The organism is Serratia marcescens (assembly GCF_006715005.1).
In the GTDB taxonomy this organism is placed as follows: Bacteria; Pseudomonadota; Gammaproteobacteria; order Enterobacterales; family Enterobacteriaceae; genus Serratia; species Serratia montpellierensis.
This window is the reverse complement of sequence record NZ_VFMJ01000001.1, coordinates 3,014,815-3,125,171: the sequence shown is the minus strand read 5'-3', so window position 1 is coordinate 3,125,171 and position 110,357 is coordinate 3,014,815. Positions and strand designations below refer to the sequence as shown.

Annotated in this window: 118 protein-coding genes and 1 riboswitch (2 of these 119 only partly in view); of the genes, 53 read left to right on the top strand and 65 right to left on the bottom strand. The window is 60.2% G+C overall.

Annotation, left to right across the window (positions count from 1 at the left end; genetic code table 11):
- On the bottom strand, nt 1-80 hold the start of the coding sequence (locus tag FHU12_RS15080; RefSeq protein ID WP_049201165.1) for a kinase inhibitor. It extends 403 nt beyond the left edge of the window; only the first 80 of its 483 coding nucleotides appear in the window; the start codon lies at nt 78-80; its stop codon lies beyond the left edge, outside the window.
- A 156-nt stretch (nt 81-236) separates the two neighbouring features.
- Here FHU12_RS15080 and FHU12_RS15075 point away from each other — a divergent pair, with 156 nt between their 5' ends.
- Nucleotides 237-638 (top strand): YkvA family protein, encoded by a 402-nt coding sequence (locus FHU12_RS15075; protein ID WP_038870940.1) that lies wholly within the window; start codon nt 237-239, stop codon nt 636-638.
- A gap of 4 nt (nt 639-642) precedes the next feature.
- On the opposite strand, the gene bioA is transcribed toward FHU12_RS15075, so the two are convergent.
- The gene (bioA, locus tag FHU12_RS15070) at nt 643-1,917 is read right to left on the bottom strand and encodes an adenosylmethionine--8-amino-7-oxononanoate transaminase (protein WP_141970319.1); all 1,275 of its coding nucleotides are present in this window, start codon (nt 1,915-1,917) and stop codon (nt 643-645) included.
- Between the two features lie 88 nt (nt 1,918-2,005).
- Here bioA and bioB point away from each other — a divergent pair, with 88 nt between their 5' ends.
- Genes bioB through bioD form a run of 4 tightly spaced genes read left to right on the top strand, consistent with a single transcriptional unit; the run spans nt 2,006 to nt 5,612 of the window.
- Complete coding sequence (gene bioB / locus FHU12_RS15065) at nt 2,006-3,043, top strand: biotin synthase BioB (protein ID WP_025301918.1); 1,038 nt, start codon at nt 2,006-2,008, stop codon at nt 3,041-3,043.
- Nucleotides 3,043-4,194 carry an 8-amino-7-oxononanoate synthase gene (gene bioF, locus FHU12_RS15060; protein WP_141970316.1) on the top strand — a complete coding sequence of 384 codons (1,152 nt, stop codon included), beginning with the start codon at nt 3,043-3,045 and terminating at the stop codon, nt 4,192-4,194. The genes bioB and bioF overlap by 1 nt, the downstream gene beginning before the upstream one ends.
- Entirely contained in the window at nt 4,178-4,945 is a 768-nt protein-coding gene (gene bioC, locus FHU12_RS15055) for a malonyl-ACP O-methyltransferase BioC (protein WP_141970314.1), read from the top strand. The genes bioF and bioC overlap by 17 nt, the downstream gene beginning before the upstream one ends.
- Nucleotides 4,938-5,612: a dethiobiotin synthase gene (bioD, locus tag FHU12_RS15050; protein ID WP_141970312.1), complete on the top strand. Its 675-nt coding sequence runs from the start codon at nt 4,938-4,940 to the stop codon at nt 5,610-5,612. Before bioC ends, bioD begins: the two co-directional genes overlap by 8 nt.
- 27 nt (nt 5,613-5,639) lie before the next feature.
- On the opposite strand, the gene FHU12_RS15045 is transcribed toward bioD, so the two are convergent.
- Complete coding sequence (locus FHU12_RS15045; protein ID WP_141970310.1) at nt 5,640-6,362, bottom strand: ATP-binding cassette domain-containing protein; 723 nt, start codon at nt 6,360-6,362, stop codon at nt 5,640-5,642.
- Between the two features lie 455 nt (nt 6,363-6,817).
- On the opposite strand from FHU12_RS15045, the gene FHU12_RS27440 reads away from it, so the two are divergent.
- The 3 genes from FHU12_RS27440 (at nt 6,818) to FHU12_RS15035 (ending at nt 9,851) form a co-directional block, all read left to right on the top strand.
- The gene (locus FHU12_RS27440; RefSeq protein WP_255703093.1) at nt 6,818-6,940 is read left to right on the top strand and encodes a hypothetical protein; all 123 of its coding nucleotides are present in this window, start codon (nt 6,818-6,820) and stop codon (nt 6,938-6,940) included.
- 531 nt (nt 6,941-7,471) lie between these two features.
- Nucleotides 7,472-9,484, top strand: coding sequence for an excinuclease ABC subunit UvrB (uvrB, locus tag FHU12_RS15040; RefSeq protein ID WP_141970308.1), 2,013 nt, complete (start codon nt 7,472-7,474; stop codon nt 9,482-9,484).
- A 100-nt stretch (nt 9,485-9,584) separates the two neighbouring features.
- On the top strand, nt 9,585-9,851 hold the full coding sequence (locus FHU12_RS15035; protein ID WP_063991145.1) for a VF530 family protein: 267 nt from the start codon (nt 9,585-9,587) through the stop codon (nt 9,849-9,851).
- Nucleotides 9,852-9,857: 6 nt separating this feature from the next.
- Here FHU12_RS15035 and yvcK read toward each other — a convergent pair whose 3' ends face one another.
- Nucleotides 9,858-10,775 carry a uridine diphosphate-N-acetylglucosamine-binding protein YvcK gene (yvcK, locus tag FHU12_RS15030; RefSeq protein ID WP_141970306.1) on the bottom strand — a complete coding sequence of 306 codons (918 nt, stop codon included), beginning with the start codon at nt 10,773-10,775 and terminating at the stop codon, nt 9,858-9,860.
- Between the two features lie 259 nt (nt 10,776-11,034).
- Nucleotides 11,035-11,179: riboswitch (molybdenum cofactor riboswitch) on the top strand.
- On the opposite strand from yvcK, the gene moaA reads away from it, so the two are divergent.
- The 6 genes from moaA to FHU12_RS15000 all read left to right on the top strand — a co-directional run bounded on the left by moaA (nt 11,166) and on the right by FHU12_RS15000 (nt 14,728).
- Nucleotides 11,166-12,152 carry a GTP 3',8-cyclase MoaA gene (gene moaA / locus FHU12_RS15025; protein ID WP_004939778.1) on the top strand — a complete coding sequence of 329 codons (987 nt, stop codon included), beginning with the start codon at nt 11,166-11,168 and terminating at the stop codon, nt 12,150-12,152. Its footprint overlaps the riboswitch before it by 14 nt.
- A 24-nt stretch (nt 12,153-12,176) precedes the next feature.
- Nucleotides 12,177-12,692 carry a molybdenum cofactor biosynthesis protein B gene (gene moaB / locus FHU12_RS15020; protein ID WP_141970304.1) on the top strand — a complete coding sequence of 172 codons (516 nt, stop codon included), beginning with the start codon at nt 12,177-12,179 and terminating at the stop codon, nt 12,690-12,692.
- A gap of 3 nt (nt 12,693-12,695) precedes the next feature.
- Complete coding sequence (gene moaC, locus FHU12_RS15015) at nt 12,696-13,175, top strand: cyclic pyranopterin monophosphate synthase MoaC (protein ID WP_033637506.1); 480 nt, start codon at nt 12,696-12,698, stop codon at nt 13,173-13,175.
- A complete protein-coding gene (moaD, locus tag FHU12_RS15010) occupies nt 13,172-13,417 on the top strand; it encodes a molybdopterin synthase sulfur carrier subunit (protein ID WP_019453985.1) in 246 nt (81 codons plus the stop codon). The genes moaC and moaD overlap by 4 nt, the downstream gene beginning before the upstream one ends.
- Before the next feature lie 2 nt (nt 13,418-13,419).
- On the top strand, nt 13,420-13,887 hold the full coding sequence (gene moaE / locus FHU12_RS15005; protein ID WP_141970302.1) for a molybdopterin synthase catalytic subunit MoaE: 468 nt from the start codon (nt 13,420-13,422) through the stop codon (nt 13,885-13,887).
- A 130-nt stretch (nt 13,888-14,017) separates the two neighbouring features.
- Nucleotides 14,018-14,728: a Bax inhibitor-1/YccA family protein gene (locus FHU12_RS15000; protein WP_033637508.1), complete on the top strand. Its 711-nt coding sequence runs from the start codon at nt 14,018-14,020 to the stop codon at nt 14,726-14,728.
- Nucleotides 14,729-14,803: 75 nt separating this feature from the next.
- Here FHU12_RS15000 and FHU12_RS14995 read toward each other — a convergent pair whose 3' ends face one another.
- From FHU12_RS14995 to FHU12_RS14975, 5 genes are read right to left on the bottom strand one after another with little or no spacing between them, the layout of a single operon-like run.
- The gene (locus FHU12_RS14995) at nt 14,804-15,910 is read right to left on the bottom strand and encodes an ABC transporter permease (protein ID WP_141970300.1); all 1,107 of its coding nucleotides are present in this window, start codon (nt 15,908-15,910) and stop codon (nt 14,804-14,806) included.
- Between the two features lie 12 nt (nt 15,911-15,922).
- Nucleotides 15,923-17,077: an ABC transporter permease gene (locus FHU12_RS14990; protein ID WP_141970298.1), complete on the bottom strand. Its 1,155-nt coding sequence runs from the start codon at nt 17,075-17,077 to the stop codon at nt 15,923-15,925.
- Nucleotides 17,074-18,810, bottom strand: a complete 1,737-nt coding sequence (locus tag FHU12_RS14985; protein ID WP_141970296.1) for an ATP-binding cassette domain-containing protein — start codon at nt 18,808-18,810, stop codon at nt 17,074-17,076. Before FHU12_RS14985 ends, FHU12_RS14990 begins: the two co-directional genes overlap by 4 nt.
- Nucleotides 18,811-18,818: 8 nt before the next feature.
- Nucleotides 18,819-19,805 carry a secretion protein HlyD gene (hlyD, locus tag FHU12_RS14980; protein WP_141970294.1) on the bottom strand — a complete coding sequence of 329 codons (987 nt, stop codon included), beginning with the start codon at nt 19,803-19,805 and terminating at the stop codon, nt 18,819-18,821.
- A gap of 18 nt (nt 19,806-19,823) precedes the next feature.
- Entirely contained in the window at nt 19,824-20,522 is a 699-nt protein-coding gene (locus tag FHU12_RS14975; protein WP_141970293.1) for a CerR family C-terminal domain-containing protein, read from the bottom strand.
- Nucleotides 20,523-20,819: 297 nt separating this feature from the next.
- Here FHU12_RS14975 and rhlE point away from each other — a divergent pair, with 297 nt between their 5' ends.
- The 3 genes from rhlE to dusC all read left to right on the top strand — a co-directional run bounded on the left by rhlE (nt 20,820) and on the right by dusC (nt 24,291).
- A complete protein-coding gene (rhlE, locus tag FHU12_RS14970) occupies nt 20,820-22,199 on the top strand; it encodes an ATP-dependent RNA helicase RhlE (RefSeq protein ID WP_046686602.1) in 1,380 nt (459 codons plus the stop codon).
- Between the two features lie 115 nt (nt 22,200-22,314).
- On the top strand, nt 22,315-23,274 hold the full coding sequence (locus tag FHU12_RS14965; protein ID WP_141970291.1) for a D-2-hydroxyacid dehydrogenase family protein: 960 nt from the start codon (nt 22,315-22,317) through the stop codon (nt 23,272-23,274).
- Between the two features lie 84 nt (nt 23,275-23,358).
- Complete coding sequence (gene dusC / locus FHU12_RS14960; protein ID WP_141970289.1) at nt 23,359-24,291, top strand: tRNA dihydrouridine(16) synthase DusC; 933 nt, start codon at nt 23,359-23,361, stop codon at nt 24,289-24,291.
- Nucleotides 24,292-24,332: 41 nt separating this feature from the next.
- Here the strand turns inward: dusC and FHU12_RS14955 are convergent, their stop codons facing one another.
- From FHU12_RS14955 to FHU12_RS14920, 8 genes are all read right to left on the bottom strand, one after another.
- Nucleotides 24,333-24,599, bottom strand: coding sequence for a hypothetical protein (locus FHU12_RS14955; RefSeq protein ID WP_004939738.1), 267 nt, complete (start codon nt 24,597-24,599; stop codon nt 24,333-24,335).
- 247 nt (nt 24,600-24,846) lie between these two features.
- Nucleotides 24,847-25,893, bottom strand: coding sequence for a ferric ABC transporter ATP-binding protein (fbpC, locus tag FHU12_RS14950; RefSeq protein ID WP_141970286.1), 1,047 nt, complete (start codon nt 25,891-25,893; stop codon nt 24,847-24,849).
- 11 nt (nt 25,894-25,904) lie between these two features.
- Nucleotides 25,905-27,983 (bottom strand): ABC transporter permease, encoded by a 2,079-nt coding sequence (locus FHU12_RS14945; RefSeq protein ID WP_141970284.1) that lies wholly within the window; start codon nt 27,981-27,983, stop codon nt 25,905-25,907.
- 67 nt (nt 27,984-28,050) lie between these two features.
- On the bottom strand, nt 28,051-29,082 hold the full coding sequence (locus tag FHU12_RS14940; protein ID WP_141970283.1) for an ABC transporter substrate-binding protein: 1,032 nt from the start codon (nt 29,080-29,082) through the stop codon (nt 28,051-28,053).
- On the bottom strand, nt 29,079-30,407 hold the full coding sequence (uhpC, locus tag FHU12_RS14935) for an MFS transporter family glucose-6-phosphate receptor UhpC (protein WP_260440781.1): 1,329 nt from the start codon (nt 30,405-30,407) through the stop codon (nt 29,079-29,081). The genes FHU12_RS14940 and uhpC overlap by 4 nt, the downstream gene beginning before the upstream one ends.
- Nucleotides 30,408-30,467: 60 nt before the next feature.
- Complete coding sequence (locus FHU12_RS14930; protein WP_141970279.1) at nt 30,468-32,009, bottom strand: MASE1 domain-containing sensor histidine kinase; 1,542 nt, start codon at nt 32,007-32,009, stop codon at nt 30,468-30,470.
- A complete protein-coding gene (locus tag FHU12_RS14925; protein ID WP_141970276.1) occupies nt 32,009-32,638 on the bottom strand; it encodes a response regulator transcription factor in 630 nt (209 codons plus the stop codon). The genes FHU12_RS14930 and FHU12_RS14925 overlap by 1 nt, the downstream gene beginning before the upstream one ends.
- 123 nt (nt 32,639-32,761) lie before the next feature.
- Nucleotides 32,762-33,526, bottom strand: a complete 765-nt coding sequence (locus FHU12_RS14920; protein WP_141970274.1) for an arylamine N-acetyltransferase family protein — start codon at nt 33,524-33,526, stop codon at nt 32,762-32,764.
- Between the two features lie 151 nt (nt 33,527-33,677).
- Between FHU12_RS14920 and FHU12_RS14915 the strand changes: the two genes are divergently transcribed.
- Nucleotides 33,678-34,430 carry an SDR family NAD(P)-dependent oxidoreductase gene (locus tag FHU12_RS14915; RefSeq protein WP_141970272.1) on the top strand — a complete coding sequence of 251 codons (753 nt, stop codon included), beginning with the start codon at nt 33,678-33,680 and terminating at the stop codon, nt 34,428-34,430.
- Between the two features lie 32 nt (nt 34,431-34,462).
- On the opposite strand, the gene FHU12_RS14910 is transcribed toward FHU12_RS14915, so the two are convergent.
- Nucleotides 34,463-36,283: a putative phage tail protein gene (locus FHU12_RS14910; protein WP_141970270.1), complete on the bottom strand. Its 1,821-nt coding sequence runs from the start codon at nt 36,281-36,283 to the stop codon at nt 34,463-34,465.
- A 197-nt stretch (nt 36,284-36,480) separates the two neighbouring features.
- Nucleotides 36,481-37,380: a LysR substrate-binding domain-containing protein gene (locus tag FHU12_RS14905; protein WP_141970268.1), complete on the bottom strand. Its 900-nt coding sequence runs from the start codon at nt 37,378-37,380 to the stop codon at nt 36,481-36,483.
- 116 nt (nt 37,381-37,496) lie between these two features.
- Between FHU12_RS14905 and FHU12_RS14900 the strand changes: the two genes are divergently transcribed.
- Entirely contained in the window at nt 37,497-38,276 is a 780-nt protein-coding gene (locus FHU12_RS14900; RefSeq protein ID WP_141970265.1) for a HalD/BesD family halogenase, read from the top strand.
- Between the two features lie 37 nt (nt 38,277-38,313).
- Here FHU12_RS14900 and ansP read toward each other — a convergent pair whose 3' ends face one another.
- Together ansP and FHU12_RS14890 are read right to left on the bottom strand one after the other, a co-directional pair.
- Nucleotides 38,314-39,780: an L-asparagine permease gene (gene ansP, locus FHU12_RS14895; protein ID WP_141970263.1), complete on the bottom strand. Its 1,467-nt coding sequence runs from the start codon at nt 39,778-39,780 to the stop codon at nt 38,314-38,316.
- Nucleotides 39,781-40,217: 437 nt separating this feature from the next.
- On the bottom strand, nt 40,218-40,655 hold the full coding sequence (locus FHU12_RS14890; RefSeq protein WP_141970261.1) for a PACE efflux transporter: 438 nt from the start codon (nt 40,653-40,655) through the stop codon (nt 40,218-40,220).
- A 113-nt stretch (nt 40,656-40,768) separates the two neighbouring features.
- Here FHU12_RS14890 and FHU12_RS14885 point away from each other — a divergent pair, with 113 nt between their 5' ends.
- Nucleotides 40,769-41,662 carry a LysR family transcriptional regulator gene (locus FHU12_RS14885; protein WP_141970259.1) on the top strand — a complete coding sequence of 298 codons (894 nt, stop codon included), beginning with the start codon at nt 40,769-40,771 and terminating at the stop codon, nt 41,660-41,662.
- Nucleotides 41,663-41,678: 16 nt separating this feature from the next.
- On the opposite strand, the gene FHU12_RS14880 is transcribed toward FHU12_RS14885, so the two are convergent.
- Together FHU12_RS14880 and FHU12_RS14875 are read right to left on the bottom strand one after the other, a co-directional pair.
- A complete protein-coding gene (locus FHU12_RS14880; protein WP_141970257.1) occupies nt 41,679-42,242 on the bottom strand; it encodes a DedA family protein in 564 nt (187 codons plus the stop codon).
- A 50-nt stretch (nt 42,243-42,292) separates the two neighbouring features.
- A complete protein-coding gene (locus tag FHU12_RS14875) occupies nt 42,293-42,970 on the bottom strand; it encodes a DJ-1/PfpI family protein (RefSeq protein WP_141970254.1) in 678 nt (225 codons plus the stop codon).
- A gap of 91 nt (nt 42,971-43,061) precedes the next feature.
- Here FHU12_RS14875 and FHU12_RS14870 point away from each other — a divergent pair, with 91 nt between their 5' ends.
- The 3 genes from FHU12_RS14870 to pbpG all read left to right on the top strand — a co-directional run bounded on the left by FHU12_RS14870 (nt 43,062) and on the right by pbpG (nt 46,236).
- Nucleotides 43,062-44,006 (top strand): GlxA family transcriptional regulator, encoded by a 945-nt coding sequence (locus FHU12_RS14870; protein WP_141970252.1) that lies wholly within the window; start codon nt 43,062-43,064, stop codon nt 44,004-44,006.
- Between the two features lie 45 nt (nt 44,007-44,051).
- Nucleotides 44,052-45,155 (top strand): adenosylhomocysteinase, encoded by a 1,104-nt coding sequence (locus FHU12_RS14865; RefSeq protein WP_141970250.1) that lies wholly within the window; start codon nt 44,052-44,054, stop codon nt 45,153-45,155.
- Nucleotides 45,156-45,306: 151 nt separating this feature from the next.
- Nucleotides 45,307-46,236: a D-alanyl-D-alanine endopeptidase gene (gene pbpG, locus FHU12_RS14860; protein WP_141970248.1), complete on the top strand. Its 930-nt coding sequence runs from the start codon at nt 45,307-45,309 to the stop codon at nt 46,234-46,236.
- Between the two features lie 34 nt (nt 46,237-46,270).
- On the opposite strand, the gene FHU12_RS14855 is transcribed toward pbpG, so the two are convergent.
- Entirely contained in the window at nt 46,271-46,726 is a 456-nt protein-coding gene (locus tag FHU12_RS14855; RefSeq protein ID WP_141970246.1) for a GNAT family N-acetyltransferase, read from the bottom strand.
- Nucleotides 46,727-46,802: 76 nt separating this feature from the next.
- On the opposite strand from FHU12_RS14855, the gene FHU12_RS14850 reads away from it, so the two are divergent.
- The 5 genes from FHU12_RS14850 to FHU12_RS14830 all read left to right on the top strand — a co-directional run bounded on the left by FHU12_RS14850 (nt 46,803) and on the right by FHU12_RS14830 (nt 51,394).
- Nucleotides 46,803-47,207, top strand: a complete 405-nt coding sequence (locus FHU12_RS14850) for a VOC family protein (protein ID WP_141970245.1) — start codon at nt 46,803-46,805, stop codon at nt 47,205-47,207.
- A gap of 120 nt (nt 47,208-47,327) precedes the next feature.
- Entirely contained in the window at nt 47,328-48,233 is a 906-nt protein-coding gene (locus tag FHU12_RS14845; RefSeq protein WP_185742314.1) for an alpha/beta fold hydrolase, read from the top strand.
- A 184-nt stretch (nt 48,234-48,417) separates the two neighbouring features.
- The gene (locus FHU12_RS14840) at nt 48,418-49,422 is read left to right on the top strand and encodes a TauD/TfdA family dioxygenase (protein ID WP_025301958.1); all 1,005 of its coding nucleotides are present in this window, start codon (nt 48,418-48,420) and stop codon (nt 49,420-49,422) included.
- A gap of 11 nt (nt 49,423-49,433) precedes the next feature.
- Nucleotides 49,434-50,351, top strand: a complete 918-nt coding sequence (locus FHU12_RS14835; protein WP_025301959.1) for an AEC family transporter — start codon at nt 49,434-49,436, stop codon at nt 50,349-50,351.
- A gap of 122 nt (nt 50,352-50,473) precedes the next feature.
- Nucleotides 50,474-51,394, top strand: a complete 921-nt coding sequence (locus FHU12_RS14830) for a DUF808 domain-containing protein (RefSeq protein ID WP_141970241.1) — start codon at nt 50,474-50,476, stop codon at nt 51,392-51,394.
- Nucleotides 51,395-51,436: 42 nt separating this feature from the next.
- On the opposite strand, the gene FHU12_RS27605 is transcribed toward FHU12_RS14830, so the two are convergent.
- The 8 genes from FHU12_RS27605 to FHU12_RS14795 all read right to left on the bottom strand — a co-directional run bounded on the left by FHU12_RS27605 (nt 51,437) and on the right by FHU12_RS14795 (nt 56,181).
- Nucleotides 51,437-51,520 carry a small membrane protein YohP gene (locus FHU12_RS27605; protein ID WP_020825765.1) on the bottom strand — a complete coding sequence of 28 codons (84 nt, stop codon included), beginning with the start codon at nt 51,518-51,520 and terminating at the stop codon, nt 51,437-51,439.
- 103 nt (nt 51,521-51,623) lie between these two features.
- Entirely contained in the window at nt 51,624-52,163 is a 540-nt protein-coding gene (locus FHU12_RS14825; protein WP_141970239.1) for a GNAT family N-acetyltransferase, read from the bottom strand.
- Nucleotides 52,164-52,275: 112 nt separating this feature from the next.
- The gene (locus FHU12_RS14820; RefSeq protein ID WP_260440733.1) at nt 52,276-52,431 is read right to left on the bottom strand and encodes a MerR family transcriptional regulator; all 156 of its coding nucleotides are present in this window, start codon (nt 52,429-52,431) and stop codon (nt 52,276-52,278) included.
- Nucleotides 52,432-52,670: 239 nt separating this feature from the next.
- Complete coding sequence (locus FHU12_RS14815; RefSeq protein ID WP_141970237.1) at nt 52,671-53,120, bottom strand: type II toxin-antitoxin system PemK/MazF family toxin; 450 nt, start codon at nt 53,118-53,120, stop codon at nt 52,671-52,673.
- 152 nt (nt 53,121-53,272) lie between these two features.
- Nucleotides 53,273-54,085, bottom strand: a complete 813-nt coding sequence (locus FHU12_RS14810; RefSeq protein WP_141970235.1) for a MetQ/NlpA family lipoprotein — start codon at nt 54,083-54,085, stop codon at nt 53,273-53,275.
- Between the two features lie 130 nt (nt 54,086-54,215).
- The gene (locus FHU12_RS14805; protein WP_141970232.1) at nt 54,216-55,067 is read right to left on the bottom strand and encodes a DUF1460 domain-containing protein; all 852 of its coding nucleotides are present in this window, start codon (nt 55,065-55,067) and stop codon (nt 54,216-54,218) included.
- 104 nt (nt 55,068-55,171) lie between these two features.
- Complete coding sequence (locus FHU12_RS14800) at nt 55,172-55,714, bottom strand: GNAT family N-acetyltransferase (RefSeq protein WP_141970230.1); 543 nt, start codon at nt 55,712-55,714, stop codon at nt 55,172-55,174.
- The gene (locus tag FHU12_RS14795) at nt 55,714-56,181 is read right to left on the bottom strand and encodes an acyltransferase (RefSeq protein ID WP_141970228.1); all 468 of its coding nucleotides are present in this window, start codon (nt 56,179-56,181) and stop codon (nt 55,714-55,716) included. Before FHU12_RS14795 ends, FHU12_RS14800 begins: the two co-directional genes overlap by 1 nt.
- A 205-nt stretch (nt 56,182-56,386) precedes the next feature.
- On the opposite strand from FHU12_RS14795, the gene FHU12_RS14790 reads away from it, so the two are divergent.
- Nucleotides 56,387-56,977 (top strand): Yip1 family protein, encoded by a 591-nt coding sequence (locus FHU12_RS14790; RefSeq protein WP_004939641.1) that lies wholly within the window; start codon nt 56,387-56,389, stop codon nt 56,975-56,977.
- Between the two features lie 57 nt (nt 56,978-57,034).
- Here the strand turns inward: FHU12_RS14790 and FHU12_RS14785 are convergent, their stop codons facing one another.
- Nucleotides 57,035-57,886 carry a DMT family transporter gene (locus FHU12_RS14785; RefSeq protein WP_141970226.1) on the bottom strand — a complete coding sequence of 284 codons (852 nt, stop codon included), beginning with the start codon at nt 57,884-57,886 and terminating at the stop codon, nt 57,035-57,037.
- 244 nt (nt 57,887-58,130) lie between these two features.
- Nucleotides 58,131-58,424, bottom strand: coding sequence for a hypothetical protein (locus tag FHU12_RS14780; RefSeq protein WP_141970224.1), 294 nt, complete (start codon nt 58,422-58,424; stop codon nt 58,131-58,133).
- A 64-nt stretch (nt 58,425-58,488) separates the two neighbouring features.
- On the opposite strand from FHU12_RS14780, the gene FHU12_RS14775 reads away from it, so the two are divergent.
- Genes FHU12_RS14775 through FHU12_RS14765 form a run of 3 tightly spaced genes read left to right on the top strand, consistent with a single transcriptional unit; the run spans nt 58,489 to nt 61,182 of the window.
- Complete coding sequence (locus tag FHU12_RS14775) at nt 58,489-59,205, top strand: ABC transporter ATP-binding protein (RefSeq protein ID WP_141973006.1); 717 nt, start codon at nt 58,489-58,491, stop codon at nt 59,203-59,205.
- Nucleotides 59,206-59,221: 16 nt separating this feature from the next.
- Nucleotides 59,222-60,178 (top strand): ABC transporter substrate-binding protein, encoded by a 957-nt coding sequence (locus tag FHU12_RS14770; protein ID WP_141970222.1) that lies wholly within the window; start codon nt 59,222-59,224, stop codon nt 60,176-60,178.
- Nucleotides 60,175-61,182 (top strand): FecCD family ABC transporter permease, encoded by a 1,008-nt coding sequence (locus FHU12_RS14765; RefSeq protein WP_141970221.1) that lies wholly within the window; start codon nt 60,175-60,177, stop codon nt 61,180-61,182. Before FHU12_RS14770 ends, FHU12_RS14765 begins: the two co-directional genes overlap by 4 nt.
- A gap of 13 nt (nt 61,183-61,195) precedes the next feature.
- Here FHU12_RS14765 and FHU12_RS14760 read toward each other — a convergent pair whose 3' ends face one another.
- The 7 genes from FHU12_RS14760 to FHU12_RS14730 all read right to left on the bottom strand — a co-directional run bounded on the left by FHU12_RS14760 (nt 61,196) and on the right by FHU12_RS14730 (nt 69,158).
- Nucleotides 61,196-62,719 carry a flavodoxin domain-containing protein gene (locus FHU12_RS14760; RefSeq protein ID WP_141970219.1) on the bottom strand — a complete coding sequence of 508 codons (1,524 nt, stop codon included), beginning with the start codon at nt 62,717-62,719 and terminating at the stop codon, nt 61,196-61,198.
- Nucleotides 62,720-62,724: 5 nt separating this feature from the next.
- Nucleotides 62,725-63,150 (bottom strand): PAS domain-containing protein, encoded by a 426-nt coding sequence (locus tag FHU12_RS14755; protein ID WP_023447580.1) that lies wholly within the window; start codon nt 63,148-63,150, stop codon nt 62,725-62,727.
- Between the two features lie 219 nt (nt 63,151-63,369).
- Nucleotides 63,370-65,076, bottom strand: a complete 1,707-nt coding sequence (gene dld, locus FHU12_RS14750) for a D-lactate dehydrogenase (RefSeq protein WP_141970217.1) — start codon at nt 65,074-65,076, stop codon at nt 63,370-63,372.
- Nucleotides 65,077-65,301: 225 nt separating this feature from the next.
- Nucleotides 65,302-66,123, bottom strand: a complete 822-nt coding sequence (locus tag FHU12_RS14745; RefSeq protein WP_185742313.1) for an inositol monophosphatase family protein — start codon at nt 66,121-66,123, stop codon at nt 65,302-65,304.
- 122 nt (nt 66,124-66,245) lie between these two features.
- On the bottom strand, nt 66,246-66,788 hold the full coding sequence (locus FHU12_RS14740) for an NUDIX hydrolase (protein ID WP_141970212.1): 543 nt from the start codon (nt 66,786-66,788) through the stop codon (nt 66,246-66,248).
- A gap of 113 nt (nt 66,789-66,901) precedes the next feature.
- Nucleotides 66,902-68,125: an aminotransferase class III-fold pyridoxal phosphate-dependent enzyme gene (locus FHU12_RS14735; RefSeq protein ID WP_141970210.1), complete on the bottom strand. Its 1,224-nt coding sequence runs from the start codon at nt 68,123-68,125 to the stop codon at nt 66,902-66,904.
- 19 nt (nt 68,126-68,144) lie between these two features.
- Complete coding sequence (locus FHU12_RS14730) at nt 68,145-69,158, bottom strand: TauD/TfdA family dioxygenase (RefSeq protein WP_141970208.1); 1,014 nt, start codon at nt 69,156-69,158, stop codon at nt 68,145-68,147.
- 684 nt (nt 69,159-69,842) lie between these two features.
- Between FHU12_RS14730 and FHU12_RS14725 the strand changes: the two genes are divergently transcribed.
- Nucleotides 69,843-71,009, top strand: a complete 1,167-nt coding sequence (locus FHU12_RS14725) for an MdtL family multidrug efflux MFS transporter (protein ID WP_141970206.1) — start codon at nt 69,843-69,845, stop codon at nt 71,007-71,009.
- Nucleotides 71,010-71,152: 143 nt separating this feature from the next.
- On the opposite strand, the gene map is transcribed toward FHU12_RS14725, so the two are convergent.
- Together map and FHU12_RS14715 are read right to left on the bottom strand one after the other, a co-directional pair.
- Nucleotides 71,153-71,947, bottom strand: a complete 795-nt coding sequence (gene map / locus FHU12_RS14720) for a type I methionyl aminopeptidase (protein WP_141970203.1) — start codon at nt 71,945-71,947, stop codon at nt 71,153-71,155.
- The gene (locus FHU12_RS14715; RefSeq protein WP_065506039.1) at nt 71,944-72,147 is read right to left on the bottom strand and encodes a ParD-like family protein; all 204 of its coding nucleotides are present in this window, start codon (nt 72,145-72,147) and stop codon (nt 71,944-71,946) included. Before FHU12_RS14715 ends, map begins: the two co-directional genes overlap by 4 nt.
- Before the next feature lie 168 nt (nt 72,148-72,315).
- Here FHU12_RS14715 and ddlA point away from each other — a divergent pair, with 168 nt between their 5' ends.
- Nucleotides 72,316-73,419, top strand: coding sequence for a D-alanine--D-alanine ligase (gene ddlA / locus FHU12_RS14710; protein ID WP_141970201.1), 1,104 nt, complete (start codon nt 72,316-72,318; stop codon nt 73,417-73,419).
- Nucleotides 73,420-73,452: 33 nt separating this feature from the next.
- On the opposite strand, the gene FHU12_RS14705 is transcribed toward ddlA, so the two are convergent.
- Together FHU12_RS14705 and FHU12_RS14700 are read right to left on the bottom strand one after the other, a co-directional pair.
- Complete coding sequence (locus tag FHU12_RS14705) at nt 73,453-74,232, bottom strand: ABC transporter substrate-binding protein (protein ID WP_141970199.1); 780 nt, start codon at nt 74,230-74,232, stop codon at nt 73,453-73,455.
- Nucleotides 74,233-74,266: 34 nt separating this feature from the next.
- The gene (locus FHU12_RS14700) at nt 74,267-75,421 is read right to left on the bottom strand and encodes a methionine aminotransferase (RefSeq protein WP_021503974.1); all 1,155 of its coding nucleotides are present in this window, start codon (nt 75,419-75,421) and stop codon (nt 74,267-74,269) included.
- Between the two features lie 118 nt (nt 75,422-75,539).
- Between FHU12_RS14700 and FHU12_RS14695 the strand changes: the two genes are divergently transcribed.
- The 3 genes from FHU12_RS14695 (at nt 75,540) to FHU12_RS14685 (ending at nt 79,869) form a co-directional block, all read left to right on the top strand.
- Nucleotides 75,540-76,460: a LysR substrate-binding domain-containing protein gene (locus FHU12_RS14695; RefSeq protein ID WP_141970197.1), complete on the top strand. Its 921-nt coding sequence runs from the start codon at nt 75,540-75,542 to the stop codon at nt 76,458-76,460.
- 112 nt (nt 76,461-76,572) lie between these two features.
- Nucleotides 76,573-78,870 carry a beta-glucosidase BglX gene (bglX, locus tag FHU12_RS14690; RefSeq protein ID WP_141970195.1) on the top strand — a complete coding sequence of 766 codons (2,298 nt, stop codon included), beginning with the start codon at nt 76,573-76,575 and terminating at the stop codon, nt 78,868-78,870.
- A gap of 75 nt (nt 78,871-78,945) precedes the next feature.
- The gene (locus FHU12_RS14685) at nt 78,946-79,869 is read left to right on the top strand and encodes a DUF7916 family protein (RefSeq protein WP_141970193.1); all 924 of its coding nucleotides are present in this window, start codon (nt 78,946-78,948) and stop codon (nt 79,867-79,869) included.
- Here FHU12_RS14685 and FHU12_RS14680 read toward each other — a convergent pair.
- Complete coding sequence (locus FHU12_RS14680; protein ID WP_260440780.1) at nt 79,866-80,546, bottom strand: methyltransferase; 681 nt, start codon at nt 80,544-80,546, stop codon at nt 79,866-79,868. The genes FHU12_RS14685 and FHU12_RS14680 overlap by 4 nt on opposite strands.
- Complete coding sequence (locus FHU12_RS27435; protein WP_260440732.1) at nt 80,470-80,895, bottom strand: hypothetical protein; 426 nt, start codon at nt 80,893-80,895, stop codon at nt 80,470-80,472. The genes FHU12_RS14680 and FHU12_RS27435 overlap by 77 nt, the downstream gene beginning before the upstream one ends.
- Before the next feature lie 345 nt (nt 80,896-81,240).
- Here FHU12_RS27435 and FHU12_RS14675 point away from each other — a divergent pair, with 345 nt between their 5' ends.
- The 5 genes from FHU12_RS14675 to FHU12_RS14655 all read left to right on the top strand — a co-directional run bounded on the left by FHU12_RS14675 (nt 81,241) and on the right by FHU12_RS14655 (nt 85,357).
- A complete protein-coding gene (locus tag FHU12_RS14675) occupies nt 81,241-81,633 on the top strand; it encodes a hypothetical protein (RefSeq protein ID WP_141970191.1) in 393 nt (130 codons plus the stop codon).
- Between the two features lie 186 nt (nt 81,634-81,819).
- Nucleotides 81,820-82,869 carry an ABC transporter substrate-binding protein gene (locus FHU12_RS14670; protein ID WP_141970189.1) on the top strand — a complete coding sequence of 350 codons (1,050 nt, stop codon included), beginning with the start codon at nt 81,820-81,822 and terminating at the stop codon, nt 82,867-82,869.
- Nucleotides 82,866-83,867, top strand: a complete 1,002-nt coding sequence (locus FHU12_RS14665) for a FecCD family ABC transporter permease (RefSeq protein WP_141970187.1) — start codon at nt 82,866-82,868, stop codon at nt 83,865-83,867. The genes FHU12_RS14670 and FHU12_RS14665 overlap by 4 nt, the downstream gene beginning before the upstream one ends.
- On the top strand, nt 83,860-84,639 hold the full coding sequence (locus tag FHU12_RS14660; protein WP_141970185.1) for an ABC transporter ATP-binding protein: 780 nt from the start codon (nt 83,860-83,862) through the stop codon (nt 84,637-84,639). The genes FHU12_RS14665 and FHU12_RS14660 overlap by 8 nt, the downstream gene beginning before the upstream one ends.
- The gene (locus FHU12_RS14655; RefSeq protein ID WP_141973004.1) at nt 84,632-85,357 is read left to right on the top strand and encodes a substrate-binding domain-containing protein; all 726 of its coding nucleotides are present in this window, start codon (nt 84,632-84,634) and stop codon (nt 85,355-85,357) included. The genes FHU12_RS14660 and FHU12_RS14655 overlap by 8 nt, the downstream gene beginning before the upstream one ends.
- A 28-nt stretch (nt 85,358-85,385) precedes the next feature.
- Here FHU12_RS14655 and FHU12_RS14650 read toward each other — a convergent pair whose 3' ends face one another.
- Nucleotides 85,386-86,186, bottom strand: a complete 801-nt coding sequence (locus tag FHU12_RS14650; RefSeq protein ID WP_141973002.1) for an alpha/beta fold hydrolase — start codon at nt 86,184-86,186, stop codon at nt 85,386-85,388.
- Nucleotides 86,187-86,423: 237 nt separating this feature from the next.
- Here FHU12_RS14650 and FHU12_RS14645 point away from each other — a divergent pair, with 237 nt between their 5' ends.
- Nucleotides 86,424-87,179 carry a CDP-diacylglycerol diphosphatase gene (locus FHU12_RS14645; protein ID WP_185742312.1) on the top strand — a complete coding sequence of 252 codons (756 nt, stop codon included), beginning with the start codon at nt 86,424-86,426 and terminating at the stop codon, nt 87,177-87,179.
- Nucleotides 87,180-87,226: 47 nt separating this feature from the next.
- Here FHU12_RS14645 and FHU12_RS14640 read toward each other — a convergent pair whose 3' ends face one another.
- The 6 genes from FHU12_RS14640 to lsrK form a co-directional block, all read right to left on the bottom strand.
- Nucleotides 87,227-87,529 (bottom strand): hypothetical protein, encoded by a 303-nt coding sequence (locus FHU12_RS14640; protein ID WP_141970184.1) that lies wholly within the window; start codon nt 87,527-87,529, stop codon nt 87,227-87,229.
- On the bottom strand, nt 87,526-88,161 hold the full coding sequence (locus FHU12_RS14635; RefSeq protein WP_141970182.1) for a division plane positioning ATPase MipZ: 636 nt from the start codon (nt 88,159-88,161) through the stop codon (nt 87,526-87,528). The genes FHU12_RS14640 and FHU12_RS14635 overlap by 4 nt, the downstream gene beginning before the upstream one ends.
- Before the next feature lie 271 nt (nt 88,162-88,432).
- Nucleotides 88,433-88,774 (bottom strand): HNH nuclease YajD, encoded by a 342-nt coding sequence (gene yajD / locus FHU12_RS14630; protein ID WP_004939576.1) that lies wholly within the window; start codon nt 88,772-88,774, stop codon nt 88,433-88,435.
- Nucleotides 88,775-88,853: 79 nt separating this feature from the next.
- Nucleotides 88,854-89,747, bottom strand: coding sequence for a LysR family transcriptional regulator (locus tag FHU12_RS14625; protein WP_141970180.1), 894 nt, complete (start codon nt 89,745-89,747; stop codon nt 88,854-88,856).
- Nucleotides 89,748-89,806: 59 nt separating this feature from the next.
- Entirely contained in the window at nt 89,807-90,991 is a 1,185-nt protein-coding gene (locus FHU12_RS14620; protein WP_141970178.1) for an MFS transporter, read from the bottom strand.
- A 220-nt stretch (nt 90,992-91,211) separates the two neighbouring features.
- Nucleotides 91,212-92,777 carry an autoinducer-2 kinase gene (lsrK, locus tag FHU12_RS14615; RefSeq protein ID WP_141970175.1) on the bottom strand — a complete coding sequence of 522 codons (1,566 nt, stop codon included), beginning with the start codon at nt 92,775-92,777 and terminating at the stop codon, nt 91,212-91,214.
- A gap of 193 nt (nt 92,778-92,970) precedes the next feature.
- Here lsrK and lsrG point away from each other — a divergent pair, with 193 nt between their 5' ends.
- The 3 genes from lsrG to FHU12_RS14600 all read left to right on the top strand — a co-directional run bounded on the left by lsrG (nt 92,971) and on the right by FHU12_RS14600 (nt 94,931).
- Entirely contained in the window at nt 92,971-93,264 is a 294-nt protein-coding gene (gene lsrG, locus FHU12_RS14610; RefSeq protein ID WP_033642299.1) for a (4S)-4-hydroxy-5-phosphonooxypentane-2,3-dione isomerase, read from the top strand.
- 87 nt (nt 93,265-93,351) lie between these two features.
- Nucleotides 93,352-94,257, top strand: a complete 906-nt coding sequence (locus tag FHU12_RS14605) for an EamA family transporter (protein WP_141970173.1) — start codon at nt 93,352-93,354, stop codon at nt 94,255-94,257.
- Between the two features lie 83 nt (nt 94,258-94,340).
- Nucleotides 94,341-94,931, top strand: coding sequence for a LysE family translocator (locus FHU12_RS14600; protein WP_141970171.1), 591 nt, complete (start codon nt 94,341-94,343; stop codon nt 94,929-94,931).
- Here FHU12_RS14600 and FHU12_RS14595 read toward each other — a convergent pair.
- The gene (locus FHU12_RS14595; protein WP_141970168.1) at nt 94,907-95,734 is read right to left on the bottom strand and encodes an AraC family transcriptional regulator; all 828 of its coding nucleotides are present in this window, start codon (nt 95,732-95,734) and stop codon (nt 94,907-94,909) included. The two genes, FHU12_RS14600 and FHU12_RS14595, sit on opposite strands and share 25 nt — an antisense overlap.
- A 69-nt stretch (nt 95,735-95,803) precedes the next feature.
- On the opposite strand from FHU12_RS14595, the gene FHU12_RS14590 reads away from it, so the two are divergent.
- The gene (locus tag FHU12_RS14590; RefSeq protein ID WP_038879994.1) at nt 95,804-96,022 is read left to right on the top strand and encodes a DUF7661 family protein; all 219 of its coding nucleotides are present in this window, start codon (nt 95,804-95,806) and stop codon (nt 96,020-96,022) included.
- A gap of 9 nt (nt 96,023-96,031) precedes the next feature.
- Here the strand turns inward: FHU12_RS14590 and FHU12_RS14585 are convergent, their stop codons facing one another.
- Nucleotides 96,032-96,880, bottom strand: a complete 849-nt coding sequence (locus FHU12_RS14585) for a PA4780 family RIO1-like protein kinase (RefSeq protein WP_141970166.1) — start codon at nt 96,878-96,880, stop codon at nt 96,032-96,034.
- 120 nt (nt 96,881-97,000) lie between these two features.
- The gene (gene amyA, locus FHU12_RS14580; RefSeq protein ID WP_099816738.1) at nt 97,001-98,491 is read right to left on the bottom strand and encodes an alpha-amylase; all 1,491 of its coding nucleotides are present in this window, start codon (nt 98,489-98,491) and stop codon (nt 97,001-97,003) included.
- Nucleotides 98,492-98,991: 500 nt separating this feature from the next.
- On the opposite strand from amyA, the gene FHU12_RS14575 reads away from it, so the two are divergent.
- Together FHU12_RS14575 and FHU12_RS14570 are read left to right on the top strand one after the other, a co-directional pair.
- Nucleotides 98,992-99,897 (top strand): bifunctional helix-turn-helix transcriptional regulator/GNAT family N-acetyltransferase, encoded by a 906-nt coding sequence (locus tag FHU12_RS14575; RefSeq protein ID WP_141972998.1) that lies wholly within the window; start codon nt 98,992-98,994, stop codon nt 99,895-99,897.
- Nucleotides 99,898-99,982: 85 nt separating this feature from the next.
- Nucleotides 99,983-101,281 carry an SLC13 family permease gene (locus FHU12_RS14570; RefSeq protein ID WP_141970164.1) on the top strand — a complete coding sequence of 433 codons (1,299 nt, stop codon included), beginning with the start codon at nt 99,983-99,985 and terminating at the stop codon, nt 101,279-101,281.
- Here the strand turns inward: FHU12_RS14570 and dapF are convergent.
- The 3 genes from dapF to bhsA (FHU12_RS14555) all read right to left on the bottom strand — a co-directional run bounded on the left by dapF (nt 101,256) and on the right by bhsA (FHU12_RS14555) (nt 102,954).
- Nucleotides 101,256-102,131 (bottom strand): diaminopimelate epimerase, encoded by an 876-nt coding sequence (gene dapF, locus FHU12_RS14565; RefSeq protein WP_141970162.1) that lies wholly within the window; start codon nt 102,129-102,131, stop codon nt 101,256-101,258. The genes FHU12_RS14570 and dapF overlap by 26 nt on opposite strands.
- Before the next feature lie 114 nt (nt 102,132-102,245).
- On the bottom strand, nt 102,246-102,503 hold the full coding sequence (bhsA, locus tag FHU12_RS14560) for a multiple stress resistance protein BhsA (RefSeq protein ID WP_004939517.1): 258 nt from the start codon (nt 102,501-102,503) through the stop codon (nt 102,246-102,248).
- 193 nt (nt 102,504-102,696) lie between these two features.
- Nucleotides 102,697-102,954: a multiple stress resistance protein BhsA gene (gene bhsA, locus FHU12_RS14555; RefSeq protein WP_141970160.1), complete on the bottom strand. Its 258-nt coding sequence runs from the start codon at nt 102,952-102,954 to the stop codon at nt 102,697-102,699.
- 176 nt (nt 102,955-103,130) lie between these two features.
- Between bhsA (FHU12_RS14555) and FHU12_RS14550 the strand changes: the two genes are divergently transcribed.
- Entirely contained in the window at nt 103,131-103,775 is a 645-nt protein-coding gene (locus tag FHU12_RS14550) for a TetR/AcrR family transcriptional regulator (protein ID WP_141970158.1), read from the top strand.
- 35 nt (nt 103,776-103,810) lie between these two features.
- Here the strand turns inward: FHU12_RS14550 and FHU12_RS14545 are convergent, their stop codons facing one another.
- The 4 genes from FHU12_RS14545 to FHU12_RS14530 all read right to left on the bottom strand — a co-directional run bounded on the left by FHU12_RS14545 (nt 103,811) and on the right by FHU12_RS14530 (nt 107,044).
- Nucleotides 103,811-104,629 (bottom strand): MetQ/NlpA family ABC transporter substrate-binding protein, encoded by an 819-nt coding sequence (locus FHU12_RS14545; protein ID WP_141970156.1) that lies wholly within the window; start codon nt 104,627-104,629, stop codon nt 103,811-103,813.
- A gap of 19 nt (nt 104,630-104,648) precedes the next feature.
- Entirely contained in the window at nt 104,649-105,317 is a 669-nt protein-coding gene (locus FHU12_RS14540) for a methionine ABC transporter permease (RefSeq protein WP_004939505.1), read from the bottom strand.
- A complete protein-coding gene (locus tag FHU12_RS14535) occupies nt 105,310-106,335 on the bottom strand; it encodes a methionine ABC transporter ATP-binding protein (protein ID WP_141970154.1) in 1,026 nt (341 codons plus the stop codon). The genes FHU12_RS14540 and FHU12_RS14535 overlap by 8 nt, the downstream gene beginning before the upstream one ends.
- A gap of 265 nt (nt 106,336-106,600) precedes the next feature.
- Nucleotides 106,601-107,044 (bottom strand): acetyltransferase, encoded by a 444-nt coding sequence (locus tag FHU12_RS14530; RefSeq protein ID WP_141970152.1) that lies wholly within the window; start codon nt 107,042-107,044, stop codon nt 106,601-106,603.
- Between the two features lie 241 nt (nt 107,045-107,285).
- Here FHU12_RS14530 and FHU12_RS14525 point away from each other — a divergent pair, with 241 nt between their 5' ends.
- The 3 genes from FHU12_RS14525 to FHU12_RS14515 all read left to right on the top strand — a co-directional run bounded on the left by FHU12_RS14525 (nt 107,286) and on the right by FHU12_RS14515 (nt 109,978).
- Nucleotides 107,286-108,158, top strand: a complete 873-nt coding sequence (locus FHU12_RS14525; protein ID WP_141970150.1) for an oxygenase MpaB family protein — start codon at nt 107,286-107,288, stop codon at nt 108,156-108,158.
- Between the two features lie 163 nt (nt 108,159-108,321).
- Nucleotides 108,322-109,425, top strand: coding sequence for a suppressor of fused domain protein (locus tag FHU12_RS14520; protein WP_141970148.1), 1,104 nt, complete (start codon nt 108,322-108,324; stop codon nt 109,423-109,425).
- A 25-nt stretch (nt 109,426-109,450) separates the two neighbouring features.
- Nucleotides 109,451-109,978 carry a cysteine hydrolase family protein gene (locus FHU12_RS14515; RefSeq protein ID WP_141970146.1) on the top strand — a complete coding sequence of 176 codons (528 nt, stop codon included), beginning with the start codon at nt 109,451-109,453 and terminating at the stop codon, nt 109,976-109,978.
- 33 nt (nt 109,979-110,011) lie between these two features.
- On the opposite strand, the gene FHU12_RS14510 is transcribed toward FHU12_RS14515, so the two are convergent.
- A protein-coding gene (locus FHU12_RS14510; RefSeq protein ID WP_141972996.1) for an NAD(P)-dependent oxidoreductase crosses the window boundary here: on the bottom strand, nt 110,012-110,357 show its final stretch. It continues 530 nt past the right edge of the window; the window shows 346 of its 876 coding nt (coding positions 531-876); its start codon lies off the right edge, out of view — the gene reads right to left on this strand; its stop codon occupies nt 110,012-110,014.

Sequence of the window (110,357 nt, the reverse complement as noted above, 5' to 3'; positions counted from 1 at the left end):
TAGCCCATGCCGTTGAAGACCTGCGCCTGCGGCAGCTTGCCGCCGTCCTGCAGATCGTTGCTGTACAAACGAAAAGCCATAGTGACTCCCAGTTGTCGATAAACGCGGACCCTTAAGCTAGATCGTTTCGCCGTGACAATACAAGCGGGATTGCCATTCGCCAACGGCGGCGCGGATCGGTTACCATGGCCGCATCTTCCTCCCTACAGACCGCCGGATAGCCAAACAACGCCACCATGATCTCACTGAAAAAACGCACGCCGTGGTTCGGCTGGCTGCGCCGTTGGGCCAAAAGCATCAAGCGCGATATTTACGCGCTGTGGCTGGCCGCACGTGATAAGCGCACCCCGTGGTACGCCAAACTGATCGCGCTGCTGGTGGCCGGCTATGCGATCTCGCCGATCGATCTGATCCCGGATTTCATTCCGGTGCTGGGCTATCTGGATGACGTGATCATCGTGCCGCTGGGCATCATGCTGGCGGTGCGACTGATCCCCAAGCCGCTGATGGCCGAGCTGCGCGAGAAGGCGCAAAAACGCGTCGACAACCCCACCGGCCGCATGGCGGCGGCGATGATCATTTTACTCTGGCTGCTGTGCCTGGGGTTGCTGGCCCGTTATCTGGACCAGCATTGGTAAGGCATTAACGCGCGGCGGCGGCCACGGCGGCGGTCAGGCGGCTGAGCTGTTCCGTTTCGATGATGTAAGGCGGCATCAGGTAAATCAGCTTGCCGAACGGCCGGATCCATACCCCGCGCTCGACGAACCCGCGCTGCAGCTCGGCGACATCCACCGGTTCGCGCATCTCCACCACCCCAATCGCCCCCAGCACCCGCACGTCCGCCACCTTCGGCAGCGCCGCGAGCGGCAGCAGTTCCTGTTTCAGCTGGGTTTCGATGGCGCTCACCTGCGCCTGCCAGCGATTTTCCGCCAGCAGCGCCATGCTGGCGTCCGCCACCGCGCAGGCCAGCGGATTGCCCATAAAGGTCGGGCCGTGCATAAAGCAGCCGGCCGCGCCGTTGCTGATGGTCTCCGCCACGTGGCGGGTGGTCAGGGTGGCGGACAGGGTCATGTAACCGCCGGTCAGCGCTTTGCCGAGGCAGAGAATGTCCGGCACCACCTGCGCGTGCTCGCAGGCGAACAGCTTGCCGGTGCGGCCGAAGCCGGTGGCGATCTCGTCGGCGATCAGCAGCACCCGATGGCGATCGCACAGCTCGCGCACCCGCTTGAGGTAGGTCGGATGGTAGATGCGCATGCCGCCGGCGCCTTGCACCACCGGTTCCACGATCACCGCCGCCACTTCACCGGCGTGCTGCTCCAGCAGCGCAGCGAACGGTGCAATATCTTCTTCACGCCATTCTTCGTCGAAGCGGCACTGCGGCGCGGTGGCGAACAGGTGCGGCGCCAGATAGCCCTGATAGAGGCTATGCATCGAGTTGTCCGGATCGCAGACCGACATCGCGCCGAAGGTATCGCCGTGATAGCCGTGGCGCAGCGTCAGGATGCGCTGCCGGCGCTCGCCGCGCGCCTGCCAGTACTGCAGCGCCATCTTCAACGACACTTCTACCGCCACCGAACCGGAGTCCGCCAGGAACACGCACTGCAGCGCTTCCGGCGTCATCTCCACCAGCCGACGGCACAACGAGATAGCGGCCGGATGGGTAATACCGCCGAACATCACGTGTGACATCTTCTCCAGCTGCTGGCTGGCGGCCTGATTCAGGCGCGGATGGTTGTAACCGTGGATCGCCGCCCACCAGGAGGACATGCCGTCCACCAGGCGCCGGCCGTCCGCCAGCTGCAGTTCGACGCCGCTGGCCGATTCGATCGGGTAACAGGGTAACGGGCGGCTCATGGAGGTATAGGGGTGCCAGATATGGCGTTGGTCAAACGCCAGGTCGGAAGCGGTCACAGACATACTTGTAAACCAAATTGAATTAAGATTGGTTGACAGTATATCCACAATATTTAAACTGGCGACACTTTTTCGTTTTGGAGACGCCATGATGGCCGACCGCATTCACTGGACAGTAGGGCAAGCCCAGGCCCTGTTTGATAAACCGCTGCTGGAACTGCTGTTCGAAGCGCAAACCGTACACCGCCAGCACTTCGACCCGCGTCAGGTGCAGGTCAGCACGCTGCTGTCGATCAAGACCGGCGCTTGCCCGGAAGACTGTAAATACTGCCCGCAGAGCTCACGCTACAAGACCGGCCTGGAGTCGGAGCGGCTGATGCAGGTCGAGCAGGTGCTGGAATCGGCGCGCAAGGCCAAGGCGAACGGTTCGACCCGTTTTTGCATGGGTGCGGCGTGGAAGAACCCGCACGAGCGCGATATGCCTTATCTGCAGCAGATGGTGCAGGGCGTGAAAGCGATGGGCATGGAAACCTGCATGACGCTGGGCACGCTGGACGGCACTCAGGCCGAACGGCTGGCGGAGGCCGGGCTGGATTATTACAACCATAACCTCGACACCTCGCCGGAGTTCTACGGCAGCATCATCACTACCCGCAGCTACCAGGAACGCCTGGATACGCTCGACAAGGTGCGCGACGCTGGCATCAAAGTGTGCTCCGGCGGCATCGTCGGGCTGGGGGAAACGGTGCGCGACCGCGCCGGGCTGCTGGTGCAGCTGGCCAACCTGCCGAAACCGCCGGAAAGCGTGCCGATCAACATGTTGGTGAAGGTGAAAGGCACGCCGCTGGCGGACAACGACGACGTCGATCCGTTCGATTTCATCCGCACTATCGCGGTGGCGCGCATCATGATGCCGTCCTCTTATGTCCGCCTTTCCGCCGGCCGTGAACAGATGAACGAACAGACACAGGCGATGTGCTTTATGGCCGGCGCCAACTCGATCTTCTACGGTTGCAAGCTGCTGACCACGCCGAACCCGGAAGAAGACAAGGATCTGCAACTGTTCCGCAAGCTGGGGCTGAACCCGCAGCAGACCGCCACCGAACACGGCGACAACCAGCAACAGCAGGTGCTGGCTAAGCAGCTGCTGAACGCCGATACCGCCGAGTTTTACAACGCGGCGCTGTGATGAGCTGGCAACAACGCATCGAGCAGGCGCTGGCAGAGCGGCGCCTCAACGCCGCCTACCGTCGGCGACAGACCACCGAGGGCGGCAACGGCCGCCAGATCCGGCTCGGCGATCGTCTCTACCTGAACTTCTCGGGCAACGACTACCTGGGGCTGAGCCAGGATGCGCGGGTGATCGCCGCCTGGCAGCAGGGCGCGCAGCGTTACGGCGTCGGCAGCGGCGGGTCGGGCCACGTTACCGGCTTTAGCGCGGCGCATCAGGCGCTGGAGGAGCAACTGGCGGCGTGGCTCGGCTATCCGCGCGCGCTGCTGTTCATCTCCGGCTATGCCGCCAACCAGGCGGTGCTGGCGGCGTTAATGCAGAAAGGCGATCGCATTTTGGCCGATCGCCTCAGCCACGCCTCGCTGCTGGAGGCGGCGGCGCAATCGCCGGCCGAGCTGCGCCGCTTCCAGCACAATCAGCCGCAGGCGCTGGCGGATCTGCTGGCCAAACCCTGCGACGGGCAGCGGCTGGCGGTGACCGAAGGGGTGTTCAGCATGGACGGCGACGGCGCACCGTTGGCGGAGCTGCATCGCTTAACCCGCGCGGCGGGCGCCTGGCTGATGGTGGACGATGCCCACGGCGTCGGCGTGCGCGGTGAGCAAGGCCGAGGCAGCTGCTGGCAGCAGGGCGTGCACCCTGAACTGCTGGTGGCGACCTTCGGCAAGGCGTTCGGCGTCAGCGGCGCGGCAGTGCTGTGCGATGAGGCGACCGCCGAGTATCTGCTGCAGTTCGCCCGCCATCTAATCTACAGCACCGCAATGCCGCCGGCGCAAGCCTGCGCGCTGCAGGCGGCGCTGGCCTGCATTCGAGAGGGCGATGAACTGCGTGCCCGGCTGCAGGACAACATTCGGCGTTTCCGTCAGGGCGCGGCGCCGCTGGCGCTGACCCTGACGGATTCCGACACCGCCATCCAGCCGCTGCTGGTGGGGGACAATCAGCGCGCGCTCGATCTGGCGACCCGTCTGCGCGAGTGCGGAATGTGGGTGAGCGCCATCCGCCCGCCGACGGTGCCGCCGGGCGGCGCGCGGCTGCGCATCACCCTGACGGCGGCGCATCAGCCGCAGGACATCGATCGCCTGCTGGAGGTATTGCATGACGTCAGCCAATGACGCGGTGAACAAACAGGCGGTCGCTTCGGCCTTCAGCCGCGCCGCCGGCAGCTACGACGCCGCCGCCGCGCTGCAGCGTGACGTTGGCGAGCGCTTACTGGGGATGGGGAGTGCCCATCCGGGCGAACGGCTGCTGGACGCCGGCTGTGGCACCGGTTATTTCAGCCGCCTGTGGCGCGAGCGCGGCAAGCAGGTGACCGCGCTCGATCTGGCGCCGGGCATGCTGGACGTCGCCCGTCAACGGCAGGCGGCGCACCATTATCTGCTGGGCGATATCGAACAGGTGCCGCTGCCCGATGCGGCGATGGACATCTGTTTCAGCAGCCTGGTGGTGCAGTGGTGCAGCGATCTACCCGCTGCGCTGGCGGAGCTGTATCGCGTGACCCGCCCCGGCGGCGCGATCCTGTTTTCCACGCTGGCGGCGGGATCGCTGCAGGAACTGGGGGACACCTGGCAACAGGTGGATGGCGAGCGCCATGTGAACGCTTTCCTGCCGCTGGCGCAGATCCGCGCCGCCTGTGCTGACTATCGGCACGAGCTGGTCACGGAGCTGCGCACCCTGAACTACCCGGACGTGATGACGCTGATGCGTTCGCTCAAGGGCATCGGGGCCACGCACCTGCATCAGGGGCGCGAGGGCGGCCTGATGTCGCGCGGCCGTCTCGCCGCGCTGCAGGCGGCTTACCCGTGCCGGCAGGGGCAGTTCCCGCTCAGCTATCATCTGGTTTATGGAGTGATTTATCGTGATTAAACGTTGGTTCGTGACCGGCACCGACACCGAAGTGGGGAAGACCGTCGCCAGCAGCGCCTTGCTGCAGGCCGCCAACCGGGCGGGCTACTGCAGCGCCGGCTATAAGCCGGTGGCCTCCGGCAGCGAGATGACCGCCGAGGGGCTGCGCAACGGCGACGCGCTGGCGCTGCAGGCCAACAGCGGCGTGGCGCTTCATTACGACGAAGTGAACCCTTACGTTTTTGCCGAACCGACCTCGCCGCATATCGTCAGCGCCGATGAAGGCCGGCCGATCGACGCGGCGCAGCTGTCCGACGGCCTGCGCCGGCTGGAGCAGCGCGCCGACTGGGTGCTGGTCGAGGGCGCCGGCGGGTGGTTTACCCCGCTGTCGGCGCAGTACACCTTCGCCGACTGGGTGCAGCAGGAGCAACTGCCGGTGATCCTGGTGGTGGGCATCAAACTGGGTTGCATCAACCACGCAGTGCTGACGACACAGGCGGTGCAACAGGCGGGGTTGACGCTGGCCGGTTGGATCGCCAACGACGTGACGCCGCCGGGGCGGCGGCATCAGGAATACCTGGCCACGCTGCGGCGCATGCTGCCTGCGCCGCTGCTGGGCGAAATCCCGCATCTGCCGCAGGCCGAACGGGCGCCGTTGGGGGAGTATCTGGACATCAGCCTGCTATAAACGCTCAATGAGGGGGGCTTCTCTCCCTCATCCTTCTTCTTGCCCTGCCAGCCCGGCGCCGATCAGCGCCTCATCCAGCTGCGCCAGCGCGCCGTGCGCCACCGTGCGCCCCCTGTCTAACAGACAGAAACGATCCGCCACCCGGCGCACGAACGGCAGCTGATGCTCCACCAATAAAATGGTCATGCCCAATTCATCGTTGAGCCTGCGGATCACGTTGCCGATATCGGCGGCGATTGAAGGGGGCACGCCCGAGGTCGGTTCGTCGAGGATCAGCAGCGCCGGTTCCTGAGCCAGCGCCCGACCAATCGCCAGCTGGCGTTGGGCGCCCACGCACAGATCGCCGGCGCGGCGAGCGCGCATCTGGCGCAAATGGGGGAACAGGCTGTAGATCAGCGGCGGAATGCGGCGAGGGGCACCGCGCCCGGCCATTTGCGCTACCTGGAGATTCTCTTCTACGCTCAGCTGTGAGAAAAGTTGCCGCCCCTGGGGCACGTGGCTGATGCCCAGCGCGGCGCGGCGTTCCATCGGCTGCAGCAGCAGGTTTTGCGGCGGCTGATCCGCCGGCAGCCAGGTCATGCTGCCGCTCACCACCGGCACATGCCCCATGATGCAGTTGACCAGCGTGGTCTTGCCCACGCCGTTGCGCCCAAGCAGCACGGTACACTGTCCGCGCGGCAGCTCCAGGTTGATGTCCCACAGGGTGTGGTTCTGCCCGTAAAATTGATTGACCGACCTCAGGCTCAGCATTTGGCATTCTCCTCATAGACGCTCGTTTCACTCGTTGGTGGGGGGACTGCAAAGGCCGCATGTGCGGCGAATTTCCCGAGTGTGGCCATGTCTGGAACAAAATGCCGTCCGTCCGATGAGCCAGAGCAAGGTCTGCGGTGGACGGAATGACAGTCAATATGTCGTTAAAAACGACGCTTGTGACGACTTGGTGTCGTTCTTGCGCTTTTACGGGCGATAGCGCCGCAAGGGTTACACGAAGCGGCAGACAGTGCATCATGCTGCCGCACCGCATTTATACGCAGGAAGATAAAGCAACTCCCAGGCCAATTTTGCCACCGGGTGAAAACGGGGGATTGTTATCGCCTTGTTAACCGCCGGTCAGGCCTGACGCGCGCTGCCGTGACAGCCTGAAAATACGCGGGGAAGTTAACCCGGACGTTTTTTGCACTCTTGTGGTGCTCTTCGGTGAGGGCATGGTGCAAGGCATTGCGCCGCCGTCAAGAGCGATCCGCGAGAAAGGGGCCGATGCGATTTTGGCAATGGGGATTTTTAGTATTAATCGGCATAAACAAAGCGATATTTTTATGAAAAAATAACTAAAAAAGGCATTTTGGCGAGTGTAAAGGGCGAAAAGCTTTCTTTCTGTAACTCCCGCCCCGGGCGGGGCGGTGAGAGTTATCCACTATTCCTGTGGATAACCTTGTGCATTAGATTTAGAAAAACGCTGTAAAGCGAGAGCCGACGCGGGTTCTGTTCGCTTTGTCCGCATTCTCGTCTTTTTATTAATATTATTAAATATCAATAATTTAATTAAAATCAAGACGCAGGGGTATTGATCAGGCCTCTATGTATGATTTTTCGACGCCGTGCTATCAATAAGTTAATTCGCGGCAAGTTCTGGGGATAAATCTGTTATTGACAATAAAAATGTCACCGGGCTGTAACGCCACGGTGCAGCGGCGTGGCCGCCGCATCGATCGCGGCGACGAATCCGCTTGAAGCTGGTTTTATATCCAGTATCATGGGCACTGGCGCAAATCGCCGACACTTTCCATAATTAGGGGCCATATCCGGCGCAGAGCCGGCTGGCCGCCTGAGCGCGCGCATCTCCACAGGGTAGCCGAGCAATGAGTAAACTTTTCAAACTGCATTCCGAGTTCAAACCGGCCGGCGATCAGCCGGAAGCCATCCGCAAGCTGGAAGAGGGGCTGGAAGACGGCCTGGCGCACCAGACGTTGCTGGGAGTCACCGGTTCGGGCAAGACGTTCACCATCGCCAACGTGATAGCCGATCTGAATCGACCGACCATGGTGATGGCGCCGAACAAGACGCTGGCGGCACAGCTGTACGGCGAGATGAAAGCGTTTTTCCCGGAGAATGCGGTGGAGTACTTCGTCTCCTACTACGACTACTACCAGCCGGAAGCCTACGTGCCCAGCTCCGACACCTTCATTGAAAAAGACGCTTCGGTGAACGAACACATCGAGCAGATGCGTCTTTCCGCCACCAAGGCGCTGCTGGAACGGCGCGACGTGGTGGTGGTGGCGTCGGTGTCGGCGATCTACGGCCTGGGCGATCCGGATCTTTACCTGAAGATGATGCTGCACCTGACCCAGGGCATGATCATCGATCAGCGATCCATTTTGCGCCGCCTGGCGGAGCTGCAGTATTCCCGCAACGATCAGGCTTTCCAACGCGCCACCTTCCGCGTGCGCGGCGAGGTGATCGATATCTTCCCGGCGGAATCGGACGAGCTGGCGCTGCGCGTCGAGCTGTTCGACGAGGAAGTGGAGCGGCTGTCGCTGTTCGATCCGCTGACCGGGCAGATTGAGCAGGTGGTGCCGCGTTTTACCATCTACCCGAAATCGCACTACGTGACGCCGCGTGAGCGGATCATGCAGGCGATGGAAGAGATCAAGGTCGATCTGGCGGACCGCCGCAAGGTGCTGCTGGCCAACAACAAGCTGCTGGAAGAGCAGCGCCTGACGCAGCGCACCCAGTTCGATCTGGAGATGATGAACGAGCTGGGTTACTGCTCGGGCATCGAAAACTACTCGCGCTATCTGTCCGGGCGCGCCGAGGGCGAGCCGCCGCCGACGCTGTTCGACTACCTGCCGGCGGACGGCCTGCTGGTGGTCGACGAATCCCACGTCACCATTCCGCAGATCGGCGCGATGTTCAAGGGGGACCGCGCGCGTAAGGAAACGCTGGTGGAGTACGGCTTCCGCCTGCCGTCGGCGCTGGACAACCGCCCCTTGCGCTTCGAGGAGTTCGAGGCGCTGGCGCCGCAGACCATCTACGTTTCCGCGACGCCGGGCAAATATGAGCTGGAGAAATCCGGCGGCGATCTGATCGATCAGGTGGTGCGCCCGACCGGGCTGCTGGATCCGATCGTGGAAGTGCGGCCGGTGGGCACCCAGGTGGACGATCTGCTCTCCGAGATCCGCAAGCGTGCGGCGATCAACGAGCGCGTGCTGGTGACCACCCTGACCAAACGCATGGCGGAAGACCTGACCGAATACCTGGAAGAGCATGGCGAGCGCGTGCGCTACCTGCACTCGGATATCGATACCGTGGAACGGGTCGAAATCATCCGTGACCTGCGTCTGGGCGAGTTCGACGTGCTGGTGGGCATCAACCTGTTGCGTGAGGGGCTCGACATGCCTGAGGTGTCGCTGGTGGCGATTCTGGACGCCGACAAGGAAGGCTTCCTGCGTTCCGAGCGTTCGCTGATCCAGACCATCGGCCGCGCGGCGCGTAACCTGAACGGCAAGGCGATCCTGTATGGCGATCGCATCACCGATTCGATGGCCAAGGCGATCGGTGAAACCGAGCGGCGTCGTGCCAAGCAGCAGGCCTACAACGAAGCCAACGGCATCGTGCCGCAGGGGCTGAACAAGAAGATCGGCGATATTCTGCAGATCGGCCAGCCGGTCAACCGCGCCAAGAGCAAAGGCAAGGGCAAGGCGGTGGACGGCGGCGCTCAGCTTCAGAACCTTACGCCGAAAGCGCTCGATCAGAAAATCCGCGATCTGGAGGCGCAAATGTACACCCACGCGCAAAACCTGGAGTTCGAACAGGCGGCTGCGCTGCGCGATGAGATCCACCAGCTGCGCGAGCAGTTCATCGCGATTTCCTGACCGTTGGACGGTGCCCGCGCCGCGGGCGTCAAAATTCCTTGTCGGCCGCGCCAAAGCTGTTATGGTGTGCGGCCCGATTTGACCACGAAGAGTACCGAACATGAGCCAACACCAGTCTAAAGACCCGCTGCACGGCGTAACGCTGGAGCAACTGCTGAATAAACTGGTGGATCACTACGGTTGGTCCGAACTGGGCGCGCGCATTCGCATCAACTGCTTCCTCAGCGATCCGAGCATCAAGTCCAGCCTGAAGTTTTTGCGTCGCACGCCCTGGGCGCGTAAAGAGGTGGAAGATCTGTATATCGATATGGTCAGCCATCCCGCCCCAGCCAGCGATAATCCCTGGCTGCGCGGGCGAGACGGTTAAATTCGGTCAGCGGCGCGCGGCCAGCTCCACCAGCGCGTGATCCAGCGCCTGGCGCAGCAGCTGGCGATCGTGGCGGTAGGGGATGTCGCTCGCTTCCAGCGGTTGCTGAATCACCACCCGATCCTGCACTTCACTGGCGTCCACCGCCGGGCCGACGATCAGCGCATCGATCATCCGGCGGCCGATCTTCTCTTCCATCAGCGTCAGCTTATCCTTTAACGACAGCGCCGCGGCGGCCACGCTCAGCTCGCGGCCGAGGTTGCCAATATAGATCATGCTGGCGCTGCTGCGGCGCAGCGCCTGGGTGAGATCGTCCAGCAGCAGCAGCGGCATCAGGCTGGTGAGGAAACTGCCCGGCCCGATCAGGATCACGTCGGCCTGTGCGATGGCGTCCAGCGCTTCGCGCGTGGCGTTGACCGGCGGCGACAGCATCAGCTCCTGCGGCATATGGGTCAGCTGGTCGACATTCACTTCACCGTAAACATGGTTGCCTTCGTGATCGTGCGCCATCAAATCCACCGGCTGCTCCGACATCGGGATCAGCGCCGCGTCCACCTTCAACAGGCTGCGTACCAGGTTGATCGCTTCCAGCGGGCGCACGCTCAGGTGATCCAGCGCTTTCAGCATCAGGTTGCCGAGGTTGTGGCCGGCCAGTTCGCCGTTGCCGCTGAAGCGGTATTCGAACATCGCCGAGGCGACGCTCGGTTCGGTGATCAGCTGGTTGAGACAGTTACGGGTATCGCCCCAGGCAATGCCGCCTTCCGAACGGCGGATACGGCCGGTGGAACCGCCGTTGTCGGTGGTGGTGACGATGCCGGTCAGGCGGGAGCCTAAGGACGACAGGGCCGACATCACACGGCCCAGGCCATGTCCGCCGCCTAACGCCACCACGCGGTCGAGATCGGCCAGGGTACGATTACGCATAAATTTCCTTACAAAGGGGCTGAACTGCCCGCATAAGGTAGCGGATCCGGCATAAAAACGCGATAAGAGTGTCATTTGCGTGATTCCGGTCAATTCGTCCGCGCAAGCGATGTTTATCATGGTTTACCAGAATACGCGGCGTCTAAAAACGCTGTATAGACAATTATATAGCGAATTAACGCGTTGGCTATCGTTGCCGATTAGCGCTAGAATTCTGCTGAAAACCACGGTTTCATTCCGGCTACTCAAGGTAGCGGGAAGAGAAATCAAACTCCTAGCCCCTGTGCCTACGTTGTTCATCCGGAACGATATGGCGCCTGGGCCGTGGCGAAGTCAGCCACCAGGGTGCAGAGGGGAAACGCTCGCATCTCCCGACTTTGGAAAGGTGTTATGGTACCGCAACTCATTGATGCTTATGAGCGCAAGTTCTATTACCTGCGCTTGTCGATCACCGACGTGTGCAACTTTCGTTGCACCTATTGTTTGCCCGACGGCTACAAGCCGAGCGGCAGCCCGAAAAGCTTCCTGTCGCTGGATGAAATCCGCCGCGTCAGCCGTGCGTTTGCCGAACTGGGCACCGAAAAGGTGCGCCTGACGGGCGGTGAGCCTTCGCTGCGCCGCGATTTTACCGAGATCATCGCCGCCGTGCGGGAAAACCCGGCCATCCGTACCCTGGCGGTCACCACCAACGGCTACCGTCTGGCGCGCGACGTCGCCGCCTGGCGTGACGCCGGTCTGACGGCGATCAACGTCAGCGTCGACAGCCTGGATCCCCGTCAGTTTCACGCCATCACCGGCCAGGACAAGTTCCGCCAGGTGATGGATGGCATCGATGCTGCCTTCAGCGCCGGTTTCAGCAAGGTCAAGGTCAACGCAGTATTGATGCGTGACGTCAATCATCAGCAACTCGGCGCCTTTCTCGCCTGGATCAAAGACCGACCGATCCAGCTGCGCTTTATCGAACTGATGGAAACCGGCGAGGGCGGCGAGCTGTTTCGCAAACACCACGTTTCCGGCGAAGTGATTCGCCGGCAGCTGGAGCAGCAGGGCTGGCAGCGCCAGGCGCGCGGCCGCAGCGACGGCCCGGCGCAGGTGTTCAGCCACCCGGACTACCAGGGTGAGGTGGGTCTTATCATGCCGTATGAAAAAGACTTCTGCGCCAGCTGCAACCGGCTGCGCGTTTCTTCCATCGGCAATCTGCACCTGTGTCTGTTCGGCGAGCAGGGGGTGCCCCTGCGCGATCTGCTGGCGGATGACGGCCAGCTCGACGCGCTGAAGGCGCGCATCCAGAGCGGGCTGCTGAGCAAGAAGCAGACCCATTTCCTGCATCAGGGCAACAGCGGGATCACCCAGAACCTGTCGTTTATCGGCGGCTGACAGCCAATAGGAGCTTATTGAACCATGAGCCATGCGAGCAGCGAGTTTATTCCGGCGCATATCGCCATCCTGACCGTGTCTGACAGCCGCGGCGCGGCGGAAGACACCTCCGGCCAATATCTGCAGGACGCGGCGCAGGAAGCCGGCCATCAGGTGGTGGATCGCGCCATCGTCAAAGATGATATTTACCAGATCCGCGCGCGGGTTTCCGCCTGGATCGCCGATGACAACGTGCAGGCGGTGCTGATCACCGGTGGCACCGGTTTTACCGCCCGCGACAACACGCCGGAAGCGCTGTTGCCGTTGTTCGACAGAGAGGTGGAAGGGTTCGGCGAACTGTTCCGTATGGTGTCGTACGAAGAGATCGGTACCGCGACGATCCAGTCGCGCGCGTTGGCCGGCCTGGCCAACCGCACGGTGATTTTCGCCATGCCGGGCTCCACCCGCGCCTGCCGCACCGCCTGGGAGCGGATTATCGAAGAGCAGTTGGACGCGCGCCATCGCCCGTGCAACTTCCAACCCCATTTGAAGAAGCTCTGAGTCATGACACAGCTAACCCACATTAACGCCGCCGGCGAAGCCCATATGGTCGACGTATCCGCCAAGGCTGAAACGGTGCGCGAGGCGCGCGCCGAAGCCTTCGTCGAGATGTTGCCCGCCACGCTGGCGATGATCGTCGACGGCAGCCATCACAAGGGCGACGTGTTCGCCACGGCGCGCATCGCCGGCATTCAGGCGGCCAAACGCACCTGGGAGCTGATCCCGCTGTGCCACCCGCTGATGCTGAGCAAGGTCGAAGTGCAGCTGGAGGCGCAGACGCAGCATAGCCGGGTGCGCATCGAAACCTGTTGCCGGCTGACCGGCAAAACCGGCGTCGAGATGGAGGCGCTGACCGCCGCCTCGGTGGCGGCACTGACCATCTACGACATGTGCAAAGCGGTACAGAAAGACATGGTGATCGGCCCGGTGCGCCTGCTGGCGAAAAGCGGCGGCAAATCCGGCGATTTTAAGGTGAACGTATGATCGATATTCTTTTCTTCGCGCAGGTGCGCGAACTGGTGGGCACCGGCGGCCTGTCGATGCCGGCGGATTACCCGACCGTTGAGGCGCTGCGCCAGGCGCTGTGCGCGCGCGGCGATCGCTGGGCGCTGGCGCTGGAGTCCGGCAAACTGCTGGCGGCGGTCAATCAGTCGCTGGTGGCGGCGGACCATCCGCTGCGCGCCGGCGATGAAGTGGCCTTCTTCCCGCCGGTCACCGGGGGATAAGCATGGAAAATACCCGCATTCGCGTGGGCGAAGCGCCGTTCAACGTCGGCGACGAGTACCAGTGGCTGGCTCAGTGCGACGCCGATGGCGCGGTGGTGACCTTCACCGGCAAGGTGCGCAACCATAACCTCGGGGACGACGTCAGCGCGCTGACGTTGGAACACTACCCCGGCATGACCGAGAAGGCGCTGGCGGAGATCGTGGCCGAGGCGCGCAGCCGCTGGCCGCTGCAGCGGGTGACGGTGATCCATCGCGTCGGTGCGCTGTATCCCGGCGACGAGATCGTATTCGTCGGCGTGACCTGCGCGCACCGCAGCATGGCGTTCGCCGCCAGCGAGTTCATCATGGACTACCTGAAGACCCGCGCGCCGTTCTGGAAGCGCGAAGCCACCGGCCAGGGCGATCGTTGGGTAGACGCTCGCGACAGCGATCGCGAGGCCGCGAAGCGCTGGCACGATGCGGCTAAATAACGCGTCAACAGCGGAAACAAATCAAGACCTTTGCCGCTTTCGCGCGGCATATTCTGTGGTACGCTTATAGCAGGCGAAGCCCCGTTCGAGGGGCTTCGGAATCTTGTTTACAACGCAAAAGGTAACCGTCATGGACCGATATCCACGCTCTAATGGTTCAATCGTCGAACGTGCCAACAGCGGCATTCAGGCCTACATGGCGCAGGTTTACGGCTGGATGACCTGCGGTCTGCTGCTGACGGCGTTCGTTTCCTGGTATGCGGCCAACACGCCCGCGATCCTCAACTTCATCTTCTCCAGCCAGATCACCTTCTTCGGCCTGATCATCGCCCAACTGGCGCTGGTGTTCGTGATTTCCGGCATGGTCAACCGCCTGAGTGGCGCGGTGGCCACGTCGCTGTTCATGCTGTACTCGGCGCTGACCGGGCTGACGCTGTCGAGCATCTTCATCGCCTACACCTACAGCTCGATCGCCAGCACTTTCGTGGTCACTGCCGGCATGTTCGGCGCCATGAGCCTGTACGGCTACACCACCAAGCGCGATCTGAGCGGCTTCGGCAGCATGCTGTTCATGGCATTGATCGGCATCGTGCTGGCCTCGTTGGTGAACATCTGGCTGAAAAGCACCGCGCTGATGTGGGCGATTACCTACATCGGGGTGGTGGTGTTCGTCGGCCTGACCGCGTACGACACGCAAAAACTCAAGGCGATGGGCGAGCAGCTGAACGCCGATGATAAAGACAGCTTCCGCAAGTACGCCATCGTCGGCGCGCTGACGCTGTATCTCGACTTCATCAACCTGTTCCTGATGTTGCTGCGTATCTTCGGCAACCGTCGCTAAATCCATGGCCTTTCAAGCAGTAGCTTGAAATCCACAGGACTTACCAGGCTCTGCATGTGATATGCAGAGCTTTTTTTATGCGATTTTGCGGCGGAACAGCGCGTAGGCGGCGCTGCCGGTGGTGGCGGTGATTACCAGCAGCGGCCACAGGCTGTGCCAGATGATGCTGAAGCTGGCGTCCTTCAGATAGATCTGCTTGGTGATGTCGGTGAAGTGGCGTATCGGGTTAACCCAGGTCAGATCCTGCAGCCACACCGGCATATTCTCCACCGGCGAGACGTAACCCGAGAGCAGGATCGCCGGCATCATGAACACGAAAACGCCGATGAACGCCTGCTGCTGAGTGGCGCACAGCGACGAGATCAGCAGGCCGAAACCGACCAGCGACAGCCCGTAGATCAGCATGGTGGCGTAGAACAGCAGCAGCGATCCGGCGAACGGGATCTGGTACAGGAAGATGCCGATCAACAGCACGATGCTGGCCTGGAAGCTGGCGACGACCAGCGCCGGCACCGCCTTGCCGATAAAGATCTGCCAGGTGGTGAGCGGTGAGACCAGCAGCTGTTCCAGCGTGCCCTGTTCGCGCTCGCGCGCCACCGACAGCGAGGTGACGATCAGCACGCCGATGGTGGTGATCATGGCGATCAGCGACGGCACCACGAACCATTTGTAGTCCAGATTCGGGTTATACCAGTTGCGCACCACCAGCTCGCTGTTGTTGGGTTTGGCGCGGTTGCCGAGCAGCTCGTTCTGATATTCCTGCACGATCTGCTGCACGTAGTTGGCGGCGATCTGCGCGCTGTTGGAGTTGCGCCCGTCGAGCAGCAGCTGCAGCGGCGCGGTGTTGCCGGCGGCGATATCGCGCGAGAACTGCGCCGGGAAGCGGATCAGCAGCAGCGCCCGCTGGTTATCGATGGTGGTCTTTATCTCCTGCGGGCTGCGCAGCAGCAGCACGTGTTGAAAGGCCTTGGCCTTGGCGAAGCGCTGGGTCAGCTCTACCGAGGCCTGGCCGCTGTCCTCGCTGTAGACCGCGATGGTGGCGTTGGTGACTTCCAGCGTCGCGGCGAACGGGAACAGCAGCACCTGCAGGATCACCGGCATGATTAAAATGGCGCGGGTTTGCGGATCGCGCAGCAGCGCCTGCATTTCCTTGATGATGAGCGTCAACAGACGATGAAACATCGCTCTTTCTCCTCAATCCAGCCGACGCTGGGTTTTCCAGGCCGTCAGGCCGATGAACACCACGGCGGAAGCGATCAGGAACAACAGATTGATCAGCAGCACGGTGCCGACGTTGCCCGCTAGGAACAGCGTTTGCAGCGTGCTGACGAAGTAGCGCGCCGGAATGATGTAGGTTACCGCGCGCACGATGGCCGGCATGCTGTCGATCTGGAAGATGAAGCCGGACAGCATGATCGACGGCAGGAAGGCGGCGTTCAGCGCCACCATCGCCGCATTGAACTGGTTGCGGGTGAGGGTGGAGATCAGCAGGCCCATGCCGAGGGTGCTGGCGAGGAACAGGCTGCTGATCAGCAGCAGGATCAGCAGCGAACCGCGATAGGGCACGCCGAGCACCCACACCGCCACCGCCATGCACAGCGCCATGGCGATCATACCGAGGAAGTAATATGGGATCAGCTTGGAGAGCAGCAGCTCGCTGCGCGTCACCTGGGTGGACAGCAGGGCTTCCATGGTGCCGCGCTCCCATTCGCGGGCGATCACCAGCGAGGTGAGGATGGCGCCGATCACCGTCATGATGATGGTGATGGCGCCGGGAATGATGTAGTGCCGGCTGATAGCCGCCGGGTTGAACCAGTAGCGCATCTGCACGTCAATCAGCGGCTTGTCGCTGCTCCCCCGATCGGCGGCGCGCTGCTGCTGCCAAACTTGCCATACGCCCTGGGCATAGCCCTGCACGAAGTTGGCGGTGTTCGGCTCGCTGCCGTCGGTGATCACCTGGATAGGGGCGCTGTCGTGCGGGCGCGCCATGCGCTGGTCGAAATTCACCGGGATCACCACCAGGCCGCGTATCGTGCCGGCCTGCATCTGCTGGATCAGCTGTTGGCGGTTGTCGCTGATGGTCGGTTCGATATAGGGCGAGCCGGCGAACGCCTGGGCCAGATCGCGCGCGTCTTCGCTCTGTTGCTCCATCAGAATGCCCAGATGCAGCTTGCTGGAGTCCAGGTTGATGCCGTAGCCGAAGATAAACAGCAGCATCAGCGGGATGACGAAGGCGATCAGGCCGCTGCTGGGATCGCGCAGTATCTGCCGCGTTTCCTTCAGGCACAGGGCGCGCAGCCGGCGCCAGGAGAAGCCGCTGTCGTCGATTGGGGTACGGTTATCGCTCACCGTGATTCCTCCTCGTCGTAGCCCTGCACCAGCTCGATAAACGCCTGCTCCATCGAGGGGCTGGGATTGTCGTCGCGCGCCACCTGCTGTTTGAGATCGTCCGGCGTGCCGGCGGCGATGATCTTGCCGCGATAGACCAGGCCGATGCGGTCGCAGTACTCCGCTTCGTCCATAAAGTGGGTGGTCACCATCACCGTGACGCCCTTGTCGACCATGCCGTTGATGTGTAGCCAGAACTCGCGCCGCGTCAGCGGATCGACGCCGGAAGTCGGTTCGTCGAGGAACAGGATATCCGGTTCGTGCATCAGCGCGCAGGCCAGCGCCAGGCGCTGTTTGAAGCCGAGCGGCAGCGCGTCCGGCGTCTGATCGAGGATCGGCGCGAAGTTGAAGGCGCGCGACATCTCGTCGATTTTGTCGCGCTGCGCCTTGCCGTTCAGGCCGTAGACGCCGGAGAAGAACTTCAGGTTCTGCGCCACCGTCAGGTTGCCGTACAGCGAGAATTTTTGCGCCATGTAGCCAAGGCGTTGGCGCGCCTGGCCGGAGCTGGTCTTGAGATCCATCCCCAGCACCAGTGCCTTACCGCTGGAGGGGATCAGCAGGCCGCACATCATTTTGAAGGTGGTGGACTTGCCGGCGCCGTTCGGCCCGAGCAGGCCGAAAATTTCACCGCGCCGCACCTGGAAATCAACGTGATCGGTGGCGGCGAAGTCGCCGAATTTTTTGGTCAGCTGCACCGCTTCGATCACCGTTTCACCGCTTGCGCCGTTGACGGTCGGCATGATCTCCGCCAGCGCCGAGCGGTGATTGGGGCCGCCGCCGAGCAGATCGATAAACGCATCCTCGAAGCGCGGATCCGCTTCATCCAGTTCGGCGTTCGGCAGATCAAGCGCCTGCAACAGCTGGCGGTGATCTTCGCCTTCCTTCAGGATCAGGCGCAGGTACTTGCCCTGGATCACGCCGTCGGTGACCGCCGGCAGGCAGATCGCCCGCTGCAGCAACGATCGATGGCTGCCGGGGGGCGCGGCGATCAACACCGTGCGCCCGGCCATACGGCGGGTCAGCGCCTGCGGCGCGCCGCTGAACAGCAGCTCGCCCTCGTTGAGCAGCAGCACTTCGCGGCACTGCTCGGCCTCATCGAGATAAGAGGTGCTCCACAGGATTAACATACCGTCGTTGGCCAGCTCGTGCACCATGCGCCACAGCTCGCGGCGCGAGATCGGATCGACGCCGACGCCCGGTTCATCCAGCAACAGCACCTGAGGTTCGCCCACCAGCGTGCAGGCCAGTCCCAGTTTCTGCTTCATGCCGCCGGACAGCTTGCCCGCCAGGCGCTCGGTGAAGCGGGTCAGATCGGTGAATTTCAGCAGCCGTTCGAAGGTCTGGCGGCGAAGATCGCCGGTGACGCCGCGCAGATCGGCGTACAGCGTCAGGTTCTCCATCACCGTCAGATCCTCATACAGCCCGAACTTCTGCGGCATATAGCCGAGGATCGCGTGCAGTTGACGATCCTGCGCGATCGGATCCAGCCCGGCGACCCGCAGTTTGCCGCTGCTGGGCTGCAGCAGCCCGGCCAGCATGCGCAGCAGGGTGGTTTTACCTGCGCCATCCGGGCCGACCAGCCCGATCACCGCGCCGCTGCGCAGGGTGGTGGTCAGGCTGGCGACCGCCGGTTTCTCAAGCGACGGGAAGCGCTTCTCCAGCCCTTCCAGCTCAATGGTGTGCGCCTGTTCCATAGCCGGCCTCAGGGTTTGGCGAAGCGCAGGGTGACCGGCATGCCCTGGCGCAGCGCGTCGTCGGCGTCGGTGACGATCACCCGCAGGCGGTACACCAGATCGGTGCGCAGGTCCGGCGTTTCAACGCTTTTCGGCGTGAATTCCGCGGTCGGCGAGACGAAACCGATCTTGCCGTGGTAAGGCTTGTCGGGGCGGCCGTCGGTGTAGATCTCCAGTTCGGTGCCGGGCACCGCCTGGTTCAGGCTGGTTTCGTTGACGTAGGCGCGCACCCACACCGGCCGGGTCAGCGACAGGGTGAATACCGTGCCGCCGGCGCCGAGCATGGTGCCCGGCTCCACCGCGCGGGTCAGCACCGTGCCGGCGGAAGGGGAGACCAGCGTGGCATCTTGCAGGTTCAACTGCGCCTGCGCCAGCGCCGCTTCACTCTGCGCTACGTCGGCCTTGGCCTGTTCAATCTCTTGCGGACGGTTGCCGCTGCGGTATTGCGACAGCTTGTCCTTCGCCGCCTGCAGGTTGGCCTGCGCCTGATTGCGGGCGGTGCGCGCATCCTCCAGCGCGTCGGCGGACGTGGCGTTTTTCGCCCACAGCCCCTGTTGGCGTTTCAGGAAGCTGTCGGCATAGGCGAAGGCGGACTGGCGCTGCGCCATTTCTGACTGCACCTGGGCTATCTCTTCGGTGCGGTAGCCGGCCTGCAGCAGCGACAGTTTGGCGCGCGCGCTGCCGACGTTGGCTTCGGCCTGCTGCAGCGCGTTGCGGTAGGGGGCATCGTCCAGCTTGCCGAGCAGCTGGCCCGGCTGAACGGCATCGCCTTCATCCACCGCCAGCGACGCCAGACGGCCGTCGACGCGAAAGCCGAGGTTGACCGTGCGGATATCGACATTGCCGTACAGCGTCAACGGCTTATCCTGCCGTTGTTGGTAATGCCATACCCCGTAAGCGGCGGCCGCAATCAGCAGAATTAACAATACGATCAAGGCACTGCGTTTTTTGTTCATAACACTCCCTGCCTGAATTTACGCGCCATGACGTTGGCGCAGCCCGGTAACCAGAATCTCAATATGTTCGCTCAGCACCGCCGCGATTTGCGCCGCTTCGCCCTCGCCAATGGCTTGCCAGCCGGCCTGACGGCGGATGGTTTCGCGCGCCACGCGAAACGACAGCACCTCGCCGATCAGCGCATGGGTATGCAATACGAGGCGGGTCGCCTGTTCGTCGATGCCGGTCGCGGCCGACAGCAGGCGGCACAGCCGCTCGTGCATCGGCGCGATCACCTGGCTGTGGATCAGCGGGTAGGCCTCGGTCGGGGCGAGCTGTTCGCGCGACATGATTTTGCTCAGGTTCAGCGTGTGCGGCTGGGTCATCAGTTCGCTGAAGGCCAGCAGGCCACGCTGCAGCAAACGCAGCGCCGCGTCGGGTGAGCGCTGCGTGGTGGACTGTTGCCAGAAGCGATCGGCCTCGTCGGCCAACGGGGCGAACGCCTGCTGGATGAAATCGGCGAGCGACTGCGCCACGGCCAGATACAGCCCCTCTTTGGAGCTGAAGTAGTAGGTGATGGCGGCGATATTCTGGCCGGCGCGCTGGGCGATGTCGCGGGTGGTGGCACCCTGCAGACCGCATTCGCCGAACAGTTCGGTCGCCGCGGCGAGCAGCTGCCGGCGCGTTTGCTCGCCGCGCGCTCGGCCGGCGGCCTGATGAGGGACGGAAGCTGGCATAGGTCACGCTCGAAGTTAATCAATCATATGATTAACTTTATGCCAGATTGTTTAAAATGCAACCTCTAACCACAATGAGTTATGTGATCGGCTTCAGACAATGCTGAATTTACGGCAGATTGTGCTCTGGGTGCGTAAAAGTGCTTTTTATGGCGCGACTTCTGTTACAATCGGCGCCTGGTGCACTGCAGTTTGTGCCAATCCCTCGTGGTCATGCTTAATGCCCCGTCTGATCATCCTCCCAGGAAACTGCACCGAACACCGTTAGGTTAGGGGGGATCTGGAGTTTTTCTCTTTATGTCATTTGAAACCCTCGGCTTAAGTGCTGAAATTGTGCGCGCTGTTGAAGAACAGGGCTATCGCGAACCGACGCCAATTCAGCGTCAGGCTATCCCTGTCGTGCTGGAAGGTCGTGACCTGATGGCCAGCGCCCAGACCGGCACCGGTAAAACCGCCGGTTTTACCCTGCCGCTGTTGCAGCTGCTGAGCAAGCATGATCATCCGGTCAAAGGCCGCCGCCCGGTGCGCGCGCTGATCCTGACGCCAACCCGTGAGCTGGCGGCGCAGATCGGCGAAAACGTCGATGCCTACAGCAAACACCTGCGCCTGCGTTCGCTGGTGGTGTTTGGCGGTGTGAGCATCAACCCGCAGATGATGAAGCTGCGCGGCGGCGTCGATATTCTGGTGGCCACGCCGGGCCGTCTGCTGGATCTGGAACATCAGAACGCGGTTGACCTGTCCAAAATCGAAATTCTGGTGCTGGACGAAGCGGACCGCATGCTGGACATGGGCTTTATCCACGACATCCGCCGCGTGCTGGCCAAGCTGCCGGCCAAGCGTCAGAACCTGCTGTTCTCCGCGACCTTCTCCGACGACATCAAGGCGCTGGCCAACAAGCTGCTGCACAACCCGGCTTCGGTAGAAGTGGCGCGCCGCAACACCGCGTCTGAGCAGATCGAGCAGAGCGTGCACTTCGTCGACAAGAAGCGTAAGCGGGAACTGCTGTCGCAGATGATCGGCGAAGGCGACTGGAAACAGGTGCTGGTGTTTACCCGCACCAAGCACGGCGCCAACCACCTGGCGGAACAGCTAAACAAAGACGGCATCACCGCTGCGGCGATCCACGGCAACAAGAGTCAGGGTGCCCGTACCCGTGCGCTGGCGGACTTCAAAGACGGCCGCATCCGCGTGCTGGTGGCCACCGACATCGCGGCGCGCGGTCTGGATATCGACCAGCTGCCGCACGTGGTGAACTACGAGCTGCCTAACGTGCCGGAAGACTATGTACACCGTATTGGCCGTACCGGCCGTGCGGAACGCACCGGCGAAGCTATCTCGCTGGTGTGTGTGGATGAGCACAAGCTGCTGCGCGACATCGAGCGCCTGCTGAAGCGTGAAATTCCGCGCATTGCGCTGCCGGGCTACGAGCCGGATCCGACCATCAAGGCCGAGCCGATCATCAACGGCCGCCAGGGTGGCGGACGCGGTGCCCCGCGCGGCAACGGCGGTGGCCAGCGTTCTGGTAACGGCGGCGGTCAGCGCAGCGGTAACGCGAACGGCGGCCAGCGTGAAAACCGTGGCAACGGCAACGGTAACGCTCGCCCGCAGGGGGACGGTCAACGCCGTTCCGGCGCGCCGGCCTCGCGTCGTCCACGTAGTCGCAAACCGGCCGAATAAGCCTGATTGCTCAAAGAGTAAGCCGCCGATACGGGCGGCTTTTTTTTTTGCCTGGCGGAACGGCATTTTCGTACTAGGCTGGACGGTGGCTAACCCTACATTCCAGGAGACGGAGATGAAATTGAAGTGCGCAATTCTCGATGATTACCAGCAGGTGGCGCTCAAGATGGCGGACTGGTCGGCGCTGGCCGATCGGGTGGAGGTGTCCGCCATCAGCGCGCACTTTACCGATGAGACGGAGCTGGCGGTGCATCTGCAGGAGTGCGACATTCTGGTCATCATGCGCGAACGCACGCCGATGACCGCCTCGCTGCTGGCGCGGCTGCCGAAGCTGAAGCTGCTGATCACCTCCGGCATGCGCAACGCGTCTATCGATTTGGCCGCCGCCGCCGAGCGCGGTGTGGTGGTATGCGGCACCAGCAGCGGATCGGCGGCACCGATGGAGCTGACCTGGGCGCTGCTGCTCGGGCTGGCGAAGCATATCGTGCCGGAAAGCGTCGGGCTGCAAAACAACGGCCCGTGGCAGCGGGATCTCGGCGTCACCCTGCAGGGCAAGACGCTGGGGCTGCTGGGATTGGGCAAGATCGGCGGCCAAATGGCCAAGGTGGCGCAGGCGTTCGGCATGCGGGTGTTGGCCTGGAGCCAGAACCTGACGGCGGAACGGGCGGCGCAGGAGGGCGCTTTGCTGGCGCCGTCCAAGCGGGCGCTGTTCGAGCAGAGCGATTTTGTTTCCATTCACCTGGTGCTGAGCGATCGCAGCCGTGGGCTGGTGGGGCGTGACGAATTGACGGCGATGAAACCCACCGCTTACCTGATCAACACCGCGCGCGCGGGGATCGTCGATCGGGCGGCGCTGGTGGACGTGCTGCAACAGCGGAAGATTGCCGGCGCCGGGCTGGATGTGTTCGAGACGGAGCCGCTGCCGGCCGACGATGCGTTTCGTCAGTTGCCCAACGTGCTGGCGACGCCGCATGTGGGTTACGTGGCGGACGACAACTACCGCGCCTACTTCACCGAGGCGGTCGAGGACATAGCGGCGTTCCTCGCCGGTCAACCGATTCGCCGGCTGGGCTGACGGCATTTTTAATGCCCGCAGAGGCTTGTCTGGCGCGGGCATTCACCCGTATCATTGCGGGTCTTTTTTTAGCTGGGATTGGTCATGCGCGTATTATTGGCTCCGATGGAGGGCGTTCTCGACTCTTTGGTGCGTGAGTTGCTCACCGACGTGAACGACTACGATCTGTGCATCACCGAATTTTTGCGCGTGGTCGATCAGCTGCTGCCGGCCAAGTCGTTCTACCGGCTGTGCCCGGAGCTGCGTCACGCCAGCCGCACGCCGTCGGGCACGCTGGTGCGGGTACAGCTGTTGGGGCAGTACCCGCAGTGGCTGGCGGAGAACGCCGCGCGCGCGGTGGAACTGGGCTCTTACGGCGTCGATCTCAACTGCGGCTGCCCGTCCAAGCTGGTGAACGGCAGCGGCGGCGGGGCGACGCTGCTTAAAGATCCGGAATTGATCTACCAGGGCGCCAAAGCGATGCGCGCGGCGGTGCCGGCCCATCTGCCGGTCACGGTGAAGGTGCGTCTGGGCTGGGACTCCTCCAACCGCAGCTTTGAAATCGCCGATGCGGTGCAGCAGGCGGGCGCCAGTGAGCTGACGGTGCACGGCCGCACCAAAGAGGACGGCTACAAGGCGGATCGCATCAACTGGGCGGCGATCGGCGAGATCCGTCAGCGGCTGAGCATCCCGGTGATCGCCAACGGCGAGATCTGGGATCACCAGAGCGCGCAGGATTGCCTGCAGACGACCGGCTGCGACGCCATCATGCTGGGGCGCGGCGCGCTCAACGTGCCGAACCTGAGCCGGGTGGTGAAGTATAACGAACCGCGCATGCCCTGGCCGCAGGTGGTTGAGCTGCTGCAAAAATACGTCCACCTGGAAAAGCAGGGCGACACCGGCCTGTATCACGTGGCGCGCATCAAACAGTGGCTGGGCTATTTACGCAAAGAATATGATGAAGCCACCGAACTGTTCAGCGAAATACGCGCGCTGACGACGTCAGGGGATATTGCGCGCGTTATCTGCCGTAGCTAAAAATAAACCCGCACGCGGCGGGTTTATTTAAATCGGTATTATCAGGCAGCTTTGTCGAGACGATTTAATTCTATCTCGATATCCTGAATGGTTTTTTCCAGCCCTTCCAGGCAGGCACCCTGTTTATTCAACAGGTCGTTAATGGCTTCGGCGAACGCCTTATTTTTGCATTCACCCTGATCGAAGGCCAGCCAGTGTGCGGAGAGCGTCTCGGTATTCGCCTGCGCATAGTGGCGCATTTCCTTCAGCTGGGAAGCGACGTTACGTAAATTATCCAGCTGCGCCTGTGCGTTTGCATTGTTGCTCATGAATTTCTCCTTGAGTTGGCCGTTAAATAATTTCGACTGCGGGATTAAGCTTACCCTATCTAAATAAAAATATCACCCTCAGTGGCTTTGGTGGTTATTTTTTAATGAATGCGGATATATTTATTTCTCGGCTGAACAAGGACTTGGATAGAATTGTAAAAATAGATAAATACGGTTTTTTATGGCGGTTATTTACGGCCATCCCACGCGAGATGGCCGTTATTCTAACGCTTAAGGGTGATGCTTATTATGCCGCATCCGCCAGCATAAACATGCCGTAGGGGTGTATTTCCAGATAATACTGCTCGCCGACGTTGGGCTGCAGGCGGGTGGCGTTAACCTGCAGCAAAATCTGCTGCCCGTGCCATGCCACCGTCACTTCATACTGCGGCCCCATGTAGGCGACATGTTGGATCACGCAGCGCTGGCTTTCCTCGCCGTGCTCGCTCAGCGTGATCGCTTCCGGCCGCACGCCCACCGTGCCGGCGCCTTGGGTGGCAAAGTGGGCGGGGCGCGGCAGGCGATAGCCGCTGATATCGACATGATCGGCGCTGAAGCCGGCCGGGAACAGGTTGGCGTCCCCCATAAAACTCGCCATAAAGCGCGACGCCGGCTGCCGATAGAGATCCTGCGGCGAACCCATCTGCATGATATGCCCTTTGTTCATCACCAGTACGGTGTCTGAGACCGCGAAAGCCTCGCTCTGATCGTGGGTGACGTACAGCGAAGTGATATCAAACTGCTTTTGCAGCTCGCGGATCTTTTCGCGCATGCTGCGGCGCAGGTTGGCGTCGAGGTTGCTCAACGGCTCGTCGAACAGCAGCACTTTCGGCTTGAGGATCAGCGCGCGCGCCAGCGCCACGCGCTGCTGTTGGCCGCCGGAGATCTGATCGACATAGCGATCGTCGAACCCCGCCAGATCCACCATCGCCAGCGCTTCCTGCACGCGCGCTTTCACTTCGGCGCGCGGAATGCCGAGCATCTTCAGCCCATAGCCGACGTTTTCTCCCAGCGACATATGCGGGAACAGGGCATAAGACTGAAACACCATGCAGATGTCACGCTGCTGGATGGAACGATGGGTCACGTCTTCACCATCAATGAATATCTGCCCGTCACTCGGCTTTTCCAGCCCGGCGACCAGGCGCAAAATGGTGGTCTTGCCGCAGCCGGAAGGGCCGAGCAGCGTCACCATTTGCCCCCGTGGGATGGTGAGCGTGATGTTATCGATCACCGTGTTGCTGCCGAACCGTTTGGAGACGTTACGCAGTTCAACGAAATTTTTCTGGCTCATCATGGGCTCCATTACGCCTGGTTTTTGGCTTTTGAACGGGAGATGCGTGCCTCGCCGATCAGCCAGTCAAAGAGGAAAATAATCGCCAGCATCACCACGATCAGAATTGAACCGTAGGCGATCGCCACGCCGTATTCGCCGTCTTCCACGCGGTTGAGGATGTAGGCGGTGGCCACGCGGGTATCGGGCGTCACCAGGAAAACGATGGCGCTGACGGTAGTGATGGCGCGCACGAAGCTGTAGATCAGCGCCGACAGGATCGCCGGGCGCAGCAGCGGCAGCAGGATGTGCGTGATGGTGCGCAGTGAGCCGGCGCGCAGGCTGAGCGAGGCTTCGTCCAGCGATTTGTCTATCTGGCCCAGCCCGGCGATCCCGGCGCGAATGCCTACCGGCACGTTGCGCATCACCATCGAGATAATCACGATGGCGGCCGTCCCGGTGAGGTACACCGGCGCGCTGTTGAAGGCGAGAATGTAAGAGACGCCCGCCACGGTGCCCGGCACCGCAAAGCACAGCATGGTGGTGAACTCGATGGTCTTTTTGCCCCTGAACTGCTGGCGCACCACGATCCAGGCGATCAGCAGGCCGAAGGCGGCGGTGATCGGCGCGGCGATCCCGGCGTACAGCAGCGTGTCGAGCAGCGAAGGCCACGCGCCGTCGCTCATGCTCTGGCCGAACAGCTTGATGAAGTTATCCAGCGTCAGCGTGTAATCCACCCCCCAGTTGACGGTGAAGCTGCCGTAGAAAATGCTGCCGTAGAGCAGGGCGTTAAAGGCTACCCACACCGCCAGCAACGCGATCACGCCCCACACCAGCGTGACCGGCAGCGGCTGTACGTCGCCGCGGTAGGATTTGCCGGACACGGTGACGTAGGAACGCTTGCCGATCCACAGGTACTGGATGCAGAACACCAGCAGCGAGAACAGCAGCAGGAAGGCGCCGAGGGTGCTGGCGGCCTGATAGTCGAGCTGCGAGCCGGTGATGTAGAAATAGATTTGCGTCGCCAGCACGTCGAAGTTGCCGCCGAGCACCAGCGGGTTGCTGAAGTCGGCCAGCGATTGCACCACCACGATCAGAAACGCGTTGGCCAGCGCCGGTTTCAGCAGCGGCACGAACACGCCGTTAAAGGTTTGCCAACGGCTGGCGCGCAGGGTGTAGGAGGCCTCTTCCAACGAAGGATGAATGGTCTTGATCGCGCCGTCGAGGATCATGAACGCCATCGGCGTGAACGCCAGCACCTGCGCCAGCCAGATGCCGGTAAAGCCGTACAGCCAGTTGGTGTTGGTCAGGCCGAACCAGGCCACCATCCACTCGGTGACGTAGCCGGAGCGCCCCATCATCAGCGTGACGCCCAGGCCGACGACGAACGGCGGCGTGACGATGGGCAGGATGGAGAAGATGCGGCCGATAATGGCGCTGCGCTTGGCGATGCGAGTGGTGTAAATCGCCAGCACCAGGCCGAAGAAGGTGCAGCCGGCGCCGACCGCGATCGACAGGGCGATGGAGTTGAGGATCACCTGAACGATATGCGCCTGCGACAGCACGTTCATAAACGCCAGCGGCGCGAACGCCCCCGCCTGGTCGGTGAACATCGGAATGAAAATCGCGATGCTCGGCCAGACGATAAAGACGCCGATCAGCGCCACGATGGTGACCAGCGCACCGATAACGAAACGGTCGCCGCCCAGCCATTCGAGGCGGGTCAGCGCCAGCGTCATGATGGCGCCCAGCGCGGTCAATTGCACCAGGGTGGCGTAGCCTAAACCGCGTCCCGCCACCGTGGCGCTGACGACGATAAAGGCCATGCACAGCAGCGCCCAGCCGGCATCGAACGCGTGCCGCCGCCGCCGTTCACCGCCCGCCGCGGCGTAGGGGCGAAGCAGCAACAGGCTTGGCAACAGGCACCAAAGCCAGCTGATATTGCGGTGTGACCAGCCGTAGGCCGCGAGGATTTCATCGCCGGTGGATTCCAGCAGGCCGTAATCCAGGCTCCAGCTCGGCAGCAGGGCGAACGCCAGCCAGCCAAGCAAAACCCAAAGGAATATCGCATCTCGTTTTTTCACGAGATGGAGTGCATGTGTATGTGACATAAGTTTCCCGGATGTTCAGGCCGGGTAAGGCGTGAGGCTTACCCGGCAACAGGCGCAGAATGTGGGCTTATTTACCCATCTTGACTTCGCTGACCCATTTATTGATCAGCGCCTTGCGGACCTCGGTCGAGCCGTACTTGTCCATGTCGTAGTTGATCAGCTTCAGGTCGTCGAGCTTCAGCGAGTTCGGCGAGGTAGCGGCGGTGGTGTTGGTCAGGATCTGATAGGACTTGCCTTTCTGCCATGCCAGTTCCTGCGCCTCTTTCGACAGCACCCAATCCACAAACAGCTTGGCGTTGTCGAGGTTACGTGCGCCTTTGAGGATGCTGACGCCGCCGATTTCGTAGCCGGTGCCTTCACAAGGCGAGATCAGCTCAAGCGGCGCGCCCTGTTCTTTTTCGAGCGAGTAGTCATGCAGGAAACCGATGCCGATCGCCGTTTCGCCGCGGGCGGCGTTGCGCGCCGGGGCAATGCCGGACTTGGTGTACTGCGAGACGTTGGCGTTCAGCTGCTTGAGGTAATCGAAGGCCTGATCGTCTCCCCACAGCTGGGCAAAGGTCGCCAGCGCGGTGTAGGCAGTGCCGGAGCTTTGCGGATCGGCGATTTGAATCTCGCCTTTGTACTCCGGTTTGGTCAGGTCTTTCCAGCACTTGGGCACCGGCAGGTTTTTCTCTTTCAGGCGCTGGGTATTGACGCCAAAGCCGAGGATGCCGACGTAGACCGCCGAGGAGTAGTTGCCTTTCAGCTTCGCCGGGTCGCGGAATTGTTGCATCACCTGTTCGAGGTTCGGCGATGTGTACGGCTGCAGCAGCCCCATTTCACCGGCCTGGGATTGCGGATCGAGCGTGCCGCCGTACCAGACGTCCGCCTGCGGGTTTTTCTTCTCGGCGTCCACTTTTGCCAGCGTGCTGCCGGAGCCGTTGCGGATGAACGAGGTTTTCACGTCATATTTCTCGCCGAAGGCTTTGGTCTCCGCTTCGCACATTTCATTGGTGGCGCTGCAGTAAACCACCAGGCGGCCCTTGGCGTGCGCGGCGCCGCTCAGCGTGGCCAGCGCGATGCCGGACGCTATCAGGGTAGTGACCCACGTTTTTTTCATTGTTTTATCCTTCTCTCGGTAGAGGTGGTAACGCTCGCCATCAGCAGCGGCATCAGCAATAAACCCATAAGAACGGCGGCGATCGACAGCAAACTGAACATGCCTGACCAGCCATAGCCTTCGATGACCCGCGACAGCGGCCAGCCCGCCAGCGCTGCCCCCAGGTAGGCGAACAGGCCGAGAAAACCGGTGATGGAGCCCGCTGCGCCTTTGTGCCCGCATTCCACGGCGGCAAGGCCAATCAGCATCTGCGGGCCGAAGACAAAAAAGCCCACCGTAAAGAAACAGCCCGCCAGCAGCGCGTAGTGATGCACCGGCGCCAGCCACAGCGCGGCGACGGAAACCATCAGCCCGAGCGTGAACAGCAAAATCATCGGCGCGCGCTGCCCGCCGAACAGCACATCCGAGCCCCAGCCGGCGAACAGCGCGCCGAGCAGGCCGCCTATCTCGAACAGCATCACCGTCGCGTTAGCGCTAAGCAGGTTGACGCCGTGGCTTTCCGTCAACCAGAGATTGCCCCAGTCGTTCAACGCGATGCGGATCAGGTAGACCAGCACGTAAGAGACGCCGAGCAGCCAGATCATCGGGTTCTTCAGCATCGTGGTGCGCAACATCTGCCACAGCCCCATCGGCGGGCTGTGCTGTTCCTGGCGCAGCTCCAGCGGATCGTGGCGCCACTGGCCGACCGACGGCAGGCCTTCTTCCTGCGGCGTGCCTGTCAGCCGCCGCGTGAGCCAGATGCCCAGCACCATGCTGACGGCGCCCGGGATCAACATCGCCGCCTGCCAGCCCCAGCGCTGGGCGGCGAAGGCGCTGATCAACGGCACGATCGCGCCGCCGAGGTTGATCGACATATTCCAGCAGCCCCACCAGAAGCCGCGTTCGTTGCGTGAATACCAATGGGTCAGCAGCCGCGCGCAGGGCGGCCAGCCCCAGCCCTGAAAGAAGCCGTTCAGCGCCCAGACCGCCAGCAGCAGCGTCAGCGATTCGCCGAAGGCGAACGCCACGTTCAGCAAACCGGTGGCGAACAGGCCGATCCCCATAAACCTGCGCTGCCCATGGCCGTCGTGCCACAATCCGGCGGCGAATTTCGACAGGCCGTAGCTCAGGTAAAACAGCGAGCCGAGCAGGCCGATGTCCCCTTTGTCCAGCCCCAAATCCGTTTGCAGCGCCGGCAACACGTAATTCACGCTTTTGCGCGTCAGGTAAAAGGCGGCGTACCCGATGACCATGTACAGCAGCAGTCGCGGGCGCAGCGCGCGGTAACGATGATCGATTTCAGATGCCGAGCGTGCCTGCATAGCCGCCTCCCTGGTGGTGACTATAAGAAGATGAAAGGGAAAGGGGATGAGAGAAAGTCCGGAGTGGCTAAGACTTTTTCCTAGTTAGTCGGCGGTTTGTTGCAAATTTGTGGGCAGGTTAACAATTACCCGGGTACCGCGCTGCGTTTCCAGCGTCAGTTCGCCGCCGAGTGCGCTGACCCGTTCGCGCATCCCCTGAATGCCGAAGCCGGGCACCTTGTCCGCACGGATGCCGATGCCGTTGTCCCGCACCTCGAGGTGCAAAAGCGCCCCCTGTTGATACAAGACGATGGCGACTTCGCTGGCTTCGGCGTGTTTGCACACGTTGTTGAGCAGCTCTTGCAGCAGCCGGTAGAGGGTGAAGCGCACCGTCTCGCCGGCGGGCGTGTCGATGAGTCGGTAGTCGAAACGGCAGCGGATGCCCCGTTCGCTAAAGGCGAATTCGCTCAGCAGGTGGTGAAGCGCGTCTTTGAACGCCAGCTCGTCCAGCGCGGGCGGGCGAAGCTGGCGCAGCAGCTGGCGCGTGGAGTGATGAATGCGCCGGGCGAGCTCGCTTATCTGGTGCGCGGCGGCCTGGGTTTGCGCCGGATCGTGCGCCCGTTTGACCAGCTGCGACTGGATTTGAATCGCGGTGATGTTCTGGCCGATTTCATCGTGCAGCTCGCGCGCCAGGTTTTTCCGCGTGTCTTCTTCGGTGTGGATCAGTTTTTCGGTCAGCGCCCGCCGTGCCGCCAGCTCTTCTTCCAGGCGTCGACGATAGTGGTGCAGGTTTTGCGCCAGGTGCTGCTGGCGGCTGATGGCGATGCCCAGGCCGATACCGAGCAGCGCCTGCGTCGCCAGAAAGATTTCCAGCTCGACCAGATTGCCGAACCCCACGCCGACCTGCCGGGCGAGGGTGATCATCATGCTGCCGAGCAGGCCGGACAGCACGCCGCCCTGCCAACCGAACTTCCACGCCATCACCACGTTCGGCAAGAACACCACGATCAGCAGCAGGCGTTCGATTTCCGGCGACAGCACCATCTGGGTGCCGATGCCGATAACGAAAAACAGGCTGCACCAGATGATTAAGGACGCGCGCAGCGGCGGGTTGGTGGTGTCCAGCCCCAGCAGGTGGTAACGGTGCTGCTGGCGCAGAAATTCAAAGATCAGGTAGACGAACGGTGTCAGCAAGACGCCGCCGGTAAACGACGCCAGGCCGAGCAGCATCGCCGGGCTGTGCGCGAAAGGCGAAAGCAGGGCGGTATTGAGCAGCGAGGCGGCGGTTACGGTGGCCAGCAGCAGCGTCAGCCGCTGCCAGTAGAGCGGAAAGCGGTGCCAGAATCGTTGCGCGACCGCAGCCGGAAGCAGGGTGATAAACGGCGCGGCCAGCAGACCGTAGCCGCTCAGCAGGCGCTCGCCGTGCAGCCAAAGCAGCAGCAGCACCGGAGGTACCAACAAGGCGGGCCAATAGCGGCGCGCCAGCAGGATCAGCAGCGCGAGATAGACGCCGTGCGGCAGAAACAGCGCCGCCTGATTGCCGTTGTGGGTCAGATAGAAACCGAGCGTCCACAGCGCCAGCCAGCCGCTGCCCCAGGCCAACAGGATAAACAGCGAGATAACCCAGGGCCGGAAGCGCGGAGCCATCAATGCCCCGCCAGCAACTGATGATCGAGGGCGAAATGCACCAGCTCGATGGTGCTGTTGCACTGCAGCTTGCCCAGGACGTTGGCGCGATGTACATGCACCGTTTTATGACTGAGCTCGAGCTTGAAAGCGATCTCCTTTACGCTGTCGCCTCTGACCAGCAGATCGAAAATTTCGCGCTCGCGCGGGGTCAGCCCTTCCAGCGCCGTAGCCGGCTGCTCGCCGCCACGCAGCGCCCGCAGCGCGTCGGCACACAGGTAATGGCCGCCCATATCGACGGAACGCACCGCCTGCACCAGCTCTTCCGGCCCGCAGCGTTTGGTCAGATAGCCGCTGGCGCCGGCGTCCAGCGCGCTTTGCACGAAGGTGGGGGAGTCATAGATGCTGAGGATGATCGCGCGGAACTGCGGCTTCTGCGCCCGCAGGCGTTTCAACAGGCTCAGGCCGTTTTCATCCGGCATGGCGATGTCCATCACCGCGACGCTGACGTCGTCGCGCAGCAATGCCGGCCAGGCCGCCGCCGCGCTGCTGTATTGCCCCACCACGTCGAGATCGTCCTCGAGGCTGAGCAACTGCGCAAAGCCGGAGCGCACCACCACATGGTCATCCACCAGTATCACACGGATCATTTTTCGCACTCTGTTGCCGAATCATGGCCCTATGATGCCTGCCGCCGCGGTGCTGGCAATCAGCCAAGCGCGGTTATGCAATCGGTGTAACAGAATCGTAATAAAAGGGCGCCGCCGGCGCCGTCAACGATCCAAATCGATGGCGAAATGCTGCCACAGCGCGGCGCGGCGTTCCTCTTCCGAATGCAACGTCGTTTCGTGGCGCTGGTGATCTTCGGTCACGATCAGCTTCATGTCGCTGAGGGTGACCCGGCCGTGGTCCGTCGGCCGTGAACATACCAGGCGTTGGGTGAAGTGCGATTGCGGCGAGGTGCTGTGGAAGTGGCACATCTCGTCGAACTCATGCAATTCGCGCGGCTGAACGGTAAAGCGATACAGCGTTTTGGCATGCGAACGCTGGTCGCCGTTGCGGCGCTCCAGCAGGTAATACTCGCCTTCCCGCTCCAGGTGGAAGGTGCCGCTGGCCTGCGGTTGCGGCTCGGCGACGACGATCTTCAGCGGCGTCAGGAAGGAATCGCCGAAACCGACGTCCACCAGCCAGGCCTGGCCCGCCAGATCCACCCGCAGCGCCAGATGGTCGTAGCGCGGGCCGAAATGGCCGTCGCGCGCGCGGATCTCGCCGGAGATGAAGCTCACCTTGAAGCCGAGCTCCCGCAGCAGCAGGGCGAACAGCGTGTTCAGCTCATAACAAAAACCGCCGCGGTTACGCTCGACCACCTTGCTGAACAGCGCCTCCGGCGCCAGCTGAATACCCTGATGATAAATAATGCTCAGGTTCTCGAACGGGACGCTCAGCATGTGGCGATGGTGCAGCTGTTGCAACGTGGGGAGGTCAGGGCGGGCGCCGCCGGTAAAGCCGATATGCTGCAGGTAGCGTTGGGTATCCACAGGGTGTCTCGCATGAGAAAAAGTAGGCATAAAATAGCGGGCTTTGCGGCTTTTGTGAGCGCATTACGTGCTGCGCTGTCGCTGCTGCCGCAAACTGTCACTGGTCGGCGCTAGCCTGTTCCCCGGAGTTCAACATTGCAGGAGAACGGCTATGCAAGATTTCAAACATCGGGTGGCGCTGGTGACCGGCGCTTCCACCGGCATCGGTGAAGCGATCGCCGCCGAGCTGTTTCGGCGCGGAGCCACGGTGGTGATGACCGGCCGCCACGCGGCGCCTCTCGCCGCCGCCGCCGCGCGGCTCGATCCCGACGGCCGACGGGTGATGACGTTGCGGATGGACGTGCGCGATGCGCAGTCGATGCAGCAGGGTATTGAAGAGATAGTGCGGCGCTGCGGCGCGCTGCATCTGCTGGTCAACAACGCCGGGATCACCGGCCCGCACGAGGTGGGTATCGATCGGTACGCGGTCGACGATTGGCATGAGGTGATCGCCACCTGCCTGAGCGGCACGTTTTTCGGCATGAAGTACGGCCTGCCGGCGATCGTCGCCGGCGGCGGCGGGGCGGTGGTGAACCTCTCTTCCGCCAACGGGGTGGTGGGCATTGCCGGGATCGCGCCCTATACTGCCGCCAAACATGGCGTGCTGGGCCTGACGCGCTCGGCGGCGCTGGAATTCGCCACGCGCGGCGTGCGCGTCAACGCCGTCGGGCCGGGCTATGTGGATACGCCGGCGATGGGGGCACTGCCGGCGTCGGCGCGGGCGCAAATGGCCGCTTCGCACCCGATGGGGAGAATGGCGACGCGCGAAGAGGTGGCGAAAACGGTGGCCTTCCTGCTTTCGGACGACAGCAGTTTCACCACCGGCGCGTTCTACAGTATCGACGGCGGTTATACCGCACGTTAATGGCAAACAGACCCCTTGCGGGGCCTGTGTGGTTACCAGGATTTATGTGGGTTGCGTGAGACGATATCGATCTTTTGACACAGCAGTTGGGTGATGTCCACCGAGGTGGGCTGAGCGGCGCTGCCGGTAAAGTTTTTCAGCACGATGGCGATGCGGGCGTAATTGACGTAGCCCTCAGGCAGCGGCAAATACTCGGCAACGTCGAGCGCGGTAATGCGATCCGAGGTCATCGTTGCCGACGCGGCCGGCGTTACCGTGCCGGTGCGGGCCCACTGACAGGCTTTTTCCAGCAGGGGGGTGACGCCGGCATCGCCGCTCAGGGCATATTTGCCTTGGTAGGTGCTGATGGTGACATCAAGGCTGTTCTGGCCTTTCAGGTTGGCCAACGTGGCACGCCACAGCACCAGATCGTTTTTCGCGATCGGGAAGTAGATCTCGACGCGTTTGTCCGCCGTCGTCGCCGTTTTGGTGGTGGCGGTCAGCACGCCGTTTTGCAGCGTTACCGCCAGATCGGCGGTCGCCGTTTGCGAGAGACGTGCGCCGCCGAAGGCGTAGACGTTATTCAACGCCAGCGCGCCGCTTTCTTTCCAGCTCGGCTCCGGCAGATGGTTGACGCCATCGCCCAGATAGAGCAGGCGCCACATGTTGACGTAACCGGGTGCGACGATCTTTTTCATCTCGATGTGGTTGTTGGACCAGCCTTTTTTAATGTCTGCGTTCACCAGATCGAAACCGTCGATATAGCATTTTCCGCTCAGATCGCTGGACTTATCGAAGAAGAAATACTCGACGTATTGGTAGGGCACGCTGCTGCCGGCATCGGTGTTGTTGGTCATCACGCTGTGCCATTGGCTGTCTTTGATTTTTACCGTACCGCCGTTGTTGCTGGTAAAGACCGGCCGGTAGTTGCGGCAATTGGCGTTGCCCCACTCGAAGTGGCAATTTTTGAAGTCCAGCGTGCCGCCTTTAAGGTCGAACAAACCATAGTCGGTATTGGCCAACTGTTCGGTTTCATTGCTAAAGCCGCTGTAGTCGAACGAACAATCGCGGAAGGCCAGGGCATGTACCCCCTGATAATAGTTTCTGCTGTCGCCGAACAGGCATTTGTAGAAGACGATTTTTTCGCCGGCGTTAGCGGTGGTTTCAGACCAGATCGGCCAGAAACAGCCGCGCACCATGATGCTGTGCCAGCTCTGAATATAGGCGTTATTGCCAAAGACAATGCCTTTATACAGGTTGGTCAGCCAGACGTTTTGCACCAGCAGTTGGCAGGCAGGCAGGCCGTGCATGTTTGAGGCATCGCTGTAGACGCACAGGCCGCGCAGGTTGGCCGCCGCGCCAGGGGCACCCACGATGCGCAGGTTATAAATCGCCGGCGCTCCCAGCGAATATTGCACGCGTACGCACTCGATGTTGGTGGCGCCGCTGAAGTCCAGAATGGTGCCCTTAAAATCGACGGCGTTTTTCCACAGCTTCAGGTTGGCGGTGGTTTTACAAGAGCGAACGCCGCCGGGGCCAACCAGAGTAATCCCCGCCGGGGTCGTTGGGATAGGCAACTGCCACCACTCTTCGCCTTTGACCTGCAAGAAGTTGCACGCGCGGGTAATGGTCAGCGAGTAATCCAGTTCATCGCCCGGCAGGTGCCACCAATCGATGCTGTAATCGCCGTCATTGATGATGCGCTTCCAGCGACGGTTTTGCGCGTCGACGAGCAGGGTGACGCCGTTGTCCTGGCTGGTGGTATCCGCATCGTCTCGGGTAAATACGCCGTGATGGTAGCGGTTTTCGAGCATCACCGCGGTCTCGCTACCGGCATAGCTGCGCAGGTTGGCGTAATCATTTAATGAAATCATGGAATAGCCCTCGTTTTGGACAATAAGAGGCCGATGCAATATGGCGATTGCAGGGGCGGCGGCATAGGGAAATGGCATTGTGGCCGAAGGGTGAATCGGTTCGCGATCCCGGTCGGCAGAGATAAATTAACAGGCTGAGGTGAGAGGCTTAAGCGTTCAGGGTTGTGCCTGACGCCAGCAAACATCGCCGCCGGGGTTCAGGTTTGGTCTGTAGATACGAGGGTTTGCAACCAGGCCAGAAACGCCGCTGCGCCGGGTTTTTCCAGCGTGCGCGGCGGGTAAACTACGTAGTAGGGTTTGCTGAGCGGCAGCGCCGGTTCGGCCAGGGTGACCAGCTGGCCTTCCGCCAGTTCACGGGCGATCAGCCGCCGCTGGCCGAGTAGCACCCCGCGCCCTTGCACGGCGGCGTCGATGGCCAGTGACGTCAGGTTATAGGTTAGCCCGCGCCGCGGCGGCGGCGGCCGATCGGCGGCGGTGAACCACTCGTGCCAGCCCGGCAAAAACTGGCTCTCCTTGCCCCAGTCGACGTGGATCAGCGGCAGCTGCGTCCAGTCGCCGCACTCGCGCAGCGCCGGGCTGCACACCGGCTGCACCCGATCCTGAAACAGCTGCACCTTTTCCAGCAGCGGGTAATCCTGATCGCCGAAGCACAGGGCGAAGTCCGCCGCCGAATGGGCGAAATCGACCGCCGCATGGGTGGCGTGCAGCCGCAGATCGCCGTCGGGGCACTGCGCCAGCCAATCGCCCAGCGCCGGGTTCAGCCACTTGGAGGCCAACGCCGGCAGGGCGAACACCGTCAGCGCCTGTTTGCCGCGCTGGCGCTCGACGTGCTGCTGCGCCACGCGCAGCGTTTCGAACGCCTCCTGCACGTAGGCCAGGTAGTCCGCGCCCTGTTCGGTCAGCGTGACGCCGCTTTTGGCGCGAATGAACAGCGTGATGCCCAGATGCTGTTCGAGCTGGCGGATCTGCTGGCTGATGGCGGCGGCGGTCAGCGCCAGCGTATCCGCCGCGCGGGCCAGGCTGCCGGTGCGGGCGGCGGTTTCGAACGCCAGAATGGCGCTCAGCTTGGGCAAACGCGCGCGGGACGGTGAGTGCATGGGCAGGGCTATCGCTAAGAATTGGTTAGCTTATCCATAACGTATTTTTGTTATGGCGGCAATGCGCCATTCGCTACAGTGAGAGGCATCCGGCTATCGCACACGAGGGGAATGTCATGCCGCAACTTGCCGATATTATCGATCTGTCCTCCCATCCCATCGACGACGCCGCGTTCCGCGCCCGTTGCCGGCAAACGCTGGAGCGCAGCGGTGCGTTAGTACTGCCGGGATTTCTGCGCGCCGCCGCGCTGGCGACGGTGCGGTTGGAAGGCGCCGAACAGCACCACGCGGCGTTTTACGCCACCAGCAAACACAACGTGTATCTGCGGCCGCAGGACGACGCGCTGCCGGCCGATCATGCGCGCAACCGGCTGGTGGTGTCATCCAAAGGCTGCATTACCGAAGAAGATATTCCGCCGCAGTCGCCGCTGCGTGCGCTGTACGACGCTCCGGCGTTTCGCGCGTTCCTCTGTGCGGTGCTGGATGAGGCGCAGCTGTACCCTTACGCCGATCGGCTGTCGTCGATCAACCTGCATTACGCCCACACCGGCCAGGAGCTGGGCTGGCACTTCGACAACTCGTCGTTCGCCATCACGCTACTGATCCAGAAACCGGCGGCGGGCGGGCGTTTCGAGTACGTGGAGAACCTGCGCGACGCCGATCGCGGCGAGATGAACTATGCCGGGGTCACGCAGGTGCTGGACGGCGAGCGGGCGGTCAAACAGCTGGCGATTGAGGAGGGGGATTTGGTGCTGTTTCGCGGGCGCAACGCCATGCACCGGGTGACGCCGACCGAAGGCGACACCACGCGCATGCTGGTGGTGCTGGCCTACAATGCGCAGCCGGATGTCATGCTGTCGGAAAGCGCCAGAATGACGTTTTACGGCCGGTTATAGCGGATAAAAAAACCGCCCCGGAGGGCGGTTTGTCGATTCAGTGCGGGTTCTGCTCTTCGTGAGCCTGCTGCTCCCGCTTCACTTCCTGCGCGCGCTTGCGCAGGCCGAACCAGCCCAGCGTCAGCAACACCGCCAGCACCGGAATAGTGGCGATGGTCCAGGTGCCGTTCGGGTAGTCGAACGCCATCATCACCACCACGATCAGCAGGAACGCCAGCGTCAGCCAGGAGGTGAACGGCGCGCCAGGCATTCTGAACGAGACCGGCTGCGCGCGGCCTTCGCGCACGGCTTTGCGCAGGCGCATCTGGCAAACGATGATAAATGCCCAGGAGGCGATGATGCCCAGCGAAGCGATGTTCAGCACGATCTCGAATACCCGCGACGGTACCAGGTAGTTGAGCACCACGCCGATCACGTAGATGCCGCAGGTAACCAGGATGCCGGCGTAAGGCACCTGCTGGCTGCTCATTTTGGCCATCAGCTTCGGCGCGGAGCCGCCCATCGCCAGCGAGCGCAGGATACGGCCGGTGGAGTAGAGGCCGGAGTTAAGGCTGGACAGCGCGGCGGTCAACACCACGATGTTCATGATGGTGCCGATGTAAGGCACGCCCAGCTTGCTGAAGAAGGTGACGAACGGGCTTTGGCCGGCCTGATAGGCGTTCCACGGCAGCAGCAGCACCAGCAGCACCACGGAGCCGACGTAGAACAGGCCGATACGCCAGATCACGCTGTTGATCGCTTTGGGCATCATTTTAGCCGGATCTTTACACTCGCCGGCGGCGGTGCCGATCAGCTCGATGCCGGCGAAGGCGAAGATCACCCCTTGCACCAGCACCAACGCCGGCAGCAGGCCGTGCGGGAACATGCCGCCGTTTTCGGTGATCAGGTGCATGCCGGTGGTGTGGCCGGCAACCGGCGTGCCGGTGCCGAGGAAGACGACGCCGACAATCAGGAACAGCGCGATGGCGACGACCTTGATCAGCGCAAACCAGAACTCCATCTCGGCGAACCACTTCACGCCGATCATGTTCATGGTGGCGACGATACCGAGCGCGCCGAGGGCGAACAGCCACTGCGGCACGTCGGCAAAGGTGCCCCAGTAGTGCATGTACAGCGCCACTGCGGTGATGTCGACGATACCGGTCATCGCCCAGTTGAGGAAATACATCCAGCCGGCGACGTAAGAGGCTTTCTCACCGAGAAACTCGCGGGCGTAAGAAACGAAGCTGCCGCTGGAAGGGCGATGCAGCACCAGTTCGCCCAGCGCGCGCAGGATGAAGAAAGAGAAGATCCCGCACACCAGATAGACCAGCGCCAGCGCCGGCCCGGCCAGTTCGAGGCGGCCGCCGGTACCGAGGAACAAGCCGGTGCCGATCGAACCGCCGATGGCGATCATTTGGATCTGCCGGTTACCCATGCTTTTGTGATAACCGGATTCATGGGAGTCTAGCCAGCGTCGTCTGGCGGCGTGTTTGTCATCCGCCGACTTTTTTTGTGAGTGCATTATCCGTCCTGTTTACCTGTCTATGATGAACTCCGCCCTGAGCTGCAGGGCAAACGATTGCCATCAGCAATCGTAATGAGAATGAGGTCGTAGCATCATTCCGCTGTTTATTGTGTATACAGCCGCCGTTAAATAACGGCGTGGCATGCTACCGTTTCCCGATAAATGTGGCAAAAAAACCTGCGTACAAAGTGTGAACAATGGTGTGTATTTTTTAAACTGAAAACAAAAGCGCATATTATTCAGTAAGATGAGTCTCATTATCAACACGGAAATATCGAACGATAAAAGTGATTGAAATCACAGAATAATAATTACCGTGCAAACTAAAGGGATTTTGAGGTTATTTCGCGTGAGGGGGGAAAGCGGGCGGAAAATAAAACGATGGCGCCTGCGCGGCAATGAGCGTGCGCAGGCGAATCGGACGAGGGGGAGGCTTAGGCGGATTCACCGGCCGGCAGAGCCGAAGCCGGCAGGCCGAACAGCTTGTCGAACGCCCAGTTAAACAGGAAGGTGTAGCAAGGAATGATGACGATCAGCGCCATATCCAGCAGCAGCGCCTGCCACAGCGTGATGCCCATCCACCAAGCGATCAGCGGGATCAGATACACCACCAGCGTCAGCTGAAAGCCGACGGCGTGCAAAATGCGGCGTTTGAGCGTGCGGGTGCGCGACACCTGGCGGCTTTCCCACCACTCGAATACATAGTTGTAAATAAAGTTCCAGCTTACCGCGATGGTGGTGATCACCACCGCCAGCGGCCCGGTGCTGCTTGGCGCATGGCCCGATAGCAGCGCCAGCCCCAGCGCCGAGATCGCCATGCCGATGATTTCATAAGCGGTGACATACACCAGTTTGCGTTTGACGCCTTGCATCGTTTTCTCCCGAATCTGTTTTTAGTTGCCTCTGTGGCGACGGCGGCTAAGATAACGTCAATCACATTGATAGAAAAAGTCAGGAGCTGTCAGTTAATCTGACAGATTGGACGATGAATTTTTCCAGCGACAACATCGAACTGTTTTTGGCGGTGCTCGACCGCGGCTCGTTTTCCGCCGCCGCCCGCGCGTTGCGGCGCGTGCCGTCCGCCGTCAGCATGGGCATCGCCAACATGGAGGCGGAGCTCGACTTTGCCTTGTTTGACCGTTCTCACCGTGAACCGACGCCGACCGCGCTGGCACTGGCTCTGGCGCCGCACGCCCGCCTGATCGCCGGGCAGCTCAAGCAGCTGCAGGTGCATGCCATCGAACTGTCCCAGGGGCTGGAGAGCCGGCTTTCGATCGGCGTGGCGTCGGATATCAACGGCGCCGGCCTGCTGGCGGCGGTGAAAACGCTGTCGCAGCGTTATCCGCTGCTGAACATCGAAGTGCTCAGCGCACCGCAGGACGACGTGCTGCACATGCTGCATCAGGAGCGCATCGGCGTTTGTCTGGCGTTCGGCGGGCTGAACATCAACAGCGCGGAACAGTTCCACTTCGTCGGCGCGGAATCGCTGGTGGCGATGCTGTCGCCGCAGCATCCGGCGCTGGACGGCGCGGCGGGTGAGCTGTTTCTCGAAGATCTGGTCAACGTGCGGCAGATCATGGTGGCCAGCCGCGATCTGCCGATCGGCGATCTGCGTCCGCAGGTGGCGGAGGCGTATTGGCGCACCGACAGCCTGCCGATGGCGCTAAACATGGTGGAGGCGGGGCTGGGGTGGGGCAATTTCCCGCTGTCGCTGGCCGAGCCGCTGTTGGCGCAGGGGCGGCTGGTGCGGCTGAAATTCAAAAATACCAAGAACGAGCTGCGCTTGCCGATGCATTTGATCTGGCTGAAGAACCGCCCGTTGGACAAGGCGGCGCGCGAACTGGTCGAGCTGATGCGCGCGGCGCCGCAGGAAAGCTGATGCCAGGCGCGCTGGCTTATTCCGCGTGGCGTTTGCGCCACCAGAAGCGCACCAGCAGGATGGTGGCGATCGCCAGCGCGACAAACAGCAGGCTGGAGAGTTTTTTGTCGAAGCCGGTAACGAAACTTTCGATCGCCTGGCCGCCGAAATAGCCGAGCATGACGAAGATTGTGGCCCACAGAATGGCGCCGAGGAGGTTGAGCGGCACAAAGCGCGACGGCGGCAAGCGGCTGGCGCCGATCAGTACCGGGCCGATGATGCGGAAACCGTACATAAAGCGCACCCCGATAACGAACAGCATCGGGTGGCGAGCGATCAGCCTTCTGGCGCGCGCGATGCGCTTTTCCTGCCCCTTGAGCCGCGCGATGACCCTGCCTTCGAACCGGCGGCCGGCGAAGTACAGCAGCTGATCCCCCAGCGTGCCGCCGAGCGCCACCACGGCTATCACCCACGGCCAGTGCAGCAGCCCTTCGTGGGCGGCGATGCCGCCCAGCAGCGTGATGGTTTCTCCCTCAGCCAGGCAGCCGATAAACAACGCCCAGTAACCGTAGTCCGTAATGTAGTGGGCCAAATCGGTCATTCCTTACTCCTTATGTGACTGACGCATAAGGGCAAGTATACGCCCGATCGCTAGCCTTGGGCGATCTGGGCCACCAGCGCTCTGCGCCGCGCCAGGCTTTCCGCCATTTGTGCCTGTACCTTGGCGTAAATGTGCGGCGGGGCCAGTTCCGGCGTGCCGCCCGTGAACGGCGGAGCCGGGGCGTATTCCAGATAAAGCTGGATCGTCTGGGCTGTGTCTTCGCCGTGCAGTTCGGCGATCAGCGCCAGCGCAAAGTCGATGCCGGCGGTGACGCCGCCGCCGCTGATCACGTTGCCGTCGCGCTCCACGCGTGCTGAGCTTGGCACGGCGCCGAACAGCTTCAGGCTGTCGCGCATCGACCAGTGGCAGGCGGCGCGTTTACCCTGCAATAGCCCGGCGGCGGCCAGGATCAGCGAACCGGTGCACACCGAAGTCAGGTAGCGGGCATCGGCACCCAGCCGACGGATCTGCTGCATAAAAGCCTCATCTTGCAGCGCCTGGGTGCAGCCGCTGCCGCCCGGCACGCACAGCACGTCGCAGCGCGCGATCTCCGGCAGCGGGCGCAGTTGGGTGAAGTGCAAGCCTTCCGATTCGACATCCGCGCCGTCTACTGAAGCGACGATGATTTCCGCGCCCGGCATGTGGCGCAGAAACTGCAGCGGGCCGGTGAAGTCGAGCTGGGTGACGCCTTGATAGATGGGAAATACAATCACGAGTGGTTCAGACATGACATTCGCCTCATTTTTATCGTTGGACCTGGGCCATAATAGCCGCCCTGTTTTTGGCTGATATGACAGATAACCCTCAAAAAGCGCCATCATGAAAACGATCGGTTTTGTGGTTTTTCCCGGTTTTAACCTGCTGGACTTTGCCGGCCCGCTGGCGGCGTTCGATAACGTCAGCCAGTTTACCGATCCGCCGGCTTACCGCTGCGTGGCGATTTCGCCGCAGGGCGGGATGGTCGCCAGCTCGGCCGGGGTGGAGATCGCCACGCAGCCGTGCGGCGACGAGCGTTTCGATACGCTGGTGGTGGCCGGCGGCAGCGGCAACGTGATGGCGGCGCAATCGCCGGCGCTGGTGGCGTTCCTGACGACCCACAGCCGGCGCGCGCGGCGCATCGCCAGCGTGTGCACCGGCGCGTTTATTCTGGCGGCCTGCGGTTTACTGGACGGCAGGCGCGCCACCACCCACTGGTATCACGCGGCGCGATTGCAGCAGAGCTATCCGCGTATCCGCGTCGACAGCAACCGCATTTTCATTCGTGACGGCGATATCTGGACGTCAGCCGGCATCAGCGCCGGTATCGATCTGGCGTTGGCGCTGATCGAGGACGATCTGGGCGCCACGATGGCGGCGGGCGTGGCGCGGCAGCTGGTGGTCTACCACCGGCGACCCGGTGGGCAGTCGCAATACTCGCTGCTGCTGGCGTTGAATCCGTCGTCGGATCGCATGCGCGCCGCGCTGTCGTACGCGCGCGAACACTTGCACCTGCCGCTGTCGGTGGCGGATCTGGCCGACGCCGCCTGCCTGAGCGAGCGGCAGTTCGGTCGGCTGTTCCGCGCCGAAACCGGGCAGACGCCGGCCAAGGTCATCGAGCAGCTGCGGGTGGAGGCGGCCAGGGTGCGCATCGAAGAGAGCGCCGAGCCGCTGGAGGCGATCGCCCGCTTGGTGGGGTTCAGCGATCCGGAGCGCATGAGGCGGGCGTTTATCCGCGTATTTGGCCTGTCGCCGCAGGCGATCCGCCGGCTCGGCCGCGCGGGATAATTTTTTTGCCACGCCTGGCGGCGGGGCACACCAGAGGAGCAACGGATGTATCAGGATTTTGAGAGCGAATTGAGCTGGGCGACGCGCCATATGCCGCGCACCCGGGCGGCGGTGGCAGCGTTGCCGGAGCTGCATGGGGTGCGGCTGGCGTGCAATATGCACCTGGATCTGAAAATGGCGCCGCTGGTGGCCGGCCTGCTGGACAAGGGCGCGGCGATCTTCCTGACCACCTGTAATCCCACCACGGTACAGAACGACGTAGTGGCCTGGCTGGAACGGCGCGGCGCGCAGGCTTACGCCTGGCGTGACATGAGCGTCGGCGAATGGTCGGAATCTTTCGATCGCGCGCTGGCCTGGCAGCCGACTCATCTGTGCGAAATGGGGGCGGATCTGACCACCCGTCTGCACCAGTCGCCGAGCGGCCCACAGATCGTCGCCGGGTTGGAGGCCACCGGATCGGGCATCAGCCGGTTAAACGGCGTGGCGCCGCGCTACCCGATCTTCAACTGGGACGATCTACCGGTGAAAGAGGGGTTGCACAATCGGCATATGGTTGGGCTGACCGCCTGGCACACTTTCTTCCAGACCACCCATTTGACGCTGCACGAAAAGCGCGTGCTGGTGATCGGCTACGGCCTGGTTGGGCAGGGGACGGCGGCGGCGGCCAGGGCGTACGGCGGCCAGGTGATGGTGGCGGAAATCGATCCGGCGCGTGCGCTGCAGGCGCGTTATGACGGCTGGCAGGTGGTGGATCTGGCGAGCGCCGTCGCGCAGGCGGACGTGATCGCCACCGCGACCGGCGCGAAAAACGTGCTCTCGGCGCAGCATCTGCAACTGGCGCAGGACGGCGTGTTTATCCTCAACGTCGGCCACGTGGCGGAAGAGATCGACGTCGGCTTCCTCAAGGGCTTGCCGCACCACGAGCCAATGCCTTATGTGAACGCTTACCAACTGAATGAAAAGACGGTCTATTTGCTGGCCAACGGCTCGATGTTCAACCTGACCGCCGGCTATGGCGACAGCCTCAACGCCTTCGACGTGACGCTGGCGGTAATGGCGGCCGGCATCGGCCATATCGTCGGTGCCGGGGCGCGGCAAACGCCGGGGCTGTACCTGCTGCCGCAGTCGGCCTGGCAGCCGGCGCTGTAACTTTTTCGACGCGGGCGTTCATCCCAGAGCGCCCGCGGGCTGCGTCGTTTTTCGGCCGACAGAATTTGTCACAAATCCGCCATACAATCCCAGTGCCAAGCGCTGAACCCTCACATATAATTCGCTGAATTCAAGCCCCCATTTCAGAGTAATGCCTGTGAAAATACGTGTTTTGGTTCTGACTCTGCTCGCTTTGCAGGCGGGCGCAGGCTTTGCGCCACGCGCGCTGGCCAGCGACAACGCCGCCGCCGTGCACGCCACCCAGCCGGAGCTGGCCTCCGGCAGCGCGATGGTCGTCGATATGCAAACCCATAAGGTGATGTACGCGCGCAACCCGGATGAGGTGGTGCCGATCGCCTCGATCACCAAGCTGATGACCGCGATGGTCACGCTGGACGCGCACCTGCCGCTCGACGAGATGCTGGCGGTGGATATTCACCAGACGCCGGAGATGAAAGGGGTGTATTCGCGGGTGCGGCTGAACAGCGAAATCAGCCGTAAGGATATGCTGCTGCTCGCGCTGATGTCGTCGGAAAACCGCGCCGCCGCCAGCCTGGCGCACCACTATCCGGGGGGTTACAACGCCTTCATCAAAGCGATGAACGCTAAGGCCAAGGCGCTGGGCATGACCAATACCCATTATGTGGAACCGACCGGGCTCTCTATTCATAACGTGTCGACGGCGCGCGATCTGACCAAGCTGCTGATCGCCACCAAGCAATACCCGTTGATCGGCCAGCTCAGCACCACCACCGAGCGCATGGCCAGCTTCAAAGACCCGAACTACACGCTGCCGTTCCGCAACACCAACCACCTGGTGTACAACCCGAAATGGAACATTCAGCTGACCAAAACCGGCTTCACCAATCAGGCGGGCCACTGCCTGGCGATGCGCACCATGATCGGTAACCGCTCGGTGTCGCTGGTGGTGCTGGACGCCTTCGGCAAGTATACCCACTTCGCCGACGCCAACCGTCTGCGCAGCTGGATTGAAACCGGCAAGGTGACGCCGATCCCGGCCGCCGCCCGCGACTATCGTCGCCAAAAAGACGCCAGCCTGGCGAAAAACGCCACCGAATGACCCGCCTGACGGCCTGCTCATTTGCAGCAGGCCGCTATCGGCCCTCGGGCCGCCTGATGACAAACCCCCGCTCGCGATCGCCGTCGAAACCCGCTTTGAGATAAAGCTGGTGCGCGCCGGTGCGTTGCTGCCCCGACAGCAGCATCACCTTGTAACAGCCCTTGCGCCAGGCCAGCTGCAGCGCGTATTCGATCATCGCGAGCGCCACGCCGTGGCCGCGATAGGGCTCTGCCGTCACCACGTGTTCGATGACGCCGAACGGCTGCGCCTGGTGCGCCAGCCCCGGGATCAGCGCCAGCATGCAGGTGGCGATCGGCTGTTCCTCATCCGCTGCCACCACCAGACGGATCGCCGAATCGTCCAGCAGGCGTTGCAGGGCGCGGCGCGCGTCGTCGGTGCGCAGCGGCGCATCCTGTGGGCGCAGCTCGCGATAGAGAGCCAGCAGGCCGTTGAGATCGTCCTGCTGCGCCAGGCGATGAATGATGCTCATGGTTGCTCCTTTCCGCCGCTTCAACGGTAATCCGCTATCCTCCATTAATACCACAACGATTGCCGGAGAGGATGTTATGAGTCAGGTTTCGACCTTTGTCATGTTCCAGGGGGAGGCGCAGCAGGCGATCGACCTCTACAGCCAGGTGTTTGAGCGTTTTCGGCTCATGCAGGTGCAGCATTACGACCCGACGCCGGACGGCCGGCGGTTGATCAAGCATGCCACCATCGATTTTGACCGGCAGAACCTGGTGTTTATCGACAGCCCAATCAGCCATGATTTCAGCTTCACTCCGGCGGTGTCGCTGTTCATCAACCTGCCTAACGAACAGGCGCTGGAGCAGGCGTTCCACCGCCTGGCGGAGGGCGGCAAGGTGCTGATGCCGCTCGACGACTACGGCTTCAGCGCCCGTTTCGGCTGGCTCAACGATCGCTTTGGGCTCTCCTGGCAGCTCAATGTGCCGGCGGGCGATCTGCCCTGACGCTAAGGGAGAACGTGCAAAAGGAATGGTAATTACTGCTGTTATTTCATATTGTTATCACCACTTTGGCGAGGAGCTTTGCCGTAGGAAATACCGACAACATTCATGGAAAGGTGCGCTTTGATTGATTTTGACCGCTATGTTGAGCAAGCGAAGTCTTACGGTGAGTGGCCGGGCGGGCATGTGGACATGTCGTCCGGTCGCGTCGAGGGGTTGAGCTATCGTCTGTATCGGCAAACTGCCGAGAGTGAAGACGTGATCCTGGTCTATCACGGCGGCGGGGTTAACAGCGCCGCCGGGTATGACATTCTTGCGCGCCAGCTGGCTGCCGAGCCAATGCTCGCGGTGTGCCTGGTCGATATCCGCGGACATGGCGATTCCACGGGAGAGCGGGGGACGGTTGAGCGGCCTGAGCGGATTTGGCGCGATGTCGATGCCATTCTGGCGGAAATGCGCCACCGTTTTCCGTTGGCGCGCAGGCACCTGCTTGGCCATTCCAGCGGCGCCGGGATGTTGCTCAACTATCTGACCCGCTATCCTTGCGAGCAGCAGGCGGACAGCCTGATCCTGCTGGCGCCGGAGCTGGGGCCATTTTCCGGGATGGCCCGCGATCTGCCGGCGGCCGCTCGTTTTGCTCAGGTGCGTCAATGGCCCTTTGTGGCCAATGCGCTGAGCGGCGGGCGGTGGTTTGGGCAATCCCGGGCGGTCAGCCTGAATTTTCCCCCGGCCGTGCTGGCTACCGCCCCCGATTTTGTCTGCCAATATAGCGTCAATATGGCTAACGCGTTGACGCCACGCACCCCGGCAAAGCAACTGGCGGCGCTGCGATTGCCGACCTTGCTGCTGGCGGCAGCGCAGGATGAGTTGTTCAGCGCGCAATCCTTGCAGCGTTTCGTCGAACAGCACGGCAGTGCACATGTTGCCTTTGGTTTGCTTGAGGGCAGTACGCATTTATCGTGCGTTTTTGAGGCCCACGGTCATGTCCTGCGTTATCTCTCGCGCGTTTTCGCTATCGCATCCGATTGAGACGCTCCCGTGTATCTGTTTGTTTATTAATCACTTCTTTGCCACTGTTAACTGGACGGAGGAGTGGTGATTAAGATCACGAAATTAGTTAATAAATCTTTATGAATTTGATTGCATAATGTTAACATCCTGCCGCTTTCATTAGGCTTGCTAATGATATTCTTATTGTCAAGGAATGCTCAGGATGGATTACCAAAACGTCTTTCAGTTGACGGATCAGGAACGAAACGAGTTATTTTCGGCATTAGATAAAATTGCTTACGATCCCGCCGGTGGTGATGCGTATATTCACGCCATACGATCGGCCATGATCACCCACTTGCCCCACAGATTAAGCGCCGCATTAAGCCAGCAAAAGGCGTCAATCAAACCACGGCCTTATCTTATTTTAAAAAATGTGCCGGTGGATAAAGAAGTGTTCTTTTCCCCTTGCCCGAACCAATATACGCCTTCGGCCAAGTCAGGGAATATCAGTGAAAACCTGTTGGTCGGCATCTCTTCGTTAATTGGTGAACCCTATTCGATGTATTTCGAAGGGAAGGAACTGATCAATAATCTGATCCCCAAACGCGAAGCCAAAAAAGAATATACCGGTCTGGGGTTCGATGTTGAACTGGACTTCCATATTGAAAATGCGGCCCTGAAACACCTGGAACAGTTCAACGTTTCGCCAATGGGATTGCTGTTGGCCGGCGTGCGCCGCGATCCGCACAGCCCGATGACGCGCATCTCCGATTCGCGTTTGGCTATCGCTCAACTGAGCCGCGAGGACGTCGAAACGCTGGCCAGCCCACTGTACAGCATCAAGCTGCCATACCGTTGGCGTCAGTCCACGCAGGCCGGGCGCGAAGAAACCGCGCTGGTGCCGCTGATTTCGCAAAACCATGTTCTGCCGGATGTGAGCGCCGTTTTCTATCCCGGCATGATTGCGGCCAGCACGCCGCGAGCGGAAGCCGCGCTCGAGCGTTTCTACGGGCTGGTGAAAGAAAACGCCATCGGCATCGATATTTGCCCGGGCGATTTGGTGTATATCGATAACCGCTTTGCGCTGCATTCACGCGATAAATTCACACCCTCTTTCGATGAAAGAGATACGCCGTTACGCTGGGTGCAACGCGTCTTCATTTCGGCAAGCTTGTGGAATCATCGCAACCTCAATCAGGTTGAAGAGCGTATTTTCTCGATTTAAGGTTATTATTCATGCTGAACGTTTTTCTTTCTATATTGCCGATTTTTTTGTTAATCGTACTGGGCTATTTGTCAAAACTCTATGTTAAAGACGTTGCCGTATTTTGGGGCTTCTCAGACAAATTCGTTTATTACCTGTTTTTTCCGGCGCTGTTGATATTGGATATCAGCGAGGCGGATTTTAGCGGCGCGGACAGCTTCTATCCCGTTGTGGCGACCATAGTTTCCACGCTGGCCATCGCGTTGATTATTTTCGTTGGCAAACTGTTTTTCAATACGTCGGCCGATCTGTTTACCTCTATTTTTCAGGGCGGAGTCAGATACAACTCTTATGTATTCATCGCGCTGTCGCAATCGCTGTTCGGCAGCGAGGGGGTGGCGCTGTCCGGTTTCTTCGTGGCGTACATGATCATTCTGACCAACATCATGAGCGTGTTGGTGATGAACCACTACGGCACCGGCAGCAAGAAAAGCCTAAGCGGCGCGCTGCTGGCGCTGACGAAAAACCCGCTGATCATCGGCGCGTTGTTCGGGGTGCTGATGAACCTGTGTAACCTGCACATTACCGGTGCGCTTAAACAGCTGTTCGTTTATCTCTCCAACGCCGCCACGCCACTGAGCCTGATGTCGGTCGGCGCAGGGTTGATCGTCAGCATGCATATCCGCAAGCTGGTTTCCATCTCTTATGCGACCGTGCTGAAATTGGTAGCCATGCCGCTGATTACCATTGCGCTGGTGCACTATTTCGGCGCGACCGGCGTGCCGGCCAGCATCGCCATTCTCTATTCCGCCGTGCCTTGCGCCGGCAACGCCTATATTCTTGCGCGGCAAATGGGGGGCGATCATGAAGCGATGGCCTCCATCATCACCTGGACGACGCTGCTGTCGGTTATCACCGTGACGTTCATCCTGGGCAGCGTAGCGCTCTAACGTCGGTGCCGGGCGGCATTCGCCCGCCCGGCGTTTTCTGCAATCCTCTCATATCCTTTCATGACGCTTTACCGCTATGCTAAAAATAGAATGGCCCGTGAATATGAAAAGGATGAATCATTTTGGCAGGAAGTAGCTTACTTACCCTCATCGACGACATCGCCTCGTTGTTGGACGACGTCTCGTTAATGAGCAAGATGGCGGCAAAAAAAACCGCCGGGGTGCTGGGGGACGATCTGGCGCTCAACGCGCAGCAGGTCACCGGCGTTAAAGCCGATCGCGAACTGCCGGTGGTGTGGAGCGTCGCCAAAGGTTCGTTGATCAACAAGGCAATCCTGGTGCCGCTGGCGCTGCTGATCAGCGCCTTTGCACCCTGGGCGATTACGCCGCTGCTGATGGTGGGCGGCGCCTACCTGTGTTACGAAGGGTTCGAAAAGGTGTTTCACAGCCTGAGCCACGGCAAGGCGGCGCAGGAGGAAAAATCGGACGGGCCCAGCGCCAATGAGGACGCCGCGGCCTATGAGAAGCGCAAGGTGAAAGGCGCAATACGCACCGACTTCGTGCTCTCCGCCGAGATTATCGCCATCACCTTGGGCACGGTCGCCGGCGCCACCTTCAGCCAGCAGGTGATCGTCTTGTGCGGCATCGCCGTCGTGATGACGCTCGGCGTGTACGGCATCGTCGCCGGCATCGTCAGGCTGGACGATCTGGGGCTGTATCTGAGCCGCAAAGGCAGCGCGTTGGCGCGCGCCATCGGTGGCAGTATCGTGCGCGCCGCGCCTTATCTGATGAAAACGCTGTCGATCGTCGGCACCGTCGCCATGTTTATGGTCGGCGGCGGCATCCTGACCCACGGCCTGCCGCCGGTGCATCATCTGTTCGAAGACTGGGCCTCGTACACCAGCGTGGTGCCGACGTTTGGCCATCTTTTGCAAGGTGTGGTTCCGGCACTGCTGAACGTGGCGTTCGGGCTGGTGGCCGGCGGCGTGGTGCTGGCGGTGGTGTCGGCGCTGGGTGCGGTACGCGCGCGTTTCAAGGCATGATGAAAAGTCTCGCCCCGGAAGGGGCGGGACGGTGTAGACGTTTTAAAAAATCAGTTTGAAAACGCCGGTAATCGTCAACAAACCCACGATGAAGATGATGGCGACAATCCACAGAATAATTTTCATTTGATTCTCCCTTACCCGTTAAATGTGGTGAGCAACTGGCGCTAACTCAATGAAATCCCTCTTCACTATAGACGCTAACTCTCTATCGTGCGTCGTCAATCATTCACGGGCGCTGATTGTCACCCGCGCCCAGCACACGCTGCATGATGTGGGTATCGCGCCATTCCCCCAGTTTGAATCCCACGGCCTTTAACGTTCCGACGCTGGTAAAGCCGAGCGACTGGTGCAGCGCCAGCGAGCCGCGGTTGGCGGCGGAATCGCCGACGATCGCCAGCATCTGGCGCCAGGGTCCTTGCTCGCAGCGGGCGATCAGCGCGCTCAGCAGCGCCTTGCCGACGCCTTTCCCCTGCTGCCCTTCGGCGATATACACCGAGTCTTCCACGGTAAAGCGATAGGCCGGCCGGGGGCGATACGGCGTGGCATAGCAGTAGCCCATAATACGGCCTTCGCTTTTCGCCACCAGCCAAGGTAGCCCGGCTTCTTGCACCTTGCTCAGCCGCAGCTGCATTTCCGCTAAGGTCGGCGGCTGTTCTTCAAACGAGGCTGCGCCATACAGCACGTGGTGGGTGTAAATTTGCAGCACGGCGGCCATATCGTCCGGCGTGGCATCGAGGAGGCTGAGTACGGGAGCGGAGAGCGTCATGGTAATGCCTGTTTACCTTGGAAATCAGCGGATAAACGCCATTATGCGCGCCGCTTGCCGCCGGGATAAATCGGGTTTTCTTATGGTGAGATAAGAAAAATCTATGGGGTTGTCAGCCGCACAATGCGGCGATCTGTGCCAACTGCTGGTCCAACATGGCGATCTGCTGCTCAATCACCGCCGGAAGCGCCGGCCCTGAACGCGCCAGAATTGCCCCGACTTCCGCCAGTGAAACGCTCATCCGGCGCGCCAGTTCGCCGACTTTCAATAACCGATCTAGCTCCTCCCTTGTGCATGACGGGAGACTAAAGCCTGACGCCAGGTAAGGGACAAGAGCGGGAAGAAAGGATGACGTTTTAAAAATCGGTGGGCGCCAGAGAGGCAAAAGCCCAGCTGGATGGCTGGGCTTCGCAGGTCCCTGAAAGGGAGGGTATAGCATAAGGGCCTTTATCGGCTACGGCGACAATTTCACCTGATTTGTCTGTTTTGTCAACAACAGCGTACTGGTCAGAACAGCATATTTTTGGCATTGATCGACTTAATGACGGCGCGTTGTATGTCAGCAACAAGCTCGCGCGACAGACACTGGGTAAGAAAGCCTCTCTCTTTACGGGCTCTGTTCAGTCGTTGGCGGCTGACTTGCTGCACCAGATCGCCCTTTGCCCAGCGCGTTTGCGGATGAAAGAATCTCATATCTTCGATGAGTTCACGCGTAATTTCGATGTGCCATCCCCGTTCGATCTTGTTCGAATCTCTGGTGGTCGACAGCGGTACGATAATGCAGGCGTTGCCGTTAATTTTGCCGTTTAACACAACAACTAAACGGTTCTTCACCATTTCTGGTGGAATGTGGCCATCATAAAAGCCGGCTTCATGCGGTTGGCAGACTGAGAGGGGATAGTTGCCATAGTTGCACTCGAGAATTTCCCCGACCTTGGGGGCAAATTTGATCGGCATCGAGACACTCCTTTGTTGTGAACAATCCGTGTTATGAAGGAATGAGCATGCGGGCGTTTTGCTTTTAGAGAAAGGTGTGGCGTAAGGAAACGGGGAATGAAAGTGAAATATTGCGGATTCGTACGCAGAATCCGCCTTGATGGTGGCCGAATTTACCAGCCTTTCACCGCGCCGCCGTTGAAGATTTTCTCGGCGGCCTTGGCCACTTCGTCCGACTCATAGGCCTTGATGAAGTTCTGCACGTTCGGCGCGTCCTTGTTGTCTTCGCGGGTGACGATGATGTTGGTGTACGGCGAGTCCTTATCCTCGATGAAGATGCCGTCTTTGGTCGGCGACAGGCCGGTTTGGTTGATGTAGGTGGTGCTGATGACGGCGACGGTGACCTTTGGATCGTCCAGCACGTGCGGCAGCTGCGCGCCTTCCAGCTCCATGATCTGATAATGATGCGGGTTGGCGCTGATGTCCAGGGCGGTGGGCAGCAGCCCTTTACCTTGTTTCAGCGTAATCAATCCGGTTTTTTCCAGCAACAGCAGAGCGCGCCCCAGGTTGGTCGGATCGAGCGGGATGGCGATCACCGCGCCGTCCGGCAGCTCTTTCAGCGATTTTATCTTTTTGGAGTAGCCGGCCATCGGGAAGACGAAGGTATTGCCGACCGCCACCAGCTTATAGCCGTGATCTTTGTTTTGCTGTTCGAGGAACGGGCGGTGCTGAAACACGTTGGCGTCCAGTTCGCCTTTGTCGGTGGCGTCGTTCGGCAGCAGCGAACCGCTGAAGCCGACCAGCTCGACGTCCAGCCCGTATTTCTCTTTCGCCACCTGCCTGGCGACTTCCGCCACGTCCTGTTCCGCGCCGTTGATGACGCCGACTTTGATATGGTTTTGGTCGGTTTTTTGATCGCAGCCCTGAAGCGCCAATACGGCGGCGAAGGCCGCCGCCAGAGGGGTGATACGCCAGCGTAAGGTCATCGAACTCTCCCTGAAAAGAACAATAAAATCAGTTGGTTTTTGTTCTTACAGCTAAGCCTGAACCGCCGATGAAGTCAAACGCTCGTTCAGCATAAACGGCTATAGCTTATAGCCGTTATGCGGCGGGGGATTATCGGCTGAGCGAACGCAGCACCACGATGCCCGGCGTAGCCATCACGTAATCCATAAAGGGTGAGTCGACGACCTGCATGTTGGCCTTGCGCGAGGAGGCGTTGCGCAGCACCGGGCCATGATCGGTCATCACGAAGATGCCGGTGTGGGTCACGTCCAGCCCGGCGAGGTTGGTGTAAATGCCGATATAGTCGCCGGTGCGCAGCTGAGCCAGCACCTTGTCGTCGACGTTGTCGCTGGGAATATAGGTGACGCTGCGCTGCACGTTGGGCAAGCCGGGCAGGTAGCTGCCGCCGTCCGCCTTCTGGTTGAGGTTTTTCACGAGGGTGACGGCATGCGGGCTGAGTCGTGCGGTGATGTCTTCAGCCACCTTGTGTGGCCGCTGCGCCCAGTCGGTGAAGAAGTGTTTGCGCTGCGGGAAGGCGATGTTGCCGTCGACGTAGCGAATGTCTACCAGACGCTGGACGAACTCGCCCTCGCTGCGGGCGGTGCTGAGCGCTTCCACATAATCGATGTAGGTGAAGCAATCCAGCCCGCGGAAGTCGATCACCAGTTGCTCGGGCGTGCTCTGCGAACCGATCAGACGGTTGGCGAGATACGGCGTGCCGAGAAACTCGCGCGAAATCAAATCGACGGTGCGGCCATGCGGCTGCGCGGCGGGCCAACCGGCGCGCAGCGCGAGGATCTCACGCAGCTTGCTGCGGGTGCTGGCGTCCATCTCCGGCTGCACGCCCGGCGGCGAAACGGTGACGTCGGTCGGCGGCGTCGCGGGGAAGACGGCGGTAGAGCGTTCGGCGCATCCGCTCATGGCGATAGCTAACATCAGTAAAACAGCCTTGTTCTTGTTCATACGGCCCTCCATGGGTGTCGCTGGCTTATCAGAGTAAGTGATAACAGTTCTCATCCGATGGTAGGGGTTAAAAAGTAAACATCACCTCAATGACGTTCGATAAATCAGTAACCGATTTCGCTATTGAACGGCAAATACCAGAACAGCGCGATTTCGTGATCGGCGATCTCCGGTTCGGCGCGGTACAGCAAACGGTCGATGCCGCCGAGGATAAACCCGTAATGCTGGTAACAGCGGCAGGCCGCCAGATTGTTGTTCTGCGTTTCGAGCATCATACCTGAGGTTTCCTGCTGCCGCGCCCACCGTTTGGCGCAGTCCAGCAGCGCCCCGGCGATGCCCTGACGGCGCGCATGAGCGCTGACGGCGATCTCGTCGATCAGGGTGTAACCGTTCCAGTTTTTGCTCAGCGTGATATGGCCAACGGCGTCATTCTGGCGATACGCCATGAAGGTCACGCTGTCTTCGTTGGCGAACGGCGCCAGCGGATACCGTTTGCGAAATGGCGCCACCGGGCGGGTTGGCCAGCTGTCGACCGGGCTGTCGAACTGTGGCAGAGCGTAACAGGCGATGGTGAAGCTGAAATCGCCGCGCGTCAGATAATCATCGGGCAGCGCCTCAATGGCCGCGATGCGGATGGCCGGGGTCATTACGGCAGCTCCCGCAGCAGGCGCGCCGGGTTGCCGGCATAAATCCCCTTACGGGTGATGTCACGGGTCACCACCGCCCCGGCGCCGATCACCGCGTCGCTGCAGATCTCCACCGCCAGGATCGTGGCGCCGGAGCCGATGGATACCCGATCGCCGATGCAGGTGCGCCCCCAACTGGCCGGATCGGCGTTGGGCGCGCCATCTTTGAACAGATCGTTGGCGAAGGTGACGCCGTGGCCGACAAAGCACGCTTCGCCGAGGGTGACGTATTCGCAGATAAAGCTGTGCGACTGAATTTTACTGCGCGCGCCGATGCTGACGTAGCGCTGGATCTCGACGAACGGACCGACGAAGACATCGTCGCCGAGCCGGCAGCCGTAAAGATTGCAGGGCTCGACAACGGTAACGTTGCGCCCGGCGTCGACGTCGACGATCCCCGCCTGGCGGGTGGTGATTGCGGATGACATGACCTTCCTCGCAGCCTGGTTTTTATGGTGGGAGTATAAGACAAAGCGCCGCGGCGTTGCGCTTTCCGCACGTTTTTTCGCCGAAAGACTATAATTAGTACAGGGGAGAGAGCCCCGTGGCCGCAATCCTCGCACGGGTAGCAGTCCGTCGGAGGTGTGAAATTCGTTCGCCGATCGCGGCCTACGGCGAGATAGGAGGTGTCTCATGGTCAGTCATGTTTGGGGACTTCTGGCGCATCCCAGCGCCGAGTTCGAACAGATCAAAAGCGAGAATGAAAGCGTCTCGCACCTATACACCCATCACGTGTTGCTCTTGGCAGCCATCCCGGTGGTCTGCGCCTTTATCGGCACCACCCAGTTGGGCTGGCTCTCCGGCGAGGGACATGCCATCAGGCTCGACATGTTTACCGCGCTTTATACCGCCGTGGCGTTTTACCTGCTGATGCTGGCGGGCGTAGCGGCCATGGGGAAAGTCATTCACTGGATGGCGCGGCGTTATGAATCGCGCCCCAGCCTGCACCGCTGCATGGTGTTCGCCGGCTACGTGGCGACCCCGATGTTCCTCAGCGGGATTGTGGCGCTCTATCCGGTCGTCTGGCTGTGTCTGTTTGTCGGCATTATCGGCCTGTGCTATTCGGGCTATCTGCTGAATCTGGGGATCCCGCACTTCCTGAATATCGACAGTAAGGAAGGGTTCATCTTCTCCAGCTCGACCTTCGCTATCGGCATTCTGTTGCTCGAGCTGCTGCTTGGGGTGACGGTGCTGCTGTGGGGGTACGGTTCCTGGTTGTTCTGAGTTAACGGCTGTTGTTGTCGCCCCCGCGCCGGTGGAACGGCGCGGGGGCTTTTGCTTTTATACGCGGCGGAAAACCAGCATCACGCCGAGCACGATGCTCGCCATGCCCAGCAGGCTCAGCGTCGCCAGCGCGTGGCCGAGCAGCAGGTAGTCCAGCAGGGCGGTCACCGCCGGGATCAGATAGAACAGGCTGGTGACCTGCACCAGGTTGCCGCGCTGGATCAGGCGATACAGCAAGAAGGTCGCCAGCACCGAGATCACCACCGCCATCCACAGCAGCGGCAGCACGAACGCCGGCCGCCATTCGACCTGCAGCGGCTCAAACGGCAGCGCCAGCGTACACATCAGCAACCCGACGGCATACTGCAGCGGCAAGACCGCCAGCGGCGGCTGCGTCATGCCTTTTTGCAGCAGGGTGCCGGCGGTCATGCAGCCCAGCGCGATAAAGGCGAACAGCATGCCGCTCAGCGAGAAGTGGGCCACCATCAGGCTTTGGTACACCACCAGCGTCAGCCCGACCATTGCCAGCGCCAGGCCGAGCGCCCGCAGCCCGGTGCAGCGCCGTTCAGTGATGAACTGGGTGAGGATCGGCTGTACGCCGAGCAGCGTTGCCAGCACGCCGGGCGTAATACCCTGTTCCAGCGCCAGCAGATAGCAGATTTGATAGCTGCCGATCATCAGCACGCCGATCAGCGCGACGCGCCGGCGGGTGCCGGGAGCGGGCAGGCACTGGCGTTGCCACAGGCCGATGGCCAGCAGCACCGCCAGCGCGATGGCGCAGCGGAAGAACAGGAAAGCGAAGGCAGACGCGTGCTCCAGCCCCCAGCGGGAGAAGATCGCGCCGCTGCTCCAAAGCAGGACGAACAGCGTAGCCAGGCCGGCATTGGCCCAGAGAGAAGGTAATCGCATATCAATTTCACCTGTCGTGAAAATTACAGGCTCCGGCGCGTGCGGCGGTCTACGCCTGAACGCAACAGATCAATAAGCCGGAGATAAAAAGTCGGTTTGGCTTAGCGCACAACCACAATGCGTGGCGGGTAAGCGGCAACCGCTGAAACGACGGAGGAAACGGCGGGTGGGGCGGAGGATGCACACAGCAAAACGACGGCCGGAACGGTCGCGTCTGTCGGATCGGTGCTGTGCGCCAGATAGGTCATGTGAGTTCCTGAGAATCGGGAATGAAACTAATCGCTTCAAACATAACCAAGTTCGCCGGGATGCGCAATCGGAAATCACAACGGTTCAATTGATAATGAAAATCATTATCATCAATAAAAGGCTGTGCTATGTTGCTTGAGGCGCGCAGTGTTGACGCAGGGGGTGCGGCTTTTGTTGCCTGCCTAGGTTCACGCAGCGTGCGCGGCAAAAGGCGTTGCGATTCGCTTTTGCAGAAGGCGGGCAATCGTGATAAATATATTGATATGTTATAATATAACAATTGATGCATGATGAATCCAGTTTGCGACATCCTCCACGTTGATAGGGTTAGCCTGACCGGCCATGGCGGGGCATTGATACTCGACAACATCCATTTCGCGCTCCGTTCCAGTGAAAAGCTGGCGGTGATCGGCCCTAACGGCAGCGGCAAGTCCAGCCTGTTGCGCGCCCTGATCGGCGAAACGCGGCCGGACAGCGGCGGCATTTACTGGCGAGGGCAAGCCTTGTCCGAGTGGCCGGCGGCGGAGCGCGCCAGAAGCATCGCCTTTCTGGCGCAAAACGATCTGCCGGATTTGCGGCTGTCGGTTGAGGACTACGTGGCGTTGGGCCGTTTACCGCATGGCGAACGCTCTGCGGCGGGAAAACGCATCGTTGACGAGGCCATCGGGGAAACCGGGCTGGCGCCGCTCAGGCACCGCCCGTTGGGGCGGCTCTCGGGCGGCCAGCGTCAGCGCGCTGCGCTGGCTCGGGCGTTGGCGCAGTCTCCTGACCTGTTGTTGCTGGATGAACCGACCAATCATCTCGATCCGCCTGGGCGCTCGGCGCTGCTGTCGTTAGTGAAAAATAAAGACATCGCCGTGATTGCGGTGCTGCACGATCTGCCCGTGGCAGAGGCGTTTGCCGATCGGATCCTGGTGCTCAACGAAAGCCGCCAGGTAGCCTGTGGTACGCCCGAGACGGTGTTGCAGACCCCGGTGATTTTGCCGGTGTTCGGCATGAACAGTTTTAAGGTGGCGCACCCCGTTAGCGGGAAAACGCTGCGTATTTTTGACGTTCCCCATTGCGCTTGATAAACCAGAGAGAAACATGAACACACGCGTATTCCCCCTGCTCCTGCTGCTGGCCAGTGGGGCGGCGGCGGCCGAAAAATTTCCCGTCACCGTAGAAAGCTGCGGTACGCCGGTCACTTTCAACCAGGCACCGCAGCGCGCCGTCATCAACGACATCAACATGGCCGAGATGGCCTTTGCACTGCATTTGCAGGATCGTATTGTCGGGCTGACCGGCATCACCGGCTGGTACAAACTGACGCCCGACTTCAAGGCCGCGATGGGCGCCATTCCCGAACTGGCGCCGAAATATCCTGCTCTGGAAACGCTGCTGGCAGCGCAGCCGGACTTTTTCTTCGCCGGCTGGAATTACGGCATGAAGATCGGCGGCGACGTCACGCCGGAGAAGCTCGCCCCGTTCGGCATCAAAACGCTGGTGCTGAGCGAGAGCTGCGTACAGGCCGGCGGGCGGCCGCAAAAGGCCGATATGAACCTGCTGTATGACGATGAGCTGAAGCTCGGCAAGATTTTCGGCAAGCAGCAAGAGGCCACCGCGCTGGTTGCGGGCTGGCAGCGCCGGTTGGCTGCGCTTCCCGCCAGGCCGGCGGGCCAGCCGCCGCTTAAAGTGTTCGTCTATGACTCGGGGGAGGAGAAGCCTTTCACCAGCGGCAGATACGCTATGCCGACGGCGATCGTCGAAGCGGCGGGCGGCCGCAACGTGATGGACGGTTTGCCGGCGAGCTGGACGACGGCGTCCTGGGAGGCGGTGGCGGCGGCCGAGCCCGACTTCATTATTCTGCTGGATTATCAGACCGGGTCAGGCGCCGATGCGCTGCGGCGCTTCCTCGAGTCTCACCCGTTGATGAAATTGACGCCTGCCGTACGGCACCACCGCTATCTGAAACTGCAGTATGCGGAGCTGACGCCGGGGCCGGCCAACATCGGCGCGGTGGAAAAGCTGGCGCGGGCGCTGTACGCGCCGGAGGCTGAATGAACTCGCCGACCCGGCGATTTATGCTGCTCGCGCCGTTGGCGCTGTCGGTATTGTGCGGGTTAATGATCTGGAGCCTGCAGCTGGGCAGCGTTGCGCTGTCATGGCGGCAGGCGTTTGCGGCGTTAGGACTCGGTTCGGCGCCCCTTTCCGGCATGCTGGACACTATCGTTGTGCAACTGCGGGTGCCCAGGGCCTTGTTGGCGGCCTTGACCGGTGCCGGGCTGGCGATGACCGGCGCGCTGCTGCAGACCACCACCCGCAATGAGCTGGCCGATCCTTTTTTGTTTGGGCTCTCCTCCGGTGCCTCCGCCGGCGCGGTGCTGGTCATCACGCGCTTTGGCGATGCGCTGGGCGCGCTGACGTTGCCGCTGTCCGCTTTCGCCGGCGGCGTTTTGTCCGCGATGGCAGTGATGATCCTGTTTCGCGTCAGCCGGGTCAGGCGCGCCGAGCAGCTGATCGTCTGCGGTCTGGCGGTCTCGTTTTTGTTCAGCGCGCTCACCAGCTACCTGGTGTTTTCCGGCGATCAGCGGGCGGCCGGTTCGGTGTTGTTCTGGTCGCTGGGCGGGCTGGGGTTGGCGCGTTGGGATAATCTGTTCATTCCGTTGGTGAGTTTCGTGCTGCTGGCCGGGTTTACGGCGCTGCGTTGGCGGGCGCTGGACGCGTTGCTGGCGGGCGAGCAAACCGCCCATTCGATGGGGGTCAACGTGGCGCGCCTGCGCACCGAGACCTTTCTGTGCTGCGCACTGTCCACGGCGTTTCTCGTTTCGCTGACGGGCGTGATCGGTTTTGTCGGGCTGATGGTGCCTTATCTGGCCCGGCGCCTGGTGGGCGTGCGCCACCGCTTGTCCGTGCCGATGTGCGGTCTGCTGGGGGCGATGCTGCTGACCGGTGGCGACATGCTCAGCCGCAGCCTGATCCCCAATCAGGAGCTGCCCATCGGCATCATTACGGCGGGGCTCGGGGGCGCGTTCATCGTCTCCTTGCTGCTGCGCGCGGAACGATGAACGCCACCCTGTCTCAATAGAGTTCCAGGTGCAGGCGCTGCTGCTCAATCAGCGTCTGCCACAGGTTTTCCGCCCCGCAGGCGTGCTCCAGCGCCGTCGCCACGGCATGTTCCAGATACTGGCGATTGCCGCACAGGTAGACATGCGCGCCCCGCCGCAGCAGGCCGCTGATGGCATCGGCATGATCGCCGATAGCATGCTGCACATAGTATTTGGCGGCGGCGTCGCGCGAGAAGGCGGTGATGAGCCGCGTGAGCACGCCCGCCGCGTTCAGTGCAGCCAATTCCTCGTGATACAGAAAATCTTCATCGCGCCGTTTTTCGCCGAAGATCAGCACGGTTTCGCGCTGTTCGCCCTGGGCGGCCATTTCGCGCAGCAAGCCTATCAAGGGCGCGATGCCGGTGCCGGTGCCGATAAGCAGCACCGGCACAGTGGTATCGCGCGGCAGGTAAAAGCCGGGGTTGGCGCGGCAGAAGAGGCGGAAAGGGCCGGGGTGGTTGAGCAGCCAGCCGGTCGCCGTGCCGCGCCGGGTGCGGCCGCCGCGTTCATAATGTACGTCGCGCACGCACAGATCGAGGCTCTCTTCCCGCGTTGCCGAAGCGATGGAGTAGGCGCGCGGCAGGCAAACGGGCAGCAGCGCCAACAGATTCTCCAGCGTGACCGTCTGCGACGAGCAAAAATCGTGCAGCACGTCCAGCAGATCGGCGCCGTACAGATAGCTCTCCAGGGCTTTGCGCTGGCGGATCTTGAGCAAGCCTTTGAGATCTTCGCTGTCGGCCAATTGCGCCAGTTCGCGCAGCGTCGTTTTGCTGAGTTGGCGCAGCTCCCGGCGGCGCAGCGCGTCGGCGGCCTCCGGCCTGCCGAGCCAGTCAGCCAGCCGGGTCAATAATCCTTCGTCGTTCTCCGGCAACAGATAGACGGTATCTCCCGCCCGGTAAACGATGCCGCTGCCGGCGATATTGAGCCGCAGATGCCAGGCCTGCGGCGTGCGTGCGCTGAGCGGCCGCCGTTCGAGAAGGGCGGCGCTGAACGCATGGTCTTCACCGTAGGCGGTCACGCGCAGATGCAAATCGCGGCCGGCCTGGGCATCACCGGCCAGCACCTTCTCCAGCGTCGTCAGCCAGGTTGCGAAGAACGGTTCGAAGTTAACGTCGGCGTCGACGCGATTGACGATGGTGCGGGCGCCGTATTGCGTCAGGCGCGCATCCAGCGCCTGCGTGAAGCCGCAGAAATGCGGGTACGCGGTGTCGCCGAGACCGAAGATGGCGTAGCGCAACCGGGAGGGAGCCGGCCATTGCGCCAGCGCGTCGGAAAAACGCTCGGCGTTGGCGGGCGGTTCGCCGTCGCCAAATGAGCTCGAGACGATCAGCAGGGCATCACGCTCGCCCACATCGGCGGGCTGGATGGCGTTGAGTTCTTTCACGACGGGGCGGTAGGGTTGCAGGCTGCTTTGTTCACCCAGGCGCATCGCCAGCGCCCGGGCGTTGCCCGACTCCGAACCGTAACCAATCAGGATGCGTTCGATAAGGTCGGCCATGGTGGTTACTTGTCGTAGTGGTTGTCGAACTGTTCTTTGGCGAATTCCACCGATTCGAAGTCGGTCATCAGATCGTTGATCACGCGGCGGATGCTGATATAGGCCTCGATATTGCCCTGGGCGTCATACAGCGGCTGCACCGTGGTGTCGACCACGTACAAGACGCCGCCCTTGCCGACGTTCGGGATGATGCCGGTCCAGATGCCGCCCGCCTTGATGGTGTCCCACATCGCTTTATAAACCGCTTTCGGCACGGAAGGGTGACGCACGATGCTGTGGGGCTGGCCCACCAGCTCTTCCCGGGAAAAACCGGTCAGCTGGCAAAACAGATCGTTGACGTAGGTGATGGTGCCCTGCAGATCGGTGGTGGAGATCACCATCACTTTATCCAGCGCGGCCAACAGCTGGGCGGAATCGAGGGTCTGACTCATGGTAGGTTCCTTCTCATTAACTTCGCGGTGAATGCCACGGCGGACGTCATGTATCCGTCATGACAGTTTTGTAATTGATTCTCATTTGCGATGAATGGTAATCGGGAATTTTATAAGTTGCAATAAAAATGCATCTTTAAGGGCGCAGAAAGATCGCGATGAGGCAGGCTGGGAGGAGGAAGCCCGCGCCGGGTGCGGCGGCGGGCCTATCGGGCGGTCTTAGCGGGGGTCTTCGGCCCAGCCTTTGCGTTTGCTGGTTTTGCCGATGCCGGGGTTGAAGCTGTTGGTCGGATCGGCTGTGCGGTAGAACGCCTGCAGATCCGCCTTGGCGTGGTACAGGTGGCCGACGTTATGCTCCGCCGGGTACTCGGCGCCACGCCGGTTAAGGATCTCGAGCATCTTTTCCTTCAGCGCGTGGCTGTCGACGCCTTTTTTCACCACGTAGTCCTGATGGAAGACGTGGCACATAAAGTGGCCGTAATACAGCTTATGCACCAGCTGGCTGTCGATCTCCGGTGGCAGGGTTTCGAACCAGTCGGTGTCGTTGCGGCGCAGGGCGATATCCAGCGCCAGAATATCCTCTACCTTATCGGCGTGCACCGCATGGTAGCGCACGGCGGCGCCGGCGGCAGCGAAGCGGTGCAGGAAGGCCTTTTTGCCTTCGTCAGGCGTGCAGGCGAAGAAAGCGCCCTCGGCCTGGGCGAAGTACTCGGTCAGGTAGCGCTGCGCCTCGTCTACGCCGGGGCCGGCCATCTTTAGCAGCAGGTGATGTTCGAAACGTTCGCGGTAATCCTTCATGCGCTTCGGCAGGTGGCTCGGTGCCAGATGGCTCAGGCCCTGCATCAGCCGATCGGTCAGGTTGTGCGGCAGCAGCGGCAGCTTGTTGAGGCTGGCGTCCATGCGGCCTTTCAGGGTGAAGAAGCGCGGCATTTGATCGGTGCCGAGCTTGTCGATCATCATGAAGGTGTCTTTGCCGTACACCTCGGCGATGTCGAAGATATCGCGGTGCATATACTCACCGGCCACCGGCAGGTTTTCGAACTGGCTCAGCATGTGGCGGCGCAGTTCGGTCAGCACCGCGGTGTCGTTGGTGCCGATATAGAACACCTGCTCTTTGCCCTCTTTCTCGAAGGTGTCGAGCCGCACCGCGAACACCGCCAGCTTGCCGGCGCAGCCGGAGGCCTCGTACAGACGGCGTTTGTCGGCGTTGAAGCGGGAAGGGGTGTCGGCATCGACGTCGCGCACCCGGCTGGCGTACTCGTTATCCGAGGCGCGCAGCTCGCCGTACTCGACGTCTGTCGGGCGATAGTCGCCTTTTTCCAGCCGGGTGAGGATCTCTTCCGGCGTGTCGCCAAGCCGGATGCCCAGATGGTTGACCAGGCGCAGCTGGCCGTCTTCCCCGAGCTGGGCGTACAGCGCCATTTCGGTATAGGCCGGGCCGCGTTTCACCAGCGAGCCGCCGGAGTTGTTGCACACGCCGCCGATCACCGAGGCGCCGATGCAGGAGGATCCGATCACCGAATGCGGTTCGCGGCCGTAGGGTTTGAGCAATTTCTCGAGGTGGTGCAGGGTGCTGCCGGGGAAGCCGACCACCTGCTTGCCGTTGTCCAGCACCTGAATATGGTCGAGGCGCAGGGTGCTGACGATGACGATGTCGCGATCATAGTCGTTGCCGCTGGGGGTTGACCCTTCGGTCAGGCCGGTATTGGCGGCCTGCATGATGACGATTTTGTCGGCGGCCACGCAGGCCTGCAAAATGCGCCACAGCTGCAGCAGGCTGGTGGGAAACACCACCGCCAGCGCCTGGCCTTCGCCGGAGCGGAACCCCTTGCGATACCGCTCGGTGTTGCGATCGCCGGTCAACAACTGCGGGCCGCCGACGATGTCTTTAAGCTGGTTGAGAAATGCCTGATTGCCTGACTGCATGCTGCCTGTCTCCCTGTCATCTCCGCTGTTTTAGCTACGGTGCCGAAGTGGCGTATGGCAATAATATGTCAATGGCGGCGTTCCAGGGGAAGCGTTTTTGCTTTTGGCCAGCGGTCAGGTTGTTTATCAGTAACGCCTGTTTGGCGTAGGAGGGCGGTGATACCGCTCCCGGGTGGGTTCCCCGCAGGGCGTGCGCAAAATCGGGATTCTGCGGGGAACCGCCTCTCAAGCCTGTAACAGCTTAATAAGCTCTTTAGCCAAATGTGCATTTTTGGCGGTCAACAAATTACCGCTTGCTAATATTCCTTGCTGGTTGCCATTAAGATCCATAACGGTGAAGCCGGCTTCTCTTGCACAAATAATGATGGCCGCACTGTCCCAGGGTTTCATTATCGTATCAATCGCCGCATCCGATGAACCATTGAATACGGATACATGCTGGATACAGTCCCCTGAGAACTTGAATAATTTCGCACTTTCCAGCACGGCAATGAGATTCCAGGGCGTGTCGCCGTTCTCAAGCCATGTCGAGGTGCCATGGATACCTGATGCTGTTATTGTCGCTTGTTCTACCCGCGTCGCTTCGGTCTGATCCGCCTCAGTGAACAATCTCCTGACACTATTTTCACCCGTATGGATAAAGCACCCTTCGTTTTTTCCGGCATACACTAGAGTATTGATTGCGGGTAAACCGATGGTGCCCATCACCGGCTCTCCTTCTTTGACTAAAGCGATGAGGGAGCCATATACCGGGATGCCTAACTTATACCAGGTCGTGCCGTCTATAGGATCTATCAGCCAATATAACTGGCAGTCATCGGCAATCTCACAGCCCAGCTCCTCGCCATAAACGGGGATATCAGGGGTTAATGCCTGTAGTCTCTCCCTTATATACGCCTCTGTTTCCACATCGGCCTCACTCACAATGCTGAAATCCTTCTTTTCAAAAAACGTCACTTCATTTTTTTTGCCTTCAATTATTGAGAAGGAGGACAAGGCGATCTCTTTAACTTTTTGTAATAAACCGCTGAATTCCAATTCGTTCACTATTCCATTCCATATCAATTAGTTAGTGGTTGTATGGTCCGTAAAAATGCCCTTGAAAAGACGCTCGAAAAACGCCGCGAAAGGCGAAAAAGGGGCCTGTTGCCCCAAAATATACCCATTGGCTAAGATAGCAGCATTGTTTTTTCTGCCATGCGCACCACGGCAGGATCGTCGGTGATGGATTTGACTTCACTAATGGGTATCCATTCCAATTTCGTCGATTCTTTGGAAAGCGCTGTCTCGGCGTGTTTATCTGCGATCAAACACAGGGTGATATCATAATGAAGATGGGCTGCGGTTTTAGGGTTTTCAGGTATTGGATGTATGTCGATATCAATCACAAAGGCCCCGTCAGCCGCTATGTTCTGGATACCGCTTTCTTCCTGCGCCTCTCTTAGGCAGGCGTCTAAAAATGTTTTATCGCTGCGCTCGATGTGCCCGCCCAGTTGGAACCACCGATTTAACTTTGCATGCAGCGTCAGCAATACTTTAGTCTTATCATGGTTTAATACCCAGGCGGATGCCGTAAAATGCCCAAGTTTAGAGGTCTCAAATAATACATCATCTCGGCTTTGCAGAATACTCAACATATTCAGCTTATGTTCTTGCTCCTTCTCATAGTTGGTTTGGTAGTTTTCCAATAAACTGTAAATTTCATTTTTCATAACGTCAAGCTCACTTTGAATTAAAATGATGTCACCAATAAAACATTAAAATGCATCATAAGAGATGTCTTAAACGGGGCAAAATAACCGATGTCTAACGATTAAATCATTAACTACATGGCGGCTACCCAGTTTTTTGCCGATTTATGGGCCAGGGAAAAGAGCTCGTCATGATTCAGGTTGCTATGGGCCAAGCTGACAAAGGAGTTGTGCCCCTCCATAATCAACAAACCATTCCGCATAAGCTCACTCTTCAAACGGCCTCTCTGCATAGCGTCATTGACCAGATCTTGACTAAACACCAGGTCAAAAAGAGCGTTATTGAAAAGTGGTTTAGCCATCAATAGATTATCGGCGCCAGCTTCTTTAAAGGCAGAGTTCAACGTCGTCACGATAGCCCCACCGGCCTGTGAAATCAGGTTATAACCATCGCACTCTTTCATGATTTCCGCCACGGCAAGGGCCGCATGGGAGGAAAGGATTTCTTTGGTGTGCGTTCCGCCGATACGCGCTTCGCGATAGATAGCAATGCTGTCAGGTTTCCCGATCAGAACAGCAAGAGGCAAGCCATTTCCTATTGCCTTACCTAACACCACATAATCAGGATCGAAATCTGGGTTGTTCGCCAAATAACCGCCAGGGTTGGTTCTTCCCGCCGTTTTCGTTTCATCCAACAGTACTTTTATGCCATAAGCCTTGCACATCTCTATTGCAGACTTAATCTTCTCCTCGGGGAAAAAAGCCAATTGATACACGTCCAGTGCAAATATGGCAATGTCGCTTCCATGTTCCTGAAGCAGTTTATCCAATTCAGACAGATCGCCATTAATCCAGTTGAAAACGGCCTCTTCACCGGTGACGCCGCGCATGCCTTTTACATAACGTAAATCATTTCTTTTAGCGCTGCCCAAGGCTTCATGCCAGCTCGGCGACATATAGAGCTGGGCGTCATGCCATCCCAAGAAACCGCACCTCAGGATCTTTTTGCGCTCGGTTTCCATCATTGCGCACCGGAACGATGCCGTTACGGCCTCAGAGCTGGTTTTAAATAAGGAGATAACTTTAGAACCGACATAGACACTTTCAAACAGGTCGGACAGCAGGCTGTGCACCTCACCGAATCCAGGGAAAGACAATCCCAAACAGAGAGCATCACTCAATTTTTTATTAAAATCGGGATGGCTGTGTCCTAATATAACGGGCCCGATACCTAAAACGAAATCCAAATACTCATTGCCGTTAGTATCTTCGATTCGGTATCCCTTTCCCTTTCTGAATTGAATGGGATGCCCGTTTGTATCTAAAAGTCTGTCACTGCCCACTAATGGTGAGAACATTTTAATTAATCCTTATCAATCAAGCTAAAACAACGTGTTGTTTTTCTGGGAGGTGTTTAAGTTTTTTCCACGAACTATGTGAAAAGCCATACATTCTAATTAACCAGCGATCATTCCCATCATAATTTGCCGAACCGGAAAGATTATCCCTCCCATGCAGGGCAATCCTGTTGTTGATGATGAGGATGTCGCCAGGCTGCAAAACAACTTTGTTGATATATTGGGGATCAGAAAGATGCTTTCTGAGTTTTTCCAGTGCTTCATTAGCGGCATCGTTGATCCCGACAAGCTTAGAATTGCTGTATCTAATCACCAATCTGCCGTTGATATCCCCAATAACACTGACATTCTCTATTTTTGAGTCAACGTCAAAACTGGATTGGCTATTGGCGATATATTCAGGCCGCATTAGCTGTTCTATGGTCGAATAGCTTAAATTGTTAAGAATGTCATCCAATGACCAAATTGTTGTTGCCGCTTGAATCGGGTTTCTCAAACACGCCAGTGCAAAAACCTCAGGAGCAATAATCTGATTTTGAGTATCGTCAGGCAGCATTTCCGACCAGTGGCCATTGACGACTTCAGTATGTGGAGATAACGACTTTGTAGAGCGAACCCAAGACTTTTCATTGTTTTTTGCAGGCATAACCATATGCGCCAATCGGCCTTGCATTTCATTCAGGTAAGAGGAAACGGTGTGTCCCGTAACACCTAGCAGGGCCATTAACGTTGACGCGGGTTCAATCCATAAACTGGTATCAGGTGCTTCATCATTGCAAGGAGTAGGGGGGAGTGCTGTGGTCGAAAAACAATTACGCATTAATAAATATCCGTATTTTTGCCTTTCAGAAAACCATGACAACTCTGAATAAACATTGCCGTCATTGGCTAGCTGTTTGCGAATATTTTCTTCTGCAATGCTTTTTACTATATACGGACTGATTTCTTGATTGTAAATCGTGAACTTACTTTTTGTGATTATATCTTTGAGGTTAAAATTAGATAAATCAAGCGTTAGACCTAACGATGACAATTTGACATTCCGTGATAAATGCCTCACACATTATCTCCTTTGAGGTGACTTAAAAATAAAGTTATTTATGCACTGTTATTTAACGCCATATAAATTTTTTAATATAAAAAACTGTACTGCATTGAATATGCGTACTTTGAGTTGCCATGCAAGATTGATAGCTATTGATTATGCAAGAACGAAAATAAAAAGGATGGTTTGCAGTCAAAGTGATGAAGTAGAGAATTACCCCCTCACACAGTCATCATCCATGCTGGCATAACAATATCTCTATCTCGTTCAGTAGTACCGGTAATTTGTAAACAAAATGCTATTTTTAATTACAAATTACGAAAAAATTATACAAATACATAACGTAATGTAAAGTGATTTTTTATATTCATGTTCAACCATAATACTAAATATAATTTATAAATAAATAATACCTTAATGTAATTAAAAAGCCCTTGATTTATCTTGGAAATAAAATCATGCTCACTATCACGATGGATTATGCATGAATCAAAAAAAACTGAGATAGGTATATGTTTTTGATTTTTTTGATAAAAATAAAAATCCATGTCGCTATCAAGATGACTTTACGACAAGGTATGTGTAGCCTTTAATTGGTTTTTTTGGTTTTGTGATTTAATTTTAATTAGTTTTATTTATATTTTTATGCTCTGGAATCGTCAGGAACTCTGTATGCGCAAATGCCTCACATGCTGTCTTATGTTAATTTTAATTTATCCTTTAGGTGTGGACTTATATCTTGTTGGCTTACCTGATATCGCCAGGGACCTGAATGCTTCTGCCGTCGACCTTCATACCGCATTTTCAATTTATTTGGCGGGTATGGCATCAACCATGATTATCGCAGGGATAGTTTCCGATCGGTTTGGTCGAAAACCCATTGCGTTATTGGGGGCGCTTATTTTTTCCTGTGCTTCATATGGTGCAGCATTGACTATCACGGCCGATCAATTTCTTTTTGCACGGTTTTGGCAAGGCGTCGGCGCCGGTTTCTGTTATGTCGTCACTTTTGCCATTCTGAGGGATGCTCTGGACGATGATAAGCGTTCAAAAGTGCTCTCCGTAATTAACGGCATTACCTGCATCGTTCCCGTTATCGCCCCGGTGCTGGGATATTTACTGTTAATGAATTTTAAGTGGCCAAGTCTTTTCACCGGCATGGCTATTTTCGCCGGGATATCATGTTTTGTCTGTTTAGTTTGGCTTGATGAAACCTATCACAAGAATAAAGACGCACATCAAGCAACAGACCGCAGTGGTGAAAGCCTACTCTCATCATTATTTTTAAGCCGTTTGTTCATCACCTGCCTGTCAATCACAGCGATCTTGACCTATGTGAATACCTCGCCAATTATTTTAATAAACCAAATGGGGTTTTCTACCGCTCAATACTCTATCTCGATGGCTGTGCTTGCAAGCTTTAGCATGGCCACCTCATTTTTAATGCCTTACTTACTTTCCTGGCTGGGCCAAACAAGGGTTCTATTCCTGTCACAGATGTTATTTTTAGTCTGTGCTTGCGTATTTTTCTTTACGCAGGCGCTATACCTGAACACCTATTTAAATCTTGTTGGATTCGCCATGATTGGCGTTAGTTTCGCTATGGGGTTTGGGGTCTTAATGAGCCAGGCGCTTAAGCCGTTTAAACAAAATGCCGGATTGGCGAGCTCCGTACTGGCGATTTGCCAGATCGCTTTTTCTGCAGGCTACATCTGGACTATGGGGATGCTTGGCGTGAGCGCAGTCAATATGCTGATTATTCTGTTGGTGTTTTCCAGCATCGCAAACGTGATCATATTGATCGCTGTACCCAATGAGCAACGCAGCCTTCAGGTGTAGAGACCTCGTCGTTTGGCGTAGCCCTTTCTCCTGGACAAACACGGGCAGAAGAAAGGGCGTGAGCGCAGTCGAGTTCGCTATGCTGGCGTACTGCGTTCATAAGCTAATGGCTTATTGGCTTATTGGCTTATTGGCTTATTGGCTTAGTAGCGTTCTGCATACCCGGCGCGGCGCTCTTCGTCGCGCAGCGTCAGGATCTCCACGCCGTCGGCGGTGACCGCCACGGTGTGCTCCCACTGCGCCGACAGTTTTTTGTCGCGTGTCACCACCGTCCAGCCGTCCTTCTTCTGCTTGATGCGGCGGTCGCCCTGGTTGATCATCGGCTCGATGGTGAACACCATGCCTTCCTGCAGCACCAGACCGCTGCCGGGTTGGCCGTAGTGCAATACCGCCGGCTCTTCGTGCATGTCGCGGCCGATGCCGTGGCCGCAATACTCCCTCACAATGCTGTAGCCGGCCTGCTCGGCGTGCCGCTGGATGGCGTGACCGATATCGCCCAGGGTCGCGCCCGGTTTCACCGCGCGAATGCCCTGCCACATCGATTCATAGACGTTGTTCACCAGCCGTTTAGCCAGCGGCGTCACCTGGCCGATGCAGTACATCTTGCTGGAGTCGGCGATATAGCCGCCGTTTTCCAGCGTGATGTCCACGTTGACAATCATGCCGGAACGCAGGATTTTGCTGGCCGACGGCACCCCGTGGCACACCACGTCGTCGATTGAGGTGTTGAGCACATAGGGGAAGTCATACTGCCCTTTGCTGGCCGGGCGCGACTGCAGCTCTTCGACGATAAACGCCTCGGCGCGGTCGTTGATCTCCATGGTGGAGATGCCTTCGACGATGACCTCATCGAGCATCGCAAACACTTTGGCCAGCAGGGCGCCGGAATGGCGCATTTTGGCAATCTCTTCCGGCGTTTTAATCACGATCTGTTTCACCCGACAATCTCCTTCAGCGTCAGCGCGTTATCTTTCATCATTTTTTTTACCAGTTGCGGGTAGGTCAGTTCCGGATGGAACTCCGCCAGCATGCCGATCTTGATCCAGTACTCGGCCTGCGCGTTGATCGAACGCGTCATGGTCAGGCTGGCGAGGCGCAGATCGTCATGCAGCACGTCCGAAATTTTTACGATGCCCATCGGCGTCTCCATAAATGAATAATATATGAAGTGTATACGTTTAGGATGGTCGCGATGTGGCATTCTGTGGCGTAAGAAGATTCTGGCAACAACGATTGCCGCCGCCAGACAATGCGTTTATTGTGATGAACGACTTTTTTGCCATGATTTTTCAGAAGGATTTAAGGCGTGACTAAACTACGTGTTGGGGTGATTTTTGGCGGTAAATCGGCGGAGCATGAGGTGTCGCTGCAGTCGGCCAAAAACATTGTGGATGCAATCGACAAAGAGAAGTTTGACGTCACGCTGCTGGGGATCGACAAACAGGGGCAGTGGCATATCAACGACGCCTCCAACTACCTGCTCAACGCCGAGAACCCGGCGCTGATCGCGCTGAACCGCTCGAACAAGAACGTGGCGCTGATCCCGGGCCAGGAAAAACAGCAGCTGATCGAAGCGGGCAGCGCCGGCGCGCTGGGCCAGCTCGACGTCATCTTCCCGATCGTGCACGGCACGCTGGGGGAGGATGGCTCGCTGCAGGGGCTGCTGCGCATGGCCAATATGCCGTTCGTCGGCGCCGGCGTGCTCGGTTCGGCGGTCAGCATGGATAAAGACGTGACCAAGCGCCTGCTGCGCGACGCCGGGCTGGCGGTGGCGCCGTTCGTCACCCTGACCCGCGCCAACCGCGCCGGGTTTACGTTTGAGCAACTGAGCGAGCGCCTCGGCCTGCCGTTGTTCATTAAACCGGCCAACCAGGGCTCCTCGGTCGGGGTCAGCAAGGTGGAAAACCGCGCCGAGTTTGACGCGGCGGTATCGCTGGCCTTCAGCTTCGATCACAAAGTGCTGGTGGAGTCGGCGATCGTCGGCCGCGAGATCGAGTGCGCGGTACTGGGCAATGACGATCCGCAGGCCAGCGTGTGCGGCGAGATCGTGCTGAGCGACGCTTTCTACTCCTACGACACCAAATACATCAATGAGCAGGGCGCTCAGGTGGTGGTGCCGGCGGCAATCGCGCCGGAAGTGAGCGACCACATCCGCGAGGTGGCGCTGAAGGCGTTCCGCACGCTGGAGTGCTTCGGGCTGGCGCGGGTGGATGTGTTCCTGACGCCGGACAACCAGGTGGTGATCAACGAAATCAACACGCTGCCGGGCTTCACCAACATCAGCATGTATCCCAAGCTGTGGGCCGCCAGCGGCGTCAGCTATCAGGCGCTGATCACGCGCCTGATCGAATTGGCGCTGGAGCGCCATCAGCAGGATCGCGCGCTGAACAGCTCGGTGTTCGATCGCTAAACGCGGTAGGGGGCGGCGGTGCCGCCCCGTCTATCATTTCACCGTCACGTCGATGTCGCCGAAATACTTCTTCGACAGCGCCGCCACCGTGCCTTGCTGCTTCACTTTGGCGATGGCGGCATCCAGTTTTTTCTTCAGCCCCTCATCCCCTTTACGCAGGCCGAAGGCGATGCCTTCACCGAGGATTTTGTCGTCGCGCACCGCCTCGCCGACGAAGGCGAAGCCCTTGCCGTCCGGCTGCGACAGGAAGCCGCTTTGCCCCGACGGCGCCATAACCAGCGTGGCGTCGAGCCGACCGGCTGCCAGATCGAGATAAACCTGATTCTGATCCTGATAAGACACCACGTCCACGCCCGCCGGCGCCCAATGGGTTTTGGCGTAAATCTCCTGAATCGATCCTTGCAGCACGCCCACGTGTTTGCCCGTCAGCGATTTGGCGTCGGGCAGCAAGCCGCTGCCGGATTTGGCGATCAGGCGGTTTGGCACCTGATAGATGGCGTCGGTAAAGGCGATCGCCTGGCGACGCTGTTCAGTCACGTTCATCGCCGAGTTGATGGCGTCGAACTTGCGCGCCTGCAGTGCCGGGATCAGGCTGTCGAACGAGGTTTCCACCCAGCTGCATTGCAACTGTGCGGCGGCGCACACCGCGTCGCCCAGCTCGATGTCGAACCCTTCCAGTTTGCCGCTGGCGGATTTGGACTCGAACGGCGGATACAGTGCTTCCAGGCCGAAACGCAGGCTGTTTTCCGCCGCCGACGAAGCGCCGGCGGCCAGCAGGCATCCGGCGGCGAACAGCGTTTTCAAAGCTTTCATAGGCAGTGCCCCTTTCCCATGGTCGGACAAAAAATTACACCTGGCTCAGGCGGCGCGCGCCTTCCAGCAGGGTCTCGTTATCTTTGGAAAAACTCAGCCGGATTAGGCCGGTATCGGTGCCGTCGCTGTAGAACGCCGACAGCGGGATCGTCGCTACCTTCGCTTCGCGGATCAAGCGCACGGCGAAATCATTGTCGCTTTCGTGACTGAAGCCGCTAAAACGGGCCAGCATGAAGAAGCTGCCGCGGCTGGGCAGTAGCTCAAAGCGCGAATCCTGCAGGGCGCTGGCCAGCAGATCGCGCTTTTGTTGGTAAAACGCCGCCAGCCCCAGGTAGCTCTGGGGATTGGCGAGCGCGGCGGCGAAGGCGTGCTGCATCGGCGTATCGGCGGAGAACACCATGAACTGGTGCACCTTGCGGATCTCGTCCATCAACGCCGCCGGCGCCAGGCAATAGCCAACGCGCCAGCCGGTGACGTGGTAGGTTTTGCCGAACGACGACACGATCACGCTGCGTTCCGCCAGCTGCGGATAGCGCGCCATGCTGTGGTGAATATCGCCGTCGAACACCACATGCTCGTAGACCTCGTCGGACAAGATCACGATATCGGTGTCGCGGGTCAGGGCGGTCAGGCGGTCGATATCCTGCGCGTCGAACACCGCGCCGGTCGGGTTGTGCGGCGTGTTGACGATGATCATGCGCGTTTTGCCGTTGATGGCGGCGGCCACTTCGTCCCAGTCGACGCGAAAGTCCTGCAGCGACAGTTTGATCGCCACCGGCGTGGCGCCCTGCAGGCGCACGATCGGTGCATAGCTGTCGAACGCCGGTTCGAAATAGATCACCTCGTCGCCGGGATGCACCAGCGCGCTGATCGCCGAGTACAGCCCTTCGCTGGCGCTGGCGATCACCGTGATTTCTTCGTCGGCGTCATAGCGCGCGCCATACAATCGTTCAGCTTTTTCTGCCAGAGCAGCACGTAACGCCGCCACGCCGCTCATCGGCGCGTATTGGTTATGACCTGCGCGCATGGCTTGCGCCGTTGCCTCGATCAGCTGTGGATCACCGGCGAAGTTGGGGGCGCCCTGCGACAGATTGAGGGCCTGGTGTTCGGCGCTGAGTTGGCCAATAACGGTGAAAATGGTGGTGCCGACGTCCGGCAGCTTCGAGCGGGATGAGCAGGCGCTCTGCATGATGGGCTCCAGGCAAACAGGGAAGTGTTGAGCGATTAAGCATCAGCCGGCGTAGGCGGACAAGGGAAAGTTTGTCATACTTGCCATGCACTACGATCATACCTAATCGAGGCCCGCTATGCCGATATCCCTGCCGTCGCTCGACGTGTTGAAAACCTTTGTGGTGGTGGCGCAACGCCTCAACTTTACCCATGCCGCCCGGCAGCTGCACCTGACGCAGGGGGCGGTCAGCCGGCAAATTCTCGGGCTGGAACAGCGTCTGGGCTATCCGCTGTTCAGCCGTCAGGCGCGGGGTTTGGCGCTGACGCCGCAGGGCGCGCAGCTGCTGGCGCCGGTGCAGCAGGCGCTGGGGCAGTTGGATGAAGCCCTGACGCGGGCCGCCGCACCGCCGGGGGCGCTGCGCATCAAATGCCCGACCTGCGCCATGCGCTGGGTACTGCCGCGCATCATTCGCCTGCAAAATGAACGGCCGGATATGCATATCGAGCTGACCGCTTCGGTGTCGCACGGCCTGGATTTCAGCACCGAGCAGTTTGACGCCGCGGTGGTATTCGGTCGGCCGCCGGGTAAAAAGCTGACCGCGCACTTGCTGTTCGATGAAATCCTCACGCCGGTCTGCACGCCGACGTTTCTGCCGCCGACGCCTCGGCTGGCGGATTTGACGGACAAAACCCTGCTGCACCCGACGCGCGATCGGCGCGACTGGCTGTGCTGGCTGAAGGCGGCGGGCGCCGATGCATTGCCGTCCGGCAAGGCCCAGCATTTCGATACCCTCGATCTGGCGATGAGCGCCGCGCTGCAGGGGTTCGGCATCGCCATCGGCGATCTGTGCCTGCTGGAGGAGGATATTCAGGCGCAGCGCATCGTGACGCCGTTCCCGCTCTGCGTCAGCAGCGGCGCGGCCTATTATTTGGTCTATCCTGAACGCACGGTAGCGCCGCCGACGTTAACCGCGCTGGTCGATTTTCTGGCGGCGGAGGCTGCCGACAGCCGCACCCGGCTGCGGAATTACCTGCCGATAACCTGTAATGCTTTGTAAACATTACCGATGCGAATTCCCTTGGCGATGAAACAGAGTGTGGCAAACTGTTTCTTCACTCCGATTAAACTCCGCGGCGTTGGCGGCGGAAACACGCCTGAGATAAAACAAGATGAAATGGCTTTGTGTGGTGAGTATGTTGTCCGGTCTGGCCCTCAGCCCGGCTTTTGCGCAGGAAACGCCGATAACGCAGGGTATTCACGCCCAGCAGCGCGACGCCTTCGTGTCCAACTTGATGAAGCAAATGACGCTGGAAGAGAAGATTGGCCAGCTGCGGCTGATCAGCGTCGGGCCGGATAACCCGAAAGAAGCGATCCGCGAGGGGATTCGCAAAGGGCAGATCGGCGCCATCTTCAACACCGTTACCCGGCCGGATATCCGGGTGATGCAGGATCAGGCGATGCAGCTCAGCCGCCTCAAAATCCCGTTGTTCTTTGCCTATGACGTGGTGCATGGCCAGCGCACCGTGTTCCCGATCAGCCTGGGGCTGGCGGCCAGCTTCGATCTGGAGGCCATTGCGCTCAGCGCCCGCGTGGCGGCGCAGGAGGCCAGCGATGACGGTCTGAACATGACCTTCGCGCCGATGGTCGATATCACCCGCGATCCGCGCTGGGGCCGGGTCTCCGAAGGCTTCGGCGAAGACACCTGGCTGGTCTCGAAAATCGCCAAGGTGATGGTCGACGGTTTCCAGAACGACGATCCGGCCAAACCTGGTTCGGTGATGGCCAGCGTTAAGCACTTTGCATTGTACGGCGCCGTCGAAGGCGGCCGCGACTACAACACCGTCGACATGAGCCCGCTGCGCATGCATCAGGACTATCTGCCGCCTTACAAAGCGGCGGTGGACGCCGGCAGCGGCGGAGTGATGGTGTCGCTCAACTCGGTGAACGGCGTGCCGGCCACCGCCAACCCGTGGCTGCTGAAAGATCTGCTGCGCGAACAGTGGGGCTTTAAAGGCATCACCATCAGCGACCACGGCGCGATCAAAGAGCTGATTAAACACGGCGTGGCCGCTGACGCGCGCGACGCGGTGCGCCTGGCGATCACCTCCGGCGTCGACATGAGTATGAGCGACGAGTTCTACGACAAATACCTGCCGGGTCTGGTGAAAGACGGGCTGGTGCCTGAAAGCGATATCGACCGCGCCTGCCGCGACGTGCTGAACACCAAGTACGACATGGGGTTGTTCACCGATCCGTATGTGCATCTGGGCCCGGCGGGTTCCGATCCGCAGGACACCAACGCCGAAAGCCGTCTGCATCGCGCTGAGGCGCGGGTGGTGGCACGTAAAACAATGGTGCTGCTGAAGAACGATAAGCAGACGCTGCCGCTGAGCAAACAGGCGACCATTGCGCTGGTCGGGCCGATGGCCGACAGCCAGCGCGACGTGATGGGCAGCTGGTCTGCTGCCGGGGTGGTCAAACAGTCGGTCACCCTGCGTGAGGGGTTGGAGCGGGCGGTGGGCGACAAGGCGCGCATTCTGTACGCCAAGGGTGCCAACGTCACGCAGGATAAAGGCATCATCGACTATCTGAACGAGTATGAGCCGGCGGTGGCGTTCGATACCCGTTCGCCGCAGCAGATGATCGACGAAGCGGTGCAGGCGGCGAACAAGGCCGACGTGGTGGTAGCGGTGGTGGGCGAATCGCAGGGCATGGCGCACGAGGCCTCCAGCCGCGCCGACATCACAATCCCGCAGAGCCAGCGCGATCTGATCGCCGCGTTGAAAGCCACCGGCAAGCCGCTGGTGCTGGTGCTGATGAACGGCCGGCCGCTGGCGCTGAGCTGGGAGAGCGAGCAGGCGGACGCCATGCTGGAAACCTGGTACAGCGGCACCGAGGGCGGCAACGCGGTGGCGGACGTGCTGTTCGGCGATTACAACCCGTCGGGCAAGCTGCCGATGACCTTCCCGCGCTCGGTCGGCCAGATCCCGATGTACTACAACCATCTGAACACCGGTCGTCCGTTCGGCAAGGAGAATCCGGGCAAGTACACCTCGCGCTACTTCGATTCGCCGAACGGCCCGCTGTATCCATTCGGCTACGGCCTGAGCTACACCACCTTCAGCCTGTCGGACCTGAAATTGTCCAGCCCGACGATGGTGCGCAACGGCAAGCTAACCGCCAGCGTCACGCTGAAGAATACCGGCAAGTACGACGGCGCCACGGTGGTGCAGCTGTATCTGCAGGATGTGACCGCCTCGGTCAGTCGGCCGGTGAAAGAGCTGCGCAACTTCAAGAAAGTGACGCTGAAGGCCGGTCAGTCGCAGCAGGTTGAGCTGCCGATTAGCGAAGACGATCTGAAGTTCTACAACGCCAGCCTGAAATGGGGGGCGGAGCCGGGTAAATTCAACGTGTTCGTTGGCCTGGATTCCGACAACGTGCAGGCGCAAAGCTTTACGCTGAAGTAACCTTTTCCCCCTCTTTCACTGCGGTGGGAGAGGGGGCATCCATCCCTTTCCGCTAACGTCACCGGAGCTTGCTTCATGAAACGCTATCTGGACTGCAGCGCCAGCGATCTGGCCGATATCGGCAAAGCCGATCTGCTCTATGCCATCCGCGCCAGCGAAGGGCGCATCTTGGTCAGCGAAACCATCGCGGTCACTCAGCCGCTGCTCAATAACGTCACCAACGCCGAGCTGGCGGCCAGCCAGGGCGCCGATCTGCTGCTGTTGAATCTGTTCGACGTCGATCGTCCGCACATCGCGGGCCTGCCCGCCGACGTGCCGCCGCATGAGGCGCTGCGCACGTTGCAGCGTCTGACCGGGCGGGTGATCGGAGTGAATCTGGAGGCCGTCGATCCGGCCTTCGCCACCGAACATAACGACTTTTGGCAGATGACGGCGGGCCGCGCCGCCACCGCCGAGAATGCCCGTAAGCTATATCAACTCGGCGCGCGCCTGCTGGTGCTGACCGGCAACCCGAACAATGGCGTCAGCAATCAGGCGATTGCCGCCGCGCTGAAAGCGATTCGCGATGAAGTGGGCGACGAGATGGTGCTGGTGACCGGCAAGATGCACGGCGCCGGCATTGTGCGCGAAAGCGGCAGCCAGCTGATCGGCGAGCAGGACATTGCGCTGTTCGTGGAGAACGGTGCGGACATCGTGCTGTTGCCGGCGCCGGGCACCATTCCCGGCATGTCGCAGGAAAAAGTGGCGGCGTTGATCGCCTTTGCCCAGCGGCAGGGCGCGCTGGCGATGACGGCGATCGGCACCTCGCAGGAGGGAGCCGACGTGCAGACCGTGCGGCAGATTGCGCTGATGAGCAAAATGGCCGGCGCGGACCTGCACCATATCGGCGATACCGGCTTTCTGGGGCTGGCGCTGCCGGAAAACATCTTCGCCTACAGCGTGGCGATTCGCGGCGTGCGCCATACCTACAGCCGCATGGCGCGTTCGGTGAACCGCTAAGCCTGGGTTTTTTGCGCCGTCACGATGCTGTAGTAGCCGAGCGACGGTATCACCTGCGGCGCAGTGAAGCCGACGTCGCTCAACAGGCCGCTGATCTCCTTGCCGGAGTATTGGCGGCCCTGGGTTGTCCAACTGAGCATCAGCAGATTGTAACCGGCGAGGGTTGGCGGGCCGCCGGCATCGTCGAATAGCGCCTCGTGTATCACTATTCTCCCGCCGACGGGCAGCGCATCGTAGCTTTTCTGCGCCAGAAAACGGTTTTTATCCGGCGTCCAGTCGTGGAAAACATTAGAGTACACATGCAGATCGGCGGCGGGGTAAGGGTCTCGCCACATGTCCCCGCCGCAGTGGGTGATACGCGAGCTTAAACCGTATTGCCGGGCGTACTCGTCCGCCAGTGGGCCTATTTCCTGCAGGTCGAACACGATACCCTTCAGCTCGGGCCAATGGGTTGCCAGGCCGATGGCGTGTGCGCCGGAAGCGCCGCCGATATCCAACGCCACGCGATGCGCTGCCAAGGGAAGCCGCGTCGGCCAAACGCAGGCGGAACCGATGCTCAGGCTGTGCATGGCGCGCGTGAATTGGCGCGCTTTTTCCGCATCAAACTCGTGCGTGGCGAAGACTTCCGGTTCGCCATAGGCCTGCGAGGCGTTTTTTCCGAATGGCGCACTCCATATTTTTTAACGAGAAGGTTTCACTGTTCTCATACAGTAAATCCCAATAGTAACCAAAGTAGTGAGGGCTCTTTTTTAGCAGAAAGCTTTCGGTTTCGGGAGCGAGCGTCAATTTTCCGCCGTCGGCGATAATTAATTTTAAAGACTGCAACGCCATCATCAACGCTTCAGCCGGTCGTCTCTCCAGATGCGCTGTGAAACAAATATCTGTTAACGTGCAGGGAGATTCAGCGATAAACTCAAATATACCCAGGCGATGCGCGATAAGCACCGCCGGATAAAGATATAAATTCATCGTGATATCGAGAATTTTCTGGTTGTCGCACTGCGGCGGCAGGATGGCCTGTTGCATGTGAGCCCTCTCTCACTGAGCCATGGGGCGTTATAACAGGCTATGCCATGCCAGGGGTTTTCGCAACGCGCGGCGTGGAGATGAACGCTTTCGTTGAAAATAATCTCTTCATGAAATTATTTATTATTCGTATTTTGAAAGATAATTCCTGACGAGAGAGTAATAGCGCAGAGCCGGGGATTATTACCCAGCCATGCGTTTTTATTTTATCAGAGGTTAACTTAATCACAGTTATTAACGCGTTAAGGTTGTGTTAATCTAGGCCGTCGTTATGCCGTACCGGTATTCACATTCTTTTTGTGAATAATTCAAACTTAACTACTTCATTATTAAAACGAGTTAACAATGAAAAAAACTATTCTGACCGGCGTGATTGCCGCGACCCTGGGCCTGTTCAACACCGCTAGCGCCGAAGGGATGGACCCTGCTGCATTGAAAAACGTCTATGACGTTACGCGTAATACCAGCGGGCTGATGTCCTACTGCGTCGATAAAGGTTTCCTGAAAGCGGAGAGCATCGACAACGCCAAGAAAATGGTGGCCTACGTGGCGGCTATTCCCGGCGGTGTCGACACCCGCGACGGCGACAAGCGCGAAGCGATGGGCCGTGAAGGCAATGTGCTGAACGACGACGGCAAAGTGGTCGCGTTGGAGAAGGAAGCGCCACAGGGTCTGCAGGCATGGTGCCAGCAGGCTGACGAAGGGATCCGCCAGGGTCTGACGTCTATCGGCCAATAAGCGCTTTTTACGCGCTCGATCTGGTTCTCAGGATCTGCCGGCGTTCCGGCGGATCCGCTTCTTGCTCATCGTTATCTCCTCGTTTTTCTTCCTGCATATATGGCATAGGGTTTGATCTCGCTGATTGTTTCGCCATGCTCATCGCTATATTATTAGCTATATAACGATAATCAACCGGTCACTGCCATGTTTAACTTTCTCCCGCGCCTGATGCTGGCGCTCGCGTTGTTCTCTACCGCCGCCCTGGCGGATCGCCAGGTCACCGATCAGCTCAACCGTCAGGTCACGCTGCCCGATCACATTACCCGTGCCGTGGTGCTGCAACACCAGACGCTGAACCTGTTGGTGCAGCTTGATGCGATGCCGCAGGTGGTCGGCGTGCTCAGCAGTTGGAAAAAGCAGCTGGGGCCAAACTACCTGCGGCTGGCACCGACGCTGGCAACCCTGCCGATGCCGGGCGATCTGACTTCGGTGAATATTGAAAGCCTGCTCGGCCTGCATCCACAGGTGGTGTTTGTGGCCAACTATGCGCCGCCGGAAATGATTGCGCAGATCGAACGGGTGGGCATTCCGGTGGTGGCTATTTCGCTGCGCCGCGAGGCGGCCGATCAGGCGGGCAAAATGAACCCCCAGCTGAGCGATGAAGATCGGGCCTATACGCTGGGGCTGCAGGACGGTATTCGGCTGATTGGCGAAGTCATGGAGCGTCAGCCTCAGGCTGAAGCGCTGATTAAGGACGTCACTCAACAGCGTGCCCTGGTCGCCGAACGGCTGGGCACGCTGCCGGACGATCGGCGGGTGCGGGTGTATATGGCCAACCCCGATCTCACCACCTACGGTGCCGGCAAATATACCGGGTTGATGATGCGGCACGCGGGTGCGCTCAACGTGGCGGCGAAAGAGATTCAGGGGTTTAAACAGGTCTCTATCGAGGATGTCCTGAAGTGGGATCCGGAGGTGATTTTTGTGCAAGAACGCTACCCGGACGTGGTGAAACAGATCCTGACGTCACCGCAGTGGCAGCCGATTGACGCGGTGAAGAATAAGCGGGTCTACCTGATGCCGGAGTACGCCAAGGCCTGGGGATATCCGATGCCGGAGGCGATGGCGTTGGGTGAGTTGTGGATGGCGAAAAAACTTTACCCGCAGCGTTTTGCCGATATCAATCTGCAGCAGAGGGTCGATACTTACTATCAACGCTATTACCGCGCCACCTGTTGCCAGAGCGGGCAATGAAGCTGGGTTGGCTGGCGCTGCTGACGCTGTGCTGTGCGCTGTTTTCGCTCGGCGTTGGCCGCTTTCAGGTGCCGATAACGCACAGCCTGATGATTTTGCTGGAGCCGTTCACCGGGCAGCATTATGCAGGCATCGATGCTATTCAACGTCAGGTGATCCTGGGCGTGCGCGTGCCGCGGGTGCTGTTGGCGATGGGCGCCGGCGCGGCGCTGGCCCTGTGTGGCGCGGCTTTGCAAGGCGTCTTTCGCAACCCGCTGGTCGATCCGCATATTATCGGCGTGTCTTCCGGCGCGGCGTTTGGCGGCACGCTGGCTATCCTGCTCAGCCTGCCGCTGGCGGCGCTGCTGCTGTCGGCTTTTGTTTTCGGCATGGCGGCGCTGCTGTTGATTTTCACCCTCACCAGCGCCATTGCACGGCGCAATATTCTCTCGTTGGTACTGGCGGGGGTGATCCTCAGCGGTTTTTTCTCCGCCTGCGTTAGCCTGATGCAATATCTGGCGGATACCGAAGAGAAGCTGCCGAGCATCGTGTTTTGGCTGCTCGGCAGCTTTGCCACCGCCGATCGGCAAAAGCTGCTGATGCTGTTTTTGCCTTTACTGTTGGCCGGCGGTCTGCTGCTGGCGCTGCGCTGGCGCATCAATCTGCTGTCGTTAGGCGATGAAGATGCCGGTGCGCTCGGCATCAACGTTGAGCGTACCCGCTGGCTGATACTGACGCTGTGTGCCGCCATCGTGGCCGCTCAGGTGGCGGTCAGCGGCAGCATCGGGTGGGTCGGTCTGGTGATACCGCACGTCGCAAGACGCCTGGTGGGGCCGGATCACCGGCGCCTGTTGCCGGCTTCGCTTTGCCTGGGCGCCCTGTACATGCTGTTGATCGACGATTTGGCACGCACGTTGAGCAGCAGCGAAATCCCGCTGGGTATCCTGACCGCGCTGATTGGCGCGCCGCTGTTCGCGCTGCTGTTGCGCCGCGCGCAAGTAAGAGGCTGGCATGACTGACGCGTTATTGGCTGCCAGGGGCGTGAATTTTGCCTGGCCTGGCGGGCCCCCGCTGTTCCAACACCTGGATATTCAGCTGCGGCGCGGTGAAGTGCTGGCGGTATTGGGCCCGAATGGGCGCGGTAAAAGCACGCTGCTGCAGCTGTTGTTAGGCAGCCTGATGCCGCAATCCGGCGAGATTGAGCGCAGCGGTGAGATAGGCTTTGTCCCGCAGCACTTTTCGCCGCCGTTTGCCTATCGGGTGCTGGATATTGTGTTGATGGGGCGAGCACGCCATGTCGGCCTGTTCCGTTCCCCGTCAGCCAAGGATCATCGGCTGGCCAGAGAAGCGTTGCAGTCGTTGGATTTACAGCACCTGGCAGAGCGTGAGTTTGGCAGCCTATCCGGCGGCCAACGCCAGTTGGTGATGATCGCCCGCGCATTGGCGATGCGCTGCGAGGTGTTGATTCTGGATGAACCGACTTCGGCGCTGGATCTGCATTACCAGGATCGGGTATTGAGCCTGATGGCGCGCCTGGCGCGGGAACAGCAGTTGGCGGTGGTGTTCTCCACGCATCAGCCCAACCATGCTCACGCGGTCGCCGATCGGGCTTTGCTGCTGGGCAAGGAAGGGCGTAGCCGGCTAGGGGCCTGCCGCGAGGTGTTAACGGCGCAATCCCTGTCACCTCTGTTCGAGCTGGCGATCGAACGGGTGCCGCTGACGGTGGCGGGCCGCCGCTACGCGACGCTGGTGCCGCTGTATCGCAGCCAAATGGAGCGACATGATGAGTGATATCCTGCTGTTTGCCGCCGGCAGCCTGCGGCTGGCGTTTGCGCCGCTGCTGTCGGCGTTTCAGCGACACGCCGGGCAAAAAGTCACGGCGGAATTCGGCCCGGCGGGGTTGTTGCGCCAACGGATAGAGAACGGCGAGCGGCCACAGCTGTTCGCCTCGGCCAACGTGGCGCACCCGCAAAGGTTGGCGGATCTCGGGATGGCGGGGGCGGTGCAGGTTTTTGCGCGCAATCGGCTCTGCGTGACGGTTCGCAACGTGCCGGCATTAACCGAGCGTCCGCTTCCTGAGGTCTTGTGCGATCCGCGCTGGCGGCTGGCCACTTCGACACCGGGAGCGGATCCTTCCGGCGATTATGCACAGCGGCTCTTCGAACGCTGCGAGCAATACTGGCCGGGGCAAGGGGAAGCGCTACGCCGGCGGGCGTTACCGTTAGTCGGCGGGATAGATTCTGCACCGGTGCCGGCAGGCCGACTGGCGGCGGAGTATCTGATAACCCGCGGGCAGGCGGATATTTTTCTCGGTTATGCCAGCTATGCTCCGGCTTTAGCGGCCTACCCGGCGTTGGCGGTGCGGCCGCTGGCGCCGCCGTTGGATATCGAGGCGGATTATGGTTTATGCCTGTTGGATGATGGCGCGCAGCGGTTGGCCGCATTTATCTTGAGCGAACAAGGGCAGGACATACTGAGCCGACACGGATTTATGCGGCACACGAGGTGACTCGCCGGGCCTGGCGGCCCGGAGAATCTTACCAGAATAGCGGCGTGGTGTTTTCAGCTAAAAACGCCAGCAGCGTTTCATTGACCGCAGCCGGATTTTCCTTGTTGCTGATATGCCCCGCGTTGGGGATCAGCACGTGCCGACAGCCGAGAAGATCGGCCATGCGCTGGCCTTCCGCCGGCGGGCGCGGTTTATCCTGCGCACCGGTGATGACGATGCTGGCGGCGGTGATGTTTTCCAGCAGTGGCAGCTTGTCGGGCCGACCGAAGATCATCCGGCCCAGCGGTACGATGCTCTCGCGAAGACGATCGGCGGGCAGGCTTTGCAGATGGGCCAGCAACGGCTGCGACAACGCATCGGGCACCTCGTCGGAATAAAACTGCGCGGCGATATATTCCAGCAGCGGAGACGTGATGGCGCCGGCCTGTTCGACGGCCGCCAGCATGCCCATATAACGCTGCCGCGCTTCTGGGGTTTCGTCGCCCAGGTAGCTGTCCAGCAGCGCCAGCACTTTCACCCGCTCCGGCGCCAACGCCGCCAGTTCGGCACCCCACATGCCGCCGACGGACAGGCCGACGATGCCGAACTCTTCAATATCCAAATGATCCATCAGCGCCAAATGATCGGCGGCGATATCCGACAGGCTGTTTCGCCCGGGCGGCAGCGCCGGTGAATCGCCGTGGCCCCAGAGATCCGGCACGATCAGGCGGTAGCGTTTAGCCAGCGCTTCGAACTGCGGCGCCCACATGTTCAGATCGAACAAATAGCTGTGGCCCAGCAGCAATGGAAAGCCTGAACCTACGTCGAGATAATGCAGGGATTTGCCCATCGTTGGCATCTTATCGGTTCCTTATAAAAAAGAGTCCCGGCTGCTTATATCACACTCATATTCAACCCACGGTATTAATTTACCTTAAATTACTCAGGTGGAAGCTTATTTTTAATTATCCATTGCTAACAAGACGTCAATGAAAGGTGACATTAAGGATAATATTCTGGTCGACGCCAGAGCCTTGGTTTATGCTGGCGCCCCTTTCGAGATGGAATAGATAAACAGGGTGTTGCGATGAAAAGACTTTTCAGACTATTAATTATTTTGCTTGTCATTTTGCTGCTGGCGGCGGTGCTGTGGTGGTTCTTCGGGCGTGGTAATCCGAATGCGCTGTGGCAAATCGTCAGCCAACAGTGCGTGCCCAATCAGCAGCAGAACAACGATCCGGCGCCCTGCTTAAAGGTAGATTTAACCGAAGGTTATGTGTTGTTTAAGGACAGCAAAGGCCCCTATCACGACCTGGTGATGCCAACCGAAAAGGTCAGCGGCATCGAGAGCCCGGCATTGCAGACGGAGCACGCGCCGCCTTATTTCGCCCAGGCGTGGAATAACCGGGAACATATATCCAGCGAGTTGGGTAAACCGCTAAAAGATGCGTGGCTTTCTCTGGCGGTCAATTCGGAATATGGTCGCTCTCAGAATCAGCTGCATATTCACGTTGCCTGCCTGCGTCAGGATGTCTATAACGCGCTGGGGCAGCAGGCGGAGCAATTAGATCAACAGTGGCGCCCGCTGGCGGTGAAATTGGTCGGCCACCAATATCTGGCCAGAAAATTGGCGGGCACCGATTTAACTCAGGAAGATCCTTTCCGTTTACTGCACAACTATGTGGTCGAGCAGGGCGACAGCATCGGCAATTATGGCCTGGCGCTGGCGGTCAGCCCACAGGGCGAGATGCTGCTGTTGGCGAACCGCCTGAAGTTGACCGATCTGAACCTGGGCTCGGCCGGCGAAATTCAGGACTATCAATGCGCAGTGGCGGGAAACTGAAGGTGATGATAACCCGCCGGCTGTGTTAGCCGGCGGCTGTCGGGCGGTCAGAGCTTCTTCAGCAGTTCCAGCCGCTGCGCTTCGCTTTTTTCCGCCAATCCGTCGATGGCCAGCTTGATGATGTCGGAACGAGTGATGCGCACGATGCCGCTGCGCGCCGCCTGGACGATCACCTCATCGATGGCTTCAATGTGGTTGTCCGTCAGGCTGACGGAAATCGCCTTATAGGTGCGCTTGCGGCCGGCCGGTTTGGCTTCCGGCGCGGGCGCCGCGACCGGCAGCGTGTGCGAGGTGGCGCTGTTGATGAATTCGTCTTCAGACATGCGGTGGGTGGGGGTGCGTTTTTTCACAGGATCACCTCTTTCACCAGGCATTCAATTTCGCTCTGCGCCTTTTCGTTGTTCGCCTCATGCACGGTGATGGCTTCGCCCCAGGCGTCGCGGTAAATCTTGCGGTCGCACAGACGGTTGCTCACCAGGTTGAACTCCGGGTATTCGCTCAGCACCTGCGCCGCTTCGTTGGCTTCATTAATGAAGATATTGGTCGGGCACATGTTCAGCACAATGTAGCCTTTGACCTTCTCGTTGTATTCCTGCGCGGTGGAGAACATCTCCGACAGATAGCCGATGGTGTCGAGATCCATCTGCGAAGGGCGCAGCGGCGAGAGGAACAGGTCGGCGGCCAGCAGCCCGGAGCGCAATTCGGCGCTGTCGCGGCCGGCGGTGTCGACGATCACGTAGTCGTAATGGCGATCCAGCTCCAGCAGCGTTTCCTTGATTTTGCCCGATGCGGCCACCACCGGAATGTGCGGCAACCCTTCGACGTTCTGACGGTCGTTGTACCAGGTCATGATCGATTTCTGGTCGTCGGCATCGACGATGATCGCCGTCTTGCCTTGCTTAAGAATCAAATACCCGGCGATATTCACCGCTTTCGTCGACTTGCCGACGCCGCCTTTTTGCGAGCCAATCAGAACAATCATGCTGCCATCTCTCAAGTTATTAAGCAGGTAACTTATTAAGTTAATGCGCTTATTAGGTTGATAATCAAACAGGTTAACAAGAACAACTCGCGAACAATATGCACCAACTGAGGCGGCTTGCCAAGCCAGTATGTTGTTAACTGCGCAGCTTATTTTGCGGTGAATTGCCCGGGTGGGTAAGTAGGAATTCTCTGGGAAGTGGCGATGCGGAGGTGAGTTCTATTAATTTAACAGCTTAATAAGTTAGTTACCTATTAAGCTGTTGCCGACATTATTTCTTCATCATCGCCTTCAGGTTGGCGAACGGGTTGTGGGTGGCGACGCCGATATCTTTTTGCGCATCTTCACCGGCCACCACCGTCGAACCGTATTGATCGGCCTCGGTGTATTTCGAGTGTTCGTGGTCGTGGCAATACAGACACAGCATTTCCCAGTTGCTGCCGTCTTCCGGGTTGTTGCTGTGATCGTGATCGATATGGTGCACCGTCAGCTCGCGCAGGTTGGAATAAACGAATTCGCGCGAGCAGCGCCCGCACACCCAGGGGAACAGTTTCAGCGCTTTTTCGCGGTAGCCGGTTTCCAGCTTCGCATAGTTTTTGGGGATATAGGCCATGGTGGTTGTCCGTCGTGAATCACTATGCGGTAAATAATACCACACTGCGTGCGGCTACAACGTGCGGCTCATCCTGCCGCTAGCGAAACGTCTCCACCGCCCAGTCGATAAACGCCCGCAGCTTGCCGCTGAGGTGGCGATTGGACGGGTAGACCACGTACATCTGTTCCGGCGGCGGCTGCCAGTCGTGCAGCAGGCTGACCAGCTCACCGCTGTCGAGGTGCGGCTGCGCCATAAAGCGATAGGTCTGGATGATGCCCAATCCGGCCAGGCTCGCCGCCAGCAGCGCGTTGCCTTCATTGATGCTGACCGGGTAGCGCTGTTGAATGGCGATCTCTTGGCCGTGTTCGGCATAGCGCTGCGGATGGATGCGGTCGTTAAGCGGGTGGCGATAGTGCACCATCGGAAAACCCTGCTCCAGATCGCACGGGTGGCGCGGCGTACCGTGAAGCGCCAGGTAGGCCGGGGTGGCGCAGCTGACCCAGTCCAAATCGAACAGGCGCCGGGCGATCAGGCTGGAGTCGGCCAGCGGGCCGCTGCGGATCACGCAGTCGGCACTGTCGCTGATCAGATCGATCACGCGGTCGCCGACGCTCAGATCGATCTGTATCTGCGGGTAGCGCGCCAGAAAGTCAGGCAGTGCAGGCAGCAGCAGGCGGCGTGCGGTGCCGCCGCCGGTATCGATGCGCAGCACGCCCTGCGGAGAGCTTTGCGACTCGGTCAGGCAGCCTTCCATCTGTTGCAAATCCGCCAGCCACTTCACCGTATTCTGGTAATAACATTCGCCTTCGCGGGTGACCGACACGCTGCGGGTGGTGCGCTGAAACAGCTTGGTCTGCAGGTGATCCTCCAGATTCTGGATCAGCTTGGTCACCGTGGCTTTCGGCATGCCCAGCGACTCGGCGGCGCGGGTAAAGCCGCCGGTTTCCACCACGCGGTTAAATACCCGGATGGCGAGCAAATGATGGTCCATAGGTTCTCAACGCCATACCCCGGCGACGGCCGGGGCATGTTTCTGCAGATAGATAATGATTAACACTGTTTAGCGCCAATCGCGCCGGAGCGCAAGCTGAGGCCGAACACCAGCGTGGCGGACAGGATCAGCGCGCCGCCGAACAGCATGGCGCTGCTGACGCCCTGCCAGTCCACTACCTCGCCGCCCAGCAGTGCGCCGGAAGCCAGCGCGATCTGAATGACGCACACCAACAGCGCCTGGCCGGCTTCCGGCGCCTGCGGTACGGCGGCGAACATCCAGTTGGTGGCGCATACCGGCACGGCGCCAAAGGCCAGCCCCCATACCAACACCATCAGCGTGGCGCCGCCGAGGCCGCTGAGCAGCGGCGAAACGATTAAAATGCCCGCCAGCATGGCGGCGATCAGAATAAAGGTGGCGCGCAGGCTGTATTCTCCCAGACGCTCGCCGAGGAAGGTGCCCAGCAGGCCGATGGCGCCGTAGGCCAACAGCTGCAGCGAGATAGCCGATGGGCTGAGGACGAACACCTGTTGCAGCAGCGGCCGCAGATAGGTGTAGGCGGCGAAGTGGCCGATGAACAGCAGCACGATGGCGATCAGGCCGATGCGCGCCATCGGCAAGCGCAGCGGCAGCACCAGATCGCGCGGCGTGACCGGCCGGGAAGGCGGTACCGACGTGAGCAAACGCAGCTGCGCCAACAGCACGCCGACCGCCAATGCCGCACCGCCGAAGAAGGCGGCGCGCCAGCCGAACAGATCGCCGATCAGCGCCCCGGCCGGTACGCCGCACACCGCGCCGACCGAGATGCCGCTGAGGATCAGCGCGGTGGCGCGGCCCTGGCTGGCTTCCGGCACCAGATGGCGGCCGTAGTTGGCGGCGAACGACCAGAAGCCGCCGACGCAGATGCCCAGCAGCACGCGGCCCAGCAGCATCATCGGGAAGTTGATGGCCAATGCCGCCACCAAATTGGAGACGATCAGCAGCAGCGATAGCCCCAACATCAGTAAACGCCGATCCAGACGGCCGGACATCAGACTCAATGCGGGGGCGGCCACCGCCGCCACGATACCGGGCATGGTGACCATCAGTCCGGCGGTGCCGGTGCTGACGCCGAGCGAGGGGGCGATGTTGGTCAACAGGCCGATCGGCAAAAACTCGGTGGTGACCATGACAAAACAGGCGACCGTCAGCGAAAAGATCGCCAGCCACGGGGATGATGCAGGGTTATCTTTATTATTCAGCATAATGCCGCTCGTTTCAGGTGAATACGCAGGCCGCGTTCGGGGCGCGGCGTGACCGAAATCACAATTTACGGCAGGTGAGAGCGGCAGATAAATCCATTCACGGTAGTTACACTGTTTCTGAGGGGGAACAATCGCGGCGGCGAGTTAAAGCGCGGCTTGCGCCGCGCCGAGGGGAAAGGAATAAAACGGCATAAGGTTATGACCGAATGCCGCGTGGTGCTTATAGCCCGGGCGCTTTCCACAGCGAGGTGGTCAGGCCGTTGTCCACCAGCGTCAGCTGATCGGCGTAGACCCGTCGCCAGGTTTCTTTCTGTTCCTGATACAGCGCGTGATGGGTCATGTCCGGCTGATGCTCGCGTTCCCAGCGCACCAGGCGCTCACCGGTCTCGGCCAGCGACGCGTACAGCCCGGCGCCGACGCCGGCGGCGATCGCGCAGCCCAGCGCGGTGGCCTCTTTCACCACCGGCACCCGTACCGTCAGCCCGGTGACGTCGCTGAGGATCTGGCTCCACAGTTTACCCTTCGCACCGCCGCCGGCGAACACCAGCGAGCGTGCCTGCACGCCGGAGAAGGCGGCGATCTGTTCCAGGTTGCAGGCGGAGACGATGGCGGCGTTCTCCTCCAGCGCGCGGAACAGCGTCTGTTTGTTGCAGCGCTCCGGGTCGATCGACATATTGATGAACGACGGTGCCGCGTGGTACCAGGTTTTGAAATGCATGGCGTCGGAAAAGATCGGCATCACGCCGTAGGCGCCCGGCGGCACTCTGGCCGCCATCTCTTCCAGCAGGCTATAGGTGTCGACCCCCAGCCGCTCCGCCAGCAATTTTTCCTCCGCACAGAAAGCGTCGCGGAACCAGCGCATGGTCAGGCCGGTAAAGAAGCTGATGGATTCCGCCTGCGCCATGCCGGGAATGACGTGAGGGTTGATGCGGATGTTCATCTCCGGATCGATGGCCGGCTCCGGCAGGTTGACGATCTGCTGCCAGAAGGTGCCGCCGAGCACCGCTGTCTGCCCGGCGCGCACGATGCCGAGCCCCAGGCTGCCGAGCTGCACGTCGCCACCGCCCATCACCACCGGGGTGCCGCGCAGCAGCCCGCTCTCCTGCGCCGCCTGTTCGGTGACGCGCCCCAGCACGCTGCCGGTCTCTTTCACCGGCGACAGAATATCGGCGCGCAGCCCGGCCATATCGAGCAGCGCCGGCCGCCAGTCGCGGCTGGTCAGGTCCAGCATGCCGGTGGTGCCGGCGTTGGAGGGATCGACCGCCAGCTCGCCGCTCAGCATGTTGGCCAGCCAGTCGCTGATCATGGTCAGCGTCGCCGCCTGGCGATAGATATCCGGCCGGTGGTGCGCCAGCCACAGCAGGCGCGGCATGGCGCTCAGCGCCAGCGTTTGGCCGGAGTACTGATACACCTCACGTTCGAAGCCGTGATGATGCAGTTCCTTCAGTTCGCTGACCTCATGGCTGGCGCGCGCATCGACGTTGGCGCAGGCCCAGATCGGCACGCCGTTGCGATCGTACAGAACGATGCCTTCGCGCATCGAGCAGCAGGCCACCGCGCGGATCGCCTGAGCGCTCAATCCAGCGCGTTGCATCGCCTGGCGGATGCACTGGCAGGCCAGCTGCCAGTTGCGGTTGAGGTCAAACTCCATCGAGCCTGGCACGCCCGGCACGGCCAGGTGTTGCCACTCCGCCTGGCCGTGTGCGATCTGGTTGCCCGCCAAATCGAAGATCACCGCGCGAATGCTGCCTGTTCCTGCATCCAGCGCCATCAAGTAGTTATCCATAGCCTATGCTCTCAGGGGGAGGAGTGTTAACTATAGATGCCGCCGTCTTCCCTCGCCGGAGGAGGAGTGGGCGTCGCCGATGCGATTTGTGAGCCAGGCGGCAAAATTGCCGTTGCGGCAGGGCAATCGACGGGAATAAACCTATGGTTGGAAAGCGCCATACTACGGCGCGCCGTTCAAACAAGGAGCTGTCATGCACGTCACATTGGTAGAGATCAACGTTAAACAGGACAAAATCGACGAATTTATCGACGTTTTCCGCGCCAATCATCTGGGAGCGATCGAAGAGCCGGGCAACCTGCGTTTCGACGTGTTGCAGGATGAGCATATTCCGACGCGGTTTTATATCTACGAAGCCTATCGCGACGAGCAGGCGGTGGCGGCGCATAAGCAGACCCCACACTATCTGCAGTGCGTGGAGAAGCTGGAAGCGCTGATGACCGGCCCGCGCAAGAAGACCACCTTTATCGGCCTGATGCCGGAATAAGCGCCGGCGTTTGCCGGTGTCCATGTCCCCGGTTTGGTTGTAATCTGCAAGGTAAAGCGAATTTTCAATGGGATAAGCGGGGCGAGGATGACATTGCGCGATCGGCTGTTGGCGCTGTTAGTGGTGGTGATTTGGGGCGTGAATTTTGTCGTAATCAAGTTTGGCCTGCAGGGCATGCCGCCGTTTCTGTTGGCCGGGATGCGCTTTTTGCTGGTGGCGTTGCCGGCGATCTTTTTTATCCCGCGCCCGACGATCCCATGGAAATGGCTGTTGCTGTACGGCATGACCATGAGCTTCGCGCAATTTGCCTTTCTGTTCGTCGCCATTAAGCTGGGCATGCCGGCGGGGCTGGCCTCGCTGGTGCTGCAGGCGCAGGTGTTCTTCACCCTGCTGTTGGGGGTCGTGCTGATGGGGGAAAAGCTGCGCGTCAACCATTTCGTCGGCATCGCTATCGCCAGCGGCGGCATGCTGGTGCTGGCGCAGGCCAGCCTGCATAAGCCGGGCAGCGGCGCGGTACCTCTGGCAGGCCTGCTGCTGACCCTGGCGGCGGCGTTTTCCTGGGCGCTGGGTAACCTGACCAACAAGAAGATCCTGGCCGGTTTCCCACAGCGCAACATTTTGTCGCTGGTGGTGTGGAGTGCGCCGATCCCGGTCGTGCCGTTCCTGGTCTGCAGCTGGCTGTTCGATGGTCCGCAGGCGGTGCTGAGCAGCCTGAGCCATGTGCAGGTCGGCACCTGGCTGGCGATTGCCTATCTGGCGTTCGCCGCTACGCTGTTCGGCTATTCGGTGTGGGGCAGCCTGCTGGGGCGCTACGAAACCTGGCGCGTTGCGCCGCTGACGCTGCTGGTGCCGCTGGTCGGGCTGTTCGCCGCCTGGCTGCTGCTGGACGAAGCGCTGTCGCCGGCGCAGTTCGGCGGCGCATTGCTGGTGCTGGCCGGTATGGCGGTCAACACCTTTGGGCTGCCGCGTCGTCGGGCCGTCGCCGTGCGCTAAACCGAACAGGGTAATTCTGTTCAATACGTTGTCGGCGCGGCTAGGCACTCTGGCACCTGTGAATATTTTCTCAGGTGCCTATCATGAATATCTACCTTTCCATGGCCGCATTTGCGCTGGCGGCCTCCATCACCCCCGGCCCGGTCAACATCGTCGCATTGAGCGCCGGGGCGCAATTCGGCTTTGGCGTGACCCAGCGTCACGTGTTCGGCGCCACGCTGGGGTTTACCCTGTTGCTGGTGCTGCTGGGATTGGGCATGCACCAGTTGCTGATCCTGTGGCCGGCGTTGACGCGCTTGGTTCAGTGGGCCGGCGTGGCCTTCCTGCTGTTTATGGCCTACCGGCTGGCATTTGACGACGGCAGATTGGGCAACGGCGCGGCGCAGGCGCCTTCCTGTTGGTACGGCGCACTGATGCAATGGCTGAATCCCAAGGCATGGCTGGCGTCGGTGGCCAGTCTCGGCGCCTTTGTCGGCGACGGCGACATCCGGCTGCTGTGGCAGTTCGCCGGGCTCTACTTCGTGATTTGCTATGTCTCGGTGGCCTGCTGGGCCTATGTCGGCGCTATGCTGCGCGGCCTCCTCAGGCAGGCGCGCAACGTGCGGCGTTTCAACCGCGCGATGGCGCTGCTGTTGGCGGTCAGCGCCTGCTATCTGCTGGCGGAAGGTTTTTGATACTGGCCGGGCGTGGCGGCCAGCAGCTGTTTGAAGGTGCGCTGAAAGTGCGCCTGATCGGCAAAGCCGCTTTCGCTGGCGGCCGCGGCGATCGGCAGGCCGCTTTTCAATAGCCGATGGCCGTGCTGCACGCGGCGATTGACCAGATAAGCGTGCGGCGTCATGCCGTAACGCTGGCGGAAGGCGCGGATCAGGTAAGAGGGCGAGAGCGCGGCGGCGCGGCAAATATCGTCCAGCGTCAGCGGCTGGGTGCAGTGCGCGTCGATAAACGCCGCCGCCGCTTCCAGCCGGGTATGCGGCGGTGTCTCCGGCTGGCCGCCGCCGCCCAGCCCGATCTGCAGGGCGCTGAAATACTCCACCATGGCGATCTGTTTTTCCAGCGCGCTGCACAGCGGATCCGTCAGCAGCGCATAAAGCCGGTTCAGGCCTTGGAACAGCGCCGGATCGCGGCTGAGCGGCTGGCTGAACGGAACAAAACGGTCACCGTCGCTGCCGAGCAGCTCCTGCTGCAGCGCGCCGAGCCAGGCGAGATCGAGATAGAACATGATGTACGACCAACGGCGATCGGCGATGGGGTTGCAGGCGTGCGCCTGCTGCGGGTTGATGACAACCAGATCGCCGGCGCTGACCTGCATGCGCCGCTCGCCGTTGACATAGGTGCTGACGCCGCCGGTGATGGCGCCGATGGAAAAGAATTCGTGGCTGTGCAGGCTGTAGCACACCTGGCGGCCATCCGCGATGGCGCGGGCTTCGACGAACGGCAACTGCGGATCGCGCCAGAACTGCGGCGTTTTTTCACTCATACGCTTTCCTTTTCACTGCGGCGGCATCACAGTGTTATAGCCTGAAAGCGACGAGAGGGGGAATGGCGGATGATGATTTTTAACGTGTTCGGCCGTCTGCTGGGCGTGAAGCGCATCGGGGACGAATGGCGGCTGTTCCGCGTGACGCTGCCGGAGCGCAAATATGCCCCCAGCTACGATATCGTGCTGCCGGCCGATCTGCGCGAAGAGGAGATCGCCGGCTATCTGGGGGATATCTATCACGAGGCGGCGACGCCGCAGCGACCGGATGTGTTTCGCGTCGAATAGCGCGGTGCGTTACTCTTCCGCGTTGCGCGCCATGATGCGGCGCTGGTGTTCCTCGCTGGCGGCCTGGATCTCTTCCAGCACCGAGCCGACGTCGGCGCGCTTCTGGATTTCGCTGAACCGGCCGCTGAGGGCGCTGTCCGGCGTCAGATTGCCTTCCTGATACAGCGCCCAAATCTCTTTGGCGTATTGGCTGTCGCGCAGTTCTGGCGCGAATTGGCCATAATATTCCGCCAGATTGCCGATATCGCGCTCGAACATGCTTTTGGCGTGGTTGTTGGCGGCGGCGTCCACCACCTGCGGCAGATCGATGATCACCGGCCCGTCTTTATCCATCAGCACATTGAATTCCGACAGATCGCCGTGCACCAGCCCGGCGCACAGCATGCGCACCGCGTAGTTCATCATCAGGGCGTGATCGGCCCGCGCCTGTTCCGGCGTCAGGATGACATCGCTCAGGCGCGGCGCCACCAGGCCTTCTTCGTCGGTGATCAGCTCCATCAGCAGCACGCCGTCCAGGCAGATATCCGGCTGCGGCACCCGCACACCGGCCTTGGCCAGCAGATACAGCGCGTCCACTTCGGTGTTTTGCCAGGCTTCTTCCTGCTGCTGGCGGCCGAATTTGGAGCCTTTGCTCATGGCGCGCGCGTCGCGGCTGTTGCGCACCTTGCGCCCTTCCTGATAGTGGACGGCCTGCTTGAAGTTGCGCTTCTCGGCCTCTTTGTACACTTTGGCGCAGCGGATCTCATCGCCGCAGCGCACGATAAACACGTCGGCTTCTTTGCCGCTTTTCAACCGGCGGATGACGTCGTCGATTAACCCGTCATCAACCAGCGGCTGGAGTCGTTTTGGAATTTTCATGCAGCCTTGTACCCTATTTAGGCTCCGGTGTGAATGGCTTGCGCAGTTGATAGCGTAAGTTAGACCCGAAAGGCAAACATTAGTTTTGCCGCCGCGTCATCATTACGCGGCGGCGGGTACTCACAGGCTGGCGGCCGGCACCCAGACGCTGACGCTGCCGGCGTTGACCGGGAAATGGGCGCTGCCCTGGTCGTCGGTGGTGATTTCCTCCTGACGGTTGCCGAGGAAATCGCGCCAGGCGGTGTGCGCCAAATCGGCGCCCAGCGCGACGGTCTTGCCGCTCTCGCCGCCGTTGGTCAGCACCACCACGCAGCCGGGGGCCTCGGCGGTGCCGGCGCGGCTGAAGGCCACGCAGTGGCTGTCATCGAAGTAGTCGGTTTGCGGGCCGTTGGCGAAACGCTGGCGGGCGGCGATCAGCTTCTCCAGCTCCGGGATCGCCGGCATGTCAATCTGGTACTCGCCGCCGTCGCGCCCCTTGTCGCGGTAGCTGGCGCCATACAGGTCGGGGTAAAACACGCAGGGCACGCCCTGTTCGCGCAGCAGGATCAGCGCGTAGGCCAGCGGTTTGAACCAGGGTTCCACCGGCGCCTCCAGCGATTGCAGCGGCTGGGTATCGTGGTTGGCGACCAGCGTCACCGCGTGGGCCGGATCGGCGGCGGTCAGGGTATCGGTGAAGATCTGCGCCATGTCGAAGCCGTCGCCCTGTTTCGACGCCTGATGAAACTTCAGGTGCAGCGCTACGTCGAACAGCATCACCTTGCCGTCCACCAACTCGATGTATTGTTGCAGCGCGCCGAGATCGTGCGACCAGTATTCGGCAACGATAAACAGGTCGCGCTGCGCGCTGTCGCGCACGTGATCCGCCCACTCTTTGAAGAACCAGGCGGGAATGTGTTTGGCGGCGTCCAGACGGAAGCCGTCGCACGGCAGGCTTTCCAACAGCCAGCGCGCCCAGTATTTGAGCTCCTCCGTCACGGCGGCATTGCGGAACTCCACGTCGGCGCCCATCAGATAGTCGTAGTTGCCTTTTTCGTCGTCGACCTGATCGTTCCAGCCGTCGTCGCCATAGTCGTTGGCGATTTTGAACACCCCTTTGTCGTCCGGCTGCTCAACGTAGTCGACGCCGCTGAAGCATGTGTAATCCCAGATAAACTCGGAATGCACGCCCTGGCGGCCGGGAAAGGTGAAGCGGGTGTAGGCCAGCGCGTCGAAGCCCTGGTCGTCGATGTCGTTGCGGTTGTTGGCGTCCACCTTGAACACGTGTACCTGTTCTTTTTCGTCCGCGCCGAGCTTGTGATTGAACACCACGTCGTAGAGTACCCCCACGCCGTGTTCGCGCAGTGTCGTGGCGGCGTGTTCGAGCGCCGCTTTGTCGCCGTATTTGGTGGCCACGCTGCCTTTCTGGTCAAATTCGCCCAGATCGAACAGATCGTAAGTATCGTAGCCGACGGAGTAACCGCCGGAAGCGCCCTTGCAGGCAGGGGGCAGCCACAGGTCGGTAATGCCCAGTTCGGCGAGGTGCGGGGCGCGCTCGGCGGCCTCCTGCCACAGTTTGCCGCCGTCGGGGTAGTACCAATGGAAGAATTGCAGCAGGGTGGTTTTTTTCGTCATGAGCCAGCGTCCCGGTTAGCCAGAAGGAGAGGAGCAGTTAAAGCATGGGCTACTTTTGGCAAAAGGGACAATGGCGCAGGGAGGCGCGCGAAGGCAGGCGTAAATATGTAACCGATATTGACGGGATAGCGATTAAGTTGCTGCTATCAAGTTTTCACGTTTTAGTTTTTATTAATTATTTTTCAAATAGATATTTGCTTTATTTTTTGTTCTGTCAAATTTTGATGTTTTTACTCCCATTTTCATTGGTTTTTTATTTTAATTTTAAATATTAATTTGGGTTTAAGTTTTTAAAATAATAAATTAAATGGTTTTAAATTCTGGTTAATGAAATGTTTTGACATATTCAGATGCCCCGTTGGTTATTCATTCGCAATTGTTTATGCGTTATCGTTATGTTCTAAATTAGGTAACACTATCAACCAATAATCCATCCAACGCAGCGTGAAGGTGGAAGTACAGGGGAGCATAACGCCGTGAACATCAGGGATTTCAGAGCATTGGCGCGCAGTTTGGTCAGAGAATTCGGCATGTTGAACAAGCAGAGCAACGGCTCGCGCTTTTCGCCGCTGCAGATCCATCTGATGATCGAAGTCAGCGAGCAGCCGCTGGGCGTCACCGAGCTGGCCGCCCGGCTTTGCATCGACAAGGCCAGCGCCAGCCGGGCGCTGCGCAGCCTGGTGGCCGCCGGCGTGATAGAAACGGTGGATCATCCGGATGACAAGCGGCACAACCTGCATCGGCTGAGTAAAAAGGGCGGTAAGGCGCTGGCCGGCATCGAGAGCGACGCCGACGGTTTTATGCAGGCGGCGCTGGCGCAGTTGGACGACGATGAGCTGGCGAGTACCACTGCGGCGATGAAAAAGATGACCGCGGCGCTGCGCAGCGCGCGCAAACAGCGCGACGCCAACCTGCGGGTGCGGCCGATTGCCGCGCGCGACGATGCGGCGATGGCGGCGATCATTCGCGACGTGTTGCGCGAGTATGGCATGGACAAGATGGAAGGGGTCAGCCTGCACGATCCGGATCTCGATCGGCTGACCGGCCTGTATCGGGACAACGGTGGCCGCTACTGGGTGCTGGAGCGGGACGGGCAGGTGGTGGGGGGCGTCGGCATGGCGCCGCTGGCGGGCGAAGAGCCCGGCTATTGCGAACTGCAAAAACTGTTCTTCAAACCCGGTGTGCGTGGGTTGGGCATGGCGCGCTATATGGTGGTGCAGGTGCTGAAGGCGGCGCGGGCGGCAGGGTATCGCTACTGCTATCTGGAAACCACCGAACAGTTGAAAGAGGCGATTGGGCTGTATTACGCGCTGGGTTTCACGCTGCTGACGGAACGGCGCGGCAATACCGGCCACCACGGCTGTAATGTGTGCATGCTGAAAAATTTGCAGAACGACGATATGTGAGCGGTTTCAAGGTTAGCGCCCGCGCCTTGTGTCACCCTGTTAACCGTTTGATAACAATCACAACGTTTTATCAGGGAGGAAAACTATGTTGGCGGATCCGATGGCGCTGTCTGCGCTGGTCACGCTGGTGGTCATCGCGCTATGGGCCAGTGCCCGCTTACCGGAGTATTTGGTCGCGCTGCTGTTCTTTGCGGCGGTGATGGTGTTGCAGCTGGCGCCCGCCGCGGTGACCTTTTCCGGTTTCGCGTCTTCCGCATTCTGGCTGGTGCTCAGCGGCTTCGTGCTGGGCACCGCCATCCGCAGCACCGGCTTGGCGGATCGCCTGGCCAACCGGCTCTTGCCGCACCTGGCCGGTTCCTGGCCCCGTCTGGTGGGCGGCGTGGTGGCGATAAGCTACGCGCTGGCGTTTGTCATGCCCTCCAACATGGGGCGCATTACGCTGCTGATGCCGATCGTCATGGCATTGGCCGATCGCGCCGGTCTGGCGGAAGGCACGCGCGGCCGCATAGGTTTGGCGCTGGCGGTGGGGTTCGGCACCTTCCAGCTCTCCGCCAGCATTTTGCCGGCCAACGTGCCCAACCTGGTGATGAGCGGCGCGGCGGAAAGCGCCTACGGCAGCCACTTCGCTTATCTCTCTTATCTGCTGTTGCATGCCCCGGTGCTCGGGTTGGCCAAAGGCGCGTTATTGACGCTATGCATCTGCGGCCTGTTCCGTGCGCGGCCGCAACCGGTGGTGGCCGAGGCGGGGCAAACGCCGCTCAGCGCCGCCGAGTGGCGGCTGATCGCGCTGTTGGGCATTACGGTGTTGCTGTGGATGTCCGACAGCTGGCACGGCATCGCTCCCGCCTGGATCGGGTTGGCGGCGGCCTGCGTCTGCCTGCTGCCGCGTATCGGTTTTCTCAACGGTGAGCAGTTCGCCGCCGGGGTTAACGTGCGCACCTGCATTTACGTGGCGGGGATCCTGGGGCTGACCGCGCTGGTCAGCCACTCCGGCCTTGGCGATCGGCTGGGCGGTGCGCTGCTGGCGATGATGCCGGATCTGCACGGTAAGCCGTTCACCGCATTCGGTTCGCTGGTGGGGATCACCGCGTTGCTGAATTTCGTGGTGACCGCCAACGGCGTGCCGGCGCTGTTTACCCCGCTGGCACAGGCGCTGTCCGCAGGCAGCGGCCTGCCGCTGCTGACGGTGTTGATGACCCAGGTGATCGGTTATGCCACGCCGCTGCTGCCGTATCAGGCCTCGCCGATCGTGGTGGCAATGGGGATGGGCAAAGTACCGGCGCGAGAAGGGCTGAAGCTGTGCCTGCTGTTGGCCGCGCTCAGCTTCGCACTGCTGGTGCCGTTGGATTATCTGTGGTTCAGGCTGCTGGGGTGGATCCCGTAAACAGCCCCGCGCCGCCGGCAAAACAATCTTCGTCCAGCGTCAGGGTGGCGATTTTATGCACCGGTCCGCGCATGCTGACCTGAAAATCGCCGCTGAAGGCGATCTGCAGTTCGCCGCCCGGCATCCGTACGCTAACCCGATCGCCGACTCGTCCCAACTTGCGCATCACGCTGGCGGCGGCGCAGCTGCTGCTGCCGGAGGCGAGGGTAAAGCCGGCGCCGCGCTCCCAGATGCCGATACGCAGCGTCTGGCGATCGACCACTTCTACCAGTTGTACATTGGTGCGTTTCGGGAACAGCGGATGGCGCTCAATCTGCGGTCCGAGCCGATGCACCTGCGCCAGATCCAGTTTTTCCACCGGCACTACGCAGTGCGGGTTGCCCATTGACACCAGCGAAACGCATAACGTCTCTTCCATCAGGGGCAGCGGATAGTTCAGCGCCTCCGGCAGATCGATCAAGGCCGGCAGCGCCGCCGGGCTAAAATTGGCGCGCCCCATCTCCACGGTTATCTGATGCGCGTCTTCCGCCACTTGGCAACGCACGTCGCCGCCGGCGGTGTGCACCAGAAACGGCTGATGCCCCACGCGCTCGCTGTCGAACAGATACCGCGCGTAGATACGCAGGCCGTTGCCGCTTTTCTCCGCTTCGGAGCCGTCCGGGTTGATGATGCGCAGGGTGGGATTGACGGCGTCGCCGCTGTCGATCAGCAGGCCGTCGGAACCGATGCCGTAATGCGGGTGGCACAGCAGGCGGATCTGTTCCTGGCTCAGACGATCGGCGACCGAACGCTGGCATATCAGGTAGTCGTTGCCCAGGCCGTGATATTTGTGAAACAGCAGGGGAGTCATGGCGTTGCTCGGCTCAGCAAGAAAAGGTGGCTACAAGCTTACAACAGAATGTTGGCGTCAAAACAAACAAAAGGCGGCCTGAGCCGCCCTTTTGCACGATTGCCTATCTGGCCATTAATTGTAGATGATCGCGGTACCGTGCAGTTTATTGTCACCGGTGGTGGCGATGATCTGGAAGGATTTTGCGCCCGCCGCGTCGGCTTTGGCTGCCAGTTTGTTTTCCAGGCTGCTCAGGTCAGACGCACCGCTGACGGTAACGACGCCGGCTTTTTGCAGGTCGGCGGGTTGTGCGTTCACCAGTTCGGCGGCGAAGCTGCCGAAGGAGACGGAAGCCAGTGCGATGGCAGCGATGGTCATTTTCAGGTTTTTCATGGTCTTATTTCCTATCTGTGTTCTTTACAATGTCTGTTTGGTAAGGTCGTTAAATTAATTAACGATCGATAATTTAATGTTAGAGGCCGGTTTGACAGATTGCAAGTATTTTTTTAATGCTCGTTAATTAATTTTTTTTTACGCCCTGGCGTTGTGAGCAAAAGGACAGGCAATCAGTTGGCCTAATACGTTGTTATTGATATATTTCTGCAGTGCCGTGCAGCTGGTTGTTACCGCCGGCGCTGGTGATGCGGAAGGATTTGGCACCGGCCTGATCGGCTTTGGCAGCCAGGCTGCTTTCCAGTGAGGTCAAGTCGGATGCGCCGCTGACGGTAATGACGCCGACTTTCTGCTGGTCTGCCGGTTGATGCTGGACTAAATCAGCGGCGAAGCTGCCGAAGGAAACGCTGGCCAGAGTGAGGGCTGCTAAGGTTAATTTTAAGCTTTTCATAATGTTAATTCCTTTCCGATAACGGTGAATAGAGGGTTTTAATCCGGTTCGCTAATTTATCTTAACGATCGATAACTAAATGCTAATCGGTTCTCGACGAGCGCGCAATATTTTTTTATAATGATCGTTAAGTTATTTGTGCTAAGCCTGCCGTGGAGCGGGATAGGAGAGGAACGATGAGCATCAATGAAGCGGTCTGCGGCAAGAAAAGCCGTGGCAGACCAAAACAATTTGATCGCGACCGGGCGCTGGAAAGCGCGCTCGATCTGTTCTGGCGGCACGGTTATGAAGCCACCTCGTTGGCCGATCTGGTGGAAGTGACCGGCGCCAAGGCACCGACGCTGTATGCGGAGTTCGGCAACAAGGAAGGGATGTTCCGCGCGGCGGTGGAGCGTTATCTGCAGAAATACACCACCTGCACCAACCAGCTGTTGGAACAGGATGTGCCGGTGGCCGAGATCGTCGAGGCCTACGTGCGTTCTTCCGTTCAGGTCTTCACCGATCCCGATACCCCCTCCGGCTGCTTTATGGTGTGCGCCTCCGCGGCACTGTCGTCGGCTTCCGACGACGTCGCCCAGATGCTGCGCAAAAAACATCATGCCCAGGAAGCGGCGCTGAAAGTCTGCTTCGACCGCAAGGTGCAGCAGGGCGAATTGCTGGCGAAAACCGACACCGCGTTGCTGGCGAAATACGTGATTTGCACCATTGAAGGCATGTCGGTACAGGCGCGAGAAGGGGCAAGCCGGGACGATTTGTTGCGGTTGCTGGAGGCGCTGATGCTGGTGTGGCCGCGGCTCAGCCAGATTGGCAATAAGGTGTAACAACAGGCCCGGTTTTTACCGGGCCATTTAACCCATTACTGGTTGACCGGGATCACCGCGCCCTGGTATTTCTCGCGGATAAAGTCCTGAATCGGCTTGGAGTGCAACACCTTCACCAGCGCCACGATCTCCGGCTTGTTCACGTCGGCTTTGTGCACGGTGATGATGTTGGCGTACGGGTTGTTTTCGCCGCTTTCGACCGCGATCGGATCTTTGGTCGGATTCAGCCCGGCGTCGATGGCGTAGTTGGCGTTGATCACCACCGCGTCGCCTTCGTCGTTGTTGTACATCTGCGGCAGCAGCGCGCCTTCAACGTTGGCCTGGAACTTCAGGTGTTTCGGGTTTTCCACCACGTCGGCGATGCGCGCGTCCACCTTGCTCACCCCTGGTTTCAGCTTGATCACGCCTTGCTGTTCAAAAATTGACAGGATACGGCCTTCTTCCGCCACCGCGTCGCGCATGATGATTTTGCCGTTTTCCGGCAGGTCTTTCAGGCTCTTGTACTTTTTCGAATAAATGCCAATAGGCTCAATATGGATTGCACCGGCGCTGACGAAGTCGTAGCTCTTGTCGTCGGCGTGGTCTTTCAGCACCGAGTTCAGGTAAGGCACGTGCTGGAAGTAGTTGGCGTCGATGTCATGGCTGGCCAAGGCGGTGTTCGGCAGGATGTAATCCTGGAAGCGCTTGATCTGCAGATCGATGCCTTCCTTTGCCAGTATCGGCTTGGCCTGTTCGAGGATCTCGGCGTGCGGCACGTTGGAGGCGCCGACCACCAGCTTGGTCGCGGCGGCGGCACCGTAGGAGGCGAGGGTAGCGACGGAGGCGAAAGCCAACATCAGTAAGTGCTTTTTCATCATCGTTTTCCTTGGTTAATTAACGTTTATCGAGCGTTCTTGTCAGGGTGTCGCCAATGAACTGAATGACGAAAACGATCAGCAGAATCGTCAGCGTCGCCACCAGCGTCACGTCACTGTGGTTGCGTTGGAACCCTTCCAGATAGGCCAGGTTGCCCAGGCCACCGGCGCCGATCACCCCGGCCATCGCGGTGTAGCTCACCAGCGCGATCAGGGTGACGGTGATGCCGGAAACCAGCGCCGGCGAGCTCTCCGGCAGCAATACGCGGAAAATCAGGGTGCGGTTTTTGGCGCCCATCGAGCGCGCCGCCTCGATCACCCCTTTGTCGACCTCGCGCAGCGCGATCTCTACCAGCCGGGCGTAGAACGGCGCCGCGCCGACGATCAACGCCGGCAGGGCGGCATCCGCGCCGAGAATGGTGCCGATCAGCGACTTGGTGAACGGGATCAGCAGCACGATCAGAATGATGAACGGGATAGAGCGGAAGACGTTGACCAGTACCGAGATCAGCGAGTAGACCGCCCGGTTCTGCAGCAGCTGGCCCTTCGAGGTTAAAAACAGCAGCACGCCGAGCACGATGCCCAGCACCAGTGTGGCCAAACCGGCGATGCCGGTCATGTACAGCGTTTCCCAGGTGGCGTCCCACAGTTGGTCCAGACGCAGGTGGGGGAACAGGGATTCAATCATGTTGGATAACCTCGACGGCGATATCTCTTTCGTGCAGCAGGCTGAGCATGTCGGCGACTTGTTGTTCGTTGCCTTCGGCGTGAATGTACAGTTCGCCGAACGAACCGTTGAGGGTGTGGCTGATCTTGCCGTGCAGAATGTTGACGGTCAGGGCGTAGCGCCGGATCACTTCGGAGATCACCGCCTGATGGGTTTGCACGCCCACGAAGGTCAGCTTGAAAATCGCCCCCGGCAGATGAGCGGTGAGCAGCGGATTGAAGCTCTCTTCCGTGTCCGCATACTGCGACACCTGCTTGACGAACTGCCGGGTGATCGGCTGCTGTGGCCGGGTGAACACGTCGAGCACCGGGCCTTCTTCGACGATGCGGCCGTTTTCCATTACCGCCACGCGGTGGCAGATTTTGCGCACCACGTGCATCTCGTGGGTGATCAGCACGATGGTCAATTTCAGCTGACGATTGATGTCCAGCAGCAGGTCGAGAATGGCGTCGGTGGTTTGCGGATCGAGCGCCGAGGTGGCCTCGTCGCACAGCAGCACGCTCGGGTTATTGGCCAGCGCGCGGGCGATGCCGACGCGCTGTTTCTGGCCGCCGCTGAGTTGCGACGGATAGGCGTTTTCGCGCCCCTGCAGGCCGACCAGCGCGATCAGTTCCGCCACGCGCGGCGCAATCTGTGCCTTGGGCACGCCGGCAATCTGCATGGAAAAAGCGATGTTTTGGCTGACGGTGCGCGACCACAGCAGGTTGAAGTGCTGAAACACCATGCTGATTTTCAGGCGCGCCTGGCGCAGATGGCTGCCTTTGGCGCGGGCGATATCGAAGCCGCCTACGTCAATGCGGCCGCTGGTGGGCGTTTCCAGGCCGTTAAGCAGGCGGATGAGCGTGCTTTTGCCGGCGCCGCTGTAGCCGATGATGCCGTAAATTTGCCCGGCGTCCACCGCCAGACTGACGTTGTCTACCGCCACGACGCGGCCCTGTGTGCTGTCAAAAGTTTTGCAAACGTTCGAAAGAACGATCATAGCGAAGCGGATCCTTATCGATACATCACAGCATTCCGTCCAGAGCGCGGTGCGCCGGACAGGGATCGTTCGGCTTTTCTGCGGGGCACAACCCGGCGGGGAGTGGCGGACGGAACCTCTGTTGCGGGTGAATACCGGGCAATCCTACCGAGGGTTTATAGTGACAGGAAGAATGTAAAATCTATTACTTATTCTGATTTGATATATAAAGCGGCGGGTGAAACAGGGGGGAGAAAAACCGGCCGCAGGGCGGCCGGCGGGAGGGCTAGCGTTTGTCCAGCTTCATGTGCAGCAGCGGGAACGGGTTACCCTGGCCGTCGAGCGGCGAACGGCCGGTGATGACAAATCCGTAGTGGCGATAGAAACCGCTGGCCTGCGGGTTTTGCTCGTTCACGTCCAGCTGCAGTTCATCGTGCAGCGTTTCCGCGTGGGTCAGCAGCGCTTTGCCCACCCCTTTGCCGCGCTGATCGGCGTCGATAAACAGCATCTCTACCTTGTTGCCGTTCAGGCCGATAAAGCCGCAGGGATGCCCCGGACGCTCTTCGGCTACCCAGACATTAACCGCCGGCAGGTAATCGTTCAGCACCAGCGGGAACAGCTGTGCGATGTTGTCTTCGGTTAAAAAATGGTGAGTGGCGCGCACCGAACGCAGCCAGATATCTGCCAATTGCGCGTTGTCTTCCGCCACGCGTGCTCTGATGATAATCATCGAACTCTCTGCTATCTAAGTTGAAGGAAAAAAACTAGATAGAGGTTTTGTGGGGTTAGTGCCGAATTAACGTGGGTTAACGCCCTGCAAAGCGCCTCTGCAGTGGATCGAATAGGCCCGCTTTGTTGCAAGCGGTATAACAACTGTAATTCAGTAAGTTAATGCTTTCAACCGCCGCAGGGCGTATTGAGGTGCCCGCCGCGTGATACACTGGCCGCTGAATGAGCGAGAGGGCAGCAGGATGGAAGCGGTACGCGCAGCGATAGAAAAACAGGTGCTCAGTTTGACCGGGCTGGCGCTCGGCGGCGTCGATTTTGAGAATCCGCCCGGCGATCCGGGGCTGTTCGGCCCGCAGTCTGTCATCTGGCAGGTACACCGCGATTTCACCCCGATGCTGTGCGGCGGCGTCAGCGCCTTGCTGCTGCAAATGCTGCACCCGCTGGCGCTGGCCGGCGTATGGGATCACTCCAACTTCCGCGAAGATATGATTGGCCGCCTGCGCCGCACCAGCCAGTTCGTGTCGGTCACCACCTTCGGCCCGACCGCCGAGGCGGAGCGGCTGATTGCCAAAGTCAAAGCCATCCATCTGCGGGTGACCGGCATCGGCAGCGACGGCACGCCCTATGCTGCCAGCGATCCGGCGCTGCTCACCTGGGTGCACGTGGCGGAGAGCAGCCGTTTTCTGGCCAGCCACCTGCGCTACCGCAACCCGCATCTTTCCCGCGAGTTACAGGATCAATACTACCGCGAAGCGGCGCGCGTGGCCGCCGCGCTGGGGGCGACCGCCATTCCTCAGTCCTGCGCGGAGGTCGAAGAGTACCTGCAGGCGATGCGGCCACAGCTGGTCTGCGATGAACGCACGCAAGAGGTGGCGCGCATTCTGCTGAAGGCGCCGGCGCCGAGCGCATTGGCGCGCCCGCTCGGCGGGGTGGTAATGCAGGCGGGCATCGATCTGTTGCCCGATTGGGCGCAGCGGCAGTTCGGCTTTCATCCGGGCGCGCTGCAGCGGCGGCTGGTGCGAACGGGGGCCGCAGGCCTCGGCAAGGTGCTGGGCGCGTCGATGCGCAACGGTTCCTATCAGCGCGCGGTGCGGCGCATCGCTCAGCCGTCATGAGCCGCAGCCGCTATAATTAGTCTTTGTTTATCTTCGTTTACGGCCGTTTTTGAGACTTTTACGGGTGATCCGGCCAGTAATGCGTTTTACACTTGAGGGCAAAGCCACATTCCATTTTTTGCGCGCAGCCGATTCTGCCGCGCCCTGACCCTATTGAGGTGATATGAACGAGTCATACGTACTTGCTGAAGTCAGCAATGAGAACCAGACGCTGGTCGCGGTGGTTCAGCAAGGGAGCAGGGCAGCCTATTTTTATATCTATCCCGCCGAAGCCTACAGCGATCGCTATCAGGTGCGCGCCTGCTGGCTGCGTAACCTGGCCGCCGCGCCGCTGCAGGAAGATCGCGCCGCGCTGGAGCAGGGGCAACCGCCGATGCTGGCGGCGGAATTTTGCCGCAATCTGGAAGGGGAAGCGCCGCTGAACCCGGAAGGGTTGATGGTGGTGTGGAGCGAAAGCGACGACGGCGCGGCCCTGTGGTATTACGGCCAACTGCTGGCGGTGATCCCCGGCTGGAGCCTGTATATCGACCATTCGGTGTGCTATTCGGCCAGCTGCATCAAGGAGAGCCCACTGGCCTATCCGCTCGGCTCGGCCTCGACCAACACCCAGTATGCGCAGGCGGAGAGCACCCGCCAATTCTGGCGCAGCTGGCAGCGTGAAGAGGGCAATCCGTGGCCGAAGATGCAGCGCGATTTTCAGGCGCGCTATGAGCCGCATTTCGGCCCGTCGGTGAAGTACTACGCCATCGATCAGGGCAAGTGGCCGCCGATGGCCATCACCCAGCACGAGCGTGACGGCATCTATTACTTCCTCACCATGGGCGTCAGCATTCGGCCGATGCCGTGGGTGGAGATCCTGTTCAACGACGAGGCTTCGCGCTATCGCCGCATGGAGATGGCGATCGCCATCGACAGCCAATACATGACCGAAGACAACGCGGTGCAGATGGCCAGCGCGCTGGCCGGTTTCGCGCATGCGCCGTGGGCGCGGCTGACCTGGATCGGCGAAGGGCATACGCTGGAGTCGGACGTGGCGCCGCTGGGCTACGAGGGCTATATTTTATCGTCGTCCTTCTACCCACATAGCGCGCATCTAACTCTGCCGCAGCAGTACGGCGATCCGGTGAACCTGTTTTGGGCCAGCCCGGTGTTTACCGCCGAGCGGCAGCTGGCGCACGCCACGCCGAACGGCGGGCACGATCTGGTGAACCGGCTGCGTGAGCAGGGCGTCGATCATATTTTCCGCCCGCGCCAGCCGGTGTGCTGACGCGGCTTAATCTTCGGGAGCCGCCATGACCACCGCGTTGTTGATTATCGATGTGCAGGAAGGATTGTTTACGCCGCCGCCGGCGGATGCCACGGGCACCGTTACGCGCATTAATCAGCTGAGCGAGCGCGCCCGCCGGGCGGGCGTGCCGGTGGTCGTCATTCAGCATCATACGCCGGACGACGAGCTGCGGCACGGTAGCGCCGCCTGGCAAGTGCTCGCGGCGCTAAAGGTGGCGCCGGGCGACCATCGGGTGGATAAAACCACGCCGGACTCGTTCCTGCGCACTTCGCTTGGCGCGTTGCTGATCGCCAACGGCGTATCGCAGTTGGTGGTTTGCGGTTACTCCACGCCGTTTTGCATCGATACCACGGTGCGCAGCGCCGCGGCGCACGGCTATCCGGTGACGCTGGCGGCGGATGCCCACACCTGCCACGACAAATCCTATGCCGACGGTCTGCTGATCCGCACCCACCATAACGAGACGCTGTCGAATATCGAAAGCTTCGGCGTGCCGATCCGCGCCGTGCCCGCGGCGGATATTGTGTTCTGAGAAAGGAAAAACGGGGGCTAATGCCCCCGTTCGTTATTTCAGGCCCGCCCGCCGCGCCGCCACCTTGGCCAGCGCGGCCCAGTCCAGATCCGCATCCCCTTGCGCCATCGCGTCGAGGAAGTTGTCTTTCAGCACGCCGGCGAACGGCATCGGCGTATGGCTGTCGGTGCCGGCGGCCAGCGCCAGCCCGACGTCCTTCAGCCCCAGCGCCAGCCGAAATCCGGCGGGTGAATACTTCTCGGCGGCGATCAGCGCACCATAGCCCTGGTAAGCCGGGGCGGCGAAGACGGTGCTGCTCAGCATCTGCAGGTAGTCGGCGCCGGAAACGCCGTAGTTGCGTACCAGTGCGCTGCCTTCCGCCATCGCTTCAATGGCGCTG

Coding starts and splice junctions, on each gene's coding strand:
- bioB (WP_025301918.1), top strand. CDS start 2,006: ATGGCCGACCGCATTCACTGGACAGTAGGGCAAGCCCAGGCCCTGTTT.
- FHU12_RS14855 (WP_141970246.1), bottom strand. CDS start 46,726: ATGAGCATCATTCATCGCCTGGCGCAGCAGGACGATCTCAACGGCCTG.
- FHU12_RS14930 (WP_141970279.1), bottom strand. CDS start 32,009: ATGGCTCCGCGCTTCCGGCCCTGGGTTATCTCGCTGTTTATCCTGTTG.
- FHU12_RS14815 (WP_141970237.1), bottom strand. CDS start 53,120: ATGCCGATCAAATTTGCCCCCAAGGTCGGGGAAATTCTCGAGTGCAAC.
- fbpC (WP_141970286.1), bottom strand. CDS start 25,893: ATGAGCCAGAAAAATTTCGTTGAACTGCGTAACGTCTCCAAACGGTTC.
- FHU12_RS14525 (WP_141970150.1), top strand. CDS start 107,286: ATGGAAGCGGTACGCGCAGCGATAGAAAAACAGGTGCTCAGTTTGACC.
- bioC (WP_141970314.1), top strand. CDS start 4,178: ATGACGTCAGCCAATGACGCGGTGAACAAACAGGCGGTCGCTTCGGCC.
- FHU12_RS14975 (WP_141970293.1), bottom strand. CDS start 20,522: ATGCCAGCTTCCGTCCCTCATCAGGCCGCCGGCCGAGCGCGCGGCGAG.
- FHU12_RS14940 (WP_141970283.1), bottom strand. CDS start 29,082: ATGAAAAAAACGTGGGTCACTACCCTGATAGCGTCCGGCATCGCGCTG.
- dapF (WP_141970162.1), bottom strand. CDS start 102,131: ATGACTCCCCTGCTGTTTCACAAATATCACGGCCTGGGCAACGACTAC.
- FHU12_RS14790 (WP_004939641.1), top strand. CDS start 56,387: ATGGTCAGTCATGTTTGGGGACTTCTGGCGCATCCCAGCGCCGAGTTC.
- bioF (WP_141970316.1), top strand. CDS start 3,043: ATGAGCTGGCAACAACGCATCGAGCAGGCGCTGGCAGAGCGGCGCCTC.
- FHU12_RS15075 (WP_038870940.1), top strand. CDS start 237: ATGATCTCACTGAAAAAACGCACGCCGTGGTTCGGCTGGCTGCGCCGT.
- FHU12_RS14515 (WP_141970146.1), top strand. CDS start 109,451: ATGACCACCGCGTTGTTGATTATCGATGTGCAGGAAGGATTGTTTACG.
- dld (WP_141970217.1), bottom strand. CDS start 65,076: ATGCAGTCAGGCAATCAGGCATTTCTCAACCAGCTTAAAGACATCGTC.
- FHU12_RS14870 (WP_141970252.1), top strand. CDS start 43,062: ATGAAAACGATCGGTTTTGTGGTTTTTCCCGGTTTTAACCTGCTGGAC.
- FHU12_RS15045 (WP_141970310.1), bottom strand. CDS start 6,362: ATGCTGAGCCTGAGGTCGGTCAATCAATTTTACGGGCAGAACCACACC.
- FHU12_RS14725 (WP_141970206.1), top strand. CDS start 69,843: ATGCGCAAATGCCTCACATGCTGTCTTATGTTAATTTTAATTTATCCT.
- FHU12_RS15000 (WP_033637508.1), top strand. CDS start 14,018: ATGGACCGATATCCACGCTCTAATGGTTCAATCGTCGAACGTGCCAAC.
- FHU12_RS14785 (WP_141970226.1), bottom strand. CDS start 57,886: ATGCGATTACCTTCTCTCTGGGCCAATGCCGGCCTGGCTACGCTGTTC.
- FHU12_RS14835 (WP_025301959.1), top strand. CDS start 49,434: ATGCTGAACGTTTTTCTTTCTATATTGCCGATTTTTTTGTTAATCGTA.
- FHU12_RS14545 (WP_141970156.1), bottom strand. CDS start 104,629: ATGAAAAAGCACTTACTGATGTTGGCTTTCGCCTCCGTCGCTACCCTC.
- FHU12_RS14850 (WP_141970245.1), top strand. CDS start 46,803: ATGAGTCAGGTTTCGACCTTTGTCATGTTCCAGGGGGAGGCGCAGCAG.
- uvrB (WP_141970308.1), top strand. CDS start 7,472: ATGAGTAAACTTTTCAAACTGCATTCCGAGTTCAAACCGGCCGGCGAT.
- FHU12_RS14535 (WP_141970154.1), bottom strand. CDS start 106,335: ATGATCGTTCTTTCGAACGTTTGCAAAACTTTTGACAGCACACAGGGC.
- moaA (WP_004939778.1), top strand. CDS start 11,166: ATGGTACCGCAACTCATTGATGCTTATGAGCGCAAGTTCTATTACCTG.
- FHU12_RS14885 (WP_141970259.1), top strand. CDS start 40,769: ATGAATTTTTCCAGCGACAACATCGAACTGTTTTTGGCGGTGCTCGAC.
- FHU12_RS14925 (WP_141970276.1), bottom strand. CDS start 32,638: ATGATCCGTGTGATACTGGTGGATGACCATGTGGTGGTGCGCTCCGGC.
- FHU12_RS14625 (WP_141970180.1), bottom strand. CDS start 89,747: ATGGACCATCATTTGCTCGCCATCCGGGTATTTAACCGCGTGGTGGAA.
- rhlE (WP_046686602.1), top strand. CDS start 20,820: ATGTCATTTGAAACCCTCGGCTTAAGTGCTGAAATTGTGCGCGCTGTT.
- FHU12_RS14955 (WP_004939738.1), bottom strand. CDS start 24,599: ATGAGCAACAATGCAAACGCACAGGCGCAGCTGGATAATTTACGTAAC.
- FHU12_RS14550 (WP_141970158.1), top strand. CDS start 103,131: ATGAGCATCAATGAAGCGGTCTGCGGCAAGAAAAGCCGTGGCAGACCA.
- moaB (WP_141970304.1), top strand. CDS start 12,177: ATGAGCCATGCGAGCAGCGAGTTTATTCCGGCGCATATCGCCATCCTG.
- FHU12_RS27435 (WP_260440732.1), bottom strand. CDS start 80,895: ATGCAACAGGCCATCCTGCCGCCGCAGTGCGACAACCAGAAAATTCTC.
- FHU12_RS14585 (WP_141970166.1), bottom strand. CDS start 96,880: ATGAAAATTCCAAAACGACTCCAGCCGCTGGTTGATGACGGGTTAATC.
- FHU12_RS14985 (WP_141970296.1), bottom strand. CDS start 18,810: ATGGAACAGGCGCACACCATTGAGCTGGAAGGGCTGGAGAAGCGCTTC.
- FHU12_RS14645 (WP_185742312.1), top strand. CDS start 86,424: ATGAAAAGACTTTTCAGACTATTAATTATTTTGCTTGTCATTTTGCTG.
- FHU12_RS14900 (WP_141970265.1), top strand. CDS start 37,497: ATGCCGCAACTTGCCGATATTATCGATCTGTCCTCCCATCCCATCGAC.
- FHU12_RS14965 (WP_141970291.1), top strand. CDS start 22,315: ATGAAATTGAAGTGCGCAATTCTCGATGATTACCAGCAGGTGGCGCTC.
- FHU12_RS14945 (WP_141970284.1), bottom strand. CDS start 27,983: ATGTCACATACACATGCACTCCATCTCGTGAAAAAACGAGATGCGATA.
- bhsA (WP_004939517.1), bottom strand. CDS start 102,503: ATGAAAAACCTGAAAATGACCATCGCTGCCATCGCACTGGCTTCCGTC.
- FHU12_RS14795 (WP_141970228.1), bottom strand. CDS start 56,181: ATGTCATCCGCAATCACCACCCGCCAGGCGGGGATCGTCGACGTCGAC.
- pbpG (WP_141970248.1), top strand. CDS start 45,307: ATGCCTGTGAAAATACGTGTTTTGGTTCTGACTCTGCTCGCTTTGCAG.
- lsrK (WP_141970175.1), bottom strand. CDS start 92,777: ATGGATAACTACTTGATGGCGCTGGATGCAGGAACAGGCAGCATTCGC.
- FHU12_RS14520 (WP_141970148.1), top strand. CDS start 108,322: ATGAACGAGTCATACGTACTTGCTGAAGTCAGCAATGAGAACCAGACG.
- FHU12_RS14875 (WP_141970254.1), bottom strand. CDS start 42,970: ATGTCTGAACCACTCGTGATTGTATTTCCCATCTATCAAGGCGTCACC.
- FHU12_RS14735 (WP_141970210.1), bottom strand. CDS start 68,125: ATGTTCTCACCATTAGTGGGCAGTGACAGACTTTTAGATACAAACGGG.
- bioA (WP_141970319.1), bottom strand. CDS start 1,917: ATGTCTGTGACCGCTTCCGACCTGGCGTTTGACCAACGCCATATCTGG.
- hlyD (WP_141970294.1), bottom strand. CDS start 19,805: ATGAACAAAAAACGCAGTGCCTTGATCGTATTGTTAATTCTGCTGATT.
- moaD (WP_019453985.1), top strand. CDS start 13,172: ATGATCGATATTCTTTTCTTCGCGCAGGTGCGCGAACTGGTGGGCACC.
- FHU12_RS14810 (WP_141970235.1), bottom strand. CDS start 54,085: ATGACCTTACGCTGGCGTATCACCCCTCTGGCGGCGGCCTTCGCCGCC.
- FHU12_RS14890 (WP_141970261.1), bottom strand. CDS start 40,655: ATGCAAGGCGTCAAACGCAAACTGGTGTATGTCACCGCTTATGAAATC.
- FHU12_RS14715 (WP_065506039.1), bottom strand. CDS start 72,147: ATGGGCATCGTAAAAATTTCGGACGTGCTGCATGACGATCTGCGCCTC.
- FHU12_RS14760 (WP_141970219.1), bottom strand. CDS start 62,719: ATGGCCGACCTTATCGAACGCATCCTGATTGGTTACGGTTCGGAGTCG.
- FHU12_RS14660 (WP_141970185.1), top strand. CDS start 83,860: ATGACTGACGCGTTATTGGCTGCCAGGGGCGTGAATTTTGCCTGGCCT.
- bhsA (WP_141970160.1), bottom strand. CDS start 102,954: ATGAAAAGCTTAAAATTAACCTTAGCAGCCCTCACTCTGGCCAGCGTT.
- FHU12_RS14800 (WP_141970230.1), bottom strand. CDS start 55,714: ATGACCCCGGCCATCCGCATCGCGGCCATTGAGGCGCTGCCCGATGAT.
- lsrG (WP_033642299.1), top strand. CDS start 92,971: ATGCACGTCACATTGGTAGAGATCAACGTTAAACAGGACAAAATCGAC.
- FHU12_RS14825 (WP_141970239.1), bottom strand. CDS start 52,163: ATGACGCTCTCCGCTCCCGTACTCAGCCTCCTCGATGCCACGCCGGAC.
- FHU12_RS14540 (WP_004939505.1), bottom strand. CDS start 105,317: ATGATTGAATCCCTGTTCCCCCACCTGCGTCTGGACCAACTGTGGGAC.
- FHU12_RS27440 (WP_255703093.1), top strand. CDS start 6,818: ATGGTGCAAGGCATTGCGCCGCCGTCAAGAGCGATCCGCGAGAAAGGG.
- FHU12_RS14695 (WP_141970197.1), top strand. CDS start 75,540: ATGCCGATATCCCTGCCGTCGCTCGACGTGTTGAAAACCTTTGTGGTG.
- FHU12_RS14740 (WP_141970212.1), bottom strand. CDS start 66,788: ATGAAAAATGAAATTTACAGTTTATTGGAAAACTACCAAACCAACTAT.
- moaC (WP_033637506.1), top strand. CDS start 12,696: ATGACACAGCTAACCCACATTAACGCCGCCGGCGAAGCCCATATGGTC.
- amyA (WP_099816738.1), bottom strand. CDS start 98,491: ATGACGAAAAAAACCACCCTGCTGCAATTCTTCCATTGGTACTACCCC.
- FHU12_RS14700 (WP_021503974.1), bottom strand. CDS start 75,421: ATGCAGAGCGCCTGCTCATCCCGCTCGAAGCTGCCGGACGTCGGCACC.
- FHU12_RS14595 (WP_141970168.1), bottom strand. CDS start 95,734: ATGAGTGAAAAAACGCCGCAGTTCTGGCGCGATCCGCAGTTGCCGTTC.
- FHU12_RS14840 (WP_025301958.1), top strand. CDS start 48,418: ATGGATTACCAAAACGTCTTTCAGTTGACGGATCAGGAACGAAACGAG.
- FHU12_RS14620 (WP_141970178.1), bottom strand. CDS start 90,991: ATGCTGAATAATAAAGATAACCCTGCATCATCCCCGTGGCTGGCGATC.
- FHU12_RS15035 (WP_063991145.1), top strand. CDS start 9,585: ATGAGCCAACACCAGTCTAAAGACCCGCTGCACGGCGTAACGCTGGAG.
- FHU12_RS14675 (WP_141970191.1), top strand. CDS start 81,241: ATGAAAAAAACTATTCTGACCGGCGTGATTGCCGCGACCCTGGGCCTG.
- FHU12_RS14590 (WP_038879994.1), top strand. CDS start 95,804: ATGATGATTTTTAACGTGTTCGGCCGTCTGCTGGGCGTGAAGCGCATC.
- FHU12_RS14770 (WP_141970222.1), top strand. CDS start 59,222: ATGAACACACGCGTATTCCCCCTGCTCCTGCTGCTGGCCAGTGGGGCG.
- FHU12_RS14780 (WP_141970224.1), bottom strand. CDS start 58,424: ATGCATCAATTGTTATATTATAACATATCAATATATTTATCACGATTG.
- bglX (WP_141970195.1), top strand. CDS start 76,573: ATGAAATGGCTTTGTGTGGTGAGTATGTTGTCCGGTCTGGCCCTCAGC.
- FHU12_RS14570 (WP_141970164.1), top strand. CDS start 99,983: ATGTTGGCGGATCCGATGGCGCTGTCTGCGCTGGTCACGCTGGTGGTC.
- FHU12_RS14995 (WP_141970300.1), bottom strand. CDS start 15,910: ATGTTTCATCGTCTGTTGACGCTCATCATCAAGGAAATGCAGGCGCTG.
- moaE (WP_141970302.1), top strand. CDS start 13,420: ATGGAAAATACCCGCATTCGCGTGGGCGAAGCGCCGTTCAACGTCGGC.
- FHU12_RS14905 (WP_141970268.1), bottom strand. CDS start 37,380: ATGCACTCACCGTCCCGCGCGCGTTTGCCCAAGCTGAGCGCCATTCTG.
- FHU12_RS14915 (WP_141970272.1), top strand. CDS start 33,678: ATGCAAGATTTCAAACATCGGGTGGCGCTGGTGACCGGCGCTTCCACC.
- FHU12_RS14530 (WP_141970152.1), bottom strand. CDS start 107,044: ATGATTATCATCAGAGCACGCGTGGCGGAAGACAACGCGCAATTGGCA.
- FHU12_RS14765 (WP_141970221.1), top strand. CDS start 60,175: ATGAACTCGCCGACCCGGCGATTTATGCTGCTCGCGCCGTTGGCGCTG.
- FHU12_RS14880 (WP_141970257.1), bottom strand. CDS start 42,242: ATGACCGATTTGGCCCACTACATTACGGACTACGGTTACTGGGCGTTG.
- FHU12_RS14635 (WP_141970182.1), bottom strand. CDS start 88,161: ATGATTGTTCTGATTGGCTCGCAAAAAGGCGGCGTCGGCAAGTCGACG.
- FHU12_RS14650 (WP_141973002.1), bottom strand. CDS start 86,186: ATGGGCAAATCCCTGCATTATCTCGACGTAGGTTCAGGCTTTCCATTG.
- FHU12_RS14600 (WP_141970171.1), top strand. CDS start 94,341: ATGAATATCTACCTTTCCATGGCCGCATTTGCGCTGGCGGCCTCCATC.
- FHU12_RS14910 (WP_141970270.1), bottom strand. CDS start 36,283: ATGATTTCATTAAATGATTACGCCAACCTGCGCAGCTATGCCGGTAGC.
- FHU12_RS14685 (WP_141970193.1), top strand. CDS start 78,946: ATGAAACGCTATCTGGACTGCAGCGCCAGCGATCTGGCCGATATCGGC.
- yvcK (WP_141970306.1), bottom strand. CDS start 10,775: ATGCGTAATCGTACCCTGGCCGATCTCGACCGCGTGGTGGCGTTAGGC.
- FHU12_RS14670 (WP_141970189.1), top strand. CDS start 81,820: ATGTTTAACTTTCTCCCGCGCCTGATGCTGGCGCTCGCGTTGTTCTCT.
- dusC (WP_141970289.1), top strand. CDS start 23,359: ATGCGCGTATTATTGGCTCCGATGGAGGGCGTTCTCGACTCTTTGGTG.
- FHU12_RS14665 (WP_141970187.1), top strand. CDS start 82,866: ATGAAGCTGGGTTGGCTGGCGCTGCTGACGCTGTGCTGTGCGCTGTTT.
- FHU12_RS14605 (WP_141970173.1), top strand. CDS start 93,352: ATGACATTGCGCGATCGGCTGTTGGCGCTGTTAGTGGTGGTGATTTGG.
- yajD (WP_004939576.1), bottom strand. CDS start 88,774: ATGGCCTATATCCCCAAAAACTATGCGAAGCTGGAAACCGGCTACCGC.
- FHU12_RS27605 (WP_020825765.1), bottom strand. CDS start 51,520: ATGAAAATTATTCTGTGGATTGTCGCCATCATCTTCATCGTGGGTTTG.
- FHU12_RS14655 (WP_141973004.1), top strand. CDS start 84,632: ATGAGTGATATCCTGCTGTTTGCCGCCGGCAGCCTGCGGCTGGCGTTT.
- ansP (WP_141970263.1), bottom strand. CDS start 39,780: ATGCACTCACAAAAAAAGTCGGCGGATGACAAACACGCCGCCAGACGA.
- FHU12_RS14865 (WP_141970250.1), top strand. CDS start 44,052: ATGTATCAGGATTTTGAGAGCGAATTGAGCTGGGCGACGCGCCATATG.
- FHU12_RS14805 (WP_141970232.1), bottom strand. CDS start 55,067: ATGAACAAGAACAAGGCTGTTTTACTGATGTTAGCTATCGCCATGAGC.
- FHU12_RS14705 (WP_141970199.1), bottom strand. CDS start 74,232: ATGAAAGCTTTGAAAACGCTGTTCGCCGCCGGATGCCTGCTGGCCGCC.
- FHU12_RS14755 (WP_023447580.1), bottom strand. CDS start 63,150: ATGAGTCAGACCCTCGATTCCGCCCAGCTGTTGGCCGCGCTGGATAAA.